The 98,117-nt window shown below is 33.4% G+C and carries 77 protein-coding genes and 1 pseudogene (1 of these 78 only partly in view); 43 read left to right on the top strand and 35 right to left on the bottom strand.

Annotated elements, in window-relative coordinates:
• Positions 1-335 precede the first annotated feature (335 nt).
• The 8 genes from FNW52_RS12980 (at position 336) to FNW52_RS12945 (ending at position 10,466) form a co-directional block, all read left to right on the top strand.
• Complete coding sequence (locus FNW52_RS12980) at positions 336-3,221, top strand: metallophosphoesterase (RefSeq protein WP_185965976.1); 2,886 nt, start codon at positions 336-338, stop codon at positions 3,219-3,221.
• A gap of 159 nt (positions 3,222-3,380) precedes the next feature.
• Positions 3,381-3,956: a DJ-1/PfpI family protein gene (locus FNW52_RS12975; RefSeq protein ID WP_143377898.1), complete on the top strand. Its 576-nt coding sequence runs from the start codon at positions 3,381-3,383 to the stop codon at positions 3,954-3,956.
• Between the two features lie 209 nt (positions 3,957-4,165).
• On the top strand, positions 4,166-4,672 hold the full coding sequence (locus tag FNW52_RS12970; RefSeq protein WP_143377897.1) for a GNAT family N-acetyltransferase: 507 nt from the start codon (positions 4,166-4,168) through the stop codon (positions 4,670-4,672).
• Positions 4,673-4,725: 53 nt separating this feature from the next.
• On the top strand, positions 4,726-5,190 hold the full coding sequence (locus FNW52_RS12965) for a DUF962 domain-containing protein (protein WP_143377896.1): 465 nt from the start codon (positions 4,726-4,728) through the stop codon (positions 5,188-5,190).
• Positions 5,191-5,508: 318 nt separating this feature from the next.
• Entirely contained in the window at positions 5,509-6,111 is a 603-nt protein-coding gene (locus FNW52_RS12960) for an HD domain-containing protein (protein WP_143377895.1), read from the top strand.
• Between the two features lie 888 nt (positions 6,112-6,999).
• A complete protein-coding gene (locus tag FNW52_RS12955; RefSeq protein WP_143377894.1) occupies positions 7,000-7,425 on the top strand; it encodes a DUF3995 domain-containing protein in 426 nt (141 codons plus the stop codon).
• Positions 7,426-7,760: 335 nt separating this feature from the next.
• Positions 7,761-8,483 (top strand): hypothetical protein, encoded by a 723-nt coding sequence (locus FNW52_RS12950; RefSeq protein WP_143377893.1) that lies wholly within the window; start codon positions 7,761-7,763, stop codon positions 8,481-8,483.
• A gap of 441 nt (positions 8,484-8,924) precedes the next feature.
• The gene (locus FNW52_RS12945; RefSeq protein WP_143377892.1) at positions 8,925-10,466 is read left to right on the top strand and encodes a hypothetical protein; all 1,542 of its coding nucleotides are present in this window, start codon (positions 8,925-8,927) and stop codon (positions 10,464-10,466) included.
• Positions 10,467-10,725: 259 nt separating this feature from the next.
• Here FNW52_RS12945 and FNW52_RS12940 read toward each other — a convergent pair whose 3' ends face one another.
• The 8 genes from FNW52_RS12940 to FNW52_RS12905 form a co-directional block, all read right to left on the bottom strand.
• Entirely contained in the window at positions 10,726-12,015 is a 1,290-nt protein-coding gene (locus FNW52_RS12940; protein ID WP_143377891.1) for a metallophosphoesterase, read from the bottom strand.
• Between the two features lie 83 nt (positions 12,016-12,098).
• Complete coding sequence (locus FNW52_RS12935) at positions 12,099-12,527, bottom strand: hypothetical protein (protein WP_143377890.1); 429 nt, start codon at positions 12,525-12,527, stop codon at positions 12,099-12,101.
• Between the two features lie 664 nt (positions 12,528-13,191).
• The gene (locus FNW52_RS12930; protein ID WP_143377889.1) at positions 13,192-14,712 is read right to left on the bottom strand and encodes a BBE domain-containing protein; all 1,521 of its coding nucleotides are present in this window, start codon (positions 14,710-14,712) and stop codon (positions 13,192-13,194) included.
• A 50-nt stretch (positions 14,713-14,762) separates the two neighbouring features.
• Positions 14,763-16,490, bottom strand: a complete 1,728-nt coding sequence (locus FNW52_RS12925) for a VCBS repeat-containing protein (RefSeq protein ID WP_143377888.1) — start codon at positions 16,488-16,490, stop codon at positions 14,763-14,765.
• Between the two features lies 1 nt (position 16,491).
• On the bottom strand, positions 16,492-17,478 hold the full coding sequence (locus tag FNW52_RS12920) for a hypothetical protein (protein WP_143377887.1): 987 nt from the start codon (positions 17,476-17,478) through the stop codon (positions 16,492-16,494).
• An 11-nt stretch (positions 17,479-17,489) separates the two neighbouring features.
• A complete protein-coding gene (locus FNW52_RS12915; protein ID WP_143377886.1) occupies positions 17,490-17,993 on the bottom strand; it encodes a hypothetical protein in 504 nt (167 codons plus the stop codon).
• 13 nt (positions 17,994-18,006) lie between these two features.
• Positions 18,007-22,098: a TOMM system kinase/cyclase fusion protein gene (locus FNW52_RS12910; protein ID WP_143377885.1), complete on the bottom strand. Its 4,092-nt coding sequence runs from the start codon at positions 22,096-22,098 to the stop codon at positions 18,007-18,009.
• Between the two features lie 28 nt (positions 22,099-22,126).
• Positions 22,127-23,062 (bottom strand): FHA domain-containing protein, encoded by a 936-nt coding sequence (locus FNW52_RS12905; protein WP_143377884.1) that lies wholly within the window; start codon positions 23,060-23,062, stop codon positions 22,127-22,129.
• Positions 23,063-23,955: 893 nt separating this feature from the next.
• On the opposite strand from FNW52_RS12905, the gene FNW52_RS12900 reads away from it, so the two are divergent.
• The 4 genes from FNW52_RS12900 (at position 23,956) to FNW52_RS12885 (ending at position 29,180) form a co-directional block, all read left to right on the top strand.
• Positions 23,956-24,420, top strand: a complete 465-nt coding sequence (locus FNW52_RS12900) for a hypothetical protein (protein ID WP_143377883.1) — start codon at positions 23,956-23,958, stop codon at positions 24,418-24,420.
• A gap of 459 nt (positions 24,421-24,879) precedes the next feature.
• Positions 24,880-25,962, top strand: a complete 1,083-nt coding sequence (gene gcvT, locus FNW52_RS12895) for a glycine cleavage system aminomethyltransferase GcvT (protein ID WP_143377882.1) — start codon at positions 24,880-24,882, stop codon at positions 25,960-25,962.
• A 201-nt stretch (positions 25,963-26,163) separates the two neighbouring features.
• Complete coding sequence (locus FNW52_RS12890; protein ID WP_143377881.1) at positions 26,164-28,200, top strand: S41 family peptidase; 2,037 nt, start codon at positions 26,164-26,166, stop codon at positions 28,198-28,200.
• A 269-nt stretch (positions 28,201-28,469) separates the two neighbouring features.
• Positions 28,470-29,180, top strand: a complete 711-nt coding sequence (locus tag FNW52_RS12885) for a YebC/PmpR family DNA-binding transcriptional regulator (protein ID WP_116762873.1) — start codon at positions 28,470-28,472, stop codon at positions 29,178-29,180.
• Positions 29,181-29,316: 136 nt separating this feature from the next.
• Here the strand turns inward: FNW52_RS12885 and FNW52_RS12880 are convergent, their stop codons facing one another.
• Positions 29,317-30,357, bottom strand: coding sequence for a PLP-dependent cysteine synthase family protein (locus FNW52_RS12880; protein ID WP_143377880.1), 1,041 nt, complete (start codon positions 30,355-30,357; stop codon positions 29,317-29,319).
• 73 nt (positions 30,358-30,430) lie between these two features.
• The gene (locus FNW52_RS12875) at positions 30,431-32,491 is read right to left on the bottom strand and encodes a S9 family peptidase (protein ID WP_143377879.1); all 2,061 of its coding nucleotides are present in this window, start codon (positions 32,489-32,491) and stop codon (positions 30,431-30,433) included.
• A gap of 132 nt (positions 32,492-32,623) precedes the next feature.
• Between FNW52_RS12875 and FNW52_RS12870 the strand changes: the two genes are divergently transcribed.
• The gene (locus FNW52_RS12870) at positions 32,624-32,944 is read left to right on the top strand and encodes a YbaB/EbfC family nucleoid-associated protein (protein WP_143377878.1); all 321 of its coding nucleotides are present in this window, start codon (positions 32,624-32,626) and stop codon (positions 32,942-32,944) included.
• Between the two features lie 57 nt (positions 32,945-33,001).
• Here FNW52_RS12870 and FNW52_RS12865 read toward each other — a convergent pair whose 3' ends face one another.
• Positions 33,002-34,027: a low specificity L-threonine aldolase gene (locus tag FNW52_RS12865; protein WP_143377877.1), complete on the bottom strand. Its 1,026-nt coding sequence runs from the start codon at positions 34,025-34,027 to the stop codon at positions 33,002-33,004.
• 232 nt (positions 34,028-34,259) lie between these two features.
• On the opposite strand from FNW52_RS12865, the gene prfB reads away from it, so the two are divergent.
• Positions 34,260-35,358 (top strand): peptide chain release factor 2 gene (gene prfB / locus FNW52_RS12860; RefSeq protein WP_143377876.1). Its coding sequence is split into 2 segments (ribosomal slippage): positions 34,260-34,322 and positions 34,324-35,358, totalling 1,098 coding nucleotides; the frame shifts between segments, so codons are not numbered across the junction.
• A 212-nt stretch (positions 35,359-35,570) separates the two neighbouring features.
• Here prfB and FNW52_RS12855 read toward each other — a convergent pair.
• The 7 genes from FNW52_RS12855 to FNW52_RS12825 all read right to left on the bottom strand — a co-directional run bounded on the left by FNW52_RS12855 (position 35,571) and on the right by FNW52_RS12825 (position 41,925).
• A complete protein-coding gene (locus FNW52_RS12855) occupies positions 35,571-36,314 on the bottom strand; it encodes a pirin family protein (protein ID WP_143377875.1) in 744 nt (247 codons plus the stop codon).
• A gap of 61 nt (positions 36,315-36,375) precedes the next feature.
• Positions 36,376-36,978 (bottom strand): isochorismatase family protein, encoded by a 603-nt coding sequence (locus tag FNW52_RS12850; RefSeq protein ID WP_143377874.1) that lies wholly within the window; start codon positions 36,976-36,978, stop codon positions 36,376-36,378.
• 123 nt (positions 36,979-37,101) lie between these two features.
• Positions 37,102-37,926: a pirin family protein gene (locus tag FNW52_RS12845; RefSeq protein ID WP_143377873.1), complete on the bottom strand. Its 825-nt coding sequence runs from the start codon at positions 37,924-37,926 to the stop codon at positions 37,102-37,104.
• 4 nt (positions 37,927-37,930) lie between these two features.
• Entirely contained in the window at positions 37,931-39,325 is a 1,395-nt protein-coding gene (locus FNW52_RS12840; protein ID WP_143377872.1) for an alginate export family protein, read from the bottom strand.
• A 39-nt stretch (positions 39,326-39,364) separates the two neighbouring features.
• Positions 39,365-39,742, bottom strand: a complete 378-nt coding sequence (locus FNW52_RS12835; RefSeq protein ID WP_143377871.1) for a DoxX family protein — start codon at positions 39,740-39,742, stop codon at positions 39,365-39,367.
• A 112-nt stretch (positions 39,743-39,854) separates the two neighbouring features.
• Positions 39,855-40,730, bottom strand: coding sequence for an AraC family transcriptional regulator (locus tag FNW52_RS12830; RefSeq protein ID WP_143377870.1), 876 nt, complete (start codon positions 40,728-40,730; stop codon positions 39,855-39,857).
• Between the two features lie 283 nt (positions 40,731-41,013).
• Positions 41,014-41,925, bottom strand: a complete 912-nt coding sequence (locus FNW52_RS12825) for a phospholipase A (protein WP_143377869.1) — start codon at positions 41,923-41,925, stop codon at positions 41,014-41,016.
• A 331-nt stretch (positions 41,926-42,256) separates the two neighbouring features.
• On the opposite strand from FNW52_RS12825, the gene FNW52_RS12820 reads away from it, so the two are divergent.
• The 3 genes from FNW52_RS12820 to FNW52_RS12810 all read left to right on the top strand — a co-directional run bounded on the left by FNW52_RS12820 (position 42,257) and on the right by FNW52_RS12810 (position 46,337).
• Positions 42,257-43,885, top strand: a complete 1,629-nt coding sequence (locus tag FNW52_RS12820; protein WP_143377868.1) for an acyl-CoA carboxylase subunit beta — start codon at positions 42,257-42,259, stop codon at positions 43,883-43,885.
• A gap of 331 nt (positions 43,886-44,216) precedes the next feature.
• A complete protein-coding gene (locus tag FNW52_RS12815; protein WP_143377867.1) occupies positions 44,217-45,818 on the top strand; it encodes a S41 family peptidase in 1,602 nt (533 codons plus the stop codon).
• An 87-nt stretch (positions 45,819-45,905) separates the two neighbouring features.
• On the top strand, positions 45,906-46,337 hold the full coding sequence (locus tag FNW52_RS12810) for a DoxX family protein (RefSeq protein WP_143377866.1): 432 nt from the start codon (positions 45,906-45,908) through the stop codon (positions 46,335-46,337).
• Positions 46,338-46,748: 411 nt separating this feature from the next.
• Here the strand turns inward: FNW52_RS12810 and FNW52_RS12805 are convergent, their stop codons facing one another.
• Positions 46,749-47,807, bottom strand: coding sequence for an AMP-binding protein (locus tag FNW52_RS12805; RefSeq protein ID WP_143377865.1), 1,059 nt, complete (start codon positions 47,805-47,807; stop codon positions 46,749-46,751).
• Positions 47,808-47,887: 80 nt separating this feature from the next.
• Entirely contained in the window at positions 47,888-48,802 is a 915-nt protein-coding gene (locus FNW52_RS12800; protein ID WP_143377864.1) for a CPBP family intramembrane glutamic endopeptidase, read from the bottom strand.
• A gap of 104 nt (positions 48,803-48,906) precedes the next feature.
• On the opposite strand from FNW52_RS12800, the gene arsC reads away from it, so the two are divergent.
• Complete coding sequence (gene arsC / locus FNW52_RS12795; RefSeq protein WP_143377863.1) at positions 48,907-49,266, top strand: arsenate reductase (glutaredoxin); 360 nt, start codon at positions 48,907-48,909, stop codon at positions 49,264-49,266.
• A gap of 62 nt (positions 49,267-49,328) precedes the next feature.
• A complete protein-coding gene (locus tag FNW52_RS12790; protein WP_143377862.1) occupies positions 49,329-51,773 on the top strand; it encodes an outer membrane beta-barrel family protein in 2,445 nt (814 codons plus the stop codon).
• Between the two features lie 370 nt (positions 51,774-52,143).
• On the opposite strand, the gene FNW52_RS12785 is transcribed toward FNW52_RS12790, so the two are convergent.
• Positions 52,144-52,311 carry a hypothetical protein gene (locus FNW52_RS12785; RefSeq protein WP_143377861.1) on the bottom strand — a complete coding sequence of 56 codons (168 nt, stop codon included), beginning with the start codon at positions 52,309-52,311 and terminating at the stop codon, positions 52,144-52,146.
• Positions 52,312-52,594: 283 nt separating this feature from the next.
• Here FNW52_RS12785 and FNW52_RS12780 point away from each other — a divergent pair, with 283 nt between their 5' ends.
• A complete protein-coding gene (locus tag FNW52_RS12780; RefSeq protein WP_143377860.1) occupies positions 52,595-54,022 on the top strand; it encodes an L-serine ammonia-lyase in 1,428 nt (475 codons plus the stop codon).
• A gap of 306 nt (positions 54,023-54,328) precedes the next feature.
• On the opposite strand, the gene FNW52_RS12775 is transcribed toward FNW52_RS12780, so the two are convergent.
• From FNW52_RS12775 to FNW52_RS12735, 9 genes are all read right to left on the bottom strand, one after another.
• The gene (locus FNW52_RS12775) at positions 54,329-56,065 is read right to left on the bottom strand and encodes an ATP-binding protein (RefSeq protein ID WP_143377859.1); all 1,737 of its coding nucleotides are present in this window, start codon (positions 56,063-56,065) and stop codon (positions 54,329-54,331) included.
• A 27-nt stretch (positions 56,066-56,092) separates the two neighbouring features.
• On the bottom strand, positions 56,093-57,220 hold the full coding sequence (locus FNW52_RS12770) for a sensor protein KdpD (RefSeq protein WP_143377858.1): 1,128 nt from the start codon (positions 57,218-57,220) through the stop codon (positions 56,093-56,095).
• A gap of 180 nt (positions 57,221-57,400) precedes the next feature.
• Positions 57,401-58,477 carry a porin gene (locus FNW52_RS12765; RefSeq protein ID WP_143377857.1) on the bottom strand — a complete coding sequence of 359 codons (1,077 nt, stop codon included), beginning with the start codon at positions 58,475-58,477 and terminating at the stop codon, positions 57,401-57,403.
• A gap of 193 nt (positions 58,478-58,670) precedes the next feature.
• The gene (locus FNW52_RS12760) at positions 58,671-59,225 is read right to left on the bottom strand and encodes a K(+)-transporting ATPase subunit C (RefSeq protein ID WP_143377856.1); all 555 of its coding nucleotides are present in this window, start codon (positions 59,223-59,225) and stop codon (positions 58,671-58,673) included.
• A gap of 51 nt (positions 59,226-59,276) precedes the next feature.
• A complete protein-coding gene (gene kdpB, locus FNW52_RS12755) occupies positions 59,277-61,310 on the bottom strand; it encodes a potassium-transporting ATPase subunit KdpB (RefSeq protein WP_143377855.1) in 2,034 nt (677 codons plus the stop codon).
• Positions 61,311-61,410: 100 nt separating this feature from the next.
• On the bottom strand, positions 61,411-63,132 hold the full coding sequence (kdpA, locus tag FNW52_RS12750; protein WP_143377854.1) for a potassium-transporting ATPase subunit KdpA: 1,722 nt from the start codon (positions 63,130-63,132) through the stop codon (positions 61,411-61,413).
• A gap of 76 nt (positions 63,133-63,208) precedes the next feature.
• Positions 63,209-63,286, bottom strand: a complete 78-nt coding sequence (gene kdpF, locus FNW52_RS21310) for a K(+)-transporting ATPase subunit F (RefSeq protein ID WP_016362011.1) — start codon at positions 63,284-63,286, stop codon at positions 63,209-63,211.
• 226 nt (positions 63,287-63,512) lie between these two features.
• Positions 63,513-63,794: a hypothetical protein gene (locus FNW52_RS12740; RefSeq protein ID WP_143377853.1), complete on the bottom strand. Its 282-nt coding sequence runs from the start codon at positions 63,792-63,794 to the stop codon at positions 63,513-63,515.
• 162 nt (positions 63,795-63,956) lie between these two features.
• Complete coding sequence (locus tag FNW52_RS12735; RefSeq protein WP_185965977.1) at positions 63,957-65,300, bottom strand: sigma-54 dependent transcriptional regulator; 1,344 nt, start codon at positions 65,298-65,300, stop codon at positions 63,957-63,959.
• A gap of 218 nt (positions 65,301-65,518) precedes the next feature.
• On the opposite strand from FNW52_RS12735, the gene panB reads away from it, so the two are divergent.
• From panB to FNW52_RS12695, 9 genes are all read left to right on the top strand, one after another.
• Positions 65,519-66,337: a 3-methyl-2-oxobutanoate hydroxymethyltransferase gene (gene panB / locus FNW52_RS12730; protein WP_143377851.1), complete on the top strand. Its 819-nt coding sequence runs from the start codon at positions 65,519-65,521 to the stop codon at positions 66,335-66,337.
• Positions 66,338-66,422: 85 nt separating this feature from the next.
• Positions 66,423-67,118 carry an RluA family pseudouridine synthase gene (locus tag FNW52_RS12725; protein ID WP_143377850.1) on the top strand — a complete coding sequence of 232 codons (696 nt, stop codon included), beginning with the start codon at positions 66,423-66,425 and terminating at the stop codon, positions 67,116-67,118.
• 148 nt (positions 67,119-67,266) lie between these two features.
• Entirely contained in the window at positions 67,267-67,389 is a 123-nt protein-coding gene (locus FNW52_RS21140) for a hypothetical protein (RefSeq protein WP_255515595.1), read from the top strand.
• A gap of 94 nt (positions 67,390-67,483) precedes the next feature.
• A complete protein-coding gene (locus FNW52_RS12720; protein ID WP_143377902.1) occupies positions 67,484-68,812 on the top strand; it encodes an aldehyde dehydrogenase in 1,329 nt (442 codons plus the stop codon).
• A gap of 290 nt (positions 68,813-69,102) precedes the next feature.
• Positions 69,103-69,891 carry a hypothetical protein gene (locus FNW52_RS12715; RefSeq protein ID WP_143377849.1) on the top strand — a complete coding sequence of 263 codons (789 nt, stop codon included), beginning with the start codon at positions 69,103-69,105 and terminating at the stop codon, positions 69,889-69,891.
• A gap of 439 nt (positions 69,892-70,330) precedes the next feature.
• On the top strand, positions 70,331-74,188 hold the full coding sequence (locus FNW52_RS12710; RefSeq protein WP_255515594.1) for a PAS domain S-box protein: 3,858 nt from the start codon (positions 70,331-70,333) through the stop codon (positions 74,186-74,188).
• Between the two features lie 284 nt (positions 74,189-74,472).
• A complete protein-coding gene (locus FNW52_RS12705; protein ID WP_143377847.1) occupies positions 74,473-75,762 on the top strand; it encodes a DEAD/DEAH box helicase in 1,290 nt (429 codons plus the stop codon).
• A 566-nt stretch (positions 75,763-76,328) separates the two neighbouring features.
• Positions 76,329-76,559: a DUF2188 domain-containing protein gene (locus FNW52_RS12700; protein ID WP_143377846.1), complete on the top strand. Its 231-nt coding sequence runs from the start codon at positions 76,329-76,331 to the stop codon at positions 76,557-76,559.
• Positions 76,559-77,236 carry a hypothetical protein gene (locus tag FNW52_RS12695; protein WP_143377845.1) on the top strand — a complete coding sequence of 226 codons (678 nt, stop codon included), beginning with the start codon at positions 76,559-76,561 and terminating at the stop codon, positions 77,234-77,236. Before FNW52_RS12700 ends, FNW52_RS12695 begins: the two co-directional genes overlap by 1 nt.
• A gap of 297 nt (positions 77,237-77,533) precedes the next feature.
• Here the strand turns inward: FNW52_RS12695 and FNW52_RS12690 are convergent, their stop codons facing one another.
• Together FNW52_RS12690 and FNW52_RS12685 are read right to left on the bottom strand one after the other, a co-directional pair.
• Complete coding sequence (locus FNW52_RS12690) at positions 77,534-78,232, bottom strand: pseudouridine synthase (RefSeq protein WP_143377844.1); 699 nt, start codon at positions 78,230-78,232, stop codon at positions 77,534-77,536.
• A 138-nt stretch (positions 78,233-78,370) separates the two neighbouring features.
• A pseudogene (locus tag FNW52_RS12685) lies at positions 78,371-79,057 on the bottom strand (YifB family Mg chelatase-like AAA ATPase); the annotation flags it as partial.
• A gap of 112 nt (positions 79,058-79,169) precedes the next feature.
• On the opposite strand from FNW52_RS12685, the gene FNW52_RS12680 reads away from it, so the two are divergent.
• Genes FNW52_RS12680 through FNW52_RS12665 form a run of 4 tightly spaced genes read left to right on the top strand, consistent with a single transcriptional unit; the run spans position 79,170 to position 83,518 of the window.
• On the top strand, positions 79,170-79,832 hold the full coding sequence (locus FNW52_RS12680) for a TnsA endonuclease N-terminal domain-containing protein (RefSeq protein ID WP_143377843.1): 663 nt from the start codon (positions 79,170-79,172) through the stop codon (positions 79,830-79,832).
• Positions 79,825-81,645: a Mu transposase C-terminal domain-containing protein gene (locus tag FNW52_RS12675; RefSeq protein ID WP_143377842.1), complete on the top strand. Its 1,821-nt coding sequence runs from the start codon at positions 79,825-79,827 to the stop codon at positions 81,643-81,645. Before FNW52_RS12680 ends, FNW52_RS12675 begins: the two co-directional genes overlap by 8 nt.
• Positions 81,642-82,529, top strand: coding sequence for a TniB family NTP-binding protein (locus FNW52_RS12670; protein WP_221933397.1), 888 nt, complete (start codon positions 81,642-81,644; stop codon positions 82,527-82,529). The genes FNW52_RS12675 and FNW52_RS12670 overlap by 4 nt, the downstream gene beginning before the upstream one ends.
• An 8-nt stretch (positions 82,530-82,537) precedes the next feature.
• Positions 82,538-83,518, top strand: a complete 981-nt coding sequence (locus FNW52_RS12665; protein ID WP_143377841.1) for a TniQ family protein — start codon at positions 82,538-82,540, stop codon at positions 83,516-83,518.
• Here the strand turns inward: FNW52_RS12665 and FNW52_RS12660 are convergent.
• Together FNW52_RS12660 and FNW52_RS12655 are read right to left on the bottom strand one after the other, a co-directional pair.
• Complete coding sequence (locus tag FNW52_RS12660; RefSeq protein WP_143377840.1) at positions 83,502-85,286, bottom strand: hypothetical protein; 1,785 nt, start codon at positions 85,284-85,286, stop codon at positions 83,502-83,504. The two genes, FNW52_RS12665 and FNW52_RS12660, sit on opposite strands and share 17 nt — an antisense overlap.
• 399 nt (positions 85,287-85,685) lie before the next feature.
• On the bottom strand, positions 85,686-86,552 hold the full coding sequence (locus FNW52_RS12655; protein ID WP_143377839.1) for a hypothetical protein: 867 nt from the start codon (positions 86,550-86,552) through the stop codon (positions 85,686-85,688).
• A gap of 212 nt (positions 86,553-86,764) precedes the next feature.
• On the opposite strand from FNW52_RS12655, the gene FNW52_RS12650 reads away from it, so the two are divergent.
• From FNW52_RS12650 to FNW52_RS12605, 10 genes are all read left to right on the top strand, one after another.
• The gene (locus FNW52_RS12650; RefSeq protein WP_143377838.1) at positions 86,765-87,376 is read left to right on the top strand and encodes a recombinase family protein; all 612 of its coding nucleotides are present in this window, start codon (positions 86,765-86,767) and stop codon (positions 87,374-87,376) included.
• A gap of 155 nt (positions 87,377-87,531) precedes the next feature.
• A complete protein-coding gene (locus FNW52_RS12645) occupies positions 87,532-91,326 on the top strand; it encodes a hypothetical protein (protein ID WP_143377837.1) in 3,795 nt (1,264 codons plus the stop codon).
• A 37-nt stretch (positions 91,327-91,363) separates the two neighbouring features.
• Complete coding sequence (locus FNW52_RS12640) at positions 91,364-92,443, top strand: hypothetical protein (protein WP_143377836.1); 1,080 nt, start codon at positions 91,364-91,366, stop codon at positions 92,441-92,443.
• 136 nt (positions 92,444-92,579) lie between these two features.
• Complete coding sequence (locus FNW52_RS12635) at positions 92,580-92,750, top strand: hypothetical protein (RefSeq protein ID WP_185965975.1); 171 nt, start codon at positions 92,580-92,582, stop codon at positions 92,748-92,750.
• A 317-nt stretch (positions 92,751-93,067) separates the two neighbouring features.
• Complete coding sequence (locus FNW52_RS12630) at positions 93,068-93,613, top strand: ParB N-terminal domain-containing protein (RefSeq protein ID WP_143377835.1); 546 nt, start codon at positions 93,068-93,070, stop codon at positions 93,611-93,613.
• A complete protein-coding gene (locus FNW52_RS12625; RefSeq protein ID WP_143377834.1) occupies positions 93,614-94,663 on the top strand; it encodes an ABC-three component system protein in 1,050 nt (349 codons plus the stop codon). It begins immediately after the preceding gene.
• A complete protein-coding gene (locus FNW52_RS12620) occupies positions 94,663-95,145 on the top strand; it encodes an ABC-three component system middle component 2 (RefSeq protein WP_143377833.1) in 483 nt (160 codons plus the stop codon). Before FNW52_RS12625 ends, FNW52_RS12620 begins: the two co-directional genes overlap by 1 nt.
• Entirely contained in the window at positions 95,145-96,956 is a 1,812-nt protein-coding gene (locus FNW52_RS12615; protein WP_143377832.1) for an AAA family ATPase, read from the top strand. The genes FNW52_RS12620 and FNW52_RS12615 overlap by 1 nt, the downstream gene beginning before the upstream one ends.
• Positions 96,957-97,121: 165 nt before the next feature.
• Positions 97,122-97,733 carry a DUF6602 domain-containing protein gene (locus tag FNW52_RS12610; RefSeq protein WP_143377831.1) on the top strand — a complete coding sequence of 204 codons (612 nt, stop codon included), beginning with the start codon at positions 97,122-97,124 and terminating at the stop codon, positions 97,731-97,733.
• Positions 97,733-97,945 (top strand): MbcA/ParS/Xre antitoxin family protein, encoded by a 213-nt coding sequence (locus FNW52_RS12605; RefSeq protein WP_143377830.1) that lies wholly within the window; start codon positions 97,733-97,735, stop codon positions 97,943-97,945. Before FNW52_RS12610 ends, FNW52_RS12605 begins: the two co-directional genes overlap by 1 nt.
• Before the next feature lie 171 nt (positions 97,946-98,116).
• On the opposite strand, the gene FNW52_RS12600 is transcribed toward FNW52_RS12605, so the two are convergent.
• Position 98,117 carries a 1-nt sliver of a type II toxin-antitoxin system HicB family antitoxin gene (locus FNW52_RS12600; RefSeq protein ID WP_143377829.1) on the bottom strand. 212 nt of this gene lie beyond the right edge of the window, so only 1 of the gene's 213 nt is visible here; its start codon lies beyond the right edge, outside the window; only part of the stop codon is in view: it crosses the right edge, with 1 base visible at position 98,117.

Raw genomic sequence — 98,117 nt, 5'->3', positions numbered from 1 at the left:
TAGGGTAATCCTCAATTGCCATTTTTTTTATTTCAAAGATACATTTATCCCTAACATGTGCGAAGGGGATAAGCAGTTTAATTCTTTAAAATTTAAGGGAATTCGTGGCTAAATTTTTATCTAATCATTTGTTCTCACACGATAAGACTACGAAAGGATGAGATCTCTTTTTTTTCTTTAAAACAAAACATAAAACACTAATAACTAAATACTTATATTTTATTAAAAATAAATAATCCATTAAAATTATTGCAGAAAATAAAATAACACTCTCTAGAATTTAAGTAACTTTATAGTAGATTGTTACAAAAGAGTCAATTTAATCCCTGATGATTATGAAAAAGATATTCATTACTTTATTATTTGTTTTATTGTTTTCTACAGTTATTGCTCAAACGGTTTCCATTATTCCACAAAACGGATCCTGGAAATATCTAGACAATGGAAGCAATCAGGGTACTGCATGGCGGGCAACTACTTTTAATGATGCCGCTTGGCCAAGTGGAAATGCCGAATTGGGCTATGGAGATGGTGGAGAAGCTACCGTAGTAAGTTATGGCTCCAACGCTTCTAATAGGTACCGCACTACTTATTTTAGAAAAGCTTTTTCTGTATCAGCCCCAACTAATTATTCAATGTTTACATTAGGTCTCCTACGCGATGATGGCGCGGTAATCTACTTAAACGGAGTTGAGGTTGTTAGAAGCAATATGCCCACAGGGACTATTGATTACACCAAATTGGCCAGTTCGGCAGTCAGTGGAACAAACGAATCTACTTTTTATACATTCACTTTAAATCCTTCCTCTTTTGTTGCAGGAAATAATGTATTGGCGGTAGAAATTCATCAGGCTGCTATAAACAGCAGTGATTTAAGTTTTAATTTAAAATTGGATGCAACTTCAGTTTCAGCAACATGTGCAACACCATCATCTCTTACTGCTTCATCCATAACAGCAACAACAGCCTCACTTTCTTGGTCATCTATTGTAGGAGCTACAAGTTATAACATTCAATACCGTGTAGTTGGAGCTTCAACATGGACAACCACTACTGCTACAATTACCTCCAAATCATTAACGGGGTTGTCAGCCAATAACAACTACGAATATCAAGTTCAGGCTGTATGTTCAGTTACAGGAGCATATAGTGCAACGGCAAATTTCACAACACTTACTGCTGCTGGAAACGATGCTCTCATTGCTGCAAACTCATCCTGGAAATATTTAGACAACGGAACCAATCAGGGTACAGCATGGCGAGCTACTGCTTTTAATGATGCTGCCTGGGCAAGCGGAAATGCTGAATTAGGTTATGGAGATGGAGGCGAAGCTACTGTGTTAAGTTATGGACCTTCTTCCACAGCTAAATACATCACTACTTATTTCAGAAAATCATTCTCAGTTACCAATCCTGCTACATACACAACACTAGCATTAGATGTAGTGCGAGATGACGGAATTGTTGTTTATATAAATGGGACTGAAGTTTATCGCAACAATATGCCAACCTCAACGATTGCCTACACTACTTTATCAACAGTTTCAGTTGGTGGTGCTGATGAATCGGCTTGGATTACCACTATATTAAATACAAGCGCTCTTGTTTTGGGCACCAATGTTATGGCTGTGGAAATTCATCAGCAAGCAGCAACTAGTACCGATATCAGTTTTAATGCGCGCTTAAATGCTTCGAGTACTGTAGTAACGCCAGTGGTTACCCGTGGTGCTTACCTGCAAAAACTAACTCCTAATGGGATTACCATACGTTGGCGTACTGATTTACCTTGCAATAGTACTGTACAATACGGAACAAGCACCGCTTACGGCAATACAACCAGCGATGCAACTCTGGCTACAGAACATATTGTTACATTAACTGGATTAACACCTGCCACAAACTATTTTTATTCAATAGGTACTTCATCCCAAGCATTGCAAGGCGATGCGAAAAATAATTTTTATACCGCCCCTTCAATAGGAAGCACAGCTCCAATTCGGATTTGGGCTATTGGCGATTTTGGAAACGGTTCTACGCAACAAACCGCCGTGCGAAACGCCTACACAACTTATACCGGAACAACACCTACCAATTTATGGGTTTGGTTAGGTGACAATGCGTATTCTAACGGAACTGATCTAGAATTTCAAAATTACGTGTTTGCTCAATATCCAGATCAATTTAAAAGCTTTCCCCTGTTTCCCTCTCCAGGAAATCATGACTATGCTGGAACTGGTTACCAAAGCACAAATTCACTTACCACCAATTTCCCGTACTTCTCTATTTTTTCTGTTCCACAAAATGCCGAAGCTGGTGGTGTGGTATCCAATACACCTAAATATTACTCCTATAATTATGGTAACATTCATTTTATTTCATTAGATAGTTATGGCGCATTAAACAATAGTTCAAGCCCTATGTATCAATGGCTCAATAACGATTTGGCCGCTAATAGTCAACGATGGACGGTGGTTTATTTTCATCACGCCCCCTATGCATTAGGTTCGAGTAACAGCAATACAGGTGTCGAACTCATAGACATGCGCACCAATATTATTCCGTTGCTCGAAAGTTATCATGTGGATGTAGTGCTTGCTGGGCATTCTCACAGCAACGAAAGGAGTTATTTGATTAAAGGGCATTATGGTTTATCAACCACTTTTACGCAAGCCATGAAGGTTAGCACTGCCACAAATACCTTTACAAAAACACCGCCGTATGATGGAACTATTTACGCAGTTTGTGGTACATCTGGACAAAACCCAGGGGCTACACAATCTGGTTACCCAATGCCATGCATGTACTTTAATAACAACACCAATAATTGTTCGTTGGTGATTGATGTAAGTGGTGATAACCTTTCCTGCAAATACCTTGCGAGTACTGGAACTGTGGTTGACCAGTTTAGCATTACAAAAAGTGGAGCGAGTAAAATAGCATCAACAACCACAAAAAAAGAGGCAGATTTAATCCATGTTTACTCTTTTGAAAACACATTAAATGTAAATTATTTTTTAAGCGAGAATGCTAATGTCAAAATTGATTTGTTTAACGCTTTGGGACAAAAAATCATTTCATTTGACCAAATCCCTACCTATCAGTTAAAAGGTAATTACAATTTTGAATTTCCTTTGTCAAAAAAAATAGCTAAAGGCCTTTATTTTATAATCGTTACGGTTAACGGAAAACCGATTGTAAAAAAAGCATATGAACTGAAGTGATACATTTACCTAACACAAGTTACAATTCTAAAAATCAAATTAATAAACCTTTTTTCTTAACTTTATAGAAAACAAAATCAGATTCTACTTAACCAATACCTTTGTAGAATTCTGATTTTTTAATTTTTTAAAAATTGTATTAATTTAAAATTCTAAGAAATGAAAAAAGTATTGTTCTTAACTGGTGACTTTACCGAAGATTATGAAACTATGGTTCCGTTCCAGATGTTAGAAATGGTAGGTTATACTGTTCATACCGTTTGTCCCAACAAAAAAAAGGGAGACACTATAAAAACTGCTATTCATGATTTTGAAGGAGATCAAACCTATACCGAAAAACCTGGGCACAACTTTGCGTTGAATTATAGTTTTGATGACGTAAAAGTGGGCGACTATAACGGATTGGTCATTGCGGGAGGAAGAGCCCCGGAATATTTGAGATTGAACGAAAAAGTGATTGAAATGGTCCAACATTTTTTCACCACCAACAAACCAGTGGCCGCCATTTGCCACGGTATTCAGATTTTAACCGCTGCCGGTGTTGTCAAAGGACGAAAACTAACCGCTTATCCTGCAGTTGGACCAGAAGTAACATTGGCGGGTGGAGAATTTCAATCCATTCCTGTAGATGAGGCATTTGTAGATGGCAACCTTGTTACCTCGCCAGCTTGGCCTGCTCATCCAAGTTTCATCAGAGAATTTCTGAAAATCATGGGAGCAAAAATTGAAATTTAAAATGTATTTCTAATAGTTCTTCAAATATAAAAGCTTGAAGAATCTATTTCAATAACAACACATAAGAACTACAACCAAAGATAATTTTGTTGTAGTTTTTTTTTACCTTTGAATACTATTAATACACCTCAAAATTAAAAAGTCTCACTAATTAAGTATACTCATTTCGTTCTAAAAACAGTCAAAATACCAGATATAAATTACTATACATGATTACAACAGCAACACTAGAAGATGTTTCAGCTTTAGAAAAATTAATAAATTCAGCCTACCGTGGCGAAACTTCTAAACAAGGATGGACTACTGAAGCCAACCTTTTAGAGGGTAAAAGGATTACCGAAGATGAACTATCGAAAACTATTCAAAATAAAGAAAATACAATTCTCAAGTTTGCGGAAAATAATCGGATTATGGGTTGCGTATTACTGGTTAAAAAAGAGAATCAATTGTATTTAGGAATGCTTACCGTTTCGCCCGAATTGCAAAATAGCGGCATCGGCAAAAAATTATTGCAAGAAGCAGAAATCTATGCTTTAACATTGGGATTACCCAAAATTATAATGACCGTTATCTCCATTCGGGAGGAATTGATTGCCTGGTATAAACGCCACGGCTATGCAGACACTGGAGTTAGAGAGCCATTCCCACTAAACGATACGGATGCAATTATTGGAAAACAACCATTGGAGTTTATTGTAATGGAAAAAATAATTTAGCACTTTTAATCTAGTTGCATATTATTTTATAAATTAGGAAAAAATATAAACTTATGAAAACACTAGATCAATGGTTTGAAGAATACGAAGTAAGTCATCAAAATCCAAAAAACAAAGCGATACATTACATCTGTGTTCCAGCTATTTTCTTTTCTATTGTGGGTCTATTAATGAGTATTCCGAGTTCTTTTTTAAGCAACTTATTACACCTCAACCAACCTATTATAGAAAATTGGGCTTTTGTTGTCTTACTTTTTGTTTTACTCTTTTATATCCGATTATCATTTGCCATGGCAATCAAAATAGCTGTTTTTTCATTCCTATGTCTGGCCCTTAACTTTTATATCGGACAGCTCTTCCCCCTTTGGGCATTTTCAATTGGCATTTTCGTTATTGCTTGGATTGGTCAATTTTATGGACATAACATCGAAGGAAAAAAACCATCATTTCTTAAAGACATTCAATTTTTAATGATTGGGCCAGCCTGGGTTGTACAAAATTTATTTTCTAAAAAATAATGAGTTTATAAAATGACGCCTTTAATGGAACACCCCATCAAAGTTGTTTTTAACCCATCTGTAAGATTTGTTTTCTTTATGTATTCATACCTTCTGAATTATCCAACAAAAAATAGAAATCAATAAATTAAATCGGAATTTCAAAGCAATAAAATAGTCTTAAAGATCAATTTTTCTTAAATTTACATAGCAATCCACTGTACTTAAATATCGTATACTATTGCAAAAACACAAATCACAAATAAAGAATGACAATATCATATTGCTTCGCCTGTTCGCTATCGCTAGAGTTCACTAAAAAGCAAATATTATCTACAAATGAAAAACTGGGATTTACTGTGTCATACCGTAATTGATACTTTAATAGAGAAATTAGCATCTTATCTAACCTATCATGACTGGAAACGCACAGAACATATTATAAAAATGGCAGAATACATTGCGCATCAGGAACACATTCCCGAAGAAGATATTTTGCTTATCAAGACAGCCGCATTGTTTCATGATTCTGGTTTTATTACCAGTACTAGCGAAGGGCACAAACAAGAAAGTATTCGCCTTGCAAAAATTAAGCTCCCTGAATTTGACTATACCAAACAAGAAATCGAACTCATTGCGGGAATGATTCAAGCCACTTCGATTCCTCAAGCACCCAAAACTAAATTAGAATGCATTCTTGCCGATGCCGAACTCGAATACCTGGGAACAGACACCTTCAAGTACATTGGCAACAAACTGTATCAGGAGATAAAACATTCAAATCCAAATTTAAGCCTAGAAGAATGGAACGAGATACAAATTAAGTTTATGCAAGCCCACGTTTATCACACTCCCTATTGCATTCAAAACAGAACTCCCAAAAAAGAAGAAAATCTCGAGTTACTTATTCAGCAAAGAAATAATTTTGGTAAATCAGAATAAAAAACACTCCAAAGTCATATTTTGGGCGTAACCCCCACTAGAAAAAAGGGCAACTTTTAGCACCGCCTATACGCCCTTTCTTCTAGTGGCGGTCGGGCTATACATGCTACTTCGGTAGCTTACTTCTATCCCTTACGCGCTTACAAGACCTTTAAGGTAAATGAGAAGAACTTACTTTTTTAAGACCAAAAGTATTCCGTAATTATAAAATCATCACGGTTATTTGTAAGTATTTTTTATTACTTTTGAAAAAAGTGTAAAACGAAGCAAACCTTTGTTAATCTATCCAATAATTAGGAGTAGATGTGAAGGTTTGTTTCGCATATAAACGAGTTGTACCTCATTGCTCCTTGGAATCGACTCATTTTGTGTTTATTAGACTTCCAAACTTTGAGATTTTTATAATATAGAATCCGAGCTGAACGAGGTAGCCAAGCTGACTCAAATTAGAATTTTATACGAAGCGGACAAACAAGCGTGAATCACTTTGTGGAAAATTGAAGTCGGAATATTTTTGTCAATTTATTTTGTGGATTATTTGAAAGTTCTAAACTTAAGTCTGTAAAGCCGAAAATATTTGAAACGGAAATTGGAAGGCGGAAAAACTTGGCGCAATAGAAATCGATTATTGGAATGACTAATCTTATGTGCTTAGCGTGCGTGTCACAACGAGGTATAATCGAGTAGACGGCTCCGCCAGAAACTGACGGAGTGCGCCTCTCACACCACCGTACGTACGGGTCTCGTATACGGCGGTTCGCAAAGTGATGGGTTGAGTTCCATGTAAATATTCAATATTTAAAAACAGATTAGGAGTTTGGTTGCGCAATAAGAATATGAATCAGCCGACAAAAAACAAATGAATATATTCTTTAATTTAAACTAATTATGACTACAACAATCGCAAGCATTCTATTTTTAATTTTTCTATTTATTTCTGCAATTCACTTTTATTGGGCATTTGGCGGTACTTGGGGAAGTTATTCGGTATTACCAACAAAAGAAAACAACGAAAAAGCATTAAATCCGAGCATTTTAGCAACAGTAATAGTTGCATTTGGAGCATTAGGTTTTGGACTATTTATTTTAGTCAAATCAGGTGTTTTAGCATTTAATTTGCCCTATTGGCTAAACCAATATGGACTTTGGATTGTAGCCAGTATTTTCATCTTACGCGCCATTGGGGATTTTAATTATGTTGGATTTTTCAAAAAAATCAAACAAACAAAATTTGGAAAAAGCGACACAAAATACTTTTCGCCTTTATGTTTACTAATAGGAATATTGACACTGATTTTAGAACTAAACACATAAAAATTTTGGCAAATAAGTATGCAATGCGATAGATACGATACTTGGTCAAACATTTTCTTGAATGAAGACCATCTAAAAAGATTTGTAGGTAATTTGAAACGATGGGGTACTTATAATAATTTAAAAATGGAATAATACTGCTTAATTGATGGTAACCAAATGGCCTACTACTACTGAGGTTATGAGCTATTGCATTTTTTGGATTCAATAAAAAGTCGGTTTTGTATTTGATAATTTAGTGCTTTCCGAAAAATAAATAGTATTTTAGCCCCCAAAGCTCGTGTAACAGCGAAACGTTCTGATAGCGTTAACAAAATTAATTCAAATCAGCCAAAATGAAGAAACACACCCTATCAATAATTGATGATTCAATACAAGATTACCCAATAAAGATTGCCGATTTATTGCCCGATTCAGAGTCCCGTTTGGATTCTATAGAAATGAAACACAAACCTCTCGGGGATTCCAACATTCCGTATAGAGACTTAACTAGCCCTGCGAGTAAACGAGAAACTATAGGTCAACTCATTGATAAACTAGATGTTGAGAAAAGCATTCGATACCAAAGAACCATAGAAGACACCTATTGTAATGTGTACTCTTACGATTATTGCCATTTCTGCAAAGTGTATCTTCCTACTGTTTGGTGGACGGATGAATCCCTAGAAAAAATAGCCGAAGGACAAGCTGTAGAAGCTGTTTTTGAAGAAACCGTTGACCGCATTTACTCCAGTGCCATACACGATTGGTTTTTAGAATATGGAACCGATTTTGGTTGGGAAAGAATGTTTACTGCTGACGAAATTCAAAATAAAGTGAACACCAACGGAGGAATTGGAATAATTTGTGCCAAAAGAAAAGAAAAAGGACTGTCAGGGCATATCGTTCCCGTTGTACCCGAAACAGATTTGCATAGCGCCTACAGAGAGAATGGTGTTGTGGTTTATCCGCTGCAATCTCAAGCAGGAAAAGCGAATTACAACTACTTTTCGGAGGTTAAAAAAGACTGGTGGAATGACGAGTTATACTCCTCTTATGTCTTCTATTACCATGAATAAATCGAAAAGTTAATCTTACTTCTCAAATATTTTTAATTATTATTGATTTCCAGCACATTAACTACTTGGAAATGACATAATAATGAAGTACTTTTGCAACTTAGAAAAAACAAGGATAGCAAAAGCAGCAATCAGGCTATTCATCCGCTTAAATTACTGATACAAAATCGATTAAAACAAATTGTGATTTTATAACTGTCCTATAAAATTATACTTTTTTATCAATCATTCAGTCTATTGAAGTGCAAAATCTCTAAAACAGAAATATAATTCCTATAGTTTAAAAAGTAAAAGCAAACTTTTTTTAATGGATAAAAAACAATTATGTTTAATCCTTAAAAGAAAACTTAAACCTGATTTACAATAGATTACATAGTGTTTCTAAATAAAAACAATACCTTTTAAAAGATCAATTAACCATAAAAAAAAGAATTAGTATAAATGAACGAAAATCAGACAAAAAAATATTATTGGGGAATTGGATTAGAAAACGAAACCTACATGCAGTTTGAAGAATCCTTAATAGTAACTGGTGAATTTATACAAGAAAAAATTGGTTTTGAGAAATACAGTATTGATTACAGAAAATGCTATAAACCGGAAAGCTTAGCTCCTATATTGAAAAAGGCTTTTGGCTTGAATAAAAATTATAAAGTGAGCAGAATGATTAATAGTCATTCCCTTGAAAAACTGGATATAAACTACCAGCACAAAACAGTATCAGCAGTAGATTTATTAGTTGACGCTACCGAAACAGCTGAAGTGATCCCACCAATAGAAAACCCTGAATATCTAGGAAAATCCATCATGGAACTTTTTCTTGAGGATCAACCGTACAACATTCAAAGTATGATTACCCAAAGAAATAAAACGATGGGATCCGTACATTTTGATGGCGATTCTATCGAATTTGTTACCAAATATTTTGAAAATAGAACGATAGCCGATTCTTGCAAAGAGCTAAAAGCCACCAAAAAGTTATTCCTTGACAAAATCAATGAATCATCTGTACTAAACGGAAAACTGAACTTTCCAGATTATAACAATGGTCTTAATATGTTCATGACCAATCAGGAAAACCTTGTTTTGTTTAACAATGGCACGTACCATTTTCACATTACCTTGCCTTCACTTACAGAAGATAGCCGAATTGTAGATTACAATGACTTTGACAAAACACACTCCAATGCCATTTATTTACTGCAATGGTTTGAACCGTTTTTTATAGCCACTCTAGGAAGCCCTGATATTATGGGAGTAATAAGTGATAAATATAGCTTAGACAAAAAATTTACTTTGGGTTCTATGAGAAACGCGATGTCTCGTTACATAGGCGTAGGAACGTTTAACAAAGCGATGCCTAAAGGAAAAATTCTAACCTACAATGTAGACGATTTTAGAAAACTACTAAAATTTGAAAAAGAAGAAAACATTTGGTGGAGAGATCAGATTGAAGTAGACATGGAATACGAATTGCTTTCGGAAGTGGGTCTTGATTTCAATCAGGAAAAAATGTACCAAAGTGGTTTTGAATTTAGAAGTTTTGATGAGTTTCCGGCAGAGTACTTAAATGATGTTCTTTTTTCTATTATTTTAATCTGTGAACATGCTCTAAATCTACCCGATGTTCAATGGGGACATGATAGTATTGCTTGGAATAATTTAGTTTTTAAAACTTTAAAAAACGGTTATTTAACTGAAATAAACGAAGACGAAAAGAACGAAGTTTTAGAGTTATTACAGCTATTAAATCCATCTGACAGTAACTACAACACACTCAAAACCGAATTTGAAGCTATTGTAATGCTGGATGAATTTTTCTTTAAAATTTTGGCAGTTTTACACGAAAAGTACAAAGACAACAATGTATGTTTGGATTCCATGTATGGGCAAAAAACAAGTTCTCCTCCAAAATGGGACAACTTCAATAAATACCAAACAGAGCAACATTTGCAACAAATAGGGTCTTTTTGTACTAATTAAAAATGCCTTTCCTTAATAATCCTAAAAAGTTTCACTGTCCCATAGCTAGGTCAGGGTGCACAACAAATTGTATTTCTTAGGGGATTTTTAAAAATCTGCTTAATCTGCGTGAAAAATTGTCACGTAGATTAAGCCGATTTACACAGATTCGATTGATTAATTTACCATAAAAACAATCGTTTCTTACTCAAACAGATTGTGTTTTTTTTTTAAGATGCAATTTATCATGCATCTTTTATGGTGCATACACTGTAATTTATTATTCTAACTTTAATTCCTTCTCATTTTGAAATTGTAATGAGACATCCTCAAAATCAATTGATTGAGTCCATCGCAGATCTCCATTCTCAGAGAAAAGCGTTTCGGTTATACTAGTACCGTTTAAAAGCAAACTCAGATAACCATTCAGAACTCGTTCTGGATATTCGGGGTCATTGGCAGATTCACTCTCTGACCATATAACTGTATCCCCAATAGCTACGTTTAAGTCAGAGGCAATTCCATAAGGTATTGCGCCATGTCCAATACAACGGCTCGGAAGATCTATAGCAGATAAGTCACTATAAACTACCGCATTATGTTCATGACCGAAATACCAGAAAGCAGGTGAGTCAAAGTGGTTCTCGATTAAAATGGAATTAACCTCCCCGAATAAGTTGGAAACAACCTTTCCTGAAAGATCAACAGGTTGATGATGTGTAATAATAATAATTTTTCGATTATCGGTTCGACCTAATACATTCTTCAACCAGACTGCCTGCTCTCCTTCTTTTGAACCGATAGAACCTACATTATAAAAATCTCCCGTTGCATAATAGGCAGAATCTAAGGCTATGATTAGCCAGTTCTTGTTTTGCAATGCAAAATAACTCGCTCCTTTTTGCAATGGGCATAATTCAGGCAAAATTGCATAGTAGTTATGGTTACCACAATACATTTCATGATTACCAGGAATGGCAAAAGTACCTGATTTCCCTTTTGGCCAAATCTTCACTAAATTATCTTTCATTTCACCCTTTGTTCCACTATAATAAGTGTCCCCAATATGGATCGTATAGTCTGGCTGGCTTCCCAACATTTGAACAGCCACTTTTTTTGCTGGAGTATCGTTTTCTCGCCAGTATCCTGTACCCCAGTCCCCAGCAATAGCAATATTTACATCATCTGGAATAGAAATAACTTGAGCATTTTTCCCAAAGGGAGCTTTATTATTTTTGTATTTAAAATAATTTGCTGCGGATGATGCCCATTCAAGATCTAATTGTTCATATTTTTTATTTCCCCAAATTTGACCTTTGGAGTCTACTTTAGATTTCGAATGCTTCAAAGCTTGCGTAATCTTCAAGGGAGATCCTTCACCAAGCAATGTTTTTACCATTATAAGTTCTGGATAACTAATTGTTTTGGCAGGCATATTTCCTTGTAAAATGGCACACGCCTCCTGATGCGCTTTATTTACTAAAAGTTCAAGCTTATCTATTTCTGTAGATGTCAATTGATCTTTTACTTGACTCCATTTTTCTCTAAATGATTTATTATCTAAATCCATATCTCTTATATTTTTATCATTTGGGGGGAAACAAAAAATCTAAAGCCTTAAAAAAGACTTTAGATTTTTTTAAGTAAAGAATATTAAGCTTCTTCCATCTCATTTTTAGCAACTTCTTCCATGGTAACAGTACAATGACTACCTAAAATATTTCCATAAAGAGCCTTACTCTCCTTATCATCTGTACTGCGACTCAAACATTTTCCTGTAAAATGACTACTAATTATCATCTGTAATTCTTGATTCTCAATTCTCCAGGCACATATAGATGATGAATCAACACTAAATGTAGGTTTCACAATTTGTATTCTAGAAGAAGCTGCCTTAACATCCATATAAGATTCTTTTGTTCCAGTCAATTTGAAATAAAAAGTATTACTTTCATTTTTATATTTTTCAAGATCAAACTTGGCGGCCTCAGATCTACTTCCGCCACCATAAAACACCTCTCCTTTTAACGTTACATAACCAAAGTCTTTCCCGTTGTCTGATATTTTTAAAATTTTTGACATAATTTATTTCTTTTTAAGATTATGATATAAATCCATCTCTTGTTTCTCAATCAATAGTGATCTTTATACCCATGCATTTTTCCTGTGCAAGTCAAGTCGTTTATTTAAGTGGGTTCTGCTCCACTGTTTTATTATTCTACCAATAAACTCAGTTCTCACAAACCATAAATCCGTACTAATTTTTCTTCTTTAGAATATCCTATTCTAGGTACGCTTGGTATTATATTGATACATTTATTGATTACTTACTATTTCCTTCTTTGGCCAAAGTCAGACTATCAAACCCATTTTATAATTTACCGATTATCATACTGATACGATTCACTTTAAATCCTTTTGTTTGATATTGTAAATGTAGAAAGAAGAAATCAGGGAAAATATATCACGGTATTTCACGTAGAATAATTCAAGTGATAAGACCTTATACCATGAGATATTAGTCTATTTTAAAACGCAAAAAGCACCTCCTTAATAAAGAGATGCTTTTTGTGATTAAAAATTAAAAATTGCCTTTATAACAGACTTTACGAAAACTTTTTAACGACCCATATTTAAGCTTTCTTAAACCTCTGTTATTAAATTAAATCGAATCCAAGGAAAAACTTGCTGCTTTTGCTCTTTCATAGAATCGCAAAAAAAGTAGTTGCTACAAAATTCCCTTCAATCAAATCAAAGGGATTGATTGTTCATTATTAAAATAATTGTTTGGATCCCATCTGCGCTTCACTGCTTTCAAACGATCAAGATTTTCAAGGAAATACAATTCCATAGCTCCTTGTTTACCTACAAGTTCATTTAAGTCGGCATCGGGATAATTGTAATAACAGCCATCTACATTATTTGTGGGGTCTAATTTTGGGTTAGGAGTGCCTCCTGTCTTTTTGTACACGGCACCATAGAACTCGCGAATCCAACTTAAATATTTTGGATCATCTTTTTCAAATGTCCAATACGTTTGGTACTGTAGTTTGAATATTGAATCCCGCTGTGCAATGGCTGTGGCATTTGAATCTACATTATTTATTCTTCCTCCGTAGGAATCAACCTGCAACAAACTTTGTGTCATATCTGTTTTGGAGAGTCCTTTTGGTATTTTTTGAAGTTGATTAAAAATCACTTTGGCATCTCGCTTACTAAACTTTTTACGCATATAGGCCGACTTGTATTTCCCTCTTTGATTCACTCCGGAACCATTCAAGGTTTGCGTTGCTTCGTAATATGTATAGAGTATTGTATTGGTTGACATCTCGGAAGGGACGTGCGCTCCATGTCCAAATATGGGTCTTCTAGCAATTCTGTGCTCACAAATTTCAGTTAGCTCTTTGGACTGCTTTTCAATGAGGGCTTTATTTCTTTTTAATGCTTCGTCGTTATTCTCCGTTGCTGTTTGAATCAATAGATGAATCTCCCCATTTGCTTTATGGTTGAGTTTAAACAAACCGAATTGATTCCAATTGTCATTATTTAATGAAAATTCCTCGTACCATTCGAGGAGTTTGTAAAGTGTTTTCGCGGATAAATGCTTCCATTGAAAAGCGTAAGTGGTCAGAAAAGCACATTCAGGCGAGTCTGGAAGATTTTTAAAAAAGTATTTCGTGATCACGCCGAAATTACCACCACCACCACCACAATGCGCCCAAAACAAATCTTGTTCATCTCCAATGGAATCTTTTGAAACATAAATAGTGCGTGCAGGTTGATCTTTTTTGTCTTTTACTACCAATTCAACCCCCGTCAACCAATCAACCGTAAGTCCATTTAAACGGGATAAAAGGCCGTATCCACCACCACAAATATGACCTCCCAATCCTACTGAATAACAAGATCCAGCGGGAAGAACTTTACCAAAATCCCGGAATAAACTCTTAAAGGCTTCCCAATTGTTTCCTCCTGCACCTAAGTAATAGCCCCGACCTTCATCATAGCCTGCGTCGTCTAGAGCGGTTACATCCAAAATAGCTTTGGTGTCTTCGTTGAAAACAAAATTTTCATAGCAATGTCCTCCGCATTTAACTTTCACATCCTTATCAAAACGACTTATTGCTTCCTCTAGTGCAGCTTCAGTGCCATCCGCATTTTCACACAGATAGACCACATTACAATTATTAGCATACCAACGTTGATTAAACCCTTGCTTAAAACTTGGGAAACGTGAATCATTTTCTTCTACGGATACTTTTTTCATACTGATTTTTATTAATTTCTATTATTGATGCTCAAAAGCATCTTAACTTTTCAAGGCTTAGAATATTTACTATAATAAATAGCATTTCCTTTATTGGCATTCCAATAAGCAATATAAATATCCTTTTTCAAAGGCGTTTTATAGACAACTTCTACCTCAACAGCATGCGTAACACTAGTATTTAGCGTCAGTGCATTACTAGCATAATTCCAGCTATAAGCTCCATAATTTTGTATCACTTGATCGACTTTTACACTATCTATTGACAATACAACATTACAGGGTAGTGTTATCACAGGCCTATTAGGAGAAAATACCTGAGTAAACCTCCTTTGTTCGATTTTATTCGATTTCATTTTAGTGTATTGACGTGCATACCCCAAGAATATTTCCTGATTAACTCCATGTGCCTTGGAACGATATATTTGTTTGAATCTTGATCCATTGGCATCCCCACGCTTTCCTTCGAATATAAAAAATGGCGCTCCATCATTCAAATCCCCTCCTTCCATTTTGAAGAATCCCAATACTAGATCTGCATAACCATCATTATTGAGATCTCCCATAGAAGAAAACGACGGTTTGTTTACATTCATATCAGTTGCAGCTGTTTTCCAATAGATTTTTTTCTCTTGGCACCCAATAACAAAAAAATCCTCACCTAAACAATTACTTGAATTTAACATTCTATGACTATTCACCAATTTAAAAGCCTCTTCATCCTCTTTAACTCTTTGTACACCTACTAAAAAAGCAACATCCTTTTTATTAGGAACACTATTCTCTCCTTCTCTTAACAGACCAATATTTAACGTTACCGCTGCTAAAGAGCTACCAAACCCAAAAGACCATCCCACATTGGTCTCAATCCCAATTTTAGTATTGCTATCCAATTTACCATAAAACACACTAATAGCCTCATTGGTTTTAGACTTTTTCTCTCCCACATGACCAGGAGAATGACCAATTGTCAGATCCAACAATCCATCAAGATTAACATCAGCAAATTTTATTGACATCGCATTAAAGGAGTAATCGGTCTCCCAGATTTTTTTGTTTTTTAGTATTCCATTTTCATTTATACAAATTACAGATTTCGCAGGGGCAAACTCACCATTTTCATTAAGTTGACCAACATTTGCAACAGCTAAGTCTAAATCTCCATCAGCATCAAAGTCCCCTAAATCAATATCGAACGGAAATGCACCCAGTTCGATTTCATAGGTAGCTGTACTCGGAATAATCCCCCTGTTATTCATATATACTTTTACGCTGCCGGGTTTATAAAGATCTGATACATTTAAATCACTTTGGGAAATAAAAGATTCTGGATTAAACTGCGACCTTTTAAACACAGAAATCATAACTATATCTTGCCAACCATCTTTATTCAGATCGCCAATTTTAATTCTAGTATTAAAACCTTTATCATCTGCATAATTTGGTAAATAATAAGGCTCTCCAGTTTCTTTACCCCAATTGTTATAAATCGTTAATGGTTGCGGACACATATCGTTTCCATTAGCATCAACAACATCCATATAACCATTATTATCCAGATCTACACAGAACAGGCCTGTAGCATACATTCCATTTTGTTTAAAAACAAATGACGGTAAAGAATCATATAATTCCGGGGTAACCACTTCTACGAGTTGACCAGAGCGACCAATGATTTCTGATTCATTCTTTTGATATTGACAAGAAAATAGCAAAAAAGAAAACAATATAAAGAGAGTGTGATTAGCAACTCCTACAATTTTATTTTTATTTGTCATTTTAAAACAATTTATACACAGCATTTGCTCCCAGATAAAATTTTATTTCTGGGCGTTCTTGTTCTCCCAAAACAAATTTCACCATCACGTCTCTAACAACATCCATTTTCCAGTCCACTATAGTAGTATCAACCCTAGAAACACCCTGCCAAGTAACAACATCATCCACTTTATCAGAAACAAGAAGTTTGCGTTCCATTAGCAATCTAAAAAACTCACTCATTTCTTTTTTATTTAGTTCTGTATTATGCGGGTCATTTGGATAAACCTCAACTCCTAGTGTTGATCTAATTTCTTTAGGATAAGAGAGCTGTAATGATATGCTGAAACTAAACTTTTTTATTACTTCGATTAATTCTTGCAATAGAGTTACATTTCCTTTCCAATCAATGGCTTCTAGAAAAGATAAACAGGAAAATATAGGAATACTAATTATCAATCTGACACCTTCAACACCTCTTGCCTTCATATTTAAAACATGAAGTATATGAGCTGATTGTGGCATTTTATCGAAAGAACTGTTAATCTCCACAATCAAGGCGTCAGACATCGAAAAACCTTCGTATTTGAAACAATTCTGAATAGAATCTATAGATGTGATAGGGTCAAAACTCGAACTAACATTCTCTATATAACCTCTATGAATAGTCCACAGAAAAAAGGGGTTTTGAACTCGATAATCTATGATGTCAAACTCGAAGCTCAGCATGGGTATCCGACCGTTATTCAACCACTTTTTAACAATACTTAAGTCATGGCTTTCTTCAACAGTAGCGTTTTCAACATATTTGGAAAAGTTCCATGTACTCGCCATTCCTGTAAAATCTACTCTAGGTTCTTCATTAGCCCTAATTTCGAAATAAATAGAATGAAAAACGGGAGGTAACCCAGTACACAAGCTTTCTATTGAATTCATTGATTCATTCGAAACTAGTGTACTGGTTAAATACCGTTTTGTAACATTAATTAAATCAATTACTGCTATCATACTGGAATCTATTATTCTACGATAAAGGCATTCTTCAAAACTGAATATCCTACTTTCTCATTGTTTAGGTAAGCAATTAAGTCATAATCTCCAGAATTAAGGCTTCCATTAAAAATAGCTTGAATTAATTTATCACTACTAATTTTAAAATCTTTTGTCGAAATACTATCTGAGCTATTTCGGAACTCAATCTTATTAATTGATCCCTTTTCTAAAGAGTTAAAATTTGTGCCATGAATCTCAATTTTACCAATATTTTCAGAAACTGATTTTTTATCTGGTTTTACATTGGTAACCTTTACTGCTTCGGGGCTTGGCCATCCGAGCATATGAGGCAACTCCAATGATTCTTTAATTTCGGATGAGATTCGATCAATTAAAGCTTCTATTCCATTAGAATTAAGACTTTCAAAATCCATAATCCCATATCTTTCGAAAACAGAAATAGGGGTTTGAGAAAATTCTAATTTAAGTGTTTTGTCTTTGATTAAATCTGACATTAAATGTACTAACATAACTAATTGGTTTTTATTGATTTATAATTTTTCTAAAACTTACTATATTCTTCCAGTTTTTTGATTCAGTAACAGCATAAGAACCACTATTAGGAAAGGATGTTATTAGCTCTTCTACCAAATATAGATTATCATTTTGCCTCTCTTTACTTGTCATACACCTCACATATTGATAAATACAAAACAATTCTCCCCACTTGATATCATTCTTTTTAGAGAACGCAATACTATCTACAAAACAATGCTCATAGTCTTCATTTCCTAACTCAAATAATATCATTCCTTTGAAACAATGATAATACAACACAGGGAAATTGATCCCATTTAGCATACAGGCTTCTAATCCTTCGTTGATATGATCCAATGCCTTTGAATATTCTTTTTTATCATAAAGGAACTTGATAACAAATAAAAAATACCATTCTTTAAAAGCTACTAAACCTGACTGATTAAACAACTCAAAAAAGAGTTCCTCGGATTCTGCTGTACCTTGCAATAAAGCCAGACACTCTTTCATTAATTTACAACCTATAACTATAAATCCTAATTCATTCTCAGTTGCAATATCGATAGCCTTTGACAAATGTTGATCTGCTATATTTAAATCTTCATTGGCATCTCCAAAATAAGAAGCCTTAATTAAGTACGCTGAAGCAATTTGCCAATGCGTTCCAGCTAACATATCATCGTAACCTAGATCAATTGATTCCCTCAATACTTCTGAAATTTGTTTTTCTGCTAATTCAATATTTCCTAAACATACATTTGAAATAAACTCAAAACATTTTATGATTGCTAAAGAATTGGGGGCAAATAATTCTCCCTCGGCTCCTTTTGTTTTTTGACTTAATTCATAAGTAGATTTACAGGTTTCAACCACTCCTTTAAATTCAGCTCTCAGGTATTTAACATAACAATCATTAGTTCTTGCAATAATTAAATTGGCCACAGATACATTTTCATGAGAAGTGGTAGATAACTTTTCCACTATTCCGAAGGCTCCATTAATATCTGCTCTATTTATTTTATTAAAACATCTATTATTAAGGACTTCAAATTTTAATTCTGGACTGATATCATTTTCATACGCTAATTGAAATGCTTTTTCGTTATTTTCTTCAACATCGGAAGATGTAAATCCACTGGTATACAGCTGAGTTTCTCCAAGCAAATTATAGATCCTTATTTTGGACTCCACTTTTTTATTTTCATTTTGAATGGATTCAACGTAATTCAGAGCCTTAGACAAATAGAAAACTGTATCCAAATACGCACCCGTTTTTTGGCGACTTACTAATGCTGAATCAAACCAATATTTCTGAGATTTTTCAAAATCCGTAGCTTGTTCGTAATGAAATGCTATAATTTGTAAAGAGATCTCTTTTTGTATATTACAGTTTTTCTCTAAAGTTTCGGCTATATTTCTATGAACCTCTTTTCGATTAGTACTTACCATTCCATCATAAGCAGCATCACGAATTAAAGCGTGACGAAAAATGTAATTTTCCCCTTTAACTCTTCGCTGACGATAGACTAAATCCGAATTCAGTAACAAATTTAAATCACTTTGTACTGTTGCTTCGTCTTTTGTTGAAGCTTTAATAAGTAATTCATAGCTAAATTCTCTTCCAATAACAGCTGCTAATTGTGCTGTTTCTTTCGCTAAGCTCAATCGATCTAATCTTGCATTCAATAAATCTTGAAGAGTCGAAGGTATTAACTTGGTATCAATATCTTCTACCAAATCATATCCCTCATTGTCCAACACAACATAATTTTGGTCAACCAACATACGGGTCAATTCTTCTACATAAAGAGGAATGCCGTCTGCTCTTTCGAAAATGTATAGCAACGCTTTTTTACTAATAGATTTTCCGTCCAGACTTCCTTCTACTAAAAGCTTAACAGAATCTTCTGATAGAATTTCAATATTTATCTGAGAAAGGCAATCCAAGTTCCAAGGGTTCACAAATTCAGGTCTTGTTGTCATTAATAACAAATAATGTCCTTCATTTGTGTCTGATAAAATATATTCAATGAAGTCTGCACTAGTTTGATCTAACCAATGCAAATCTTCGACTACTAAGAGGAAGGATTTTTCATTATCCAAAAAGAGTAAACATTGCTTTAAAGTTTGAAATAACAGTTGTTTTTGTTTTTCAGGTGATGCTAGCCTTACAGCACATTCCTCAGGTATCGGAATTGACAACCACGAGCACAAAAGAGGCAAGGTTTCATCTACCGAACATCCAGTTTTCTCCAATACTACTTTCAAGCGAGAAATTGCTATGTCTTTATCTTCAATCCCTGAGATCCCACAATGATTTCGAAGCATATGTAGGAAAGGATATAGCGCATTATTCTGGTGTTCTGGAAAACAACGACATTCGCAGACTCTTCCACCAACAGAACGTATTTCTTTTTTTACTTCATAAACCAATTTTGACTTCCCTATTCCTGCCTGTCCACTTATAAGTACTGAACTATCGCTTTCCATACTATTCTGCCATAATTGGAGTATACTGTTTTTTTCACCATCCCTACCAATCATTTTCTTATCAGCACTCCATGGTCGCAAAGAAGATAAAGCTTCTGTTTGGCGCTCTCCAACTAACTGATATGTTTCTATGGTTTCACGGCCATTTGAAAACTGAATTTCATCGACGCTCTCAAACTCCAAATAGGGTTCCAATAATTTTTTGGCAGGTGCACTAACCAGTACAGATCCCGAAGTAGCCATGTACACCAAATCAAAGGCCATATTGGGTACACTTCCCTCTGGTAAATTATTCCGTTGGACTAAAACTGTTCCTGTGTGCAAGCCCACTCGAATATCTATGCTAATACCTTGCTGCTCCATCAATAGAGCATTTCTTTTTTTTACTGCCGTAACTATTTCTAATGCCGTTCTTCCAGCCCTTCTTGCATCAGTGTCACTTGATTCAGGATAACCAAAATAAACTGCCAAATTATTCATAAAAGTTTCCGAAACATATCCACCATATCGAATCGCAATATCTTTACACAAGTTCAGCTGATCCTTTTGAATAGTATCCAAAGTCTCCAAATCCAAATGCGTTCCTCGAGAAACTACTAAATTGAGCTTGAGACAAAGTATTGTCATTTGTTTTCGAGCTGCGGTCACACCACTCCAAACCATCTCATCGGCAACAGTATATTCCTGATAATCGGCAATTACATTCTTTTGCCCATCAATGTCCCCTATCAAGGTATTGAAATTAATTTGTTCAAACTCTTCAAAAACAGTTTGCGCATTTTCCGCCCTATTCCTAGAGTTTTTCTCCAAAACCCTTCTTAACAAACTAGCCAAGGGATGACCAACAATCGAAGGAGGTAACGGTACACTCGAAGCCATTAACTGTTTCTGGAACACTTCGGCAATAGAGACTCCACCCATCACCGGTTTACCAGTTAAACACTCAATAACGATAAGTCCCCACGAATACAAATCTGATTTTACAGTAGATGGTTCTCCCCTTAATTGCTCAGGGGCACTATATGTAGGGGTTCCTAATACGTCTTGCGCGACGGTTAAATCCTGATAATCTATAGAACGAAAATCTTGGGTAAAAGCTCCAATACCAAAGTCTAAAATCTTTACATGATTTTTAGAACCCCATTTTGAAACCATAATATTATGAGGCTTCAAATCCCTGTGAACGATTCCTTTATTATGGGCGCAAACCAAACCATCAAGCACTTGTCCCATTATGTTTGCCATAACGGGAGCCGAAAGATGCTTGTTACGTAGAATATAAGAATTTAAGGTTTCTCCATGTACAAATTCAAATACCGCATAAGGTTCTCCTCTATCTGAGCATCCTTTGTCAAGAAGTTGCACAATGTTGGGGTGATAAATTTCAGAACACAATTGGGTTTCTCGCTCAAAACGAGCCAATTGTTGCTTTTTCTTATGTTCGGTTGTACCTGCACAAATCTTTACTGTTTTTATCGCGACAAACTTACCTGTACTAATTTGTTCCGCCTTAAAAACCAATCCGCAACCACCCTCTCCAATTTTTTCAATATATCTGAAGTTGTCAATTACTTCTAGTTTATTCACAGCCAAAGGGGTGTTTTTCATTTATCAACATAAATTATAAAATAATACATTATGCGTATTCTAATTCATTTTCTATTTTAAAATTGAGCATTCCAAAACGTAATTTCCCTTTTTTTCTTTCTATAATATCCGAAAATAAATAACCATAAGGTGTTAATTTCATCAAATTCTTGCGCAAACGACAGATTAAGGTATTAATATAATAATCATCTACATCCATTAATAATTCTTTACTCAGAGCCTTTCTTAAATTTTCTAATTGAACCCACCCACATATTGATTCAATCAGACCACTATCTAAATCTTGTTGTTTTGCCAAAACCAAATGAAGCAACAAATGGTTATAAACGCGAACTCCTAAATCTAGTATCAAATCATTTATTTTTATTCTTGAGGAAATAGTTTCTTGATCCATACTTAATAAAAAATGGAAATAAGCATTTTCAGTAATATCAATATTCATGTTGGTATCCGCTAAACATTCATTCTCTATAAACTCATATTCTTTTCCATCTAAGCAATATCGTTTTCCATGAACAAGAATAGTCTCAGTTTCTCCATCATCGATCAACCAGTTTCTATGTTTGTTATGAAATAAAGTCCATTTCGGGTTATCTTTATCGGGAAGCATTAATCCTTTTCCTAAATCAATGAATTTATCATTACTTTGAATGTCTTTTAAATAACTATTAGGTCTATCCAAATTAATAATTTTCCATATTCCCATTTCATTATTTGCAAACTGTATCAAATCATTTATTTCTAATTTTCTTGTTGAATGATGCAAATGGAAGTGATTCACTTTTGTTCCATTACTACTAAAATCAGTCAATTGCCAATGATTACTATCCCAATATACAATGGCATGTTTACGAGAAACGGTGCTTTCTTCAAAACAACTCTTATTATTTTTGTCTCTCCCTACCGTATGCTGACTCTGTAGAATTAATTCTTCTCCATTTAATAAATTTCTAATTATCGCCATTTTAAAAAGAATTTGTTTTACATTGATTTAAAAAAATATTAAATAACCTTATGTCATAATTAATAATCATTACATAATTAAAGAAACAATTGCAGTATTCAATCTTTTAAGAATAACCACAAAAATATTCCCATACAATCTATATTATTCTCTGAAACTTAATTAAGGTGAATCGAGATAAAAACACAGTTCTTCTTTTAATCAGCAAAGAACAATTTTAAAATGTTTTTTTTTAAAGTCTAATCCTTTTCAAAGAGAGATTAATATGATATCTTCATATAAAAGCATTATTCCTATAAAAAATATAAAATTACAAAAGTTTGTCTTATAAATCAATATGTTTTAATGATTTTCAAAACTAACTGGTTAAACGATAAGAACGTTTTAAAAGATTGTGTGTTTACGAAAATTTTTAGAATAAATGACACGATAATGAAATCTGTAATTTTATTTTCAGACAAGCAATAAACAATGCTTATTCTTAAACCATTTTTAACAATTACAATTCAGCTTATTAATTAGTTAATAGTGATAACCTTTTGAATGTATAAAAAAAAAGCCGTTTTATTTATATGGAATTAACTCCCTATGATTTTTATACTCAAAATCAAATTTAAATGAAATACTATGTCTATAAGCACGTATTTATACGTAATTATTTACTTTTAAGGATTGAATATAGCAATACCTTAAATTAGTTTGAAATTTTGTTTGAAAAATGGTCACAGCGTAATACCGTTTGTTATTTCAAATTAGTCCAATAAAAATTGGACAAAATAAAACATACAACGGCATTACACCAACACCATTGGATTATATATGATGATTAATGGTATAATCTGCAACTAAAAAAAATCATACATTTATGGACTAATAAATAATTAACTAAACCCATGGAAAAACTAAAAAAATTAATACAAGATTTAGAAAGTAAAATTCCAAATCAAGAAATTCTCAATCCAGCAATCTCAAAATCATCGGTTGGTTGGCATATTGAGCATACGTTATTGACGATGAACTTAGTCATTGAAGCCTTGCAAAAGTCTAATCCAGAAAAATACAAACGGACATTTAACTTCAACCGCATTCTAGTATTTACCCTTAATAAAATTCCGAGAGGAAGAGCCAAAGCACCAAAAGTGGTTCAGCCTAAAGTAGACTTCAATACAGAAACCTTGAAAAGCCATCTCGAAAAAGGCAAAACAAAATTAGCCGAATTAAATACAATCAGTGGCAAAAACTATTTTGAACATCCTTATTTTGGTCATTTAAGGGTAAAACCAACCATCAAATTTCTTGAAATTCATACAAATCATCATCTGCAAATTATAACAGACATTATAAAAAGTAATAGATAAAATCCTTAACGTTTTTAATAAAAACACTAAATTACTAACGGCAAATTCACAAAATCAATAACTTTATAAACTATAAATCAACATGCAAATTAATTTAAAACAAACAAGACTAATACTAAGAATTGTTGGAACACTTTCTCTAATCGCATTCTCTATTCTTAAAGCATTAAACATTAACGAATTGCTAAGTATTTATTCTTTGTATTTAAGTGTGTTTTGCTTTTTTATTATTCTAGGTTTTAGCTTTATCCAGTTTTTAAGAAATCATTACTTCACAAAATAAAAAAGGGTAAAAAAAGATTAAAAACAGCTAATATTTGACAACTGAAATCCAATTCCTATTTCCCTTTGGCATTCAATCCTTTGTAAATTAAAAATATATTTTTTTCAATGTTTATAGGCTTTGCCACAAAAAATAAAAGCCATAAATTAGCAGTCTAAACTTTATAAAAAAAAACAATGAAAAATACTGCTTTAACGCACATACACGAGGGTCTGGGAGCGAAAATGCTACCGTTTGCTGGATACAATATGCCAATTCTTTATGAAGGGGTAAATGCTGAACACGAAACGGTTCGAAATACAGTAGGTGTTTTTGATGTATCCCACATGGGGGAATTTATTCTATCAGGTCCAAATGCATTGGCTTTAATACAAAAAGTAACTTCGAATGATGCAGCTACATTAACAATTGGTAGGGCACAATATTCTTGTTTACCTAATAATGAAGGCGGAATTGTAGATGATTTAATTATCTACAAAATGAAAGAAGAACAGTACTTATTGGTTGTAAATGCATCAAATATTGATAAAGATTGGGATTGGATTTCGGCTCATAATGATTTGGGTGTAGAGATGAGAAACCTATCAGATGACTATTCTTTATTGGCTATTCAAGGTCCTAAAGCCGTTGAAGCTATGCAATCATTATCTTCTATTGATTTAGGAGCTATTACCTACTATCATTTTGAAGTAGCAGATTTTGCAGGTAGAGACAATGTGATTATTTCTGCTACTGGATATACAGGATCAGGAGGTTTTGAAATTTATTGTAAAAATGAAGATGCTGAGCACATTTGGAATAAAGTTTTTGAAGCAGGAGCATCTTATGGAATAAAACCAATTGGTTTGGCTGCTCGTGATACTTTGCGTCTAGAAATGGGATTCTGTTTATACGGAAACGATATCAACGATACGACTTCTCCACTTGAAGCTGGATTAGGATGGATTACAAAATTCAATAAAGAATTTACCAATTCTGAGAATTTAAAGAAGCAAAAAGAAGCGGGAGTAACGAAAAAATTAGTAGCTTTCGAGATGCAAGAGCGTTCTGTACCAAGACATGATTACGAAATAGTAGATGCTACTGGAACAGTAATTGGAGTTGTAACTTCTGGAACCATGTCACCATCCATGAACAAAGGAATTGGATTAGGTTACGTAACTACTGAAAATAGTACTGTAGACAGTGATATTTTCATTAGAATTAGAAAAAATGATGTTGCTGCCAAAGTAGTAAAATTACCTTTCTATAAAAAATAATTATTTTTAAACTATTCAGCTCTTAGTGATTGGCAGATAGTGATTAGCATCTGACGTGTCAAAAAGAATAATTTTCTAAAAAATAGATACAGATTGCTTTTTTTATATTAGTTTTTAGATGTATTTTTAGGGATACCCCTCCCTTGTTGCTAATCACTAAGGACTATTAACTAATTACTGAATAATTACTAATTTTTTTATATGAACAAAATTTCACTTGTACTATTCTTGTTCACCCATTCTCTATTTGCACAAAATAGCAATCCTACATGTGAAATTCTTTTCAAAATAAATAAGCTCATTCAACAGGAGCATGTTAATCCAAAGCCGGTAAACGATAGTTTATCGGCTTATGTTTTTGACAACTTAATGAATGAACTAGACCCATCAAGAAACATTTTTTACAAATCGCAATTTGATGCTCTTTCTAGTAAATACCGTCTCCATTTAAATGATTATATTCTAAAAAAAGACTGTTCTTTTATATCCGAAATCAAAGCGCTGTATAAAACTAATCTTGAGAGAAACAAACTCATTTTAGAAAAAATAAATAAAGAAACTCTTGATTTCAGTCAAATAGACACGATTCGATTCAAACAAAAAAAATTCAGTTTTTACGTTAAAGAGAGTGACGTTGAGAAAGTTTGGAGAAAAAAAATTCGTTACGAAATATTAAATGATATTTCAGGAAAAAGCAAAAATTTAGATTCTATAAAAATTAATTTTAACTCATTACTGGTAAAATCCAAGAAAACAATTATCGATAACGAACTTTGTAAAGTTAACGCTTTAACAAAAAGCGAAAAAACTTTTGAAGACGGTCTTTATAATATCTTTTGTGCTTATTTCGATCCCCACACCAATTATTTTAGCAACGATTCAAAATCTAGTTTTGTATCTACTTTATCCAAAGAACATCTTTCAATGGGTTTAAACGTAAGCCTTAACAGTAAAAATGAAATCATTGTAAATGAAATTGATCCAAATGGTCCAGCCTTTAAAACTGGGAAAATCAAGAAAGGAGATCAAATTTTATCGGTTTCCAATCAAAAAGAAACTTTGCAAGTTTCCTGCGCCTCTATAGAATCCATTTCAACTTTATTAGGTTCAGAATTAAACACCAGCATCACACTAACTCTTAGAAGGAACGCAGGTAAAATTTTTAAAGTTAACATACTAAAGCAAGTTTTAAAGGACGAAGAAAATACCGTTTATAGCTTTGTCATTGATAAGAATATCAAAATTGGATATATTAAAATCCCTAGTTTCTATTCCGATTTTGAAGGCCGAAGTGGCAAAGGGTGCGCGCAAGATGTTGCCAAAGAAACCATTAAACTAATGAAGGACGACATCAAAGGATTAGTTATTGACTTAACTGACAATGGCGGAGGATCAATGGAAGAAGCCATAAAATTAGCCGGCTTATTTATTGAATCTGGACCAATCTCAATATTGGTTGATAATAAAAAAAGATTATCAGTGATAAATGACCCGTATAAAGGCGTGATTTACAAAGGCCCTGTTATCATAATAATTAACGGAAACTCTGCCTCTGCAAGTGAATTTTTCGCCTCTATTATGCAAGATTATAATCGGGCTCTTTTGATTGGCAGCACTTCTTTAGGAAAAGCCACCATGCAAACCATCGCCCCTTTAGAAAAAAATGATGATCAAAATTTTGTAAAAATAACTGTTAGTAAGTTTTACAGAATAACCGGAAAAAGCCATCAAGCAGTTGGCGTGGTACCAGATGTGCAAATTCCTACGATATATCAAACTGTTTTTCAAAAAGAAAGTGAGTTCCCTACTGCCATACCCAATGACAGTTTAAATACGCATGTTCAATTTAAAACCTATGTAAAAAATAGCTTAATCGACGAACTATCACAAAAAAGTGCCAAAAGAGTAGCCGAAGATCCCTATTTTAATTCGGTAAAAGTACTGAATTCAAAAATTGATTTAATAGTCCACAAACCAAAGTTAGAAATACCGATGACGATAGATAGCGTTTTTGAAGAACAAAATAGCATTACTAATTTATGGGAAGAAATCAACAACTTTGACGCCAAAGATTTAAATCTAAATGTATCCAATTCTGATTATAACAAATCATTACTTATCATTTATCCTTCTGAGAAAGAGTACAATCAAATGCAATTAGACGCTTTAAAATCGAACCATTACCTCAATGAAGCGATAACAATCATCGCAGACTTTAAAGCATTAAAAAGAAATTAAAACATAACTATTCAGTCTCAGTTTTCAGCCCAAAATGGGTGTTGTTTTTTTAATATAGTTCTAAATAAACTCCCTTTCTCACAAATATTGTTAAGACAGCGAATTATATTGTTTACAGACAACTCTGAAAACTGCGACTGCGACTGGAAACTGTAACCTTAATAGATACATTAAAAGAAATTTTGAGTATAATTTCTCAAAAGATCATCAATTGATTTTGGAAAAATAAGGAATAGCTGTATTTTTGCAGTTCAAAATAACAAAAAGAAATGGGAAGAGCGTTTGAGTTCCGAAAAGGTAGAAAAATGAAACGTTGGTCAGCAATGGCCAAAGCATTTACCAGAATTGGTAAAGATATTGTAATGGCCGTAAAAGAAGGCGGTCCAAATCCAGAAGCTAACTCTCGATTAAGAGCCGTGATTCAGAACTCTAAGGCAGCCAATATGCCAAAAGAGAACGTAGAACGCGCCATCAAAAAAGCAATTGACAAAGACACAGCCAACTATAAAGAAGTATTGTTTGAAGGATATGCTCCACACGGAATAGCCCTTTTGATTGAAACAGCTACCGATAACAACAACCGAACTGTTGCCAATGTTAGAAGCTATTTCAACAAATGCAACGGAACAATGGGTACTCAAGGATCTGTTGAGTTCATGTTTGACCACACTTGTAACTTTAGAATCCCTGCAAAAGGAATGGATCCTGAGGAACTAGAATTAGAATTAATCGATTTTGGTGCTGAAGAAGTTTTTGAAGACGAAGATGGCATCTTAATTTACGCCCCTTTTGGAAGCTTTGGAACCATACAAAAAGAGCTTGAAAATAGAAATATAGAAATTCTTTCTTCTGGTTTTGAAAGAATCCCACAAATCACAAAAAAACTTACCGAAGCTGAAATGGCTGACGTAGAAAAACTGATCGAAAAAATGGAAGAAGATGATGACGTGATGAACGTATATCATACCATGGAGGAGTAGATTTCTGATTTTAGATTAACGATTTTAGATTGCAGATATAGCTACAAAAAAACTCTCGATATTTCGAGAGTTTTTTTATTTCTAAGTAATCCAACAAATCTAAAAATCACAAATCGTTAATCTACAATCTTAATTCTTATTTAATAAATTCAATTTTTTGCGCTTCTTCTTCATTAATACTATCAAAGAAACCTTGATCATTCATCCATTCATCGCTGAATACTTTACTCATATAACGAGAACCGTGATCTGGAAAAATAGCGATTACATTACTGTTTTTATCAAACTCCCCTTCTTCTGCATATTGCTTAATCGCCTGCATTACCGCTCCTGAAGTATATCCAACAAATAACCCTTCTTTTTTAGTAACTTCTCTTGCTGCGTGAGCACTTTCTTCATCCGAAACTTTGATGAATTTATCAATGATATCAAAATCTGTCGCCGATGGGATTAAGTTCTTACCTAAACCTTCTATTCTATAAGGATAAATCTCATCATTATCGAATTCTTTGGTCTCATGGTATTTTTTTAAAACCGAACCAAATGCATCTACTCCAAGTATTCGAATATTAGGGTTTTGCTCTTTCAAGTATTTTGCTGTTCCGGAAATAGTTCCTCCGGTTCCGCTACAAGCTACAAGGTGGGTAATTTTACCATTGGTTTGTTTCCAAATTTCTGGGCCCGTAGATTTATAATGAGCATCAATATTCAATTGATTAAAGTATTGATTAATATAAACCGATCCTTTTGTTTCCTCGTGTAAACGCTTGGCTACATTATAATACGAACGGTCATCATCTGCAGAAACGTGGGCTGGACAAACATATACTTTAGCCCCCAAACTTCTTAACATATCAATCTTATCTTTGGATGATTTTGAACTTACAGCAAGAATACAATTGTATCCTTTTATAATGCTTACCATAGCCAAACTAAAGCCTGTATTACCAGAAGTTGTTTCGATTATAGTGTCGCCCGGAGACAAAATACCTTGTTTTTCTGCTTCTTCGATGATGTATAAAGCTATCCTGTCTTTCGAAGAATGTCCTGGATTAAAGGATTCTACCTTAGCGTAGAAATTTCCTTCTAACTCTTCAGTGACTTTATTTAGTTTAATAAGCGGTGTATTACCTATTAATTCTAAAACATTATTATAAGCATTTATTTCTTCTTTCATAAAAAAATAGTTTATCTGTGGGCATTTTTTCAACTGACCCCGATATGATGCAAATCTAACAAAAAAAATCTAATTACTTTTGTATTTTTTCTAAATCTAGTAAAAAACTGTACTCTTTAGCCAATTCCTTGATTGCTTCAAAGCGTCCAGAAGCTCCACCGTGACCCGCATCCATATTGGTGTCTAAAAACAAAAGGTTGTCATCTGTTTTTAAAACCCTTAACTTAGCCACCCATTTAGCTGGCTCCCAATACTGTACCTGAGAATCATGCAAACCTGTGGATATGTACATATTCGGATACTTTTGAGATACTATATTATCATAAGGCGAATAAGACAACATATAGTCATAAAATTCCTTAACGTTTGGATTTCCCCATTCATCATATTCTCCTGTGGTAAGCGGAATACTATCATCAAGCATCGTCGTTACAACATCGACAAAAGCAACTTGAGCAATCACTCCATTATACAATTCGGGTGCCATATTAACCACCGCTCCCATTAACAAACCTCCAGCAGATCCTCCTTCGGCATATAAATGTTGGGGTGAAGTATATTTTTCATCTATTAGAAACTTGGAGCAATCTATAAAATCGGTAAACGTATTTATCTTTTTTAACAACTTCCCATCTTCATACCATTGCCTCCCCAAGTCTTCTCCTCCACGAATGTGCGCAATAGCAAAAACAAACCCTCTATCCAATAAAGTCAATCGGGTCGACGAGAATGTGGCATCCATAGAATGACCGTAAGAGCCATAAGCATACTGAAGCAAAGGATTACTACCCTCTTTCTTCAATCCTTTTCTATAAACCATAGAAATAGGGATTTTTGTCCCATCCTCTGCCGTTGCCCAAACACGCTCTTCGGTATAATTATTTTTATCAAACTTTCCGCCAAGAACTTGATGCTCTTTCTTGACTTCTTTGATTTTGGTTTTCATATTAAAATCAATAATAGACGATGGCGTTGTCATCGATTGATACCCATAACGCAATACATCCGTATCAAAATCAACATTGGAAGACGTATAAGCCGTATAGGTTTCGCTTTCAAAAGGAAGGTAATACTCCCCTTCTCCACTCCATGGCATAATTCGGATTTTATTCAAACCATTCTCCCGTTCTTCTACCACCAAAAAGTCTTTAAAAATCTCTATATCTTCTAATAAAACATCTTTTCTGTGCGCAATTACTTCTACCCAATTGGTTTTTGAAGTCTTGTTTACTGAAGTTTTCATCAATTTAAAATTCTCGGCTTTATCCTTATTGGTCATAATATAAAAACTATCCCCGTAATGATTGATGCTGTATTCTAACCCTCGAACCCGTTTCTGAAACATTTTAAATTCCCCGTCCGGATTATCGGCATCCAGAATTTGATACTCTGTTGTAAGCGTACTCCCAGACTCTATTGCCAAGTATTTTCTGGATTTAGACTTAGCGATTTCAACATTAAACGTTTCGTCTTTTTCAAAATAAACCAAGACATCCTCTTCTTGCTTTGCACCCAATTTATGCTTTAAAATTTTATCCGAACGCAACGTAACATCGTCTTGATCCGAATAAAATATAGTTTTATTGTCATTTGCCCAAACGGCGCTTCCGGTAACATTCTCGATTTTATCTTCTAAAATCGTATTGTCTTCAAGATTTTTGATTTGGATCGTATAAATGCGTCTCCCTACAATATCACAACTAAACAAAGCCATTTTATTATCTGGGCTAATACTCAAAGCACCCAATTGAAAATAAGGCTTATCCTTTGCCATTTCGTTGCAATTGAACAATATTTCTTCTTTTGCCGAAAGGCTTTCTTTTTTACGAGAATAAATAGGGTAATCTTGTCCTTTTTCAAAACGAGTGATATAGTAATACCCATTGTACAAATAGGGAACCGACTGATCGTCTTCCTTTATTCTACTTTTCATTTCCTCAAATAATGCTGTTTGAAAATCTTTGGTATGTGCCGTTTTCTCGTGATAATAGGCGTTTTCTTGGTTCAAATAATCAATAACTTCAGGGTTCTCTCTGTCATTTAACCAAAAGTAATTATCAACTCTAATCTCTTTGTGTTTTTTTAGCTTTTTTGGAATAATTTTAGCTATTGGAGGTTGTATCATTTCTGGCATCGTTGGCGCTTTGGTTAAAAATATAATTACAAAAATAACACAAAGACAATTAATAATGAATGTGCTTAAACAAAATAGTTTATAAAGTAGTAATTATGTAAATTTGCATTTCAATTTTTAAAAAACATCAAAATGGATTTAATGGGAATGATGGGCAAACTTAGAGAAACCCAACAAAAAATCGAAGATACTAAAAAACGTTTAGACACTGTACTAATTGACGAACAAAGCAGCGATAATTTACTAAAAGTTACTTTGACTGCCAATACCAAAATTAAATCAATTACCATCGATGATTCTTTATTGGAAGACAAAGAACAATTGGAAGATTACTTAATTTTAGTTTTGAATAAAGCAATTGAAAAAGCAGCAAACGTAAACCAAACCGAATTGGATGCCGTTACTAAAATGGACATGCCTATGATTCCGGGAATGGAAGACATGTTTAAATAGGGTTTATTGTTGATAGTTTTTGGTTTTTGGTTAAAACTATCAACTAAAAACTATCAACTAAAAACTAAACTTCTGCAGCGTTTCCAACACATACGTATGCATCACTTCTTTATAATCCAGATGTGTTACAATTCGAAGTTTTCCGTGTCCTAGCGCACTTATTAAGATGTTTTTTTCTTTGAGTTTCTCGATAAATAATTTTTCACTCAATCCTGTTCTTACCGAGAAAATCAAAATATTCGTTTCTACAGGTTCAATTTTACCAATCCACGGTTGTCGTGACAAAACCTCGGCAATCTCTCTGGCTCTTCTATGGTCATCTACCAATTTGGCAATATTATTATCTAAAGCAAAATTTCCTGCTGCCGCTAAATACCCCACCTGACGCATACCACCACCTAATATTTTTCGAATACGCAATGCTCTATGAATTACCTCTTTACTTCCCAAAAGAACTGAACCGATAGGCGCTCCCAATCCTTTGGACAGACACACCGAAATCGTATCAAATAACGCTCCAAATTCTCTAGGATGCTGTTTTTTGGCTACAACTGCATTCCAAATTCGAGCACCATCCAAGTGAAATTTTAAATTATTGGCATCACAAACCGCTTTTATTTTCTTTAATTCTTCCAAGTCATAACACGCTCCTCCTCCTTTATTGGTGGTGTTTTCCACACACACCAAACTTGTTAACGGACTGTGATAAAACTCAGGGTCATTTATAGCTCCAGCCACTTGTTCGGCTGTTATCATTCCACGATTTCCATCTAGTAAACAGCAAGAAACCCCACTGTTAAACGAAACGCCACCTCCTTCATAATGATACACATGAGCATATTTATCGGTAATTAATTGTTCTCCCGGTTGAGTATGCAACTTAATCGCCGCTTGATTCGCCATAGTTCCAGACGGAAAAAAAAGCCCCGCTTCCATACCAAACATCGCCGCCAATCTCGCTTCAAGAGCAATAACCGTTGGGTCTTGTTTGTACACATCATCTCCCACTTGAGCGTTAAACATATACTGCAACATTTCAACCGATGGCTTGGTAATTGTGTCGCTAATTAAATTTATTTCCATAATCGTACCCGTAATTTATTTTCGTTTTAGTCCGGAACTTCCAGCATAACGCCATACTACATCACTTATTGTCCTCCCGATAACTCCCGATAATTATCGGGACTGGATTATTACACAAATTTTGAAATAGCTAACGGTAATCTAAAAACTATATCCTATTTTTGCATTCAAAACTAGTAAAATTATTAGAAGCTAATCCAATAATTTTTCAACGCAAAATTACTATAAATTTATGACAACTACCGAACAAATAAAAGGTATTGTGGAGCGCCTTGGTGCGTTGAGGAGGTATCTTTGACGTTGATGCCAAACTTATCGAAATTGCCAACGAAGAAGAAAAAACGTTTGCTCCCGACTTTTGGAACAATCCCAAAGAAGCCGAAATTCTTGTAAAAAATCTGAGAAGCAAAAAAAAATGGGTCGAAGATTACAACAAAGCTGTCGACATGACAGACGAGTTGCAACTCGCCTATGACTTCTACAAGGAAGGAGAGTTAACTCCCGAAGAATTAGACGATCAGTACAATTCAACTCAAGCACATATTGAAGCTATAGAATTCAAAAATATGCTTTCGGAAGAGGGCGATAGTTTGAGTGCTGTACTACAAATTACAGCCGGAGCCGGTGGTACAGAAAGTTGCGATTGGGCCGAAATGCTCATGCGTATGTACATGATGTGGGCCGAAAAAGAAGGGTACAAAATTAGAGAGTTGAATTTCCAGAAAGGAGATGCAGCGGGAATAAAAACAGTAACACTCGAAATTGAAGGGGATTATTCTTTTGGGTATCTCAAAGGAGAAAACGGCGTACATCGATTGGTACGAATTTCTCCTTTTGACAGCAATGCCAAAAGACATACTTCGTTTGCATCCGTGTACGTGTACCCGCTTGTGGATGATACCATTGAAATAGAAATCAATCCTGCTGATATCGACATCACAACAGCGCGATCTAGTGGCGCAGGAGGTCAAAACGTAAACAAGGTAGAAACCAAAGTACAATTGACTCACAAACCAACCGGTATTCAGATTCAATGCTCGGAAACCCGTTCACAACACGATAATAGAAACCGTGCCATGCAAATGTTACGTTCTCAATTGTATGAAATTGAACTTAAAAAGCAACAAGAGCAACGCAGCGATATCGAAGCCGGAAAAATGAAAATCGAATGGGGTTCGCAAATACGCAATTACGTGATGCAACCTTATAAACTCGTCAAAGACGTTCGCACAGGTTACGAAACCAGCGATGTTGACGGCGTAATGAATGGAAACATTGACCCGTTCCTTAAAGCATTCCTGATGATGATGGGGCAACGCGAGGAAGAATAGTTTGCAGTATTCAGTGTTCATTTTTTTAGTAACCAGTGAACAATCTCACACAAAAATGCCTTTCAATAATTTTTGAAAGGCATTTTTTGTATGAGATTTAAAATTATTAATGGTGAAATCTCATTTATTCCAATAACTATCGGGATTAACGAGGTTTATTTTTGAGATAAAGTTCCGTAAAAAAGAAATCGCTTTAAAAATTTATTTTTAAGTCACATAAACCGATTTTTATTACCACTGTACATTCCGTCATAAAAAATAGCAGCTTCTTCATCTGTTACAAATAAAACCAATTCCGCTTCATTATCCGTTTCAATTGTAATCACTTCCTCTTTGATAAGGAGGCTTTCTTTTTTCGCTAAATTGATGTTCCCATTTACTTTCACATTCCCTTTAAACACATATAACAAATAGGTCAGATTGCTTTTGGGTAATTCTGGTAATACGGAACTTGTATTTGCTTTGAGTTTCATATCAAACAACCACGTTTGACTACTAAATTGAAAAGTTGTTTCCATGGTTGGAGAAGCAAGCAATCGCCAATTGTTTTCACTGTGCACTTGGTCTAAATCCATAAAAGTGACTTCTGGTTTTAAATCTTTCTCGCCAGGGCGAATAAAAATCTGCAAACCTTCCAAAGGCTCTCCTATATCCATGATTTTTTCTTCATGATAGAATGACTTTCCGGCTTTCATCAGCATTAATTTATTGCTACCAATGTATTCCACAAATCCTTCTGAATCGGTATGCTCTGTTTTACCACTTCTAAAATAAGAAAGTATTTCATCATTCACATGAGGATGCATCGGGATAACGGTACTTCCTCGGAAAATAGCGTGATCAATCCGACCAATACTGCCAATACCAGTATCTGATTTTGAAATTGCCGAACCTGGATAGAGTATTTTTATTGGGCCTTCTCCTATAAAATTGGAGCTGTTTATTTTTTGTAACATAATTTTTAATTTAAGAAAGAACCTAAAAACAAGATTTCATTTTTAGGCTCTCATACTATTTTTAAGCAAATTGTCCTATTTTTGAAAAAACTTCCTCAAAAAGGATTGGCAATACTTTTTGCCCATCCTCTGATGCCCAGCTATGTACCATTTCCGAAGCTAACTGATTGATTGAAGTGGTTCGAACCCCTTTGCTTTCCCATGTTTGTTTAGCGATATCATCGGCAATTTGAGTTGGCGAACCACCAGCATCCATTACTACTTGAACGTCAAATCCTTCTTCTTGCATGGACATCGACGGCCAAACAATACATACATCATGGGTAAGCCCTGCCATGATCACATTTTTTCTTCCGTTGGCCGCTTTCAACACCGCTGCTTTGTATTCTTCATCATCCCAGGCATTGGTAATCCCAGCTCTTTTGACACGATTTGCATATTCCTCGGGAAGCAACTCTTGCAGGTCTTGTAAAAGCATCCCCTGAGCTTGGTCTTCCTGACTGCTCGTCAAAACAACCGGAATGTCAAGTGCTTTGGCGAATCTTGCCAATGCTCTTGTTCTGCTTATAATCATTTCATGAGGTCGGTTGGCAGAAAAATTAAGCGTTCCAACCTGATGATCAACCAATAGCATTACTGTGTCTTCTTTTTTAAACTGTTTCATAATCATTTATTTATTGTTATTATTAAATTATTTAAGTACTGAAATTTTGTATTTCGCAAAAATTCGCAAAATGGATTCAAAATCACTCCAAGTTATCTTTGCTTTTTAGTCCCATTGATTTGTTCAAAGCGGATTTAAAATCCCCATTTCTCCATATTGTAATCTTTTTTTGGTTGCTATCAGCTGTTCATTGGTTGTCATTACAAACGGACCGCCGAGCACAATTGGTTCGTTGTGGGGTACGCCAGAAACAAACATAAAGTTAGCAATTTCATTTCCTGTTTTTACATTTATTTTATTTCCAGCTTTATCAAAAGTTATCATTGAGGTGCTTGAAATTGAACTATCCTCTAAAATAATTTTCCCCGAAATGAGATAGATAAAAGCCATTTCCTTTGCGTCAAATGCAATGGAAGAATCGGGTTGCAGGGTTACATCAAACAATGTTGTTTTAGTAACCAATTCAATAGGAGAAGTTACATTTTGAAATGTGCCTTGCACCACTCTTAAATGCACGTTGTCGCTGTTGTATTCTGGAACATCTTTTGAAAAAGCGTGAAATGCTTTCGGTTCGACTAATCTGTCTTTGTCAGCGTGGTTTATCCAAATTTGAAAACCGTGGCAATCAGTTCCTGTAACGGTCGGCACTTCATCGTGTTTTATACCACTACCTGCTTGTGTAACGTGTATGCCACCCGGTTCAATGATACTATAGTCACCAAGGCTGTTTCGATTAAAAAAGGAACCTTCGCTTCCGGGCATCATATAGGTCATAACGGAAACGCCTGCGTGAGGATGTGGTCCAAAAATAGGTTTGTCCATATGAAATTCGGTAAACACTAAAAAAGGTTCAAAATTAAATTCAGAATGAAACATATCCACCGAATTAAACCCGGGTGCATTTTGTTTGAATTGCAGCCTGCTTATTTTTTTAATTTGCTTTTTCATGATTTTAAAATTTGAAAGTGGATTTCAATGACAAATACGAAATGTCCAATCCTTTGCCTGTTTCTTTCACATAGGTGCCCGCCTGAAAGTAGGCACCATCAACAGCAAATGAAATATTTTGATTTAGATTATAACTTGTCTCAATGGCGTATTGGGTTCCAATTCCTCGTTTGGTTGAAGCAAACAATTCTCTTGGATTTGGTCTTACTTCTGTCATTCCCGGTGAATAGGTTCCGTCCTGATCGCTGTTGCGTTGCATAAAATATACTGAAGCAAAAACCGATAGTTTTTTAATCGGATTTATTTTGATATATGGATTTATATTTTCAATATTGGATGAACCAATCGGTGCCGCTAATCCGTAAGGAGGTTTTGAGAAAATAGGATTATAGGTGTTTAATTTAGTGTCGGATTTGTCTTTGTCACCCGAAATATAATTGGCTCCCAATCCAATAATTAAATTCAGTTTTTGATCGATTTTGTAATTAATATCACTTGAAAAAGCATAGGCATTAATGTCAGACTGGTTGAATGTCCCTGTTTGATAAGTGCTTTCCAATTCATAATTGAACCTTGGGTTTTGTGAAAAAATACGCAATCCAAAACTTTGGCGATTTTCTTTCCCTGATACAAAATTGTACTTTCTGTTTTCTGAATTAAAATTCAATACATAATAGTCAACCAAGAGTTTTTTTGAAATTACATTTTCGGTTGCATACACACCAAAGATATAATCCTCAAACGATTCATCATCAAAAACATATTGTTTTGAAACTACCGGCGTTAAGGCAAGAAAATCAATTTTTCTTTTTTCGTTGTGGTATTTTACAATTGCCGCATCAAATGTCAAGCGTGTATTGGGACCTTCCCTAAAAGTTAAAAGCCGATTGTTACCATAGCCTAATTCTTGTCTTCCTGCTCTTATCATCCAATTTTTATCAACCGAATAATCTATAAAAGCCTGATGCAAACTCAATTGATTTTCATCAATTTCCGGGGTTAATGGATTTGGATTAAAAAAACGCAAGGTACTATTCAGCTGCAAAAAAATCCTGACCTTCGAACCTATTTCTAAATTACTGTGTATCATGGCACGATGCCAAAGTTGTCCAACTGAAGTTTTCTCGAATGTTGGCGGCACATCCCCAAAATTCAGATTATCATAATATTGATATTGCTCCCGAAGCTCACCACCAAATGAAATAAAGGCGTTTTTCCCCAGACTGATATATTTCAGTTTGTCAAATCCCTTTTTGATTGTGTCTTTTTTCACCGCGCTAAAATCATCGTTGTAGCGAAGCATACTAATAGAACTTTTTGGGACTTGACCAAAAGCCAAATTGATCATTAGAAACAATACAAAAATTAAAAAAGAGGTTTTTTGAATAGAATTTCTCATTGTAAAAGTGTTGTAATCATTGTTGAAATTTTTGAACGATTAAGCTTGTTTTTTGCCTAAAACCCTTTGGGACAATTCAGGAATGCGGACAAAAGCAACAATCCACACAAATGTCGCAATTGCTATTGGAGCCGCTAAAGGTTGTGCGTGTTCAAGATGTGTTGCAATGGCACCACCCATATAAGCGGCTAACAATAACGTTCCTATAATTGCTGTTCTTGGAATTAGGAAAAGGATTATTGCTGTAATTTCCACTATCCCGAGTAGCATATAGTTGTTTGCATCAAGTCCAAAACCTTCTGCCATTTTTAATGCCTCCGCATTCGCTGTTAATTTACTGATGGCACTGCCGATGAAGATAAACCCCACTAATCCTGTAAGTACCCAATTGATGATGTTTCTAGTTTTTGTCGTCATTTTTTCGATTGTTTTATTTACTTAAAATTTACAATGCAAAGTTGCGACCGATTTGAAAAAACGGAAAGGGCAAAAAGGAGGATTGATTGGTCAAAAAATCGGAAAATGCAATTTACAGCGTTTGTCTGTAAGCAAGTGGAGAAAGTAAAGCTATGTTTTTAAAGAATTTGCCAAATGTGGATTGGTCGGCAAAATGAAGCGTATTGGCAATATCGGCAACAGTTAATGTGGGGTCTTGCAATAAAACTTTTGCTTCCAAAATAATGATTTCACCTATCCATTCCCCAGCCGATTTCCCGGTTTCGGCCTTAATGGTTTCCGTCAAATGCTTTGGAGTTATAAAAAGTAAGTCGGCATAAAATTTTACGTTTCTCTTCTTAAGGAAGTTTGAACTCACTATTTTTTTAAATTCAGCCGTAATTTGCCCACCGCGTGTTTGCCTGAAAAATGAAGGAAAAGCGTGTTCGTTGTATAGAGCTAACATTTCAAATAGCAATACCGTAATTAAACTTCTTACGATTTCCTTCTTGTACGGATGAGTGGAACTTAATTTTGTTTGAATACCCTGCAATTGACCTAAAATGATTTCATATTGTGGTTTTGAGAATTTTGAAACATGAGTGGCATTGGCTTCAAAAAAAGGAAAATGGTCCAGAAAATTGGTATTTGCTATGTTTTGGATTAAGAACTCCTTTGTAAAAAAAACGGAGATCATTTGATAATCGTCTGAACGGCTAACCCATTGTTTCACTATTTGGGGAGACATGGTTACAATTGAATTTTGTTCCACACTGTACGTTTCCAAATTTGCTTTTAATGTGGCTTTTCCCCTCAAACAAAAACCTACGCCAAAATAATTGCTTCGATAAGGAACGTTTAACGGTGTGTTTTCGAAATTAATTTGCCAGTCAATAGAAAAAACATCAGGGTTTGTTTCTTTTTGTCCCGAAAGGGTGTTTATGTTGTATGTGGGGATCGTTTTTTCCATTATCGAGGTCTGACTGTGGTGCTCGGCAGCAGTATGCCAACTAATTTATATAAATCCATCGCGACTCCATTTACCCGAAACGGGTTGGCTTTGCATCCTGATGCGGTTACCATATTTTGCGCTAATTTACGAAAAAATGGATGAATCATAAAATCAGATGTAATGGTGCTTTATTGGTCTTACTTGCCTCGCTCGTACCCATTCCAATTTACATTGCAATTTTTTTAAAAACATTACATCAATTTATGCTTTTCGTTTAAGTACATGACAAAAAGCAATTACCCTACTGCCATTCTATTAATGAAACTCCAACTCCTATGGTGGTTTGATTGTGGTTGTAATCAATCAGTGAATTTCCATAACCGTGAGAAACTTGCAAATACCCTCTAAGATTCCCTTTTATCGGATAAGCCCAAGAAAAAGTAGAACTTCCTCTCATATTCCCTTCAAAATTAAAATTATGACTTCCAATAAAAGTAAAAACGCTTCGGTTTCTGGAATAAATAACATTAACGTCAGCATTGCCTATATAGTCTGAAATATCTGGATTATCTCCATTAGATTCTGGAATCACATACCAAGGTCTGATGTAGATATTCCAATTTTTCCTTTCCAAACCAGCCATAAAAATAACTCTGTTCCAACTTCTTGTACTTGGATAACTTTTCCCATTTGACTCATGATCAAATGAAAGACCAAGCATTCTGGCTTTAAACCCCAATACATTGAACTTTACAGGAAAATTAAGTATAATTTCGGGTTCATAATTAATTTCTCTAAAGGGGCGAGACAAGTCGGCATTATAAATTTGCCAATGTGATATCTGAGTATAAGCAACCCATAAATCAGCACTCCCCCATAAAAAACTCTGCAAAATTTTAGTTTTAAAACTCAGCTGAAATTTCATTTCAACAACATCATAATCAATCTTGGCTGGCGTTACATACACAGGCGAATCATTTCCAGAGTGAGGCTGTTCATTTGGACTACTGGACCACACAAAAGGCAAAACATAAATGGATTTGTAAGGCGTAACCAAAAAAGTCCCTCTAGCCGAAGTGGAGTCTAATTCCCAGCGCGCACCCATGGTTTTAAGTGCTACTTTATCATTAAACAATGCTTGAACCTGAGCATTTGAAGAAGAAAGAAAAAAAAGAAAAAAGAAAAAAAACGAGTATACTTTTATAAATGACATCACTGCTTTGAATTTTACCCAAATTTAGATTGCAAATAAACATTGCTGTTATACTTTTACTTTTAAATCTTATATAATTAACGTTTTATAGTTATTGTCCAGTCCTGAACGAAAAAAAAACTATCTAGCAACTCACTGCCCTTATAATTGTTTTGCTACACCTACTTATAATAAATATTTACAAAAACATCATCCCAAATAGTATCTCTGAAAATTATTTGTGAGACTTCTTCGCAATTAAAAAAACAACCAAGGGTTAAGATATTTTAAATTTATTTCAATCGTTTTCGTAAATTAGCCCACACTATTAGAACAAAAACAAATAACCAACATGGATTTAAACTTCAATAAAAACGAAGATCATAATAAACTTCTACTATCTGATTTGAAACAAAAGTTTGCCAAAGTCAAACTAGGTGGTGGCGAAAAACGAATTCAAAAACTACATGCCGAAGGCAAAATGACCGCTCGCGAGCGCATTGACTATCTGCTCGACGAAAACGCAAAATGCATCGAAATCGGCGCTTTTGTAGGTAAAAAAATGTATGCAGAGCACGGCGGATGCCCATCTGGAGGAGTCATTGTAAAAATAGGATACATAAAAGGAAAACAATGTATTGTTGTGGCCAATGATGCTACCGTAAAAGCAGGAGCTTGGTTCCCTATTACAGCAAAGAAAAATCTTAGAGCCCAAGAAATAGCCATGGAAAACCGTTTGCCTATCATTTATTTGGTAGATAGTGCAGGTGTTTATTTACCCTTGCAAGACGAAATTTTTCCAGACAAAGAGCATTTTGGGCGCATCTTTAGAAACAATGCCCAAATGAGTAGCATGGGAATTACCCAAATCTCTGCCGTAATGGGAAGTTGTGTTGCGGGTGGTGCTTATCTTCCTATTATGAGTGACGAAGCTCTTATTGTTGATAAAACAGGAAGTATTTTCTTGGCTGGAAGCTATTTGGTCAAAGCAGCCATTGGCGAAACCATCGACAATGAAACCTTGGGTGGAGCAACAACGCATTGCGAAATTTCGGGAGTGACTGATTATAAAGCCAAAGACGATAAAGATGCTTTAGACAAAATAAAAAACATAGTCGATAAAATTGGTCATTTTGATAAAGCGGGCTATAACCGTATCAAAGCCGAAAAACCAGCTTTAGACGAAAAAGACATCTACGGTATTTTGCCAAAAGCAAGAAACGAACAATACGATATGATGGAAATCATCAAGCGATTGGTAGATAATTCAGAGTTTGAGGCCTACAAAGACGGTTACGGACAATCGCTTATTACTGGATATGCCAGAATTGATGGTTGGGCTGTGGGAATTGTTGCCAACCAAAGAAAAGTGGTAAAAACGACCAAAGGCGAAATGCAATTTGGCGGAGTTATTTACTCTGATTCGGCAGACAAAGCCACTCGCTTTATTGCCAATTGTAACCAAAAGAAAATCCCATTGGTATTTGTTCAGGATGTAACTGGTTTTATGGTGGGTTCCAAATCAGAGCATGGCGGAATCATAAAAGATGGTGCCAAAATGGTAAATGCCGTATCCAATTCGGTAGTGCCAAAATTCACGGTCATAGTAGGAAACTCATATGGAGCCGGAAATTATGCGATGTGTGGAAAAGCATTCGACCCTAGATTAATATTTGCTTGGCCAAGTGCAGAACTAGCCGTTATGGGTGGTACGCAAGCCGCCAAAGTTTTGGCACAAATTGAAGCTTCTTCGCTAAAAGGAAAAGGAGAGATTGTGGATGAAGCCAAGGAAGCTGAATTATTTGCCAAAATAAAAGCCCGTTATGACGAACAAGTTTCCCCCTACTACGCAGCTGCTCGCTTGTGGACAGATGCTATAATTGACCCGCTCGAAACTAGAACTTGGATTTCTATGGGTATCGAAGCGGCCAACCACTCGCCTATCGAAAAGAAATTTAATTTGGGTGTAATTCAGGTGTAATTAGTAAAAAATTCAGAACACTCCTTGATTATTGGGGGTGTTTTTTTTGAATCCTTATTATTAATCTTAAATCAATGTCGCTTCCTTAAGGTTTGTTTTTGTCATTTCGACGAAGGAGACTCGAGCGATAGCGAACAGATGAAGTAAATCACAGTGCGTAATCTATATGTGATTTCTCCTTCGTCGAAATGACAAACTGGAGGAGATTAAATTCTTAAGAAAATGACATTGAATCGTAAATAGAAACCTATATATTTGTACGAAATAAAGCATTGTTTATTCAAACAAACTCTAAACTTGATTTTGTAAAACTTACAACGCCTTTACATTTATGAAAAAAATAGTAATCCTTTCGTTTTTTAGTTTTCTATTCATCCAATGTACTTCCGTAAAAGAACATAACGCACACTTAAACGACTTGATCGTCGAAAACGATTTGAAAGCCGACTTAGATTTTACTTATAAAAAACTACAACGCTTACAGCCCAAACTGTATTGGTACATTTCAAAAAAAGAACTCGACTACAAATTTGATAGTTTAAAAAACACCATTACAAAACCCATGACCAGTTTTGAATTTTATAAAAAACTAAGTCCCGTGGTTGCTTCAGTTCGTCAAGGTCATTTGATCGTCTCTCCTTCTACAAAAAAACTGAATAAAGCAGAAAAAAAAGCTCTCAAAGATAAAGGAATAGGACCATTTTCCCAGTTTGATTTTGGAATCATCAATGACAAGATGTATGTTCTAAAAAACAAATCTAAAAATAAATCAATACAAACAGGAGCAGAAGTTATTGCTATTAATGATAAAAAAATAAGTGAATTAGTTTCTGGATATTATACATTATTTACCTCTGATGGTTACAACAAAACCTTCAAAAGAAAACGAATGTCATATATGATCTCTACTTTTTATAGCAATGAGAATGGTCTTCAAGATAGCATTAACTATAGTTTCAAGCAAAATGATTCTTTACGGGTAGTTTGTATCAAGCGAAAAAAAACAGAACCACTAAAAACAAATAAAGCAAAAACCAAAGAGGCAATAACTACACTTGACGCTAAGCAAAAGAAAAAAATTAAGAAGGACAAAAGTACATATGGCTATGATGAAACCACAAAAACCAACAACAGGGATCTAAAATTCATCGAGAAAGACAGTAGCATTGCTCTACTTAAAATTAGACATTTTGATTTGGGAAAACCGAGCCGCTTTTATGAAGAAAGCTTTGGTAAAATGCAATTAAAAAAAACCAAAACTCTGATTATCGATTTGCGAAATAACCCTGGAGGTGCATTAAACGAAATTAGTGATTTATACAGTTATCTATCAGACTCTACTTATGTGTTTTTAAATCCTTACGAAGTCGCTTCTAAGACCAGTTTGATTGAAAAATCACCTTTTAATAAAGCCCCACTCTTAGCTAAAATTTTAGTAACTCCCTTTTATGCTCCAGTTGTCTATTTTAAAACTTATAAAGATAAAAATGGCAATTATTACGCTTCTAATTCCTTGTCAAAACCAAAACCGATAAACAAAAATGCTTTCAAAGGCAAAGTGTATGTAATTATAAACGGAGGATCCTTTTCTGCGTCTAGTATTATTTCATCTAATTTAAAAGGTTCCAAAAGAGCCACTTTTGTAGGAGAAGAAACAGGTGGTGCCTTTAATGGAAGTGTAGCCGGAATAATGCCTATGATTAAGTTACCAAATTCTGAGATAAACATAAAAATTGGTTTACTGGCAATTACTCCATTTTACAAAACAACTCTTGAAGGACGTGGTGTTTTTCCCGATAAGGAAATTGTCCCAACAATAGCAGATTATGTCAATGGAAAAGATCCAGAACTGAATTGGATTTTGGAAGATATCACGAATAACTCGACAATTCTTGACGAAAACAAAAAAGACAAAAACATCACATTAAAATAACAGCATCCCTAGTTAAAAATGTAAAATTTTTTCATATCTCGCTAATATTTAATACCTTTAGTATAACTAATTTAAACTTACGATGTTATGAACAATGTGAAAACCTTGAATAAGTGGGCTAATGCACACACTTATTTATCGATTGATTTGGTACGTATGGCACTCGGTGTATTTTTGTTTATTAAAGGAATAACTTTTATAACAAACATCCAATATTTAGTAGATTTAATATCTTCAATTGACAATATAGACAAAGGAATGTATGGATGGTTTATTATTCACTATATAGCTTCAGCACATTTTCTTGGAGGGATTTTAATTTTCTTCGGATTGCTAACCCGTTGGGCAATAATAGGTCAATTACCTATTCTATTGGGTGCGATAGTCATCAATTTTATGGGAGACATGCATCATCAAAATTTATTAGTGGCTATAGTTGCCCTAGCTCTTTGTATATTTTTCTTAATTTATGGAAGCGGAAAAAACTCAGCCGATTATTTTTTTAAAATGGAAAAATAATTAGGATGGGGTACTACCCCGAATTGTGTGGGTTTTGTAAATTTAAAAAAAGGAAGCCACGAATTGCACTAATTTACACGAATATTGGAGTGTTATAATTTTACGAATTTCTTAAAACAGATATAATTTGTGTAATTTAATTTTAAAATTGAATATAATTTGTGTCAATTCGTAAAATTCGTGTCAAAATTTTTTACCCGCTCAATTCGTGGTAGAACCTAGGAAAAAAGAGAGGATTATTGGTTCTCTCTTTTTTTAGTATTTAGTACGAAGTTTCCAGTCGCCGTCGCAGTTTTCAGAGTTGGCTGTAAACATCGAAATTCAATCGATTAACACTATTTGTAAAAACCGAATCCATTTTACAAATCAGCACCCTTATTGGACTGAAAACTAACAAACACATTACAACTATTACTTTTCTGCAACCAGCTCTTTACTTTCAGCTCTCATTATTTTTCCGGTAGCCGTTTCTTTAAACTTCGGTATGAAAATAATTTCTTTGGGTTTTTCGTATTTATCTAATGCATTAAAAACTGATTCGTCTAGTTTCATCGTTTCACCTTCGATATATAGTACTACTCTTTCTCCCAGAGTATCATCCGGTTCGCCATTTACAAAATAACGTCTTGAAATCAATCTAGATAATTTATCCTCAATTTGTTCTGGTATTAATTTTATACCACCACTATTAATAACAGTATCAAATCTACCCAACCAAACAAATTGAGTATCCGAAATTAAATCAACAACATCATTCGTTGCAATTTTTTCGCTGCTGATATTTTTCGCAAGAACTACTAAACATTGATTCTCATTTACGGAAACGGTAACATTAGGTAACGTAGAAAAAGCGTCTTCCCCAATTTTTTTAGCAGCAATATGAGTGATAGTTTCCGTCATACCATAGGTCTCGTAAATTTGTACCGGCAATTTCTCCAATTCTTGTTCTAAAGGCTTATTAATTTTGACTCCACCAATGATTATTTTCTTGATATTCGTCAACTTTTTAATAGAACTCTTTGCCTGAAGCGGCACCATGGCAGCAAAATCATATAGTTCGTCATTATGTTCTAAAGGATTAGAACTTGGAGCAGCAAAGTCCATGTCTAAGCCTAAAATAAAGGATCGAACAAACATCATCTTACCAGCAACAAAATTAGTCGGTAAACAATGTAAAACTCTATTCCCCGGTTGAAGTCCAAAAAAATCACCTGTAGCAATCGCCGATTGCACCATTGCTTCTTTCTCTATCCTTATCTTTTTGGGCGTACCTGTGGTGCCCGATGTGTACATGTCAACATAACTTTTATCATCAAACCAATCCAGCAGGAACTCTCCAACAGCTTGTTCGTAATCTTCCCCTTCTTTTATAAAACTATAGGCTACCCTACATAAATCTTCTTTAGTTAAATGATACCCATTTAATTTAAAAAAATTATGAACATTTTTATAAGTTACTGTGTTAATCATGGCGGTTATTTTTTTTAGATATATTGTGAAGTTAAGTTTCTAAGTGACTAAGATTCTTAGACTCTTAGTAATTTGTCATTTTAAACAATCTCTCCAGTTAGCTTTTCTTTCCAATTCGTCCAACTGTATTTCTTACCAAATATAATTAAAAGTAAGGGATAAACGACCACTACAGGCATAATAATATCAATTGTAACGGTGGTTTCTGAGACATCTTTAAAAATAGAATTGGTTTGAAAAGCAGACCAATCTGATGTGACCAATAATGCCCCTATTAAGTTATTGGCTGCATGAAAACCCAATGTTAATTCCATTCCTTCATCCATTAATGTGATTATCCCAAGAAGGAATCCTGTCCCAATATAATAAACCATAACCTCATACCCCATCTTGGCTACTTCTGGATTACCAATATGCATCAACCCAAAAATACTGGAGGTCATAATTAGAGGAAACCATCTATTTTTGGATAAATTGGCGAATCCTTGCATCAAATATCCTCGAAACACCAATTCCTCGACAGTAGTTTGTATGGGTATTAACAAAGTACCTATTATCACTAAAACCAAAAATGGAATTAGTTTAAAATTAAGCATAAAATCACTAGGGTTAAAAAACCAATACAATAAAGTTGAAACAATGGTAAAAATAGACCAGATACTAAAAGAGAACCACACCCTACTCCAATCTAATTTTGTTCTTGAAGTTATTATCGAAAGTAATGACTGTCGATGCAAAAAACGAGCAACAAAATAGATTCCGAACAAAGCAAAAACAAAAGAAAAAAGGACAAAAAACAAAGTCAAATTGGGTTCAAAAAAACGCATCAGTTCTTGATCACCGGATGGATATGCCTTGCCTTTGAATGTAGTTTGATATAAAATAGCCATTAACATGGGTAACTGCCCCAAAAAAGAAGCAAATAGTATAAATACAGTCCCCATTAAATACTTCGAAAATTTATTCTCTTTTTTTATTCCTTGTTCTAAAAACATTTATTATTTTTTATAATTATACTTCGATTGGTATTTCAAATCTTATTTTTGCTTCATCTAAAGTAACTCTTTACTTTAACATAATCTAAATCTTACTTACCATAATGATACAAATATACCACAATCAGCGTTGCGGAAAATCAAGAAATTGTTTACTGCTTTTAGAAGAATCAAATGCAGCGTTTGAAATCATCAATTATCTAGTCACTCCACCAACAACAGCTGAATTAGCGTCATTACTGCAAAAACTAAATCTTACTCCAATTGAACTAGTGCGTCAGAAAGAAAAAATTTGGATAGAGAATTTCAAAGGAAAATCATTGACATCTGACGAAGTGATTCAAGCCATGGTTGAAAATCCTATTCTTATAGAGCGACCTATTGTAGTCAAAGGAGATCAAGCGATTATAGGAAGAGATCCGGAGAAGGTAACCCCATTTTTACAGACATTAACAAAACTTTAAGGTTTCTACTTTAAACCATTTTCATTTTCCGCTATCCAAGTTGGAAAACTTATTTATTTTACATGAAAAATTTCAAACTTACTGTAGTTCTTTTATTTTTACTTGTTGGATTATCCAATTTTGCACAACAAGGGCCACCAACAAGAATCAAAATAAAAGTAACAGGAAAAATAGTTGACAAAGTTAGCAACCAACCTCTAGAATATGCTACTATCACATTAAAAAACACTAAAAACTCTAAAGCTTTAACTGGCGGAATCACAAACAACAAAGGCGAATTTGAAGCTGATGTTTTTCCAGGGATATATGACATTACATTAGAATTCATTTCGTTTAAACCAATCGAAATCAAGCAAAAAGAAATACTCGAAAAAACGTCTTTAGGTACAATCGAACTAGAAGAAGATGCTTCTCAATTGAACGAAGTGGTTGTTCGTTCCGAAAAATCATCAGTTGAAATAAAACTGGACAAAAAAGTGTACAATGTTGGTCAGGATATGATGGTAAAAGGCGGAACTGTAAGTGATGTTTTAGACAATGTCCCTTCCGTTTCTGTTGATACCGAAGGAAATGTAAGCTTAAGAGGAAGTGATAATATCCGAATTTTAATTGATGGAAGACCATCTTATGCAATAAATATTGCAGAAACTTTAAGACAACTTCCTGCTGATGCCATTGATAAAGTTGAAGTTATCACTAATCCATCTGCACGATATGATGCGGAAGGTGGTTCTGGAATAATCAATATCATCCTTAAAAAAGGCAAAAATCAAGGTTTAAACGGAACTCTTATAGCTTCAACAGGTATTCCTAAGACTTATGGTTTAAGTACCAATGTGAATTATAAAACAGAAAAATTAAACTACTTCACCACTGCGGGTTACAATCACAAAACAAATGAAGGTGGCGGTAAAACTAATTCAGAATATTTCTATAAAGACGGTTCTGTTAAAAGCTTTTTAGATGAAGATCGTGACACAAAAAGAACCAAAGATGGTTTTAATGGAAGAGCTGGTGTTGAATGGACAATAGCACCAAATACGTATTGGACAAATGCCATCAATTACGAAAAAAATACTGGTGAAGACACTGATTTAATCAACTACAACAACTATGATGCCTCTCATATTTTCTCAGGTTCAACTTACCGTTTGAATACTGGAGATACTGGTAGTGAAAACACCTCATATACTTCAAACTTAATTAAAAACTTCAACGACAAAGGACACAAACTTACTGTTGATGCTTCTATTTCAAAAAATACTGATGATGGCCAAAGTGTTATTACAGGCTCTGACAATTATAACAACACCTTAAACAACCAGGTTCAAAAACAAGCGCAATTACAGGCCGATTATGTACTCCCACTAGGAGAAGGAAGTCAGTTTGAAGCTGGATATAAAGGAAGTTTTGGTGATTTAAACAACCAATATTATGTTCTTGACGATCAAGGAGTACGAATAAAGGATTTATCAAATACTTTAGAATACAAAGAAAACATCAATGCTGTTTATACACAATATGGTTTCAAAAAAAATAAATTCTCTTATTTATTTGGTTTACGTTGGGAAGATACCAATATTCAAGTAAACTTATTAGATGCCAACGATTTCAATACTAAAAAGTACAACAACTTGTTTCCGAGTGCTTTTATTAGTTATGAAATTTCAGATCAAAGTAACTTCACTACAAGCTACAGCAAACGTTTAACAAGACCAAGAGGACGTTTCATGAACCCTGCTGTAAACTATTCAAGTAACGTTAATATTTTTCAAGGTAATCCAGATTTAGACCCATCCTTAACAGACAAATTTGATTTTGGATATATCAAACGTTGGGAAAAAGTAACATTTAATACATCTGCTTATTTTGAAAACACAAAAGATGTTTTCAGCTTTGTAAGATCTCCTACTGGTGATGATGTAAATGGAATTCCAGTTATTAAAAGCAAACCAATTAACTTAGGAAAAGAACAAAAATTTGGTTTTGAGTTTACTTTAAATTACAACCCATTCAAAATATGGAGAATAAACAGTAATTTCAATTTATATAATGTAAAAACAACTGGAGAACATAGCTATACGGACACAAAAGGCGACCTTATAGTGCAAAATCTTGACAACCAAGCCAATACTTGGTTTGCAAGAGTTAGTTCAAAACTAACATTACCATACAAAATCGACTGGCAATTGAATGCTACTTACAATGGTGAACAAAAAACGGCACAAGGAAAAAGCTTAGATCAGTTTAGTATGAACACCGCTTTCAGTAAAGATCTACTAAAAGACAAAGCAACAATAGCGTTCAATATTAGTGATATTTTCAACACGAGAATTATGAGATCTTATACGTATCTTGAAAACCAAACATCGTACAGTGAAATGCAATTCCGTAAACGTCAATTCAATTTATCGTTCACCTATCGTTTCAACAAAGGAAAAAATGACAAGGAAAAACAACAACCTAAAAAGAATCAAGAAGAAAATAATGGTGATTTCCCTGGGTAATTAAAACCGAATGAAAAACTAATCAGTTTTTAGTTTTCAGTCGCAGTTTTCAGAGTCGGCTGAATGAAATGAAAATTAGCTAAAAAAGGGCTTCGTTCAAAGAGTACGTTTCTTGAACGAAGCCCTTTTTTAAAAAGATAATTAAAAAACTAATCCCAACGCTCGGGGATGAAAAAATTTACCATACTAAGAAATATAAGTACATATAAGTTAATGTTTCTAGATTTTAGCTTATATGTCTTATACCTGCACTGAACGAAGTTGAAGTGTGGTTAAAATGCAATGCTATTTATTTTAGAATATAGCCATTATGAGACATAAAAAAAGGATTCGTAAAAACGAATCCTTTTTTTTGTAAAGTAAAATCAGACTATGCTGATTGCTCTTCTTTTTTTGCTTTATTTTCTTTATAAGCTTCCCAAGTTGCTCCACCTACCCAATAGGATACAAAACCAACTAAAAAAAACATTAACCAAAATCCCATTGTAAGGACGGTTAAGAAAAGTAAAAAGCCTAAATACTGTTGAAATTCAAACATGTTTTCCGGAATTTTTGAATGAAGCCACAAATATAGGCTTATTATCTTTGTACACCAATAAAAATCACAAAAAGTATGATGCTATTTTTTTAGTAATTAAATGAACTGCATTAAAATAAAAAAACACAGAATACTAATGCTGCACAAAACAGAAACGTTATATCAATCCTCTAAATCACTACTCTCTTTTAACATCATTATTGTCAAATTGTCATTTTTTGGGAAAAATTTCACTTTATATACAATTAATTATTGGTTATATTTGTCCTAAAAAAACAAATTTATGGAAGAATGTATCTCGGTTTTTGATATGTTAAAAATTGGTGTCGGACCTTCTAGTTCTCATACACTTGGCCCTTGGAGAGCGGCAGAACGTTTCTTAATCGAATTAAGAAATCAATACAACATTAATACTATTACAAGAGTAAAAGTCGATTTATACGGTTCTCTTTCTTTAACTGGAAAAGGACATGCCACTGATTTGGCTGTTATGTTAGGCTTAAGCGGTCAAGATCCCGAATACATCCCTATTCAAGATATTGACGGAATTATCAAATCAATTGAAGCTAAAAACGAACTCAATTTGGGGAATGAAATCAACATCCCTTTTTACTTTCTTCAAGATATTATTTTCAACAAAAACTTCCTTCCTTTCCATGCCAATGGATTGACCTTTACGGCTTATTTTAATGATGAAACCGAATATGTTTCAACTTTTTACTCTATAGGTGGAGGATTTGTGGTAAAAGAAGAACGGGCCAACGCCATAAAGAAACAGGCTATTAAATGTGCCTTTCCGTTCCCTATTCAAAATGCATCAGCACTTTTGAATTATACCATTAACGAAAACAAAACTATTTCTGAAATCGTTTATGAGAATGAAAAATCGATGCGTCCCGAAGCCGAAATTCATCACGAATTAATGCGCATTTGGAACACCATGCTCGAATGCATGTATATCGGTTGTCATTCCGAAGGTATTCTTCCGGGTGGACTAAACGTTCGAAGACGTGCTTTTGATATGCACCAAAATTTAATTGGTTTAGCAAACTATACCAATCCTCAGGAATGGCTAGAAGAAATTCGTAAAACCGAAGTGAAATTTCGTCAAATCCTAAAATGGGTAAGCTGTTTTGCACTGGCCGTAAATGAAGTAAATGCAGCACTTGGTCGAGTAGTTACAGCTCCTACCAACGGAAGTGCCGGAGTAATCCCTGCTGTTTTGATGTATTATTTAGTAATTGAAAACCACCAAGCCGGCGAAAAAGAAATCAAACAATTCTTGATGGTTGCTGGAGAAATAGGCAGTATATTTAAGAAGGGGGCAACTATATCAGCTGCTATGGGTGGTTGTCAAGCCGAAATTGGTGTGTCCTCTGCAATGGCTGCTGCTGCTTTATGCGAATTAATGGGAGGCTCGCCTGCACAAGTACTTATGGCTGCCGAAATCGCTATGGAACACCATTTAGGATTAACCTGTGATCCTATAGGAGGTTTGGTTCAAATTCCGTGTATCGAAAGAAATACAATGGGTGCCATAAAAGCTATTAATGCCGCAGAACTCGCCTTGGCAACCGATGCTGAAAACGCAAAAGTGCCTTTGGATAAAGTTATAGACACCATGTGGCAAACCGCCAAAGACATGAACTCAAAATACAAAGAAACCTCTGAAGGTGGACTGGCAATTGCCGTAAATATGGCGGACTGTTAGGGGATTTTTCAGTCGCAGTTTTCAGTCGCAATATTCAGTCGCAGTCGCAGTATTCAGTTTTCAGTCGCTGTAGCAAATTAAAAAACAATGTCTAAAATCGAGTTAAGGCAGTTTTCAGATAGCTAAAGTTGAATACAAAATATCGAGCAATAAAAAAATCAGACAGGATGTTTTGTCGTCTTAATCTGATTTTTTTTTATTTCTTACTGCAATCGGAAATATATTTTAATTTGTTTACTTTTTTCTGAAAACTGAAAACTGAAAACTGAGACTAAAAACTGAGACTGAAAAAACTGAACACTAAAACTAAACCGTTGCCAATTTAAAATAAAAAGCACTTCCCAATCCCAGTTCGCTTTCAACAGCTATAGTCCCGCCTTGGGCTTCAATGAATTCTTTGGATATAGCCAATCCTAATCCGGTTCCCGTTTTGTGACTTCCCGGGATTTGGAAATATTTATCAAAAACTTTAGCTAAGTAATGATTATCAATTCCTTTTCCAGTATCAATTACAGTGAATGAAACTTGATGGCTATCGCTTTTCAATTTTACGATTATTTCACTCTGCTCAGAAGAATACCGAATGGCATTGGTCAAGAAATTAATCAGTACCCAAGCTGTTTTCTCGCTATCGGCTTTTATGTCCGGAAGATTTTCTTCGGCTTCAATAACCAACTCAATTTGCTTTTGTTCGGCTTGCATTTTTACGGCTTCTGTGGCATATTGCACAATTTCGTATGGATTGCTTTTTTCTATATTGAGCTGAATGTTTCCCGTTTCTACTTGCGATAACTCTAGCAATTCGCCCGTGATTTTCAATAGACGCTCACTGTCGTCCTTAATGCTTTCAACCAAATATTTTTGCTCTTCATTTAGGATTCCGTTTTGTCCTTTTTCTAATAATTGCAAACTGAACTTTATAGAAGATATAGGCGTTTTTAGCTCATGCGAAATTGTGGCGATAAAATTGGTTTTGGCAAAATCCAATTCTTTAAAAGGAGTAATATTTCTTAAGATAATTACATCACCTATGTCAATCGTATCGTCTTCCCCTGTGGGTTGAATGGTTATATTTACATTTTCTTTCTCAAAATAACTTTCCTTTCCATCTGCGAAAATTTTCATCGGAAGTGTTTTTTGTCCCAACATTTGAGATTCATTTTTAAGGTTTTTTACGATTAATGATTTCATCAAATCATTTGTCAACGCTAAGGTCGTAGCTGTTTTTCCAATTACATCCTCTGATTTCATTCCAATGATTTTCAATGCTTCATCATTAACAAATAAAATCAATCCTTGATTATCCAATCCAATAATGGGATCATGCATATTGTTGATTAAGGTTTCCAGCCTTTTCTTTTCAAACAATAATTTATAGAGATTACTATTGTGGTACTCTTCTAATTTTTGTGCCATTGTATTAAATGATTTTGCCAAATCGCCAAACTCATTATGGCTCATAAAATGCACCCGTTCCGAATAATTTTTATTGGCAATTTCTTTGATACTCTCTGTTAACTCCTTGATTGGATTGGCAATATTATTGGGTAAATTTATCAGCAAATTAAACGCAATCAAAAAGCAAAGTGCCCCCGTTATGGCAATCCATAAGTTGGCTGTTTCGGCGGTGTGTTTAGCAACATCGCTTTTTTGTTTGATAGCCACCATATTCAATTTCATGATCTCAAAAATATCTTGTCGAATTTGACTTTTTAATGTCTCATCGGTACTGTTTTTTTTCAAAACATCAAAATTTTTCTTCAAATTTCGGGTGGCGTCGTCTTCTCCTACTTCGGTAACATTATTGGTCTGTTTGTCGAGATTGGTTTCAAATGTAGTGATTGCTTTCTCTGTATTACTATTTATCTCGTCTAACGAAAGTAACATGTTCCTTGAATATTCCAATGTATTGTAATTGGCTTTCAGAATGTTTTCGGTGTCTTTTTTTATCGAAAAAATATAAAATGCACTTACTAATGAAAGGATGATTATTAATAAAAAGAGAAGGCCTACTCCCAGATTTAATTTGGTTTTAATTTTCATTTTTATTCTTGTTAGGAATTATTTATTCTATGATAAAATTATTAAATCAATATTTGATGAGGATAAATTGTGGAGCAATTTATTGAAAATAGTCGTTGATAAAATCACTTTAAACAAACTCAAATGCGGTTTCCCAATGCAAACCGTAGTTACTTGTTTTTGCTTAACGACATCTAAAATAGCATCGGTAATATTCTTGCTTTCCACTTTTATGACTTCGCCACCGAGTTGTGTCGCCAATTTGAAATTATTAATCAAATGACGTTGTTTGTCGAGTGCTATTTTGTCACTGCTCTCACTTGGAATTTCAACATACAAAACATACCATTTGCTGTTGTAATAACTGGCTAAACGTGCGGTTTTTCTAATTACAATTTTAGCCGTTGTATCGTTACTACTAATACAGGCCAAGAATCTTTCGTGTTTCAAAGCGTGGTTTTTAGGAACTTCATTTTCCACTTTTCGAACAACCTGACTGGCCACTTCTTTCAACGCCAATTCCCGCAATTGCAAAATTTGGTCTGATTTAAAAAAATTACTCAAGGCAGTAGGGATTTTATCGGCAGTATAAATTTTCCCTTCTTTCAAACGTGTAATCAATTCATCGGCGGTCAAGTCAATATTAACTACTTCGTCTGCCAATTTCAAAACACTGTCGGGTATGCGTTCCTGTACCTCTATATTGGTAATGAGTTTGACATTTTTATTCAAACTTTCAATATGTTGAATATTCACAGCCGAAATCACATTGATTCCCGCTTCTAAAATCTCCAAAACATCTTGCCAACGCTTTTCGTTTTTGCTGCCCTCAATGTTGGTGTGCGCCAACTCATCTACAATGACCACTTCTGGTCGAAGATTAATTATGGCTTGCAAATCCATTTCTTCAAGCTGCTTTCCTTTGTAGAAAATAGTTCGACGCGGAATTACAGGTAATCCTTCTAATAAATCCTGTGTTTCCTTACGGTTATGAGTCTCAATATACCCTATTTTCACATCAATCCCATTTCGCAATAACGTGTTAGCTTCCTGCAACATACGAAAAGTTTTGCCCACACCAGCACTCATCCCGATGTAGATTTTAAACTTTCCTCTTCGTGATTTCTGAATTAAATCGAGAAAGTGTTTGACATTATTTTCTTTTTCGTTGTCCATTTTTTAATTGTTTCGAAGATGGAAGTTGGGAAGATGGAAGATGGGAGATGGAAGATGACCGCAAAATATTAATATCACAACTTTTTACTTCTATCCTCCTTCTTCTTGCTACTTCCTACTCCCTACTTCCTACTCCCTACTCCCTACTTCCTACTTCCTACTTCCTACTTCCTACTTCACTTAAATAGAAACCGCCAAAGATGTAGTAACAAATACATTACTATCTGTAGGATTATTGTCTTTCAAAAAGATGGCATCTTTGCTATTCAAAGTTCGTGCTTCTACTCTAAATATTACATTATCTACAGGCAAATAATCAAAATTGGCCGAGAAACCATACGTCTTAAAACCATTTGGTGTTCCTGTTCCAATGATTACACCTTTCGCATCTTGGCAATATTCACCTCTCGCTGCCAATTGAATTTTGGACGTTGGTTTGTATTGTGCTATAACAATCGGCGAATACCAAACATCATAATTACTACTTCCTTTAGTGGATTGTTGTGCTCCAATATCAAAACCTGTAATTATATTTATTTTTTCGGCAACTTTAAATTGTCCATAAAAATCATTAAAATAACGCCATTTCTTGTCAATATCGGGTTGTTCGTTTCCAACATAAGTACTCCAGTTCATGGCAACTCCCGAAATTGGTTTGTACGTTATTTGCGTTCCAAAAGCAGGTGTTTGATTCCCTTCAATTTTCTGAATACGTTGCCAACCATTCAAATACATAGCAGCCAAATACCATTTTTCGGACGCAGAAGTGTATCCAATTTTTATTCCAGTTTCGTAATATGGAGAATTTTCAGCCGGAATACTTCTGGTCAAAGTCATACAATCTTTACCAATCGCACTTTCAAAACCAATATGCGAAGGCATAACTCCCGCATCTACCCAAAGATTATGGTCTTTAGAAATTCTCACACCTACATTGGCTTCATACACATTTTTTAGCAATCCCAGCTCCGCAGCCATATTATACTGAGGATACGTTCCTGCCATTAGCGCAAAATTCCCGCGAACATTCTCTTTCGTATAATTCACTTTGCCCATGCCCAAATTCACGTTCACTTCATTCGATTTATTGTAATTGTAAATAAATCCCGGTTTGGTATGATTATCCTGTTTCCCAAAATCATAACTGTAATAAACATCAACATAACCCGAAAACGTAACCGGACTTTTGGACACTTCTTGAGCATCAATGGTTGTAAATCCAAAAACTATTAAAGCCGAAACTATTATTTTTTTCATTTTATTATTTTTAGGAGCTAATCCCGCTATCATTCCAAATCTTTTGTTTTTTTAAAAAGAAAAAAAACAAAAGGATTTTCCCTTCTATCGGGGCTAGGGCATCTCGTTTTTAAAAACCTTTTTATTAATTCTTAGTACTCTTTGTTTAAAATTGATATTGCCATTGAAATTGATATTGTTATTGAATTTATTCTTATTTCAATTCATCCAAAGCCACATTCAATTCCAGAACATTCACTGTTGAAGTTCCCGCTAATGTAGGTTTATTGATCTTATTTTCTACCAATGCTTTTACTTTTTCTTCAGACAATTTACGTACTGCCGCCACTCTTTTCACCTGAATCAGCGCTCCTTCTGGCGAAATATTTGGATCTAAACCACTACCCGAAGCTGTAACCATATCCGATGGAATCTCCGATTTTTTCAAATACGGATGTGCTATCAAAAACGTGTCTATTCTTTTTTGTATTAAAGCCAAATAATCTGGATTACTTGCTGCTTTGTTACTTCCCCCGCTCCCCGCAGCATTATAATCTACTGCCGATGGTCGTCCCCAGAAATAATTAGACTTGTCAAATTTTTGTCCAATTTTTTGATAGCCTACCACTTTTCCGTTTACCGAAATGGTTTCTCCTTTCCCATGATTTGGAGCAAACTGTGCAATTCCAAAAATTGCCAAAGGATAAATGACTGCGAATAAAACGACCATTAGAAAGGTCAGTTTTAATATTGAAAATATATTTTTCATTTTTTTGTTTATTTTGTAGAGACGTTGCATTGCAACGTCTCTACGTTATTATTACATAAATAACGCCACCGCCAAATCGATTAATTTGATTCCGATAAACGGAACAATCAATCCACCAAAACCGTAAATCAACAGGTTTCGTTTCAAGATGGCACTTGCTCCGATTGGTTTATAATCAACCCCTCTTAAAGCCAGTGGAATCAATATCGGAATGATAATCGCATTAAAAATCACGGCAGATAAAATAGCACTTTCCGGACTATGCAAACGCATAATATTCAAACCTTCAAGAGCTGGAATCGCAGTGATGAAAAGCGCAGGAACAATAGCAAAATACTTCGCTACGTCATTGGCAATCGAGAACGTGGTCAGCGTTCCTCTGGTCATCAACAATTGTTTTCCTATTTCAATAATTTCAATTAACTTGGTTGGATCATTATCAAGATCGACCATATTTCCGGCTTCTTTTGCCGCTTGCGTTCCGCTGTTCATGGCAACACCAACATCGGCTTGTGCAAGAGCGGGGGCATCATTCGTACCGTCACCCATCATGGCTACGAGTTTACCGTTTTGTTGCTCATTTTTGATGTAGTTCATCTTATCCTCAGGTTTGGCCTCGGCGATAAAATCATCTACACCGGCAGCTTCGGCAATAAATTTGGCTGTTAATGGATTGTCTCCCGTAACCATCACGGTTTTTACGCCCATTTTTCGCAAACGGTCAAAACGTTCTTTCATTCCCGTTTTGATGATATCCTGCAATTCGATAACTCCCTGAACTTCATTGTTTTTTACAACGACCAAAGGCGTTCCTCCTTTGGAAGAAATAGCGATTACGGTTTGAGTAATATCCACTGGAAATAGGTTTCCAGCTTGTTGTGCTATGTTCTTGGCAGCATCTTGAGCCCCTTTCCGAATATTGGTTCCGTCTTTCAATACAACACCACTAGTTCGGGTTTCCGCAGTAAATTTGATTAAAGTAGCTCCTTCAATAGATAATTTCTGAGCCACTTCCTGTCCAGCCAATTCTACAATACTTTTCCCTTCTGGCGTATCATCGGCAAGTGAACTCAACACCGCTGACTTGATGAAATCCTCTTGTGAGATTCCTTTTGCCGGATAAAAATTGGTGGCTTTTCTGTTTCCAATAGTGATTGTTCCCGTTTTATCCAAAAGCAGTACATCAATATCTCCAGCAGTTTCTACCGCTTTTCCTGATTTTGTGATTACGTTGGCACGCAACGCTCTGTCCATTCCCGCAATTCCAATCGCTGAAAGTAAACCCCCAATTGTCGTTGGAATCAAACAAACAAATAGCGAGATGAAAGCAGCAATCGTAATTGGTGCATTCGCATAATCGGCAAACGGTTTCAATGTCACGCAAACTATCACGAAGATTAAGGTAAAAGCTGCCAACAAAATCGTCAATGCAATTTCGTTTGGTGTTTTCTGACGGCTTGCTCCTTCTACCAAAGCAATCATTTTATCTAGAAAACTTTCGCCCGGTTCGTTGGTCACAATAACTTTTATTTTATCGGATAACACTTTTGTCCCTCCAGTTACTGATGATTTATCGCCACCCGATTCCCGAATTACGGGCGCACTTTCTCCAGTAATGGCACTCTCATCGATAGTAGCCAAACCTTCGATAATTTCACCATCAGTGGCAATTAAATCGCCTGCTTCACAAACGAAAACATCGCCTTTCTTCAATTCTGAAGAACTAATGTTTTTGATTTCACCATTAGGTAAAACCTGTCTTGCTGGCGTTTCTTCGCGTGTTTTTCTTAAACTGTCCGCTTGTGCTTTTCCACGAGCTTCGGCAATAGCTTCGGCAAAATTGGCAAACAAAAGTGTAACCAGTAAAATTAAGAATACAATGAAATTATAAGCAAAACTACCTTGATCCTGTGCACCAAATAAAATGGAAATACACACGGCAAACATAATGGCAGTCCCGATTTCTACGGTAAACATTACCGGGTTTTTGAACATTACCTTCGGGTTCAGCTTCACAAAAGACTGCACTAAGGCATCTTTTACTTGCTTACTCTCAAACAATGAATTGGATTTATTTTTAGTCATTTTAAAATGAGTTAACTGTTATAAGTCTTCAGTTTATGGATTTCGGGTTCTAAGTTTACTGATACACTTCTAACCTCTAACTTCTAATTTCTAACTTTTTTTATTTTAATGTAAAATATTCTGCTAAAGGTCCAAGTGCTAATGCTGGAAAGAAAGACAAAGCAGCAATAATTGCAATTACTGCAAAAACCATTACTCCAAAAATGGTAGTATCTGTTTTTAAAGTTCCTGCACTTTCTGGAATGTATTTTTTATTGGCTAATAATCCTGCGATAGCCAATGGTCCAATTATAGGAATGAAACGACTCAATAACAACACAATTCCTGTGGTGATGTTCCAAAACGGATTGTTGTCTCCTAACCCTTCGAAACCAGAACCGTTATTGGCAGCACTAGACGTATATTCGTATAACATTTCTGAAAATCCGTGGTGACCTGGGTTGTTCAGCCAGCCTGTTGCGTTTCCGCTAAACCAATAGCCCATTGCCGTATCATTCGCAGCAAAATAAGAAGCCAAAGCCGTTCCCGACAATATCAATAAGGGATGCAGAATCGCAATGAAAGCAGCGATTTTTACTTCACGGGCTTCAATTTTCTTTCCTAGAAATTCAGGTGTTCTTCCCACCATTAAACCCGAAATAAAAACAGCCAGAATAATAAAAATGTAAAAGTTCAAGATCCCTACACCACATCCGCCATAAAAGGCATTGATCATCATGGCTAACAATTCCATCGAACCCGAAACTGGCATCGAACTATCATGCATACTATTGACCGATCCTGTAGAAATTACCGTTGTGGCAATACTCCAAAACCCAGTAACGGCGGGTCCAAAACGGACTTCCTTACCTTCCATGGCACCAGTAGTTTGGGTAATTCCCATTCTTTCGATAGCTGGATTTCCGTTGAGTTCACTAATAACAGTTGGCACTACTAAAAGCAAGAAACCAACAGTCATTACTCCAAAAATAACGTACGAGAATTTCCTTTTCTTTAAATAAAAACCCAAAGCAAAAATCATCGAAAAAGGGATAATCAATTGTGCCCAAAGTTCAACCGCATTCGTAAAATAGGTTGGGTTTTCTAATGGATGAGCAGAATTGGCTCCAAAAAACCCACCACCATTGGTACCAATATGTTTGATTCCAATGAAAGCTGCCGCTGGGCCACGGGAAACTTCAACAGTATCTCCTTGCAAAGTAGTAATCGTATCTTTTCCTTCAAATGTCATTGGTGTGCCGTTAAATAACAGAACAACAGCTACAACAGCTGAAAGTGGCAATAAAATACGAGTACAACTTTTGATGAAAAAATTGTAAAAGTTCCCTAATTTATCAGTAGTTCTTTCTTTCATTGCAGTAAAAACCATTGCTGCTGCTGCCATTCCGACACCAGCAGATACAAATTGCAAGAACATTAAAAAGAGTTGTGACAAATAAGAAACTCCACTTTCTCCTGAATAATGCTGTAAATTACAGTTTACCACAAATGAAATAGCAGTATTAAATGCCAAATCGGGCGACATGGATGGATTATTGTCTGGGTTTAAAAACAGTGAACCTTGAAACAATAAGATAAAAAAACAAAGAAAGAACCAAACCATATTTACACTCAAAAGTGCTTTTAAATGTTGCTTCCAGTTCATTTCTTCAGTTGCATTGATGCCACTGATTTTAAAAATAAATTTTTCAATTGGATTGAAAACCGGGTCTAGTACCGTTTTATCGTTTGAATAGATTTTAGCAATATATCTTCCCAAAGGAATTGCTAAAACTATTGAAACGATAAAAATACTGATGACACCAAATAACTCTGCGTTCATATTATTTAATTTTAGATTGTTGATTTTAGATTTTAGATTTCTCCGTGACAATCTTAAATTCTAAAAATTCATTTTATTAAAACTTTTCGGGTTTAATTAGGACATAAACCAAATAGCCGAAAACGGCAAGTGCGATAATAAATAGTGCAGTCATGATTTAGATTTTTTCAAAAAATTCGACGGTTTTAAAACAAATCGCAAAAAGAAAAGCTCCTAATGCGAGTAAAAGAATAGTGGTTAACATATAATTAATTTATTTAGATTACTGCTTAAGATGAAAAACGAAGAGATAATAGATGTGGGACTTAGACACTAAGATTTATTTGTTTTTTACTATCGTTTTAGTCTTTTATCTATATTCTATTATCTAGTTGTCTTTTCTACACTCCTGAGGTATTGATTTGTTTGATATATTCTGCCTTCAACGATTTTGGAAACAGATTGGAAATATTGCAGTTACGCAATTCCATGAATGAGGAAACCGAAAAAACATATACGTTTGAAATGGCATTTTTTGTTTCGTTGCTTCCCGTTTCGAATAACCGTTCGGCCAGTGCCAAACATTTTTTTGCCCGATTTATATTTCCAGTAATGATTGCCGTTTTTGTGATTTCGGCAAATCGTTCTGCTTGTTTGTAAACCGTAGTGATTTGATTTTTCATAAGAATGATTTTTTATGTTCTTCATCGCTTATGCCAAAAAGTATTCCAAAAAAAAACAAAAACCATAAAACATTGTTCCCTAAAGTGTTGTCCTTTCCGTGCCAAAAAAAGGCATAAAAAAACCTATCAAAATGATAGGCTTTTATTGAAATGATAAGATTGCTATTGAATATTATACTCGTCCAATTTCCGGTAAAGCGTTGCAATACCTATCTCGAGTAAGCGTGCTGCTTCGGCTTTGTTGCCTTTGGTATAATTCAATACTTTCTGAATATGCAGTTTTTCGACACTTTGCATCGAAAACGCCGATACTATTTTGTTAGTGTTGTCTATTTGGTGTTGAATTTCATAAGGCAAAACATCTTGTGTCAATATTTCGCCATTCACTAAAATAACGGAACGCTCTATTACATTCCTCAATTCACGGACATTTCCCGGCCAATGATAGGTTTCTAATTTCGACATAAAATCAGCATCAAAAGTCAATGCCTTTTTATTACCCTTTAATGAAAATTGTTCAACAAAATATAGCGTTAAGGGAGCGATATCTTTTATTCTTTCTCGCAATGGTGGAATTTTAATTTCGAAAACATTCAATCTAAAGTACAAATCCGAACGAAAACGGTGCTCGTCGCTTTCATATTTTAAGTCTCGATTCGTTGCTGCAATCAGGCGGAAATTTGATTTTCTAGGTGTCGTATCTCCTATTTGAATGTATTCGCTGGTCTCTAGAACCCGTAATAATTTGGCTTGCAGTTCTAGTGGCATTTCGCCTATTTCATCCAGAAACAAAGTTCCGCCATTGGCTTCTTCGATAAAACCTTTTTTGTCTTTTATGGCCCCTGTAAAAGCCCCTTGTTTGTGTCCGAATAATTCACTTTCTAGAATTTCCTTGCTGAAAGTGCTGCAATTTAGTGCCACGAAAGATTTTCCCACTCGGTTGCTATTTTCATGAATGGCTTGCGCAAAAACTTCTTTTCCGGTTCCGGTTTCCCCTGTTAAAAGTACGGTTGAATCGGTCTTTGCTACTTTTTTAGCCAAATCGATAACTTGCTCCAACCCTTTTGACTTTCCAATAATGTTATCAAAAGAATATTTATCAGAGATTCGTTTTTCAAGCTGTTTGACTTTCTTTTGCAGTTGTACTTTTTCTAATGCTTTGTACAACAGCGGGATGATTTTATCATTATCATCACCTTTTACGATATAATCAAACGCTCCATTTTTCATGGCTTGAACACCATCAGAAATTTTACCAAAAGCGGTCAACAATATGACTTCCGTAAGAGGGAATGTGGTTTTTATCTTTTGAAGAAAATCAACACCGTTACCGTCAGGAAGCTTGACATCGCATAAAACAACATCGATATCATTAATCTCAAGTTTCTTAAAACCTGACTTCAAATCGGACGCTTCAAAAACTTCAAAGCCTTCGGATTTTATGATTCGGGCAAGAAGATGACGTAATTTTTCTTCGTCATCAATAATGAGGATGTTTTTCAAAATTGGAATTTGTGAATTGAATTTTCAAAATTAGTTGTTTTAGTTATTTGTTGTAGGGATTTTTTTTAAAATTTTAGTTTAATTGTCATTCCATAAATTCCTTCTCCTACTTTTAGATATTCCTCATTAAAATTCATTTTAAAAAAATTCATTTTATTACTTTTACGCTTTCTAACAAAAACCAACACCGAAAAATATCGGAATTAAAATCATAAATAATTATGTCTGTAGCAAAAAAAGACTATAAAAGAATAACTACAAAGTCCTTAATTGAGATGAAAGCCAATGGCGAAAAAATTTCGATGCTTACGGCTTATGATTATACCATGGCCAAAATTGTAGATACCGCTGGGATTGATGTGATTCTGGTTGGAGATTCAGCTTCGAATGTTATGGCAGGTCATGAAACGACTTTACCAATTACATTAGATCAAATGATTTACCACGCTTCGTCTGTGGTTAGAGCTGTCGAAAGAGCTTTGGTTGTTGTTGATTTACCTTTTGGAAGTTACCAATCTGACCCAAAAGAAGCCTTACGTTCTTCTATCAGAATCATGAAAGAAAGTGGTGGTCATGCCGTAAAATTAGAAGGTGGTAAAGAAATAAAAGAATCCATAAAAAAAATATTAAACGCTGGAATTCCTGTTATGGGACATTTGGGATTAACGCCTCAATCTATCTATAAATTTGGTACTTATACCGTTCGTGCCAAAGAAGAAGAAGAAGCCGAAAAATTAATTCAAGATGCCAAATTACTAGAGAAACTAGGTTGTTTTGGATTGGTACTTGAAAAAATACCGGCACATTTGGCAACATTAGTAGCACAAAGCATTTCGATTCCTGTAATTGGGATTGGTGCTGGTGGTGGTGTAGACGGGCAAGTATTGGTAATTCACGATATGTTGGGTATGAACAATGAATTTAGTCCAAGATTCTTACGTCGCTACATGAATTTATACGAAGGAATGACAACAGCCATCAGTCAATATGTTGATGATGTGAAATCGAGTGATTTTCCAAATGCCAGTGAACAGTATTAGTTTTCAGTTTTCAGTCGCAGTATTCAGTTCACTCGATTAAACAATTTTAAACTTTTAAACTTTTTAAACCCTTAAACAATCAACATTGTCCAATAAAATAATATCCAATAAAAACAATCTCCAAATCCTACACGAAGACAACCACCTAATCGTGGTAAACAAGCGTGTAGGAGATATTGTGCAAGGGGACAAAACCGGAGATAAACCGTTAAGCGATGTTGTAAAAGAATACATCAAAGAGAAATACAATAAGCCTGGCGAAGTATTTCTTGGAGTGGTTCATCGATTAGACAGACCTACCACGGGAATCGTTGTTTTCGCCAGAACCAGCAAAGCTTTAACCCGTATGAATGAGTTATTCAGTAACAGAGAAACTCAAAAAACATATTGGGCGGTTGTTAAAAACAAGCCTTCGAAAAACGAAGACACTCTGGTTCATTACATCAAAAGAAACGAAAAAAACAACACCTCAAAAGCACATCTCAAAGAAGTTCCAGATAGTAAATTGGCCAGTTTAGAGTACAAAATCATTAAAGAACTGGACAATTATTACGGCCTTGAAATTCAATTACACACCGGAAGACACCATCAAATACGAGCACAACTATCGGCTATTGGTTCTCCCATAAAAGGCGATTTAAAATACGGTTTTGACAGAAGCAATCCTGATGGTGGAATTCATCTTCACGCCCGAAAATTGGTATTTATTCATCCCGTTTCCAAAGAAAATATTACCATTATTGCTCCAACTCCAGATGAAGTGATTTGGAAGGCTATTTGATATTTTAGAGCAAGGGAAATGCATTAAAAAAAGCTAACACGAATTACACTAATTTGCACTAATTTATTTCCCTTTGGTAGATACTTGAAATAATATGACATACAAATTCTCTCTAATTCTTTTTTGATTTCAGTAAATCAGTTTTTTTATGAACGAAATAAAATCGGTTTTCTTTGCAGCGATACCGACTATAGACGGAATTCGTGAAATTTTTCATGACAAAAGAATTCGTGATAATTCATGCAATTCGTGTCTAAAAAACTTAAAATAATTTCAATCCACTTGTCCCGTATTTTACAGGAAAAAAATATTATATATGAATTATAAAATTTAACTTGCATTATACTAAACAATCTGTTTTTATGATGAGTTACAAATTAAATATTGGTTCAAGAAAAGAGGCTTTAATTAAACTGCTGGATGTAATTATCAAACATGAAAATGAAATCATCCAAGCCTTACACGAGGATTTCAAAAAACCCGCTTTTGAATCGGTTCTTACAGAAACCAGTTATGTAATATCTGAATTAAAAGATACCATAAAAAACATCAAAAGTTGGGCAAAACCAAAAAGAGTATGGCCCTCACTGCTCAACTTTCCTTCTACAGATTATATTTACAAAGAACCCTATGGTAAAGTTTTAATTATTGCGCCTTGGAATTATCCGTTTCAACTAGCGCTTTGCCCTTTAATATCGGCAGTTGCTGCTGGTAACCAAGTGGTTTTAAAACCCTCAGAACTGACTCCGAAAACATCGGCCATAATCGCTGAAATTATCGAAAGAGTGTTCCATCACAATCACGTTAAAGTGATAGAAGGTGGTGTAGAAGCCTCCCAAAAATTACTGGCACAAAGATGGGATTATATCTTTTTTACAGGTAGTGTTCCTGTTGGCAAAATCGTTGCCAAAGCCGCTGCCGAAAATCTAACTCCAGTAACACTGGAACTTGGAGGTAAAAACCCTTGTATTATAGACGAAACTGCTAATTTAAAACTAGCCGCCAAAAGAATTGTTTGGGGTAAATTTTTGAACGCAGGACAAACTTGCATTGCTCCTGATTATATCTTGATACAAGAAGATATGAAAAGCCATTTTGTGGATTATCTTAAAAAAGAAATCACAGCAGCATACGGAGAAGACCCAAAATTATCCCCTGATTTTCCTAGAATAGTCAATGAGAAAAATTGGCACCGATTAGTGAGCATGATTGAACCTCAAAAAATCATTTTTGGAGGAGTAACCGATGTTGAAAATTGTTACATCAGTCCCACTCTCATTGAAGAAAATTCTTTAGACAGTTTACTCATGGAAAACGAAATTTTTGGACCAATATTACCTATACTTACTTATAAAGAAGAATCCGAAATAAGTACCGTGATTTCAAAATACGAAAAGCCATTAGCATTATATGTCTTTACCGATGATAGAAAATTCGCAAAAAAAATAATCAAAAACCATTCCTTTGGTGGAGGCTGCGTTAATGAAACGGTCATGCATTTTTCTAATAAAAGACTCCCTTTTGGTGGCGTAGGCCATAGCGGAATTGGTGCATATCACGGCCAATTGAGTTTTGATACTTTTTCGCATCATAAAGGTGTAGTAAAAAAGGCAACTTGGTTAGACCTCCCCATGAGATACGCACCTTATAATGACAAATTAGCCTCAATAAAGAAATTATTAAAATGGTTGTAAAAATCAAAATTGGTAAGCGAATTGAAGCTCAAAAAGTACAGCACTAGGAGACCAAAACTTTTTGATTAGTAAGACTTTCATACACTATGATACCTGTCCGATGAAAGGTTTTGATTCTTTAAGAATAAAAAAAACACTAAATTTGCAATCCTCTTCAAAAATAAACATAGTACTAGAATATAGAATACAAGAGGAAATAAACGTAAATGGGATCATTTTTAGAATTCCATTTTAAAAATCACCTTTAAAAAATAACCAAACCTAATAGTACTTAACCAAGCTAATAAAAAATGAGTCAACTAAAAGAAAGATTGCACGATATCGAAAAAAATGGATACCAACTAGATTTTGGAAATGTATTCAATCATGCCTTCGAGAATTACAAAAAAATTGCATTGTACGCCGGATTGGTGTTATTTGTTTTTATGACATTATTTGGCATTTTAATTTCGGGATCAATAATATCAGTAATTGGAGTAACTGCAATGACACAAGAACTATCCCCTGAAAAATTTAAAATAGAAAATCTATCTGAATCTAGTATATTAATTTTTGGAGTAATTTCAATTATTTTAACCTGTATTTTAAGTCCGTTTCAAGCTGGTTTCCTAAAAATGGCTGATTGTGGAGATCGAGACGAAGAATTTCATATTGCTACTTTTTTTAGTTATTACAAACTCCCTTATCTTAAGGAAATTATAGTATCAAGTGCCTTAATAGCATCTATTAGCTTTGCTCAAGCAACGTTATTTTCTTTTATGAAGGTTGATTTTATTGGAACAATCACTACTTATTTCATTTCATTTATCACGCTTCTTTCCATTCCTCTTATCATTTTTGGCAATTTAAAAGCAATCGACGCCATAAAACACAGCATCATGATCGTTTTAAAACAACCTTTCGTTTTATTAGGATTAATGGTTGTTGCCATTATTGGCGCAATGGTAGGCCTTTTGGGATGTTGCATTGGTGTTTTTTTCACGCTTCCATTTCTTTATTCTATGAATTATGCTATTTACAGTGCTATTGTAGGTATTGATTCTCAAGATAAAATAGACGAAAACAATTTTATTTTATAAAATTATCAAGTTTACTTTTTTTGTTACTATTCGACCTACACCAAATTAACGTAGGATTTAAAGAAAAACAGACACGAATTACACAAATTTGCACAAATTGCATTGTGATTTTTTTTGTAAAATTAGATTCAATTTTGATCCTGAATTCGTGTTAATTCGTGAATCCCGATAACCATCGGGACGTATAAAATTTTTGTTAGACTGAATAGTTACCTTTTTTAAAATATTTTATAAAAAAAAAACTTAAATAAAAGTTATGTTATTATGCTATAACATATTATTATCTTATTACTTCAACTTTTCTATTTCTAGATTAGTTTCCGTCCCTATGGGTACAACAGTAGCAATGATACATTTGAATAGCATTATATTTAACAACAAAGTATTGATTTCAATGCTTTCTATTTTTTTTATCGGATTAGTCGTGAGTTTACTGAAAATGAATTCAATTATAAAAAATCCTGAAAGTTGTCCTACTTTAGATTCTGACAAAAAAGAATATCAGCTCTATTTATTATTTATAGGGTTCATAGTCCCGCTTTTAGAAATCATTTTCGAAATTTACCACATTAGACCTAAAAGTCTACTGATTAACAATTTTGTTGTAGGAATAATCTTTTTAGTCTTATTTGTGATTAGTAAAAAATCGACCTACATTTATAATAGAATCCGAAATATCTATATTATTTTATTCTTTTGTTATTATCTATTAATCTGCTATAACATCATTTTTTTACCCGAAGATGCGATTCCTAATTATGCTTTTATTGTTGCCTTTTTCTTTTCCTATATTATTCTTAAGCCTATAAAAGTATATTGGGCATTTTCTGGATTTATTTTATTGTTTTTAATAGTAATCTATACTTTTGACTTGGTTCCCATTAAGAGAACCGTAATACTCTTTAATTATGCTGTGATTGTTTTCATAATAAACCACATCCGACATACAGCAACAACAAAAATTAATAATAAATTTCTTTTTGCCAATGAAATTGTAAACAAAGGTAATTCGCTAACAATTGCCACAAATAAAAATGGTGAATTGACATTTTGCAGCGAAAGTATAACTTTTATTTTAGGCTACACCCCTGCCGAAGTTATGGGATTAGGATTTTGGGAACTTACAGAAGATCCCGAATTCATCGGTAAAGATTACTGTGAAAACTACATCGATAACAGATTGTATGTTAGAAAACTAAAATGCAAAAATGGGGAATACAAATTCATTCAGTGGATAGACAAGAAGTTCTCAGAAGAATTAATTATCGGAATAGGTCAAGATGTCACTAATGAAATCAGAATTCGAAACCAGTATGAAATCTTAATACAAACAGCCGTTGATCTCATTTTTGAAACAGATCAAAATGGTAAATTAACTTTTGCAAATGATTATGCCATAAAAATTTTAGGATATACCAAAGAGGAGATCCTAAACCAACATTTTTCATTCATAATTCGAAAAGATTACATTACCAATACGATGAGTTTTTATCAAAATATTTTAGAAATTGAAGAAAATTTTACCACTTTAGAATTTCCCATTATTAAAAAAGATGGAAGTGAAATGTGGATCTCGCAAAATGTCTTTATACGAAGAAATAATTTTGGGGCAATCAATGGGTATTCTGGTATTGCAAGAGATATTACTTTATTTAAAAATATTGAGGAGGAAAGATCCAAAAGACAAAATAAAATAAAAAAACACAGCAAAGCCCTAAAAGACATTGCGTTATTAAACCACTCAAACAAAAGCACCTTTGAAAGTTTTATAAAAAACATTTTAAAAATTATAAACAAAACAGTCGAGATCAATCGTTCTAGTTATTGGGAATATGATTTTGATAAAATCGTCTGTAAAAACCTGTATAATTCGGATAAAAAAATTTTCGAAAAGGGGGCAATCTATTACAAAAGTGATAATCCTAGCTATTTTGATAAAATTGAACATGAGTTACAAGATGTTGACTCAGACATACGGGCCAATCTTTTGAATAATCAGATCAATGAAAAATACATTAACAAATACAATATATTCTCTGTATTAGATACTCCCATTTTTATAGATGGAGAACTAAAAGGAATTATCTCTTTTGAAACTACGCAAAAAACCAAGAATTGGGATAATGAAGACATCAATTTTGCTAAATCAATTTCTGATTTAATTATAATTGCACTTGCTTCTGAAATGCGATTAGAGATCGAAAGAAAACTAGCTTATAAAAGTGAATTACTATTGGTTATCAATAAAAACACGAATACCTTTTTATTGAAAAAAAATTCAAGTGACATCTTTAAAGGAATCATAAACGAAATCGGGAAAGTAACTAAAGCAGAACGTATTTCTTATTTCAAAAAGAGCCCCAAAACAGATTTATTCAATCAAAGATACCGATGGACTTATGAGCTTCAAGATTTTGATGCTGTAAATAAAGATTTACAAGACATATCTTTTTCTGATTTTGACGATATAAAAAAAGATGTAACACCAGATATGTTCATTCATACAACATTTGCCAAAACAGAAAATGAAAATATAAAACGATTTTTAAGCCAATTAGACATCAAATCCTTTTTGTTTTTACCCGTTTTTATAAAAAATGATTTACATGGTTTTTTTGTTTTTGATGACACTACAACGGAACGAGATTGGAGCGATGATGAAATTTCAATTTTGCAATTATTAGTCAAAAATATTTCATCCTCTTTAGAACGAAATCTCAACGAATCCATCATTGAAGAAAGTGAAGAGCGATTCCGATTGCTTGCCAACAACATTCCAGGTACGGTTTATTTATCAAATTATGATGAAAAATACACCAAAATATACCTTAATGATGAAATAGAAAAACTTACGGGATATCCTAAATCTGATTTTCTAGAAAATAAATTATTTTTTATTGACTTGATAGCTGAAGATGACATAGATAGGATAAAAAAAGAAAATTATATTGCCCTAAAAGAGAGAAAACCATACCATGCTATATACAGAATAAAACATAAAAATAATTCCATCGTTTGGGTAGAAGAATTTGGAGATTCTATCATAAAAAATGGAGAAATTGCTTTTATGGAAGGTATTTTTATAGATATAACAGAGAAAAAAAACAATGAAACTATAGTCAAGGAAAAAGAAATAGCTGAGGCAGCTAATAAAGCAAAATCTGAGTTCCTGGCTAATATGAGTCATGAAATTAGAACCCCATTGAATGGAATAATTGGATATACGGATTTGTTGATGAATTCAAAATTAGAACCGTTCCAAAAACAATACATGAATACCATCAATCAGTCGGCCAATATATTGATGGAAGTGGTCAATGACATCTTAGATTTTTCTAAAATTGAATCGGGAAAACTAGAACTTAATGTAGAAAGACACTCCATAGTTGACCTTGTTAATCAAATTAAAGAATTAATAAACTATCAAGCAAATACTAAAAATCTAGAAATAAATTACACCATCAATGAGGACGTCCCCAAATACATTTGGATAGATTACATCCGCTTGAAACAAGTTTTAATCAATCTATTAACAAATGCGGTCAAGTTTACCGATACTGGTAAAATAGAACTCATTATTTCAACTTTAGAAGTTGAAAAAAATCAAGCGCTGCTACGATTTTCAGTAAGAGATACAGGAATTGGAATCCGAAAAAGCAATCAAAAGAAAATATTCCAAGCTTTTTCTCAAGAAGACAGCTCGACTACTAAAAAGTTTGGGGGAACGGGTTTGGGATTAGCCATTTCGAACCAATTATTAGCCTTAATGAATAGCACATTACAAATTGATAGTCTGTATAACATAGGAAGTACCTTTTTCTTTGATGTACAATTAAAAAGCTCCAATAAAGAAAAAAAGGTTTTTTTGTTAAAAAAACAGATCACTCCTATCTATGAAGATCCCAAAATAACGCTCAAAAATGAACAACCCAAAATATTGATTGTAGAAGATAACAAAATCAATATGCTATTGACCAAAACACTAATAAAACAAATTTTACCAACGAGTACCATTCATGAATCAGTAGATGGTGAGCAAGCGATTATAAAAGCAATCGAAATAAATCCGGATATTATATTTATGGACATACAAATGCCATTGGTCAATGGATACGAAGCTACAAAAGCGATTCGCAAATTAGATCAATTAAAAGAGACCCTTATCATTGCACTGACTGCGGGAACTGTAGTTGGCGAAAGAGAAAAGTGCATAGAGGCCGGTATGAATGATTATTTATCAAAACCTATAATAAAGCAAACACTTAAAGACATATTAGAAAAATGGCTAAAAATTTAAAGCAATATTGGTGGCAATATCAATTTCAATGGCAATTTCAATGGCAAAAAAAAATCGAACCTTATTTCTGAATTCTGTATAAAGGAATAACAATTTTAGCTACCCTTTCAATTTACCATATTTATTAACGTCTTGACTATATTTTATAACGAATTAAAACGAAGCGCTTTATTTTATTGAAACAAAGTCTAGTAATCAAAACCACATCAAAAAATTAGCAGTACCTTTGCGCCAACTTAAAAGAAGTAATCTAAATAATAGGGTTTACTTCATCAACACAATATATGTCATTTAACTCATTAGGCTTATCTGATGCTTTATTAAAAGCCATCAGCAAAAAAGGATATTCTACACCTTCTCCAATACAACAAAAAGCAATTCCACCCATTTTAGAAGGCAAAGATGTATTAGCATCTGCACAGACAGGAACAGGGAAAACAGCAGGCTTTACACTTCCAATATTACAATTATTATCGCAAGGACAACACTTAAGACAAAGACCCATTCGTGCCTTAATATTGACCCCAACACGAGAATTGGCAGCTCAGGTATATGCCAATATAAAAGAATACAGTGAATTTTTAGATTTACGCAGCGCAGTTATTTTTGGAGGTGTCAACCAAAATCCACAAGTCAATCAATTGCGTCAAGGTGTCGATGTTTTAGTAGCAACTCCCGGTCGATTAATCGATTTGCAAAATCAAGGTTTAATTTCTCTATCAAAAGTAGAAGTCCTAGTTTTGGATGAAGCAGACCGTATGCTAGACATGGGTTTTTTACGTGACATTGAGCGCATTATTAAAGTATTACCTTCAAAAAGGCAAAACTTGATGTTTTCGGCAACCTTTTCAAAAGACATCAAGAAATTGGCAATGGGTATTTTGCACAATCCCGTTCATGTCGAAGCAACTCCAGAAAACACAACAGTAGATGCTATTATTCAAAAAGTATATCCTGTTGCAAAAGAGAAAAAAACAGAACTAATAATAAAACTTATTTCTGAAGGAAACTGGAAACAGATTTTGGTTTTTACACGAACAAAACAAGGAGCCAACAAACTAACAGAAAGCATGATTAGTGCTGGGATTAGGGCCGCAGCTATTCATGGTAATAAAGGTCAAGGCGCACGAACCAAAGCATTAGCAGGTTTCAAAGACGGAAGCCTAACCGCTTTGGTAGCTACAGATATTGCCGCTCGAGGTTTAGACATCCCGTTATTACCGCATGTTGTTAATTTTGAACTACCTAATATTCCCGAAGATTACGTTCACAGAATTGGTAGAACAGGAAGAGCTGGAGCAAGTGGAGAAGCTATTTCTTTATTTAGTCCAGACGAAACCACTTTTTTACGCGATATAGAAAAATTGGTCGGCATGAAATTACCTGTAGAAAATATTAAAGGTTTTGAGCCAGACCCTAACGCATCTACTGAACCCATTAAGCAAGGTCAAGGGAGACAACAACGTAATTCGACTCCTAAGAAACCAAAAACGGATAATGCAAACAGAAGCAGTACTAATAGTTTTGGTCCAAGACGTCCGAATCAAAATAATGACAGACGTTCTAATAGATAATAACTAAGAAATTAAGATTTTTTAGGAGCAGAATGATTTCGTTTTTTAAGGAAGTCACCTCCCGCTATACACTACAATCCTTGTGAGGGCTAAACGCCAGCCCTCACAAGGTTTTTCGTTTTTATCGGGGCTATAATTCACGATTTTATCTCTAAAGACCTTTGTATTCAAATCTTTGAAAAAACAAAGTTGCTCTCGTTTATGGGCACAGTTTGCAAAACTGCGCTATCCAACTCGATGTGTTTAGTTCAAATCAGAGTGGTCGGGTTTAGCTACGAGTATGGTTACTAACCGAAATTTACTTTTCTGACAGTGACAGTGACAAAAAGTTTTGAAAACAAAAAAAACTGTCATAAAGACAGTTATATGTTTATTTTTTAATTATAATAAATTTGGACTAATTTTTGTATTAATAAAATCTTAATCTTTTCCCAAGATTATCGAAAAAAGAATTTCTAAAATTAATGTAAAATTAGAGCCTGTCAGAGGGTGCAAAAGTACATTTAATTTTTAGAAATCAAAATTTTTTCAAAAAAATATTTTGTTAAATTAAAATTAAAAAGAACATGACTAAAAAAAATGTACATGTAGTTAAATCAAAAAGCGGAGAGGTATGGTCCGTAAAAACAGAGAATAGCCAAAAAGCTTACAGGAATGTAAGCACACAACAAGAAGCTATTGAAATTGGTAAAAATGTTGCCAAAAGCAACGGTTCTGAACTTTTAATCCATGGTGTGAATGGTAAGATAAGAGAGAAGAATAGTTATGGTGATGACAAACATCCACCAATAGGTTAATGATAAGAGGATGTAGTATCTCAGTAAATCAATTGGCCGATTTTTCGCAAAGCACACTAGCGAAAAAGAAAAGCATTATTAAACAGCAAAAAACACCTAACTCTTTTAAAATTGCTTATTATCAATTAGCTAAAGCTAGAATTAAAAAGGTAATGGCAAATAAGGGAGATATTCAACCGGTGTTGGATGGTATTGAAATTTTGAAAAGTAAAACGTTAACGAAACCGAGGCAAATTAATGACAGAATAGTTTCGCTAGAGGCTTTACAAAGATTCGTCAGTTTCCAAATTCCTAGTTTGTTAAAAAACTATGACTACAAAGTTTTGAAAAATGTTGAATCAAAATCAATTGTTATTAAAGGTGTAGAAGTTATCGTATCGCCCGATTTAATTATTGAAATTGAAATAGATGGTAAAAAATATTTAGGAGCACTAAAAACTCATATTTCCAAGGGGAATAAGTTTGACAGAAAACAGCAAACATATGTTGCTAGTACACTTCATAAATATTTAGAATCAGAAGTTGCTAAAAATGGAGAAATTGTTTTGCCTGAATTGTGCATTTCAATTGATATTTTTGGTGAAGGGATTGTTACTTCTCCCGTTAATATTAGGGAAAAAATAAAAGATATTGAAGTAATATGTGAGGAAATCAAAATGTTGTGGGACGCCTCATAAATTTTTAGGGAAAAGATTAATCAATGAGCCGAATCGTAAATGATTCGGTTTTTTTTATGTTTATAAAGCTCGATAGCGCGGATTTGCAACCTCCGCTCCGCAAAGTCTCAAGACTTTGAGCTTTTAATTTAAATATTCTTAAAAATCGCAAACGATATAAAAGTCTCCCGACTTTTTTCGTAAATGTCTCAAGAATTGATCAAAAATCTGAAATCTCAACTCTGCTCATCTTTATACTGAAAACTGTTGTTTCAAAATACAACAATAATTTAAAGCATTAATTTACAAATTATTATTCTATTCATACTTATTCAAATCTAGCTTAAGAATAGTACCTACTCTGCTAAACTCTTCATTAATCTTTGCATTCAAGATTAGTTGTTTATTTGTTATTGGATGATTAAAAATTAACTGATGTGCATGAAGCATCATTCCTTTCAGGTCAAAATTCTCCAACCATAATTTATTTTGTTTGTTACAACCATGTGGACGACTTCCTAAAATGGGATGAAAAATATGTTTGAAATGTTTTCGTAATTGATGCATACGTCCAGTTTCAGGAATCGCTTCTACCAAACAATATCGTGACGTTGGTTGATTGTTAAATTCTAACTCAACTTCGGCATTTTGCAAACGATGAAAGTATGTTATTGCATTTTGTTTAATTTCATCATCATTGGTTAAATCATAATCTATCGTAAGTTCTTCGGGTGACCAACCACGTAAAATTGCTAAATATTTTTTTTCGACTTCGCGTGTGGCAAAACGATCATTCATAATTTTTAAAACGGCTGCATCCAACGCAAATAACAAGACACCAGATGTTTTACGATCTAACCGATGAATAGGATAAACATGTCGCCCTCCTATTTGATTTCTCAATTCTTGAATAGCATAAACTTTTGCATCGCGCGCATAAAATGATTTGTGAACCAACAATCCACTTGGTTTATTAATTGCTATAATATATTCGTCTTGGTAAAGAATTTCTAACATTTGGCAAAAATAAAAGAGATTTCTATTGAAATCTCTTTTTTGACTTATTTATTTCTATACTTTTCTTTTTTCATTTTAGTTCGAAAAACAAAATAGAAGATTACGATTGCTAAAACTGTTATTAAAAATCTGAAAATCTCAACCCAACCAACCATCACGATCCAAACTTCTATACTGAATGGCTTCGGCGATATGTCCAGAAATAACATGTGGAGCTGCATCCAAGTCGGCAATTGTTCTGGCTACTTTCAAAATTCGATCATACGCTCGCGCCGAAAGATTCAATCGTTCCATAGCGGTTTTTAATAACTCTTTTGAGGCATCATCGAGAGCGCAATGTTCTCGAATATGTTTGGTGTTCATTTGCGCATTATAATGTATGTTCTCCATTGCTTCAAATCGTACAGACTGGATTTCACGTGCCGATGTTACTCTTTGTCGGATATCAACACTGCTTTCCGCTTTTCGATCATCGGATAGTTTCTCGAAAGGAACGGGAGTCACTTCAATATGAATATCGATTCTATCCAATAAAGGCCCAGATATTTTACTCATATACCGCTGCATTTCGTGTGGAGAAGAAGTTTGTGGTGAATCGGGATCGTTAAAAAAACCACTTGGGCTAGGATTCATACTCGCCACCAACATAAACGAAGACGGATACGTTACCGTAAACTTGGCTCTGGAAATGGTTACCTCTCGATCCTCCAACGGTTGACGCATCACTTCGAGTACATCCCGTTTGAATTCTGGTAATTCATCCAAAAACAAAACACCATTATGTGCCATCGAAATTTCACCCGGTTGAGGATAACTTCCACCTCCTGTAAATTACACCCATAAATGAGAATAAAGCATTTAATGTATAATGACTTTACAGCATTAAATGAGAATTTCGAAGGCATAAAAAATTATTAACATAATAATACAATGGTAGATGATAACAAGTTTTAAAAGAGTGAGAAAAATTTTGGCGAATAATTTTTCTGTTACAGGTCATATATGCAGTATCAAGAACAATGAACATGTAGAATTTGAATCGTCTTTAGAAAGGGATTTTATCTACCTTTTAGAATATAATCTCGAAGTTAAAAGATACTATGAACAACCTATAAAAATTCATTATCTAGATGAGAATATAGAAAAATACTATGTTCCTGATTTTTATGTTGAATATTGGGATGGCACTAAAGAACTTGTCGAAGTTAAATATGTTCAGGAATTAGAAGAAAAGAATAGTGAATTATCTATAAAATTTAAAGCAGCAGAACTTTTTTGCAAGGATAATAATATCTCTTTCAAAATTTATAGTGAGCATTTGATTCGAACACCTCTAGGTTGGAATGCAAAATTTTTAAACTATTATAGATATCCAAAATTTGATTTAAATTTAGATGAAGCTACAATGATTCGAAATAGATTAAAAAAGTTAAATGAATCAACACCAGCAATAATAATTAAGGATATGGCAAACGACGAATCAAAGCAAGCTGAACTTTTATATTTATTATGGTATCTAATAGCAAATTATTCGATAACTTTCGATAATGATAAAAAACTCAGTATGAACACCTTAATTTGGGTTAAAAAAAATGGATAGGTTATTAATTAATATTGGGGAGAAGGTAATCTTCAAAGAAAAAGAATGCATCATTGTAAAAATTATAGATATTAATACAGTGTCTATTGAAGAAATTTTTACAAATGTAGTACATACTGTACCTAACAGTTTGATTAGTCCGTTTAATTCAATTAAAAATTATCATGATATACATGATTTACCTGATGACAAATGGCAAAAAGCACTAAAAAGATTTGAAATTATAAAACCGATTCTCTTACAAAGAGGAAATATTGATTTGGTAAAAGATACTGCTACTGAAAATCATATTAGTATTGCGACTCTATATAGATGGATCAAAACATACACAGAATCTGGATTAGTTTCTTCTTTAGTAGGAAAGAACAAAGGAACTAGAATCGGAAAAAGTAGGCTAGATAAAATTTCAGATAATATCATAAATGACAAAATACATTCTGTGTACTTATCCAATTCAAGACATTCAATCATAAAAACCATTAGAGAAATTGTAATGGCTTGTAAAGATATGGATATTAAGCCTCCACATTCTAACACCATAAGAAATCGGATTAAAAACATTTCAGAGGAAGAAAGAATTAGAAAACGCTACGGGAGTAAAGCTGCCAGAGAAAATTTTGAACCAATAAAAGGCAACTTCCCAGGTGCTGACTATCCTCTTTCAGTTGTTCAAATCGACCATACACCTGTTGATATAATACTCGTTGACAATCATTTAAGGCAACCATACCAAAGACCTTATCTTACTTTAGCTATAGATATCTACTCTAGAGCAATACTTGGCTTTTATTTGTCATTTGATCCCCCAAGCTCACTAAGTGTAGGAATGTGCATATGCCATAGTATTTTGCCAAAAGAAAGCTGGTTGGAATCAAAAGATGTAAATACAGATTGGGACTGTTGGGGTATAATGGACACCATACATGTTGACAATGCTAAAGAATTTCATGGAAATATGCTTAGAAAAGCAACCCAAGAGTATGGAATTGATTTAAATTTTAGACCAATCGCTACACCACATTTTGGAGGACATATTGAAAGAATATTAGGTACATTTTCAAAAGAAATACATGACTTACCAGGGACTACTTTTTCATCAATTAAAGAGCGTGATAATTACGATTCTAAAAAAAACGCCTCTTTTACTTTAGATGAATTTGAAAGATGGTTGACAATTTATATCACAAAAATTTATCACAAAAGAATTCATTCGTCAATAAATGAAACACCTATTAATAGGTTCAAAAAAGGAATTCTAGGAGATAATACTACTATTGGCAAAGGTATACCTGCAAGAATTTTTAATGAACGGAAAGTAAGGCTTGATTTTATGCCTTTTGTAGAAAGAACAATTCAAGAATATGGCATTATGCTCAATCACATTCATTATTATGATGATGTCTTAAGATCATACATAAATTCTAAAGATGAAAAGGGAAATAAAATAAAATATATTTTCAGAACAGATCCTAGAGATATTAGCATTGTATATTTTTTCGATCCTTTTTTAAAAGAATATTTTGAAATTCCATATAGAAATACCTCCTTCCCTCCTATTTCAATTTGGGAACATCGTGATGTTGTTAGAAAACTAAAAAAAAACAATATCGAAATTATTAATGAGGATACTATTTTTTCTGCTTATCGTGAATTAGAAGAACTTGAACGAACTGCGGTATCTCTCACAAAAAAAGAAAAAAGAATGGATAGAAGTGAAATTATACCACAAATAGAGCAAATTTTAAATTCAAATAAAAATATTGAATCTAACAAAAAAGAAGTTGTAATTGAACCTTTTGAAGATATAGAATGATGAATTATTTAAATGATAGAACAAGAGAAATAGTGCAAAACTCTTCGATAGAAGAAAGGATTAACACTGCAAAAAATTTTAGTTGGATAGGTTATACACAATCAGTTAATGTTTTTAAAAAACTAGATGATTTAAAAAATTACCCTAAAGTCTACAGAATGCCAAACCTTCTGTTGATAGGAGAATCTAATAATGGTAAAACAGCAATTCTAAGGAAATATAGCGAAAGAAATGAAGCTTATGTTAGAGAAACTGATTTACAAGTTATCAATCCGGTTCTCTATGTTCAAGCTCCTCCAGAACCTGATGAAAAAAGATTTTACAACATCATACTTGACAATTTATTTGCTCCTTCAAAAACTACTGAAAAGATAGATTCTAGACAACAACGTGTTTTACATTTGTTAAAGCAGATGGAAACAAAAATATTAATGATTGATGAAATACACCACGTCTTGGCTGGCTCCACTAGAAAACAGAGAACATTTCTAAATGTAATAAAATTTCTATCTAATGAACTTCAAATACCAATAGTTTGTGCAGGAACGAAAGATGCATTTAATGCTATTCAAACCGATCCTCAATTATCAAATCGCTTTGAGCCAAAAATATTACCTCGATGGACTAATGATATTGAATACAAACGCTTATTACTAAGTTTTGAGAAAGTACTACCTTTAAAAAAGGAATCAATGTTAATTGAAAATTCTATAGCTGACAATATCTTAAATAAAAGTGATGGATTAATAGGAGAAATTTCTAAAATTTTGGAATTAAGCTGTATTCATGCTATTGAAACTGGGAAAGAAAAAATAGATAATCAAATTATTAATTCGATAGATTATATTCTCCCAACCAAAAGGAGAAAACAAATCTTACATTAATTTAAAAGATGGTTTTTATTCATAATAAAAATATCTGGCCTGCTTATATTCCTCCGCAAAAAGACGAATTATTTTCGTCGTGGTTATGCCGATTATCAGCTGAACATCAAGTAAAAGTTTATACCTTTCTTAAAATATATTTTAAAAATTCAAGTTCCTTTTTAGCTAGAAATATTGATTTACTCAAACCCTCTGAAATCATTGATGGAATAATCAACCATGCTCTTTTAGATAAACAACAAATAGATAATTTATTCTTAACATCTTATGAGGGGATCATTTTTGAGAAAGCAAATTGTCAAACTTATACAACCGGATTATTACCTTTAGGTATATTTAATCAAAAAAGAATCAATTTTGGAACATTATATTGCTCTTCATGTCTAAGTAAACCAATCCCTTATTTCAAAAAACAATGGAGATTATCAATTTCTTTAGTTTGTTTAGAATGCAATGTAAGATTAAAAGAAAAGTGCGATAATTGTAAGAGACCTGTTATGTATCATTTAACTAATCAATCTATCAACACAAGTGATGTTATATATCCCCTTTCTCTTAAATATTGTCAATGTGGATATGATTTATCCAAAACAAACACCAAAGATATGCTACCTACAATGATAGAAATCGAATATCAAAAATTTATTAATCAAACTATAAAAGACGGTTATAATAATATCTCATCATTCTCTTTTCTCTTTTTCGAAGGATTTATCATGCTCATTACTAAATATTTATCTTCAGCAAAAAACAATCCATTTAGAGAAAAATTATTATTACATTATGCCAAAGAAACTATTCCTTGTAAAAAGAAAGATTTTGGACTTTGGCCAATTGATAGTAGAAGACTAGCTATTACTGATGTTTTTCCTTTATTTGAAAACTATCCTTACACTTTAGATGAGTTTTTAAATAAAAATAAAATTTCTAAATCATATATTAGAAATGACAATAATTATCCATACTGGCTTCTTAAACTTTTTCCTTAGCGTTTTTAAAAATTCTTCCCTCTATTTTATAGGCAAGTGTAGAAGCTAAAATATAGATTATATCAGTATCTGTCTTCCCTACTTTACGAAGTGAATTTAACTTTGTTATTTCGTGCTCAATTGGTCTAAATATTCGAATATTCTCTTGACTCTGAAAATTAGAATTCTCTTTTGAATTCACTTTAGACCAATTATAATCGTGTACATTAATAACCTTTTCCAAAAAAGATTTGATCCTAATATCTCCAACCAAATTAAAACTGTTATTATTTGTGCATCTAAACATCCCAATATGTTTATTTTCGCCTGATTCAATTAAGATATAATTACCGTAGTTTTCATTTTTAATTTGACAAATACTAATTACCAAAGATCTAAGCCTTATTTTTGTTTCTAAGCCCGAAGGAGCAATAGTCAACCGAGGATTCACATCTTTATCACTAAGAGTTAAATAACTAATAGAATATCTGTTTTTTTCTAATAATTCTATAGCTTTAAAAAAGACTTTAAAAAAAGAAAATGATTCTTCTTCAATAGCTTGATATCTTGCAGTTTTACTATTCCCATTTTGTTCATTGTAATTAATGCTTAATTTTTCAATATCTTTAAATAAGTATTCATTAAAATACTTATTTAATTGATCGAGTCTAGGAGCTTTTTCAAATTCAAGATCTGAATTGAATTTTCGACTGTTTATGATATCGTTCTCTACTTCGGGCAATGAATTATTAACAGGTTCATCTGACAATTCTTTACTTTTAACTTGATCTTCCCACCCCTCTTGAATAGTTTTTTTGTCATATTTTACTTCAGGTTTACTTTCCCTAGAATCCGTACTTCGCTTATCAGTTAAGTCAAATAAATTAATTTTTTTTATCTCAAAAAAAGATTTCTCATTATCTAAAGGCCTTGCATCCAATATTGAAAGCACTAAAAATTTCTTCTCATTTGAATTGAAATCAGTTAAATAGATTCCATTTACGTTCAAATTAGTTTTTATTCCAAAAGGCAAACTTGTATTTATGTATGCTTTACTCTGCTCTTTGTTTTTTGCTTGATTTATCCATTCAGAATGATGCTCATTAATTTTCATTAATGCCTTTCGACCTGCACTGTATTTTGTAAAAAAATATTTTCCAATAAACTTTGCTGAATCTTCATTAATAATTGTACTTGGATATAATAATATATCTGGTTCCTTTTTAATCAGATGAAATATTGATTCAAAATCATTTGTCAAAATATTTGTTACACGAGTATTTGTGTAGAAGAAAAAATCCAAAATTGGATGTACTGGTATAATATAAGTAATAGAAGAAGGATTCTCTTTTCCAATTTCCACTTTTTTTACAAATCTTTTATAATAACAGGGTACACCATCAATAAAATCAGTATCAAAAGTTTCTGCATTATCAAAAGGTGCGATAACATCTTTATAGGGATCTATCAAAACAGTATTACTATAGACATTTTTTATAGAGAAACTTTGATTAGAGGTTAATATTAAATTCCCAAAACTATCTACAATTGATCCTATTGGAAAATTTATTGTTCTTATTTCTTCAATCTCTACACATACCTTTAAATTATCTTTCCTAAAAATATTTTCTTTATTGTATTTAAGTTCTTTTATATTAATTAATATAGCTTCTTTAAAAGTCTGTCCTCTCCAAATAGATTCTTTATAAGAAATCAATATCCAATATTTAAAAGTATTTTCATTTGTATATTTAACTATCTCCTTTAGTTTATCTTCAATATTAACCATTCTTAAATATTTGTATTATAATTACAAACAAATATGATAATATTTTTAGTGATAAAAAATTTCTTGTAATTTTTTTTTAGCCATTTTCGATTATCCTCTAAAAAGGTTTCATAACATATATCCGCTCATTCTCTGTTTTCATTAGAATTTATACAACCGCTATATTTAACTTTAAAACTTCTAAAGGTTTTTAAAAAATCATAGTAAATGGTTATTAAATTATTCCATTTTGCTTATTCCAAAATACTTCAACAATACAGTTATATAAAATACTGTAGGTTATATTAGTACTTAAATACACCATGTTTTTTCCCTTTGTTCAAAATGTTTGTTAATCTTAGATGAAATAGAAAAGGGTAACAATTAAGATACCCTTCTATTGTTTCTGTTATAGTTGTCTTAAACTTTAATAAAATCGTTGGTTTCAATTGGTAATGCTGGCCTTTTCTTTAATATATAGAAACCTGTTTTGGTTAGTTTGTAAAGTGGAATAGCGTATGATAGAGTTACAAAAGTTCTTTTTTGATTTATATTAACATTTCCTAATTCATAACCTAAACCAACTTGAAAATCTAAAAGAACAATATTTAGAACGGGGGCAAATACATTTTTGGTATCCTCCCCTGTTCCAGCTGAAAATAAGAACCCAATTTGAGCTCCAATAATGTTCGTAAATTCTTCATTTACGATTTCGCTATTACCATTTGTAGTAGCGCGGTAGACCCCGTAATTATAACTGATTCCTGCACCAATTGAAGTAAATAATGTGATTTCACCTTTCTTGGATTTAACTTCAGGTTTGGATATATCTTCAGGTATAGTTTTTGTAAAATTAAATCGTGCAAGTGGAACGGAAAAGTTTGTAGTTATAACTCTTGCGAAATATTTTTTAGATTCATTGGGATTCAATGTATCAACATTATTAACCAAATTTGTTTTGTATTTAGCTTTTTCAACTTCAAACTTAGCTCTTTCAGTTTTATACTTTGCGATTTCAGTTTTTAATTTTTCTTTTTCTTCTGCCGTTTTATTTTCTTCAGTTTTTAATAAACGTTCGTTTGCTAAACTTTCTGCTTCCTTTTTATTCTCTTCACTCTTTTTTTTTATTCTCTCGGCATCTAAATTTAACTGTGCAGTTTTTTCTAGGTATTCTGCCTCTTTAACGTTTGCTTCTGCCTCTTTACGTTTTGTTTCTGCATCTTTCTCTTGAGAATAACAATTAATTGAAAGGGAGATAAATACAATTAGCAATAATTTCTTTTTCATAATTAAAGTGTCTTTTGGTTACGCAAGCTAATTTACAATAAATTCTTATTAATAAAATGTAAAAACCATTAAAAGTCCAAATAAGTTCATTTTAGATACCCAATATTAGACTATAGTCTAATATTAACCTGTTATTCGTATATTTACTTAACGGATTCACTAATTCGAGAACATACCAAATATACCTACCCTAAATTTGACCTATTAATTAAATGAAAGCACGTTACATTAGAGTATCAACACTCAATCAGAAAATAGAAAGACAATTCGAAAAGCAACATCAAAATGAGATCATTTATATTGATAAAATAAGTGGATCAACTCCATTTTCAAAAAGATCACAAGCTTCTAAATTATTAAAAGATATTTTGGATAAAAGAATTAATTATGTTAGCATATCAAGCATTGACAGATTAGGACGCAATACTTTAGATGTTCTCCAAACTATTGAGAAATTGCATTTACAAAATGTATGTTTGAAGGTTGACAATCTGGGGTTGGAAAGCTTAACAAATGGGAACGAAAATCCAACATTTAAATTAATAGTAAGTGTACTTGCTAATATTAGCGAAATGGAAAGAAATTCCATCTTAGAAAGGCAGCAGGAAGGCATTGCAATTGCTAAAGCTAAAGGGACATATAAAGGACGGGCTAAAGATACTGTTGAATCCTCTGAAAAATTTCTTGCCAAATACCCTATGGTTGTAAATTACTTAAGTAAAAAATCTCCACCAACGTTATTAGAAATAGCAAAACTTACTGATTGCTCAAAGAATACAGTGCAAAAGGTAAAAAAATTGATAACACAACAAGTGGGAAGATAGCTTTTTTATCAAGCTTAATATTCAATTAGACTGAGAAATAGATAACTCTCTTTTAATTACGAATTTAATTACGAATAGTAGAGATAATTCTTTAAATTTGGATGAATCAAATAACTCTAAGTTGATTTAAATCTAACCTTCGTAGATCTCCACGCATGAAAATTGACAGAAAAAACATTGAACAATGGGCAGATGCCATAGATTCCAAAGGAAATTTTCCTTACTTAATTTCAAAATTAGTCAATGCAACCGCATCTTCAAGCGCTTTTATAAACATTCCATATGGCAGTGCTTCTTATCTTGGGGGTTGGGATGGAATAGTTGAATCTGATGAAGGTAGATCTTTTGTACCAGCAGGAATATCTTTATGGGAATTTGGAACGGATCTTGGTCCTAAAGGAAAGGCAGATGAAGATTATGAAAAAAGAACAGCAGATCCACTAGGATATCCGCAATCAGAATGTACCTTTATATTTGTAACACCTAGACTTTGGACAAAAAAAGATAAATGGAAACAAGCTAAATTAGACGAAGGAATATGGAAAGATATCCGGGTTTATGATTCTGTAGATCTAACGCAATGGTTAGATAATTCGTCCGCAGTCGCCAGATGGTTTGCTGTGCATCTTGGCATTGTACCTTTTGAAGGAGTACTCACAGCAGAACAATTTTGGCTAGAATGGTCTGCGGGTCCCCTAGGTAAATTACCTCCACAAATTATCACTTCGGGAAGAGAATTAGAAATGGAAAGACTTACTACCTTTTTAATTGACATACCTGGAATTAAAGCCGTCAAAGCAAAAACCAAAACCGAGGCGATGGCTTTTATAATAGCAACTGCAAAACAATTGCCTACAGATCATAGTGATCGTTTCTTTTCAAAAACCTTATTGGTTGATACAGATGGAAATTATAGAGCCTTGCATACAAATGCCAATCGAACTCCCTTAAACTTAATTCCTAAATTTGAAGACACAACACCTTTATATGCTGCAGTACTAACTGGTCACCATGTTATAGTTCCACTAGGGGGCGATGATACTTATAATCTTGAGCTCATCACATTACCGACCATCGTAAAAGAGGGGCAGGTTGAGGGTTTAGTAGAAATGGGATTAACTAGAGAAAGTGCTGAACGCTTCTCCAAAGAAGCCGGCCGAGATATCGCTCATTTACGCAGATTATTAAAATTCCCGCAAAACAACGCAGTATGGTTTAAAAATGAAAATCTAAGAGATATAGTACCTGCCCTTCTTCTTGGAAGATGGAACAGCAACAATATTGGAGATCGCGAAATATTGGAAAAATTATCAGGCATACCTTTTGACAACTATCTCGAAATTCTAACCCGATGGAAAAACTTGGAAGATTCTCCTTTATTACAAATTGGTGATACCTGGAGATTAACTTCACCACTCGATCTATGGGATAGTTTATCCGGCTCTTTAACTGAAAATGATTTTAAACTACTTGCAGAATCTTTTTTATTGATCTATCAAAATACAGACAACCAAGAAGATAACAATGATGGTACAATATATATTATACATCCTTTTAGCAAACCAAAAAAATATTCGAGCTGGGCAAAAGAAGGGCTAATACAATCACTAATACTCATTAGCCAATACGGAGATGGCTTAAAGCTTTCCAAATTACAGAAGCCTGAATTGTGGGTAGATGTGTTAATTGATAAGTTGCTATACAATGCAACTGGTGAGCAATGGATTACACTGGATCAAAAGTTACCTTTAATTTCAGAGGCATCACCAAACAGTTTTTTAAAAGCAGTATACCATTCTTTACAAATGGAAGATCCTACAATTATATCTATGTTCAAAAGTAAAAAAGGTTTCTTGGGTGAATCTAGCAATCATACTGGACTGCTTTGGGCACTAGAAGGATTGGCATGGCTTCCTGAGTATTTTTATGATTCGACTATAATTTTACTCAAACTATCTGAGCTAGATCCGGGAGGCAATCTTGTGAACAGGCCTAGCAATAGTCTAATTGAAATTTACAAACCATGGCATTTTCAAACACTTACTCCTTTTGAAGAACGCATGGAAATACTAAAAACAGCCGTAAGAAAAGAAAAAAAAGAAGGCTGGAAACTTCTCACTAAACTATTGCCGGAAAATCACGGAAGTGCAAGTCCGACCCATAAAATGAGATGGAGACTCTTTGACAAAAACATTAACTTAAACTATACCTATGGCGAAATTTATGCAACCTATTCGGTGGTAGTGGACCTTTTGCTGGAACTATTTGATGGCACCGACGAAAAGCTTGCCCAACTCATCGGACATTCAGCAATAATGACGTCTTACGAGGATAGTGAAAAAATGCTATCATTTATTGAAAAGGCCAGTTCACAAATACCAAAAAACAGCACTCTGGCAAGGGATAAAACCAGAAAAATTCTTTATCATCATAGATCTTACCCAACAGCAGATTGGTCTCTATCTGACGACATTTTAGCACGCTACCAGACTCTATATGATACCTTAGAACCTGATGATATAGTACTAAAATACAAATGGCTCTTCGACTCTTTTCACGTTGATTTTCCTGATGGAAAATTTCGCGAAGAGGATGATGAAGATCAATATCAGAAACGTTTTAAAAGAATAGAAGAAGTAAGAATTGAAGCATTAGAAATAATAATCGATACCATTGGCTTAGACAAAGCTATAGAATTAGCAAATACACCTGACAGTTCAAGAAGTATAGGGGAAACATTGGCTGTAATACTTCAGGGAGAAGCTGAAATTCTTGCTGTACTGTGCGTATTAAAAAAAGAAGAGCCCAATTTGGATATAGTACATCGCTTTGTAGAGATTAAGGTCATAAAAGATGGACTAGATTGGGCATTTGAAATATTTAAAAAATTACAAAAAGAAGGTTTCGAGGATGAACAGTTGGCACAATTCTTTATTCCTTTATATCCTTCTAAGGAGTTATGGGATTTTATAGAGCATACCACCAATACTCTAAAACAAACTTATTGGCACTCTATCTATCCCCGATTTTATCATATTTCCGTTGAAGAAAAAATAATCGGTATGAATTACTTGCTGTACTATAAAAGATTTATTACTGCAATAAATACAGCCTATATGATTAAAGGGGATCTTCCTACAGAGTTATTAACAGAAATTTTACATCGAGCTGCCACCGAAGAATCTTTAGAACAAAATTTTCTTAGGGAACATGAAGTCTCCAGTTTGTTTAAAACACTGGAAAAAAGAGAAGATCTCAATCATGAAGCTTTAATAAAACTTGAATGGCTTTACCTGAAGATTCTCGGGTCATACGGCTCTGAATACAAACCCAAATATTTACATCAGGAATTGGCCGAAAGCCCTGAATTTTTTATAGAAATTCTTAAATGGTCATATATGCCAAAGGATGATAAACGAAAGGAAGAAGAAAGAAAAGTACTTTCCCCAGAAGCGTTGAAGAGCTTTGCTGAACAAGGTTACCAACTTTTCAATGATTTCAAAACTATACCAGGCATTCAAAAAGACAATACCATCAATCCTGATCAATTAAACGTATGGATAGATGCTGTAAGACAGTTGGCAGAAGAAGCAGATCGCATTGAGATGGCTGATATGCAGATAGGAAAGTTACTTGCACAATTTTCTGAGGCCAATAAAGACTATTGGCCACCTGATGAAATCAGTGAAGTTATTGAGAGAATAAACACCAAGGGCCTTAAAGATAATTTTTCGATAGCCGTAACAAATAAAAGAGGATTTACTTCTAGAGGACCATTTGATGGAGGCACTATCGAAAGAGATAATGCTGCCCATTTTAAAAAACTGGCCGACTTACATAAATTCAAGCATCCCAATCTTTCTGAAATTTTTAACCAGATTGCCTTTGGATATCTTCAGGATGCAAAACATCAAGATGATCAGGCCGAGAGAGATCGATTAGAATATTAATGAGACATCTTAAAAATCATAATTAAAAAAACAAAACATGATTTATTTAAACCCAGTCGGAATAGGTGAAATTGGAAATGCGTTAGGAAATAATAACTTAATTCAAGCCAGTAATTATTATGAATACCTTAAAGACAAATGCAATTATCAATTTGTAGAACCGATTTTTGACAGATTCAATAAAGTGACGAATTTAAAGGAACTAGTCCCAAATAAACTCGTGGTTATTCCAAACATACTAACTGTTCATACAAGCCCATTTCAAGGCTCACTTTTTGATAATTTTAGAAAACATATAAGTGGAGATCCTCCATCAGTCACAATCAAACCTTCCGATAGCAGTGTTTTTGTTTATGCCTATAATGAAGACGGGAAATTAATATGTCCGCTGACACCAAATATGAATGGTATTAACGACTATTACTGTACATATGAAATACTATTGTTTGGAAACCATTTTAATAATCAACCCTTTAATTATCCTTTTGTTGTTGCTAATGAAGTAGATGGTATTGCAGCGGGTTATAATAAAAATAAACCTGAAAGTAATCCACCTCATGCGATTATGGTTAGGGCAAGAACAGCTGGTAAATATTCTGTCCAATTGAATGTTCGATTAAATAAAAATTTAATTGATGTTAATATTCCAGAAAGTGATCGAAAAATACTTGAGAAAATGTTGATAACAACATTTGAAGTAAATGCAATTGACAATATAGAAATTATTGACAAACTATCGATTGACTCATCTGACCCATCTAAATTAAAGACAGACAGTAAAGGAAAAGTATCAATTAATCTAAATGAAAATGAATTCATAGATATTAACCTAACTGGAATAGTTTCAAAACAAGTGTGGAACGAGAATAATAACACCTATATGCATTCCCATTATTTATCGATAAGTTTAAATAATATTACATTATCTTATGAAAATATTACAATAAACGATCCGAATTTGCCTAGCCATGAATGTCTTTTAATAAAAAAAATAAATGGAGATGGAACCTATGTTCGATTAACTGGTGGAAAACTACTGTCAAACATTGGCACAAAGGGAACTCTAAAGATACATACTCACGGTAGAAGTTTTGAGATCGAAGTAATCATAAAATAAATTATTAAAGACTTATCTATATAACCATATACTTTTATATTAGATAATTATACTGAAATCAACTTTGCTAAAAATGCATTTTAAAATCAAAATATGCCAATATATTTCACTCCAGAAGATAGATTAATAGCTTTGTTTGGAAAATCAACAATTAAAGGTTGATAATCTAGGATTGGAAAGCTTAACAAATGGGAAGGAAAACCCAACTTTTAAATTGATAATAAGTGTTCTTACTAATATTAGTGAATTGGAAAGAGATTCAATCTTAGAAAGACAGCAAGAAGGAATGGGGATTGCTAAAGCATAAGGAATATATAAAGGACGTATAAAAAACACTGTTCAAAAAAAATATTAAAACAACATTCAAACATTAATAATATATGACTTTTACAATTAATATCATACACTAATTTGACTTCAAAATTCCTCAAGCGTACAATAGTCTAAAAATAATACGAATGACAAACATTTAGAAAAAACAATTAAAATTCTCATTGTAAAATGTAATAAAAAACTCTATATTAGCAAACGGCAAAAAGCCATTTTTTGACACGAAATCAACCCAATTATTGCAAATTACAGTTTTTTTGTCTAGTATAAACAGATTAGCTACAAATTTACCACATGGATTACCACGATTATTATTCGATAGAAAGTCAAGAAAAAAGAATCAATGCGAATAAATATAGAGATAATAAAAAAAAAGAGTTTAAGAAGATTCTTAAGAGCCATCCTGATTCAATAAAACCATATTGGCATTTATCAAAAGAAAAAATAGATTTCGAAAATTTACCCGAAAAGAAACCGACATTCATTCAGAATGAAGAATATGAAATTTATTGGATTAAAGTAAAAGAACTTTTAAGTAATTTAAAATATAACGCAGAAAAAGTTTATGGTAAAAAATCTATATGGACTTTACAACATAATGATAATAAGATAACCAAAGTGTTGATACATTGGCAAAATGAAGAAAATTTAATTCCAATAATTCTAAATATTCCTGAACCAAACTTAATTTTAATACAAGATGGACACCATCGATTAACTGTTGCAAATTTTCTAGACTGTGAAAAAATACCTGTAATTATATCTAAACCTTTTGAACAGGACTTTTTAGCTAAATTTACGTTTAGTGAGAAGTTCGCGGTAAGCTTAAAAACAAATTAAATGACATATTATAAAACATCACATCAAGTCAATTTCGGCAAGAGAATTATACCTCTTAAAATGGTTGAACATATGTCATTTGAAGATTGGGAAGAATTTATCGAAGAATGGATAGACATCAAAAAAACTGAATACATAGAAGGTGAAAGATTCGGTGGTGCTGGAGATAAAGGGAGAGATGTTGTAGGCTATGTAACAGATAAAAACAAACCAAATTACATTTGGGATTGTTATCAATGCAAACATTATGAAAATGCATTGATTCCAACTCAGGTTTATAAAGAATTTGGTAAAATATTATTCCATACGTTTAAATCAGAGTATCCAAGACCTAGAAAATTTTATTTTGTTTCACCTAAGGGTTGTGGAACCTCTCTTTCTAAATTACTACAAAATCCGTCGGAATTAAAAGATGCATTGAAAAAAAATTGGTTGAAATATTGTGAAAATGACATTACTACTGTTGCAATCAAATTAGAAGGTGAATTTTTAAAATGGATAGATAATTTTGATTTTTCAATATTTTCTAAAATTCACACAAAAAATATTATAAATGAACACAAAAATCATCCAAATCATTTAATAAGATTTGGTGGTGGATTGCCTGAAAGAGAAAAATTAGATATAAGTACTATTCCTAATGATATACATAGTTCAGAAATAATTTATGTAAATGAATTATTATTGGCTTACAGTTCTGAAAGTACAGAAATCTACAAAAATGCGCAAGAAATAACTTCAAAAGAAGTTTATAAAAATCATTTTGCAAGAGCACGCATTAGTTTTCATCACGCAGAACAATTAAGAAATTTCTCAAGGGATAGTTTACCCATTGATACATTTGAAGATTTTCAAAATGAAATATTAAATGGGATTATTGATATTGTAGAAGATAGTCATTCAAACAATTTCATTAAAGTAAAAGAAGCAGAAAAAGAAGCTCGAAAAATTATAATATCATCAAATCCATTAAAAGATGTTAGTATAATAAATGATCGCAGTGGAGTTTGCCATCAACTGGTTAATGATAAAAAAATAAAATGGACATAATGGAAATTAAAAGAAATGTAAACCCGTTCAATAATAGTGTTGAATCTGGTCTTCGAATTTTAACTATTCTCAATGAAGCATTTCCTAAATCTTTTGATTTGCAAAATCTTGTCTATCTAGACTATTTAACTATTCATTCCGGCGACATTGACAAAACAACTAATAGCCTTCACCCTGCAGTACCATATCGTTCTGGAGAAATAATGATAAGAAGTTCCATTATTGAAAAAGGGTTAAATCTTTTTATTTCAAAAAAATTAATTGAAAAACTATACAATCAAAATGGAATAGAATATAAAGCAACTGAAAACGCAATGCCCTTTCTTGAATCCTTAGAAGAGAATTATTCTATTAATTTACAAGAAAATGCAAGTTGGACAGTAAATAACTTTTCAAATCATACCAAACAAGAGCTTAAAACAATAATGACTCCTAAATTGACAAAAATAGATAACGAGTTTAATATAGAAATTTTACAATAATGCAAAGTGGTTTTTTATTAAAAGAGTTAAGACTCAGTGGTCAATCTTTAAGAGATGCAAGTATCGTCTTCAAAACGGGAGTTAATATTATTACAGGTCCATCAAATACGGGAAAAACTTATATTTTCCAATGTCTAAATTATATGTTTGGCGGTTCAAAAATACCAAAACCGATCAAAGAAGCAAGAGACTATGAATTAATTTACCTAGAAATAGCTGACTTACAAGGTACAATTTACACATTGTTGAGTGATTTAAAGGGAGGGAATTTTAAACTTTACAGTTCATCAATTGACAATATTAAGGAAACAGATAAGTATACTATTTTAGACAGAAAACATAACCCTGCAAATGAAAACACCGTTTCTGCTTTCCTGCTTAAATTAAATAATTTATCAGAGAAAAAAATTAGAACAAACCAAAAGGGGAAAACTAGAAAAATCTCGTATCGTGATATCGTAAAGTTCTCGATGGTTAGCGAAACCCAAATAACTACAGAAGATTCTTTGATTATTAGCCACTATACTAAAGCTACTGAGGAATCCAATGTATTAAAATTAATAGCAATTGGTAAAGACGATAGTGCTATAATTGAATCACTTTCTCCAAATCAAATCGCTAATAGAAAAGGTAAATTAGAAATTTTAAAGGAATTTATAAGTGATAATCAAAAGGAACTCAAAGCCTTTAAGCTAGAACCTTCTCTTATTCTTGAAGAAACAAATATTATTATTGAAAAATTAAATGAAAAACATTTTAATCTTCAAAATAAATATAATGAAATAGAATCTAAAAGAAAGGAAACTCTTGAATTATTATTAATAAAACAATCTAGAAAAAGAGTCATCGAGGAATTGTATAAAAGATCTGATCTTTTAAAATCACATTATTTTTCAGACATAGCACGTCTAAAATCAACAATAGAAACCAGTATTTTATTAAATGAAGAAAATCATACTGAAAATGGGAATTGTCCTTTATGTAATGGTCAAATAAAAGAAGAATGTTCTATTGCTGATATTAGTAGAATTATAGAATCATGTGCATCAGAAATAGATAAAATTGAATCTTTAAAACAAGAATTGATTGAATCTGAAAAAATCTTAAAAAATGAATTTACTAATATCTCTTTACAAGCTTCTAATCTAGATAACGATATAAATAAATACACAATAGAACTTGATAAAGGAGTTGGATTTGAAATGGGAGAAATTGTTGAACAAATAAATATTCAAAATGAAAAGAAAAGTTTTGCCTTGGGAGCTTTCCTTAAATTTGAGCAATTAGAAAAGTTTAAGAAGGAGAAAGAAAAATTAGAAGATTCTTTACCTGATTCTAATTCAAAACAATCTTTCGAGCATATTTCTACTTCTTCATTAACTAACTTATCAAAAGCTATTCATTCTGTCCTTAAAGGTTATAATTATCCCAATTTAACAAGTGTTAGTTTCAGTGAAGAACAAATCGATTTTGTAATTTCAGGTGAAGATAGAAATCTATCTGGAAAAGGTTACAGAGCAATAATCTATTCAGCATTTATTCTTGCCTTACAGGAATTAATATCGCAAAAAGAATATTCTATTGGCGTCCCAATTATCGATTCACCATTAGTCACTTATAAGAAACCCGACAATGAAGATGAAATAACAATAACTGATGATTTGGCAATGGATTTTTACAGATATATTGCTAATCAAAGTAAATTAGAGCAAATAATAATAATTGAAAATGAAGAACCTCCAGTTGATATAAAAGATAAAATAAATCATATCATTTTAAATAGAACGAATGGCTTTATACCTCAGAAATAAAAACCTACCGCTAACGGCAGCTATGCTCCATTGCTGGCTTTTTGGTAAATTGAAACAATATTTTCCATAATTTTGTTTTCGACCAGCAGAAATTATTTTTCTCCAAAATCCCGCAACAATACGTTAGGCGAAATTGCATCAAGATTACGATAAAATCAACTAAATATGAATAATCGGCAAATAGAATTAGTTGAATTCTCAGAAAAAATTTATCATTCTGGACTTCGTCATACTGGTATGAATGGTTCTTTATACGAAGATATTTTTATACAGTTTTTACGCGAAGACTTGCCACAATTCGCTTTCTTCAAAGGACAAATCGTACATGAAAATATTACTTCTTTACAGTATGATATAATGATTTGTAAAAAAGAAACTCCTCACGAAGAGTTTCTCAGAAAAGTAAATCCATACGTAAATATCGTAAATAGAAAAAATTGCTTAGGCGTAATTGAATTAAAAAAATGGTCATTTCCAAAAATGATATTAAGTGATGGAGTTATTCAAAATTCATATACTAGCTTTAAAAACTCTTTTCCTGAACTTAAGTATTTCTTTGTAAGTTTAAGATTTAAAGACCGCAAAAACGATTTACAAAAGACCTGGATTAATTTAAAAACGCAATTAAATACTGACGGTAATTTTTGCTTTTTTGGAAGAACTGAACCTAAGGACGAAGAATGGCTTTTTCCTTGGCGAACCGAAATAATAAATAAACATGAAGCATATTTTGGTGAGTACGAAAATTTGATACAAACAATAAGCGACATCGTATAATGGAATCAGAAAAATTAATTATTAAGGCATTAGATGCTTTATATGTGCACGCAGAATCTCTTTTTGACAGCAAAGGAGATTTTGATATATGGCTAGACACTCCCAACTTTTTCACAGATAAGCATCCACCTCGGGAATTATTAGATACTCTTGAAGGTATTAAATTTATAAATGACCGTTTAACTGATATGGAATATGGGGACAACGTCTAATAAAAACGGATAAATCTGTTTATAACAAAAAATAAAGTTAAACTTTAGATTTTTAAATATGAAAACGAAAAAATCATAATTGAAAAAACTTTGTATTTCACACAACCTAATACCTCAATGACAAACTGTATAATAGAGGCACCCAAACAAAGATTATAAACTCCCGATAAGC

The sequence above is a fragment of the Flavobacterium sp. ZT3R18 genome (genome assembly GCF_007097385.1).
Classification (GTDB): Bacteria; Bacteroidota; Bacteroidia; order Flavobacteriales; family Flavobacteriaceae; genus Flavobacterium.
The sequence above is the reverse complement of the archived record's forward strand: the minus strand, read 5'-3'. Positions and strand labels throughout refer to the sequence as shown.

Bases quoted from the DNA above. Each gene is read 5' to 3' on its own strand.
- FNW52_RS12980 (WP_185965976.1), top strand. From the start codon at position 336: ATGAAAAAGATATTCATTACTTTATTATTTGTTTTATTGTTTTCTACA.
- FNW52_RS12975 (WP_143377898.1), top strand. From the start codon at position 3,381: ATGAAAAAAGTATTGTTCTTAACTGGTGACTTTACCGAAGATTATGAA.
- FNW52_RS12970 (WP_143377897.1), top strand. From the start codon at position 4,166: ATGATTACAACAGCAACACTAGAAGATGTTTCAGCTTTAGAAAAATTA.
- FNW52_RS12965 (WP_143377896.1), top strand. From the start codon at position 4,726: ATGAAAACACTAGATCAATGGTTTGAAGAATACGAAGTAAGTCATCAA.
- FNW52_RS12960 (WP_143377895.1), top strand. From the start codon at position 5,509: ATGAAAAACTGGGATTTACTGTGTCATACCGTAATTGATACTTTAATA.
- FNW52_RS12955 (WP_143377894.1), top strand. From the start codon at position 7,000: ATGACTACAACAATCGCAAGCATTCTATTTTTAATTTTTCTATTTATT.
- FNW52_RS12950 (WP_143377893.1), top strand. From the start codon at position 7,761: ATGAAGAAACACACCCTATCAATAATTGATGATTCAATACAAGATTAC.
- FNW52_RS12945 (WP_143377892.1), top strand. From the start codon at position 8,925: ATGAACGAAAATCAGACAAAAAAATATTATTGGGGAATTGGATTAGAA.
- FNW52_RS12940 (WP_143377891.1), bottom strand. From the start codon at position 12,015: ATGGATTTAGATAATAAATCATTTAGAGAAAAATGGAGTCAAGTAAAA.
- FNW52_RS12935 (WP_143377890.1), bottom strand. From the start codon at position 12,527: ATGTCAAAAATTTTAAAAATATCAGACAACGGGAAAGACTTTGGTTAT.
- FNW52_RS12930 (WP_143377889.1), bottom strand. From the start codon at position 14,712: ATGAAAAAAGTATCCGTAGAAGAAAATGATTCACGTTTCCCAAGTTTT.
- FNW52_RS12925 (WP_143377888.1), bottom strand. From the start codon at position 16,490: ATGACAAATAAAAATAAAATTGTAGGAGTTGCTAATCACACTCTCTTT.
- FNW52_RS12920 (WP_143377887.1), bottom strand. From the start codon at position 17,478: ATGATAGCAGTAATTGATTTAATTAATGTTACAAAACGGTATTTAACC.
- FNW52_RS12915 (WP_143377886.1), bottom strand. From the start codon at position 17,993: ATGTTAGTACATTTAATGTCAGATTTAATCAAAGACAAAACACTTAAA.
- FNW52_RS12910 (WP_143377885.1), bottom strand. From the start codon at position 22,098: ATGAAAAACACCCCTTTGGCTGTGAATAAACTAGAAGTAATTGACAAC.
- FNW52_RS12905 (WP_143377884.1), bottom strand. From the start codon at position 23,062: ATGGCGATAATTAGAAATTTATTAAATGGAGAAGAATTAATTCTACAG.
- FNW52_RS12900 (WP_143377883.1), top strand. From the start codon at position 23,956: ATGGAAAAACTAAAAAAATTAATACAAGATTTAGAAAGTAAAATTCCA.
- gcvT (WP_143377882.1), top strand. From the start codon at position 24,880: ATGAAAAATACTGCTTTAACGCACATACACGAGGGTCTGGGAGCGAAA.
- FNW52_RS12890 (WP_143377881.1), top strand. From the start codon at position 26,164: ATGAACAAAATTTCACTTGTACTATTCTTGTTCACCCATTCTCTATTT.
- FNW52_RS12885 (WP_116762873.1), top strand. From the start codon at position 28,470: ATGGGAAGAGCGTTTGAGTTCCGAAAAGGTAGAAAAATGAAACGTTGG.
- FNW52_RS12880 (WP_143377880.1), bottom strand. From the start codon at position 30,357: ATGAAAGAAGAAATAAATGCTTATAATAATGTTTTAGAATTAATAGGT.
- FNW52_RS12875 (WP_143377879.1), bottom strand. From the start codon at position 32,491: ATGCCAGAAATGATACAACCTCCAATAGCTAAAATTATTCCAAAAAAG.
- FNW52_RS12870 (WP_143377878.1), top strand. From the start codon at position 32,624: ATGGATTTAATGGGAATGATGGGCAAACTTAGAGAAACCCAACAAAAA.
- FNW52_RS12865 (WP_143377877.1), bottom strand. From the start codon at position 34,027: ATGGAAATAAATTTAATTAGCGACACAATTACCAAGCCATCGGTTGAA.
- FNW52_RS12855 (WP_143377875.1), bottom strand. From the start codon at position 36,314: ATGTTACAAAAAATAAACAGCTCCAATTTTATAGGAGAAGGCCCAATA.
- FNW52_RS12850 (WP_143377874.1), bottom strand. From the start codon at position 36,978: ATGAAACAGTTTAAAAAAGAAGACACAGTAATGCTATTGGTTGATCAT.
- FNW52_RS12845 (WP_143377873.1), bottom strand. From the start codon at position 37,926: ATGAAAAAGCAAATTAAAAAAATAAGCAGGCTGCAATTCAAACAAAAT.
- FNW52_RS12840 (WP_143377872.1), bottom strand. From the start codon at position 39,325: ATGAGAAATTCTATTCAAAAAACCTCTTTTTTAATTTTTGTATTGTTT.
- FNW52_RS12835 (WP_143377871.1), bottom strand. From the start codon at position 39,742: ATGACGACAAAAACTAGAAACATCATCAATTGGGTACTTACAGGATTA.
- FNW52_RS12830 (WP_143377870.1), bottom strand. From the start codon at position 40,730: ATGGAAAAAACGATCCCCACATACAACATAAACACCCTTTCGGGACAA.
- FNW52_RS12825 (WP_143377869.1), bottom strand. From the start codon at position 41,925: ATGTCATTTATAAAAGTATACTCGTTTTTTTTCTTTTTTCTTTTTTTT.
- FNW52_RS12820 (WP_143377868.1), top strand. From the start codon at position 42,257: ATGGATTTAAACTTCAATAAAAACGAAGATCATAATAAACTTCTACTA.
- FNW52_RS12815 (WP_143377867.1), top strand. From the start codon at position 44,217: ATGAAAAAAATAGTAATCCTTTCGTTTTTTAGTTTTCTATTCATCCAA.
- FNW52_RS12810 (WP_143377866.1), top strand. From the start codon at position 45,906: ATGAACAATGTGAAAACCTTGAATAAGTGGGCTAATGCACACACTTAT.
- FNW52_RS12805 (WP_143377865.1), bottom strand. From the start codon at position 47,807: ATGATTAACACAGTAACTTATAAAAATGTTCATAATTTTTTTAAATTA.
- FNW52_RS12800 (WP_143377864.1), bottom strand. From the start codon at position 48,802: ATGTTTTTAGAACAAGGAATAAAAAAAGAGAATAAATTTTCGAAGTAT.
- arsC (WP_143377863.1), top strand. From the start codon at position 48,907: ATGATACAAATATACCACAATCAGCGTTGCGGAAAATCAAGAAATTGT.
- FNW52_RS12790 (WP_143377862.1), top strand. From the start codon at position 49,329: ATGAAAAATTTCAAACTTACTGTAGTTCTTTTATTTTTACTTGTTGGA.
- FNW52_RS12785 (WP_143377861.1), bottom strand. From the start codon at position 52,311: ATGTTTGAATTTCAACAGTATTTAGGCTTTTTACTTTTCTTAACCGTC.
- FNW52_RS12780 (WP_143377860.1), top strand. From the start codon at position 52,595: ATGGAAGAATGTATCTCGGTTTTTGATATGTTAAAAATTGGTGTCGGA.
- FNW52_RS12775 (WP_143377859.1), bottom strand. From the start codon at position 56,065: ATGAAAATTAAAACCAAATTAAATCTGGGAGTAGGCCTTCTCTTTTTA.
- FNW52_RS12770 (WP_143377858.1), bottom strand. From the start codon at position 57,220: ATGGACAACGAAAAAGAAAATAATGTCAAACACTTTCTCGATTTAATT.
- FNW52_RS12765 (WP_143377857.1), bottom strand. From the start codon at position 58,477: ATGAAAAAAATAATAGTTTCGGCTTTAATAGTTTTTGGATTTACAACC.
- FNW52_RS12760 (WP_143377856.1), bottom strand. From the start codon at position 59,225: ATGAAAAATATATTTTCAATATTAAAACTGACCTTTCTAATGGTCGTT.
- kdpB (WP_143377855.1), bottom strand. From the start codon at position 61,310: ATGACTAAAAATAAATCCAATTCATTGTTTGAGAGTAAGCAAGTAAAA.
- kdpA (WP_143377854.1), bottom strand. From the start codon at position 63,132: ATGAACGCAGAGTTATTTGGTGTCATCAGTATTTTTATCGTTTCAATA.
- kdpF (WP_016362011.1), bottom strand. From the start codon at position 63,286: ATGACTGCACTATTTATTATCGCACTTGCCGTTTTCGGCTATTTGGTT.
- FNW52_RS12740 (WP_143377853.1), bottom strand. From the start codon at position 63,794: ATGAAAAATCAAATCACTACGGTTTACAAACAAGCAGAACGATTTGCC.
- panB (WP_143377851.1), top strand. From the start codon at position 65,519: ATGTCTGTAGCAAAAAAAGACTATAAAAGAATAACTACAAAGTCCTTA.
- FNW52_RS21140 (WP_255515595.1), top strand. From the start codon at position 67,267: ATGAACGAAATAAAATCGGTTTTCTTTGCAGCGATACCGACTATAGAC.
- FNW52_RS12720 (WP_143377902.1), top strand. From the start codon at position 67,484: ATGAGTTACAAATTAAATATTGGTTCAAGAAAAGAGGCTTTAATTAAA.
- FNW52_RS12715 (WP_143377849.1), top strand. From the start codon at position 69,103: ATGAGTCAACTAAAAGAAAGATTGCACGATATCGAAAAAAATGGATAC.
- FNW52_RS12710 (WP_255515594.1), top strand. From the start codon at position 70,331: ATGAATTCAATTATAAAAAATCCTGAAAGTTGTCCTACTTTAGATTCT.
- FNW52_RS12705 (WP_143377847.1), top strand. From the start codon at position 74,473: ATGTCATTTAACTCATTAGGCTTATCTGATGCTTTATTAAAAGCCATC.
- FNW52_RS12700 (WP_143377846.1), top strand. From the start codon at position 76,329: ATGACTAAAAAAAATGTACATGTAGTTAAATCAAAAAGCGGAGAGGTA.
- FNW52_RS12695 (WP_143377845.1), top strand. From the start codon at position 76,559: ATGATAAGAGGATGTAGTATCTCAGTAAATCAATTGGCCGATTTTTCG.
- FNW52_RS12690 (WP_143377844.1), bottom strand. From the start codon at position 78,232: ATGTTAGAAATTCTTTACCAAGACGAATATATTATAGCAATTAATAAA.
- FNW52_RS12680 (WP_143377843.1), top strand. From the start codon at position 79,170: ATGATAACAAGTTTTAAAAGAGTGAGAAAAATTTTGGCGAATAATTTT.
- FNW52_RS12675 (WP_143377842.1), top strand. From the start codon at position 79,825: ATGGATAGGTTATTAATTAATATTGGGGAGAAGGTAATCTTCAAAGAA.
- FNW52_RS12670 (WP_221933397.1), top strand. From the start codon at position 81,642: ATGATGAATTATTTAAATGATAGAACAAGAGAAATAGTGCAAAACTCT.
- FNW52_RS12665 (WP_143377841.1), top strand. From the start codon at position 82,538: ATGGTTTTTATTCATAATAAAAATATCTGGCCTGCTTATATTCCTCCG.
- FNW52_RS12660 (WP_143377840.1), bottom strand. From the start codon at position 85,286: ATGGTTAATATTGAAGATAAACTAAAGGAGATAGTTAAATATACAAAT.
- FNW52_RS12655 (WP_143377839.1), bottom strand. From the start codon at position 86,552: ATGAAAAAGAAATTATTGCTAATTGTATTTATCTCCCTTTCAATTAAT.
- FNW52_RS12650 (WP_143377838.1), top strand. From the start codon at position 86,765: ATGAAAGCACGTTACATTAGAGTATCAACACTCAATCAGAAAATAGAA.
- FNW52_RS12645 (WP_143377837.1), top strand. From the start codon at position 87,532: ATGAAAATTGACAGAAAAAACATTGAACAATGGGCAGATGCCATAGAT.
- FNW52_RS12640 (WP_143377836.1), top strand. From the start codon at position 91,364: ATGATTTATTTAAACCCAGTCGGAATAGGTGAAATTGGAAATGCGTTA.
- FNW52_RS12630 (WP_143377835.1), top strand. From the start codon at position 93,068: ATGGATTACCACGATTATTATTCGATAGAAAGTCAAGAAAAAAGAATC.
- FNW52_RS12625 (WP_143377834.1), top strand. From the start codon at position 93,614: ATGACATATTATAAAACATCACATCAAGTCAATTTCGGCAAGAGAATT.
- FNW52_RS12620 (WP_143377833.1), top strand. From the start codon at position 94,663: ATGGAAATTAAAAGAAATGTAAACCCGTTCAATAATAGTGTTGAATCT.
- FNW52_RS12615 (WP_143377832.1), top strand. From the start codon at position 95,145: ATGCAAAGTGGTTTTTTATTAAAAGAGTTAAGACTCAGTGGTCAATCT.
- FNW52_RS12610 (WP_143377831.1), top strand. From the start codon at position 97,122: ATGAATAATCGGCAAATAGAATTAGTTGAATTCTCAGAAAAAATTTAT.
- FNW52_RS12605 (WP_143377830.1), top strand. From the start codon at position 97,733: ATGGAATCAGAAAAATTAATTATTAAGGCATTAGATGCTTTATATGTG.